Annotated in this window: 70 protein-coding genes (2 of these 70 only partly in view); 35 read left to right on the top strand and 35 right to left on the bottom strand. The window is 41.4% G+C overall.

The features are described from left to right. The 7 genes from KF872_07825 to KF872_07855 all read left to right on the top strand — a co-directional run. Positions 1 to 575: the 3' portion of an NAD(P)-dependent alcohol dehydrogenase gene (locus KF872_07825; protein ID MBX2903451.1), read on the top strand. The gene continues 469 nt to the left of window position 1, outside the view; the window shows 575 of its 1,044 coding nt (coding positions 470-1,044); its start codon lies beyond the left edge, outside the window; its stop codon occupies positions 573 to 575. A gap of 80 nt (positions 576 to 655) precedes the next feature. Beyond that, positions 656 to 1,522: a permease-like cell division protein FtsX gene (locus tag KF872_07830; GenBank protein MBX2903452.1), complete on the top strand. Its 867-nt coding sequence runs from the start codon at positions 656 to 658 to the stop codon at positions 1,520 to 1,522. A gap of 12 nt (positions 1,523 to 1,534) precedes the next feature. Further along, positions 1,535 to 1,834 carry a DUF3098 domain-containing protein gene (locus KF872_07835; GenBank protein MBX2903453.1) on the top strand — a complete coding sequence of 100 codons (300 nt, stop codon included), beginning with the start codon at positions 1,535 to 1,537 and terminating at the stop codon, positions 1,832 to 1,834. 8 nt (positions 1,835 to 1,842) lie between these two features. After that, complete coding sequence (locus KF872_07840) at positions 1,843 to 2,703, top strand: undecaprenyl-diphosphate phosphatase (GenBank protein ID MBX2903454.1); 861 nt, start codon at positions 1,843 to 1,845, stop codon at positions 2,701 to 2,703. Between the two features lie 9 nt (positions 2,704 to 2,712). Continuing rightward, positions 2,713 to 3,417, top strand: a complete 705-nt coding sequence (gene truB, locus KF872_07845) for a tRNA pseudouridine(55) synthase TruB (GenBank protein MBX2903455.1) — start codon at positions 2,713 to 2,715, stop codon at positions 3,415 to 3,417. A 4-nt stretch (positions 3,418 to 3,421) separates the two neighbouring features. Further along, the gene (locus KF872_07850) at positions 3,422 to 4,354 is read left to right on the top strand and encodes a bifunctional riboflavin kinase/FAD synthetase (GenBank protein ID MBX2903456.1); all 933 of its coding nucleotides are present in this window, start codon (positions 3,422 to 3,424) and stop codon (positions 4,352 to 4,354) included. A gap of 2 nt (positions 4,355 to 4,356) precedes the next feature. Then, positions 4,357 to 5,499 carry an ABC transporter permease gene (locus KF872_07855; protein ID MBX2903457.1) on the top strand — a complete coding sequence of 381 codons (1,143 nt, stop codon included), beginning with the start codon at positions 4,357 to 4,359 and terminating at the stop codon, positions 5,497 to 5,499. A 17-nt stretch (positions 5,500 to 5,516) separates the two neighbouring features. Here the strand turns inward: KF872_07855 and lysA are convergent, their stop codons facing one another. Further along, complete coding sequence (gene lysA, locus KF872_07860) at positions 5,517 to 6,782, bottom strand: diaminopimelate decarboxylase (protein MBX2903458.1); 1,266 nt, start codon at positions 6,780 to 6,782, stop codon at positions 5,517 to 5,519. 126 nt (positions 6,783 to 6,908) lie between these two features. On the opposite strand from lysA, the gene KF872_07865 reads away from it, so the two are divergent. The 7 genes from KF872_07865 (at position 6,909) to KF872_07895 (ending at position 14,861) form a co-directional block, all read left to right on the top strand. After that, positions 6,909 to 7,553, top strand: a complete 645-nt coding sequence (locus tag KF872_07865; GenBank protein MBX2903459.1) for a GNAT family N-acetyltransferase — start codon at positions 6,909 to 6,911, stop codon at positions 7,551 to 7,553. Then, positions 7,550 to 8,650: a galactokinase gene (locus KF872_07870; protein MBX2903460.1), complete on the top strand. Its 1,101-nt coding sequence runs from the start codon at positions 7,550 to 7,552 to the stop codon at positions 8,648 to 8,650. The genes KF872_07865 and KF872_07870 overlap by 4 nt, the downstream gene beginning before the upstream one ends. A gap of 5 nt (positions 8,651 to 8,655) precedes the next feature. Further along, positions 8,656 to 9,237 (top strand): tRNA-(ms[2]io[6]A)-hydroxylase, encoded by a 582-nt coding sequence (locus KF872_07875; protein MBX2903461.1) that lies wholly within the window; start codon positions 8,656 to 8,658, stop codon positions 9,235 to 9,237. Between the two features lie 96 nt (positions 9,238 to 9,333). Further along, complete coding sequence (locus KF872_07880) at positions 9,334 to 10,593, top strand: rod shape-determining protein RodA (protein MBX2903462.1); 1,260 nt, start codon at positions 9,334 to 9,336, stop codon at positions 10,591 to 10,593. Between the two features lie 46 nt (positions 10,594 to 10,639). Further along, positions 10,640 to 11,566 carry a ribosome small subunit-dependent GTPase A gene (gene rsgA, locus KF872_07885; protein ID MBX2903463.1) on the top strand — a complete coding sequence of 309 codons (927 nt, stop codon included), beginning with the start codon at positions 10,640 to 10,642 and terminating at the stop codon, positions 11,564 to 11,566. 44 nt (positions 11,567 to 11,610) lie between these two features. Further along, on the top strand, positions 11,611 to 13,269 hold the full coding sequence (gene hutU, locus KF872_07890) for a urocanate hydratase (GenBank protein MBX2903464.1): 1,659 nt from the start codon (positions 11,611 to 11,613) through the stop codon (positions 13,267 to 13,269). A gap of 41 nt (positions 13,270 to 13,310) precedes the next feature. Further along, complete coding sequence (locus tag KF872_07895; GenBank protein MBX2903465.1) at positions 13,311 to 14,861, top strand: hypothetical protein; 1,551 nt, start codon at positions 13,311 to 13,313, stop codon at positions 14,859 to 14,861. Between the two features lie 114 nt (positions 14,862 to 14,975). Here KF872_07895 and KF872_07900 read toward each other — a convergent pair whose 3' ends face one another. Then, entirely contained in the window at positions 14,976 to 15,587 is a 612-nt protein-coding gene (locus tag KF872_07900) for a GNAT family N-acetyltransferase (protein ID MBX2903466.1), read from the bottom strand. A 147-nt stretch (positions 15,588 to 15,734) separates the two neighbouring features. Here KF872_07900 and KF872_07905 point away from each other — a divergent pair, with 147 nt between their 5' ends. Continuing rightward, positions 15,735 to 16,502 carry a hypothetical protein gene (locus KF872_07905; protein ID MBX2903467.1) on the top strand — a complete coding sequence of 256 codons (768 nt, stop codon included), beginning with the start codon at positions 15,735 to 15,737 and terminating at the stop codon, positions 16,500 to 16,502. A gap of 105 nt (positions 16,503 to 16,607) precedes the next feature. Then, a complete protein-coding gene (gene rnc, locus KF872_07910) occupies positions 16,608 to 17,327 on the top strand; it encodes a ribonuclease III (GenBank protein MBX2903468.1) in 720 nt (239 codons plus the stop codon). 10 nt (positions 17,328 to 17,337) lie between these two features. Here rnc and KF872_07915 read toward each other — a convergent pair whose 3' ends face one another. From KF872_07915 to KF872_07930, 4 genes are all read right to left on the bottom strand, one after another. Continuing rightward, positions 17,338 to 18,261: an aspartate carbamoyltransferase catalytic subunit gene (locus tag KF872_07915; GenBank protein ID MBX2903469.1), complete on the bottom strand. Its 924-nt coding sequence runs from the start codon at positions 18,259 to 18,261 to the stop codon at positions 17,338 to 17,340. 41 nt (positions 18,262 to 18,302) lie between these two features. Continuing rightward, the gene (gene pyrR, locus KF872_07920) at positions 18,303 to 18,842 is read right to left on the bottom strand and encodes a bifunctional pyr operon transcriptional regulator/uracil phosphoribosyltransferase PyrR (protein MBX2903470.1); all 540 of its coding nucleotides are present in this window, start codon (positions 18,840 to 18,842) and stop codon (positions 18,303 to 18,305) included. A 327-nt stretch (positions 18,843 to 19,169) separates the two neighbouring features. Next, positions 19,170 to 19,394 (bottom strand): hypothetical protein, encoded by a 225-nt coding sequence (locus tag KF872_07925; GenBank protein ID MBX2903471.1) that lies wholly within the window; start codon positions 19,392 to 19,394, stop codon positions 19,170 to 19,172. A 108-nt stretch (positions 19,395 to 19,502) separates the two neighbouring features. Next, the gene (locus KF872_07930; protein MBX2903472.1) at positions 19,503 to 27,620 is read right to left on the bottom strand and encodes a T9SS type A sorting domain-containing protein; all 8,118 of its coding nucleotides are present in this window, start codon (positions 27,618 to 27,620) and stop codon (positions 19,503 to 19,505) included. A 215-nt stretch (positions 27,621 to 27,835) separates the two neighbouring features. Between KF872_07930 and KF872_07935 the strand changes: the two genes are divergently transcribed. After that, a complete protein-coding gene (locus tag KF872_07935) occupies positions 27,836 to 29,455 on the top strand; it encodes a hypothetical protein (protein ID MBX2903473.1) in 1,620 nt (539 codons plus the stop codon). Between the two features lie 455 nt (positions 29,456 to 29,910). Here the strand turns inward: KF872_07935 and KF872_07940 are convergent, their stop codons facing one another. The 8 genes from KF872_07940 to KF872_07975 all read right to left on the bottom strand — a co-directional run bounded on the left by KF872_07940 (position 29,911) and on the right by KF872_07975 (position 64,260). Next, a complete protein-coding gene (locus KF872_07940; protein MBX2903474.1) occupies positions 29,911 to 32,118 on the bottom strand; it encodes a PD40 domain-containing protein in 2,208 nt (735 codons plus the stop codon). 42 nt (positions 32,119 to 32,160) lie between these two features. Next, on the bottom strand, positions 32,161 to 33,135 hold the full coding sequence (locus KF872_07945) for a type IX secretion system membrane protein PorP/SprF (protein MBX2903475.1): 975 nt from the start codon (positions 33,133 to 33,135) through the stop codon (positions 32,161 to 32,163). A gap of 85 nt (positions 33,136 to 33,220) precedes the next feature. Beyond that, positions 33,221 to 54,307 (bottom strand): tandem-95 repeat protein, encoded by a 21,087-nt coding sequence (locus KF872_07950; protein MBX2903476.1) that lies wholly within the window; start codon positions 54,305 to 54,307, stop codon positions 33,221 to 33,223. 469 nt (positions 54,308 to 54,776) lie between these two features. After that, complete coding sequence (locus KF872_07955; GenBank protein MBX2903477.1) at positions 54,777 to 59,921, bottom strand: hypothetical protein; 5,145 nt, start codon at positions 59,919 to 59,921, stop codon at positions 54,777 to 54,779. A gap of 5 nt (positions 59,922 to 59,926) precedes the next feature. Continuing rightward, complete coding sequence (locus tag KF872_07960; protein ID MBX2903478.1) at positions 59,927 to 61,021, bottom strand: PorV/PorQ family protein; 1,095 nt, start codon at positions 61,019 to 61,021, stop codon at positions 59,927 to 59,929. Positions 61,022 to 61,024: 3 nt separating this feature from the next. Beyond that, a complete protein-coding gene (locus tag KF872_07965) occupies positions 61,025 to 61,564 on the bottom strand; it encodes a hypothetical protein (protein ID MBX2903479.1) in 540 nt (179 codons plus the stop codon). 177 nt (positions 61,565 to 61,741) lie between these two features. Beyond that, on the bottom strand, positions 61,742 to 62,791 hold the full coding sequence (gene pdxA / locus KF872_07970; GenBank protein ID MBX2903480.1) for a 4-hydroxythreonine-4-phosphate dehydrogenase PdxA: 1,050 nt from the start codon (positions 62,789 to 62,791) through the stop codon (positions 61,742 to 61,744). A 32-nt stretch (positions 62,792 to 62,823) separates the two neighbouring features. Then, on the bottom strand, positions 62,824 to 64,260 hold the full coding sequence (locus tag KF872_07975) for a leucyl aminopeptidase (GenBank protein MBX2903481.1): 1,437 nt from the start codon (positions 64,258 to 64,260) through the stop codon (positions 62,824 to 62,826). A gap of 150 nt (positions 64,261 to 64,410) precedes the next feature. Between KF872_07975 and KF872_07980 the strand changes: the two genes are divergently transcribed. Continuing rightward, positions 64,411 to 66,213 (top strand): T9SS type A sorting domain-containing protein, encoded by a 1,803-nt coding sequence (locus KF872_07980; GenBank protein MBX2903482.1) that lies wholly within the window; start codon positions 64,411 to 64,413, stop codon positions 66,211 to 66,213. 1 nt (position 66,214) lies between these two features. Beyond that, positions 66,215 to 66,805, top strand: coding sequence for a riboflavin synthase (locus tag KF872_07985; GenBank protein ID MBX2903483.1), 591 nt, complete (start codon positions 66,215 to 66,217; stop codon positions 66,803 to 66,805). A gap of 10 nt (positions 66,806 to 66,815) precedes the next feature. Here the strand turns inward: KF872_07985 and msrB are convergent, their stop codons facing one another. Continuing rightward, on the bottom strand, positions 66,816 to 67,289 hold the full coding sequence (msrB, locus tag KF872_07990; GenBank protein ID MBX2903484.1) for a peptide-methionine (R)-S-oxide reductase MsrB: 474 nt from the start codon (positions 67,287 to 67,289) through the stop codon (positions 66,816 to 66,818). Between the two features lie 174 nt (positions 67,290 to 67,463). Between msrB and KF872_07995 the strand changes: the two genes are divergently transcribed. Further along, on the top strand, positions 67,464 to 67,754 hold the full coding sequence (locus KF872_07995) for a hypothetical protein (GenBank protein MBX2903485.1): 291 nt from the start codon (positions 67,464 to 67,466) through the stop codon (positions 67,752 to 67,754). 3 nt (positions 67,755 to 67,757) lie between these two features. On the opposite strand, the gene KF872_08000 is transcribed toward KF872_07995, so the two are convergent. Next, a complete protein-coding gene (locus KF872_08000; GenBank protein MBX2903486.1) occupies positions 67,758 to 69,383 on the bottom strand; it encodes a PDZ domain-containing protein in 1,626 nt (541 codons plus the stop codon). A 119-nt stretch (positions 69,384 to 69,502) separates the two neighbouring features. Between KF872_08000 and KF872_08005 the strand changes: the two genes are divergently transcribed. Beyond that, positions 69,503 to 70,231, top strand: a complete 729-nt coding sequence (locus KF872_08005) for a beta-ketoacyl-ACP reductase (protein MBX2903487.1) — start codon at positions 69,503 to 69,505, stop codon at positions 70,229 to 70,231. An 82-nt stretch (positions 70,232 to 70,313) separates the two neighbouring features. On the opposite strand, the gene KF872_08010 is transcribed toward KF872_08005, so the two are convergent. Then, the gene (locus tag KF872_08010; GenBank protein ID MBX2903488.1) at positions 70,314 to 71,819 is read right to left on the bottom strand and encodes an SUMF1/EgtB/PvdO family nonheme iron enzyme; all 1,506 of its coding nucleotides are present in this window, start codon (positions 71,817 to 71,819) and stop codon (positions 70,314 to 70,316) included. A 48-nt stretch (positions 71,820 to 71,867) separates the two neighbouring features. Next, entirely contained in the window at positions 71,868 to 73,013 is a 1,146-nt protein-coding gene (locus KF872_08015; GenBank protein MBX2903489.1) for a PorP/SprF family type IX secretion system membrane protein, read from the bottom strand. Between the two features lie 131 nt (positions 73,014 to 73,144). Here KF872_08015 and porU point away from each other — a divergent pair, with 131 nt between their 5' ends. Beyond that, positions 73,145 to 76,960 (top strand): type IX secretion system sortase PorU, encoded by a 3,816-nt coding sequence (porU, locus tag KF872_08020; protein ID MBX2903490.1) that lies wholly within the window; start codon positions 73,145 to 73,147, stop codon positions 76,958 to 76,960. Positions 76,961 to 76,991: 31 nt separating this feature from the next. Next, positions 76,992 to 77,435, top strand: coding sequence for a nucleoside deaminase (locus tag KF872_08025; GenBank protein ID MBX2903491.1), 444 nt, complete (start codon positions 76,992 to 76,994; stop codon positions 77,433 to 77,435). An 8-nt stretch (positions 77,436 to 77,443) separates the two neighbouring features. Here the strand turns inward: KF872_08025 and KF872_08030 are convergent, their stop codons facing one another. The 3 genes from KF872_08030 to KF872_08040 form a co-directional block, all read right to left on the bottom strand. Further along, positions 77,444 to 79,651, bottom strand: a complete 2,208-nt coding sequence (locus KF872_08030; GenBank protein MBX2903492.1) for a transglycosylase domain-containing protein — start codon at positions 79,649 to 79,651, stop codon at positions 77,444 to 77,446. A gap of 133 nt (positions 79,652 to 79,784) precedes the next feature. Next, complete coding sequence (locus KF872_08035; protein ID MBX2903493.1) at positions 79,785 to 80,561, bottom strand: hypothetical protein; 777 nt, start codon at positions 80,559 to 80,561, stop codon at positions 79,785 to 79,787. A 255-nt stretch (positions 80,562 to 80,816) separates the two neighbouring features. Next, on the bottom strand, positions 80,817 to 81,734 hold the full coding sequence (locus tag KF872_08040; GenBank protein MBX2903494.1) for a rhomboid family intramembrane serine protease: 918 nt from the start codon (positions 81,732 to 81,734) through the stop codon (positions 80,817 to 80,819). 139 nt (positions 81,735 to 81,873) lie between these two features. On the opposite strand from KF872_08040, the gene KF872_08045 reads away from it, so the two are divergent. Continuing rightward, positions 81,874 to 83,640 (top strand): ABC transporter ATP-binding protein, encoded by a 1,767-nt coding sequence (locus KF872_08045; GenBank protein MBX2903495.1) that lies wholly within the window; start codon positions 81,874 to 81,876, stop codon positions 83,638 to 83,640. A 1-nt stretch (position 83,641) separates the two neighbouring features. On the opposite strand, the gene KF872_08050 is transcribed toward KF872_08045, so the two are convergent. Then, on the bottom strand, positions 83,642 to 85,519 hold the full coding sequence (locus KF872_08050) for a RecQ family ATP-dependent DNA helicase (GenBank protein ID MBX2903496.1): 1,878 nt from the start codon (positions 85,517 to 85,519) through the stop codon (positions 83,642 to 83,644). A 148-nt stretch (positions 85,520 to 85,667) separates the two neighbouring features. Here KF872_08050 and KF872_08055 point away from each other — a divergent pair, with 148 nt between their 5' ends. The 4 genes from KF872_08055 to KF872_08070 all read left to right on the top strand — a co-directional run bounded on the left by KF872_08055 (position 85,668) and on the right by KF872_08070 (position 88,982). Then, positions 85,668 to 86,345 (top strand): response regulator transcription factor, encoded by a 678-nt coding sequence (locus KF872_08055; GenBank protein ID MBX2903497.1) that lies wholly within the window; start codon positions 85,668 to 85,670, stop codon positions 86,343 to 86,345. Further along, positions 86,342 to 87,625 carry a HAMP domain-containing histidine kinase gene (locus KF872_08060; protein ID MBX2903498.1) on the top strand — a complete coding sequence of 428 codons (1,284 nt, stop codon included), beginning with the start codon at positions 86,342 to 86,344 and terminating at the stop codon, positions 87,623 to 87,625. The genes KF872_08055 and KF872_08060 overlap by 4 nt, the downstream gene beginning before the upstream one ends. 78 nt (positions 87,626 to 87,703) lie before the next feature. Then, positions 87,704 to 88,153, top strand: a complete 450-nt coding sequence (locus tag KF872_08065; protein ID MBX2903499.1) for a PepSY-like domain-containing protein — start codon at positions 87,704 to 87,706, stop codon at positions 88,151 to 88,153. A gap of 1 nt (position 88,154) precedes the next feature. After that, positions 88,155 to 88,982: a DUF2490 domain-containing protein gene (locus KF872_08070; GenBank protein ID MBX2903500.1), complete on the top strand. Its 828-nt coding sequence runs from the start codon at positions 88,155 to 88,157 to the stop codon at positions 88,980 to 88,982. Positions 88,983 to 89,085: 103 nt separating this feature from the next. On the opposite strand, the gene KF872_08075 is transcribed toward KF872_08070, so the two are convergent. Then, positions 89,086 to 89,592, bottom strand: a complete 507-nt coding sequence (locus KF872_08075; protein MBX2903501.1) for a peptidylprolyl isomerase — start codon at positions 89,590 to 89,592, stop codon at positions 89,086 to 89,088. A gap of 211 nt (positions 89,593 to 89,803) precedes the next feature. Between KF872_08075 and KF872_08080 the strand changes: the two genes are divergently transcribed. Continuing rightward, positions 89,804 to 92,260: a YfhO family protein gene (locus tag KF872_08080; GenBank protein MBX2903502.1), complete on the top strand. Its 2,457-nt coding sequence runs from the start codon at positions 89,804 to 89,806 to the stop codon at positions 92,258 to 92,260. A 17-nt stretch (positions 92,261 to 92,277) separates the two neighbouring features. Further along, positions 92,278 to 93,561, top strand: a complete 1,284-nt coding sequence (locus KF872_08085; protein MBX2903503.1) for a hypothetical protein — start codon at positions 92,278 to 92,280, stop codon at positions 93,559 to 93,561. Here KF872_08085 and KF872_08090 read toward each other — a convergent pair. The 6 genes from KF872_08090 to KF872_08115 all read right to left on the bottom strand — a co-directional run bounded on the left by KF872_08090 (position 93,558) and on the right by KF872_08115 (position 98,843). After that, positions 93,558 to 94,016, bottom strand: a complete 459-nt coding sequence (locus tag KF872_08090; GenBank protein MBX2903504.1) for a 3-hydroxyacyl-ACP dehydratase — start codon at positions 94,014 to 94,016, stop codon at positions 93,558 to 93,560. The two genes, KF872_08085 and KF872_08090, sit on opposite strands and share 4 nt — an antisense overlap. Positions 94,017 to 94,022: 6 nt before the next feature. Beyond that, complete coding sequence (locus KF872_08095) at positions 94,023 to 94,895, bottom strand: lysophospholipid acyltransferase family protein (GenBank protein MBX2903505.1); 873 nt, start codon at positions 94,893 to 94,895, stop codon at positions 94,023 to 94,025. 10 nt (positions 94,896 to 94,905) lie between these two features. Continuing rightward, positions 94,906 to 95,145: an acyl carrier protein gene (locus tag KF872_08100; GenBank protein MBX2903506.1), complete on the bottom strand. Its 240-nt coding sequence runs from the start codon at positions 95,143 to 95,145 to the stop codon at positions 94,906 to 94,908. Between the two features lie 10 nt (positions 95,146 to 95,155). Beyond that, positions 95,156 to 96,382 carry a beta-ketoacyl-[acyl-carrier-protein] synthase family protein gene (locus KF872_08105; protein ID MBX2903507.1) on the bottom strand — a complete coding sequence of 409 codons (1,227 nt, stop codon included), beginning with the start codon at positions 96,380 to 96,382 and terminating at the stop codon, positions 95,156 to 95,158. A 135-nt stretch (positions 96,383 to 96,517) separates the two neighbouring features. Beyond that, positions 96,518 to 97,846 carry a signal recognition particle protein gene (gene ffh / locus KF872_08110; GenBank protein ID MBX2903508.1) on the bottom strand — a complete coding sequence of 443 codons (1,329 nt, stop codon included), beginning with the start codon at positions 97,844 to 97,846 and terminating at the stop codon, positions 96,518 to 96,520. Between the two features lie 58 nt (positions 97,847 to 97,904). Further along, positions 97,905 to 98,843 (bottom strand): hypothetical protein, encoded by a 939-nt coding sequence (locus KF872_08115; protein MBX2903509.1) that lies wholly within the window; start codon positions 98,841 to 98,843, stop codon positions 97,905 to 97,907. Between the two features lie 187 nt (positions 98,844 to 99,030). Here KF872_08115 and mreC point away from each other — a divergent pair, with 187 nt between their 5' ends. Together mreC and KF872_08125 are read left to right on the top strand one after the other, a co-directional pair. Further along, positions 99,031 to 99,876: a rod shape-determining protein MreC gene (mreC, locus tag KF872_08120; GenBank protein ID MBX2903510.1), complete on the top strand. Its 846-nt coding sequence runs from the start codon at positions 99,031 to 99,033 to the stop codon at positions 99,874 to 99,876. A 2-nt stretch (positions 99,877 to 99,878) separates the two neighbouring features. Beyond that, positions 99,879 to 100,397 (top strand): hypothetical protein, encoded by a 519-nt coding sequence (locus KF872_08125; protein ID MBX2903511.1) that lies wholly within the window; start codon positions 99,879 to 99,881, stop codon positions 100,395 to 100,397. 9 nt (positions 100,398 to 100,406) lie between these two features. On the opposite strand, the gene KF872_08130 is transcribed toward KF872_08125, so the two are convergent. The 6 genes from KF872_08130 to KF872_08155 form a co-directional block, all read right to left on the bottom strand. Next, a complete protein-coding gene (locus tag KF872_08130) occupies positions 100,407 to 101,750 on the bottom strand; it encodes a 3'-5' exoribonuclease (protein ID MBX2903512.1) in 1,344 nt (447 codons plus the stop codon). Between the two features lie 96 nt (positions 101,751 to 101,846). Next, positions 101,847 to 103,370 carry a bifunctional phosphoribosylaminoimidazolecarboxamide formyltransferase/IMP cyclohydrolase gene (purH, locus tag KF872_08135; protein MBX2903513.1) on the bottom strand — a complete coding sequence of 508 codons (1,524 nt, stop codon included), beginning with the start codon at positions 103,368 to 103,370 and terminating at the stop codon, positions 101,847 to 101,849. A gap of 99 nt (positions 103,371 to 103,469) precedes the next feature. Further along, the gene (locus KF872_08140) at positions 103,470 to 104,117 is read right to left on the bottom strand and encodes a lipoprotein signal peptidase (GenBank protein MBX2903514.1); all 648 of its coding nucleotides are present in this window, start codon (positions 104,115 to 104,117) and stop codon (positions 103,470 to 103,472) included. 43 nt (positions 104,118 to 104,160) lie between these two features. Continuing rightward, on the bottom strand, positions 104,161 to 107,037 hold the full coding sequence (gene infB, locus KF872_08145; GenBank protein ID MBX2903515.1) for a translation initiation factor IF-2: 2,877 nt from the start codon (positions 107,035 to 107,037) through the stop codon (positions 104,161 to 104,163). 141 nt (positions 107,038 to 107,178) lie between these two features. Next, on the bottom strand, positions 107,179 to 108,426 hold the full coding sequence (nusA, locus tag KF872_08150) for a transcription termination/antitermination protein NusA (GenBank protein ID MBX2903516.1): 1,248 nt from the start codon (positions 108,424 to 108,426) through the stop codon (positions 107,179 to 107,181). A gap of 32 nt (positions 108,427 to 108,458) precedes the next feature. Then, a complete protein-coding gene (locus KF872_08155) occupies positions 108,459 to 108,944 on the bottom strand; it encodes a hypothetical protein (protein MBX2903517.1) in 486 nt (161 codons plus the stop codon). Between the two features lie 177 nt (positions 108,945 to 109,121). On the opposite strand from KF872_08155, the gene KF872_08160 reads away from it, so the two are divergent. The 3 genes from KF872_08160 to KF872_08170 all read left to right on the top strand — a co-directional run. Then, entirely contained in the window at positions 109,122 to 110,600 is a 1,479-nt protein-coding gene (locus KF872_08160; GenBank protein MBX2903518.1) for a gliding motility-associated C-terminal domain-containing protein, read from the top strand. 86 nt (positions 110,601 to 110,686) lie between these two features. Beyond that, positions 110,687 to 112,534: a T9SS type A sorting domain-containing protein gene (locus KF872_08165; GenBank protein ID MBX2903519.1), complete on the top strand. Its 1,848-nt coding sequence runs from the start codon at positions 110,687 to 110,689 to the stop codon at positions 112,532 to 112,534. A gap of 178 nt (positions 112,535 to 112,712) precedes the next feature. Beyond that, positions 112,713 to 115,343, top strand: partial view of an aconitate hydratase gene (locus tag KF872_08170; GenBank protein MBX2903520.1) — the 5' portion only. 144 nt of this gene lie beyond the right edge of the window; 2,631 of the gene's 2,775 nt are visible here — the first part of the coding sequence; its start codon is at positions 112,713 to 112,715; its stop codon lies beyond the right edge, outside the window.

Consider the following 115,343-nt stretch of genomic DNA (forward strand, 5'->3'; position numbering starts at 1 on the left):
TGCTTTGTGCCGGAATTACTACCTATTCTCCTTTACGCCAATGGAAGGTGGGCAAAGGACACAAGGTGGGCATATTGGGGCTTGGCGGCTTAGGCCACATGGCTGTAAAATTTGCGGTGACCATGGGTGCCGAAGTTACGGTACTCAGTACTTCGCCCGGCAAAAAAAACGATGCTTTACAATTGGGTGCACATAAGTTTATTGTTACCAAAAACCACGATGAAGTAAAAGCTGTACGCAACTATTTTCACTTTATTATAGATACCGTTTCGGCACAGCACGATATTAACTTTTACACTTCGCTCTTAGGCGTAGATGGCACACTCATTATGCTGGGTATTCCACCCGAGGCTCCGCAACTGCAAGTGTTTAACCTTGTTGGGAAAAGAAGAAGCATTGCAGGCTCCCTTATTGGCGGTATTGCCGAAACACAAGAAATGCTCGATTACTGCGCGGCAAACAACATTACATCTGATGTGGAAGTAATACCAATTAACTACATTAACCAAGCATACGAACGCATGATAAAAGGCGATGTGCACTACCGCTTTGTAATTGATGTAAAAACCCTGTAGCACACAAAGTATTCCGCCTAAATAGACACGTTACAGTTTATCAACAGCTAATTTTTTGCAAGGCTGCATACATAAAAAGTATGTTTGTTGAGGTGGAAAAAGTAAAAACCAACACTTCAAACTTCTATGCCGTTTTTGGCATGGTGCCTGTACTTATAGTATTGGGTATTGCATTGGTTTTGGGCTTATATGCACAGCAACTTTCGCATCAGGTGAAAGAGCAAATTGCCCTAGAGGTTATTTTAGCAGATACCATAAAGGCAGAAAGCACCACTGCGCTCCTTTCTAAGATACAACAACAGCCATCTGTAAAGAAAGTAACCTATATTTCTAAATCGCAAGCCGCAGAAATGCTGAAAAAAGAAATGGGTGAAAACTTTATGGATGTATTGGGTTTCAACCCGCTTTATTCCAAATTTGATGTGTATGTAAAAGAGAGTTTTTCTACTCCTGCTTCACTTCAAAACATAAAAGAAACACTCCAAAAAGAAGCAGGCGTACTCGAAGTAAATGCCCAGTTAAATGTTGCAGCAGCCATAGATACCGTGGTTAAAAAACTAACCTTCTTTTTGGGAACTATTGCCGTGCTATTGCTGGTATTTGCAGTATTGCTCATTTTCAACACTATTCGCTTTGCAATTTTTGCCAATAGAACCATCATTAAAAGTATGCTATTGGTAGGTGCTACACGGTGGTTTATTATTCAACCGTATTTAGTAAGAGCCTTGCTAACCGGGCTGCTAAGCTCACTTGCAGCCATATTTTTCATTTTTGCTTTGTTAGCATATGTGAACTACGAGTTTCCCGAACTTGCATTAAGCAGCGATTTAATTAGCTTCGCAGCAGTTGTGGGAGGCATATTGCTTTTTGCAGAATTGGTTTCTGTAATCAGTACCTATTTTGCATTGCGCAAGTATCTTTCGTATAAAACAGAGCAGTACTATTAAATAATTAGAGCAATGGCCAAACAAATAGCTAAAGGGAAGCCCGAAAAAACAGGAAGGTATGAGCCGCAGAAATCGAGCCTAAATTCATTGCCTTTTGTGTTTGACAAAACAAATTACGTGCTAATGGTAGCAGGTGTAATTGTAATTTTAATTGGATTTGTATTGATGACCGGAGGTGCTACTTCCGACCCAAATGTATTTCCTGCCGATGAAATTTACAGTTTCAGAAGAATTACTTTAGCACCCATTGTGGTAATGATTGGATTTGCAATAGAAATTGTTGCTATTCTTAAAAAACCTGCACAGCCTTAATTTTAGCAATGACAACTTTAGAAGCTGCAATTCTTGCCATTGTTGAAGGCATTACCGAATTTTTACCTATTTCTTCTACAGGGCATTTGATTTTGGCAAACTCTATTTTGGGTATAGACCCCGAAAATAATTTTGCCAAACTTTACATCATCAACATTCAATTTGGAGCAATACTTTCGGTATTGTTTTTATACTGGAAACGCTTTTTACAGGCCATAAATTTTTATTACAAACTATTGGTGGCTTTTATTCCGGCAGCGGTATTCGGTCTTTTGCTCAACGATTATATTGATAGCCTGCTTGAAAGCGTTACCACAGTTGCTGTTTCTATGGTATTGGGCGGTATAGTTTTAGTACTTGCCGATAAGTATTTTTCAAAAAATATTGCCGATGCTGCCACCGATGAAGATCTTGAAAAAGTAAACGAAATAAACGAGCTGGGTATTGAAACTACCGAAATGAAGTTGAAAAAATTCCCACTCAACTATAAGCAATCTTTCATTATTGGTTTGTTTCAAGTAATTGCCATGATTCCCGGAGTATCGCGCTCGGCAGCCACCACTTTAGGAGCTTTGCAACAAGGGTTAAACATGAAAAGAGCAGCTGAATTTTCGTTCTTCTTAGCTGTGCCAACCATTGCCGCAGCTGCCGGTTACAAACTGCTCAAAAATTTTCAATACATAAAAGGTTCCGATATGAACCTGCTGCTTATTGGCAACCTTATTGCTTTTGTAGTAGCCATTTTTGCCATACGCTTTTTCATAGGTTTAATAACACGCTACGGGCTGAAGTTCTTTGGCTGGTACCGCATTATTGTTGGCTCCATTATTCTTATTCTTTTGCTCATGGGCAAAACACTTCACCTCTAATTTGCAAGTATGAATTTTGCAGAAGGCGAAGTACTGTTGGTAAATAAACCTTTGCGTTGGACATCGTTTGATGTAGTAAATAAAATTCGCTACGCACTCCAAAAAAAAACAGGCAAAAAATTTAAGGTTGGTCATGCCGGAACTCTAGATCCACTTGCCACCGGCTTACTCATTATTTGCACCGGAAAATTCACCAAACAAGCAGAGCAATTTCAAGGATTCGACAAAGTATATACCGGAAAATTTTTAATAGGAAAAACTACGCCCTCCTACGATTTAGAAACACCTTTCGATACCGAACATTCCATTGCAGCAATTACAGCAACCCAACTGCAGGCAGCAGCACAATATATTCAAGCGCAAACCGAACAGTTTCCTCCCATTTTTTCTGCCATAAAAAAAGAAGGAAAAACCGCCTATCAAGAAGCACGGAAAGGAAACACCATTCAACTCGAAGCCCGCAAAATTGCTATTCATTATTTTACGATAACAGCGATAGAACTTCCCTACATACATTTTGAAACAAAGTGCAGCAAAGGAACTTACATTCGTTCCATAGCACACGATTTTGGACAAGTGTTGGGCTGCGGAGCCTGCCTTGCAGAGCTATGCAGAACCCAAGTAGGAGAATGGCAACTCACCAATGCCTTATCGCTGGAAGAAATACTACGGCAGATTACCGAAGCCACATATGTTAAACCCGCAAATAACTAAATAAATGCGTGTAATAAAAGACCTTGCTCACCTTCCGGAATTTAAAAACTCCGTAATTACCATCGGCACTTTCGATGGTGTTCACAAAGGACACCAGCAACTTATTAAACGCATAAACCAACTGGCAGCACAATCAAATGGAGAAAGTATCATTATTACCTTTCATCCACACCCGCGCTTGGTTATTAACCCTAACGATGATTCGCTGCAACTCCTCAACACTGCCGAAGAAAAAATTGAACTGCTTCGGCATTATGGTGTAAACAATGTGGTAATGGTTCCTTTTTCGAGAAGTTTCTCGGAGCAAACAGCCGAAGATTATATTGAATATTTTTTGGTGAAGCATTTTCATCCCACCTACATTGTAACCGGTTACGACCATAAATTCGGCAAAAACCGCAGTGGCGATATTAACCTGCTGCTGCAAATGCGCCACCGCTTTCACTACGAAGTAGAAGAAATAAAAAAAGAAACCTTAGATGCCATTACCATCAGCTCCACTAAAATTCGCAATGCACTGCAAGAAGGGAATATTAAAACTGCCAACGAACTGCTGGGGCACAATTACACGCTCGAAGGCTTAGTGGTAAAAGGCTTGCAAAACGGTAGAAAAATAGGATACCCCACCGCCAATTTAAGCATAGCAGATAACCACAAACTTATTCCCCGCAAAGGCATTTATGCCGTAAAAGTTCATTACAACAATACCCAATTCGGAGGCATGCTCAACATCGGCTTCAACCCCACGTTTGGCGGTACAAAACTATCGGTAGAAGTAAACATCCTAAACTTTGATAAAGAAATTTACGGAGAAAAAATAAAGTTGGAACTGTTGGAATATGTACGCGATGAAAAAAAGTTTGAAAACGCACAACAACTTATTTCTGCCATCGATAACGATAAAGTGAACATAGAAAAGATATTATTACAGTACTAATTATGCAGATAATTGACAATAAAGCAAGACAGCGCTTTAAGCGAAACAAAAGCGCTATGGCAGGTTTGGCAATTGTGGCAATTGCCACTTTCTTAGCTGTGTTTTGCTATGTGCTGGCACCCGATAATTCGCCATCTGCCAACGAGCAGATTTTAGAATTAGAAACCCACCGCCCGGGCTTCTCTATTTCGTTTTTAAAAGTACCCAAGCTCAATAAAAAACCTACCGGAATTATAGATGGCTTCATAAACGGTTTTGAAAAAAACTACCGCCTTGTTCCTATACTTAAATACGAGTTTAAAAACGATTCCATACTTGCCGATATATATAAAGGCAAGCATTTCCCTATTGAAAAAACCACCTTTGCCGTAGCAGATTTAATGGGCATTTCTGCCAATTCGCTTCAAATGAATGAAGTAATGCGCAAAAAATTTGAAGACGATGTAATCGTGAAAAAGAAATTCCTTTTAGGCACCGATAAATTTGGACGCGATATTATTTCGCGCTTACTCATTGGCACTAGAATTTCTATTTCGGTAGGTTTAATTGCCGTGGCTATTTCGTTGCTAGTGGGTGTGGTTTTAGGCGCTGCCGCAGGTTTCTTCCGCGGAGCAGTAGATAATGCTATTATGTGGGTAATAAATGTATTTTGGAGTATCCCCACTCTACTTTTGGCAATGGGCTTATACATTAGTGCAGGCAGTTTAATAGAAAACAAACTGGTAATGATTTTTATTGCCGTGGGCTTAACCATGTGGGTAGAAGTTGCGCGTATTGTACGTGGCCAATTTATGGTAGTGCGCGAAATGGAATTTGTAAGCGCAGCCAAAGCTTTGGGCTTTAGCAATGTGCGAACTATTTTCCTTCATATTTTACCCAATGTAACTGCTCCGGTAATAGTAGTAGCCTGCGCCAATTTTGCCAATGCAATTTTGGTAGAAAGCGGTTTGAGTTATATTGGTTTGGGCATTCAACCTCCCGCCCCTAGTTGGGGAAGTATGCTCAACGAATACAAGGATTTCATTGATTCTTCTCAGGCATACCTAGCCCTTTTTCCAGGCTTTGCCATTATGCTGCTCGTGCTTGCATTTAATTTGGTGGGCAATGGCCTACGCGATGCGCTGGATGTAAAAGGAAAAGCCTAAAACATTCAACAATACTCTTACAATGCCGTTTGTAGAAAAGTTTCAGCCTCAATTTGGTTGCGCAAAATATCGTCTATGGTTTCGCGCTTGCGCACCAAAAAGTGCTTGCCTTCGTGTACCATTACTTCTGCCGGACGAAATCTCGAATTGTAGTTAGAAGCCATAGTAATGCCATAAGCTCCGGCATTGCTAAAAGCCAAAATATCGCCTTCGTGTACTTCGCTCAACTTTCTATCCCAACCAAAAGTATCTGTTTCGCAAATATAGCCCACCACAGTGTATATGCGCTCTTTACCCTGCGGATTGCTTACATTGGTAATGTGGTGATACGAATTGTAAAACATTGGCCTAATTAAATGGTTTAAGCCCGAATCTACTCCCACAAACATGGCTGCCGTAGTTTGTTTCAACACATTCACTTTCACTAAAAACGTACCACTTTGGCTTACCAAAAATTTTCCGGGTTCAAAACTCAACTGTAATTCTCTTCCGTACTCTTTGCAGAATGCCATAAAGCGTTGCGATAGTTTTTCACCCAGTTCTTGTATGTCGGTATAGTAATCATCGGCTTTGTATGGCACTTTAAAACCACTTCCAAAATCTATAAACTCCAAGTCCTTAAAGAACTGCGTTTGCTCAAACAAAATATCGGCTCCGCGCAAAAACACATCTACATCCACAATATCGCTTCCGGTGTGCATGTGTAAGCCATTTACATGCATGTGTAAACTATTTACAATTCGCTCCACATGGCGCATTTGATAAATAGAAATACCAAATTTAGAATCTATATGCCCTGTTGAAATATTGATGTTGCCACCTGCCATTACATGCGGATTTATGCGGATACACACAGGAACACTGCTGCCGTATTTAGTTCCAAACTGTTCCAGAATAGAAATGTTATCAATATTTATCTGCACGCCCTCTTTTACTGCCAAATCAATTTCTTCCATAGAAACACAGTTGGGAGTGTAAATAATATCCTCCGGTGCAAATCCGGCCTTTAAACCCACCCATACTTCTTGAATGCTTACCGTATCTAAACCTGCGCCCAACGATTTAAAATATCGCAGCACATTTATATTGTTGAGCGCCTTGCAGGCGAACTTTATTTTAAGCCTCTGCGAAGCTGCCAGCGAACCAAAAGCATGTTGCAATGTTTCGTACTGTCGCTTCATAATAGCAGTGTCGTACACATACAAAGGAGTGTCGTAAGTTTTGCAAAGCGTTTCTATTGCAATGCCGCCAATTTCGTATTGGTTGTTGTTTAATTGAATCATAAACTTTCTTGAAACAGCCTGCGAAGAAAAAGAAGTTCGCCTAAAAGGGCATATTTTTTTTAAAGGCGCAGTAGTGCTAAACCAGTTATCCTAAAAACTTTCTGCTTTATTTGTAGCAGCGATAAGATGAAAATTTTTCGATACGGAATAGTTTTAGAGCGCTTAAAACAAGAGCATTGCGAAATGATTCGCTCATGGCGCAACGACCCCAAAATTTCGCGCAATATGTTTCACCGCGGCATTATCACAGAAAGTATGCAGGCGGAATGGTTTCATAGTATAAACGATCACGAAAACTTTTTTTTCCTTATTCATTATCATGGCAAGCAGGTAGGGCTTATCAATATGTCATCTATAGACTGGAGCGAACACACCGCCTTTAGCGGCTTGTTTATTTACAGCGATGCCTATCTTGGAACCGATGTGCCGGTGCGGGCTTCGCTTGCTATGCTCGATATTTTTTTCTTACTCGGAGGCATTAAAAAAGTATTTGCAAAAGTACGCGGCAATAATAAAGTAGCGCACCGCTACAATACCCAACTCGGCTTCTTAAAGAAACGAAAAATTGAATTGGGGCAAGGGTTTGAATATGAACTGGAGCGCACCGATTATTTTCTTTCGGCAGATAAACTCCGCAGGCTTGCAGCCAAAGGAAACGCCAAAACAGTTATTGAGTTTGAAGATACACCACTCGATACTGAATTAAAAAATCTGCTCCTTAGAAACGTGCCTCAACTTTCTACAGAAATGTTGCAATTAGAGATAGCATGACACTATATTTTGCACCCGGAAGAATAAACTTAATTGGAGAACACATAGATTACAATGGCGGCTGGGTGCTGCCGGCAGCTATTTCGCTTGGCATTACTGCACAAGTATCTAAAAGCAACGATGGAAATTTCCACTTTTCATCAGCCACACACAAGCAAACAATTTCGTTTGCTCCGGCACAGCAATTCTCTTTCAACCAAGAAAATGCATGGCTCAATTACCCGTTGGGAGTTTATCAATTCTTGCAAGAAAAACAGTTTACGCTTTCGCCATTGCACATTCATTACACAAGCACCTTGCCCGAAGCAAGCGGCCTTTCGTCATCGGCCTGTATTGAAGTGCTTACTATGTTTTTGCTTTTGCAAGAAAACGGCTACACCGTATCAACCCAAGAAATAGCACTTTGGTGCCAAGCCGTAGAAAATAAATTTATAGGTGTAAATTGTGGCATTATGGATCAATTTTGCATTGCCAATGCACCTGCAAAAAGCGCCATGCTGCTCAATTGCGCCACCTTAGAATTTAAGCAGGTTCCCATAAACCTCCACACCCAAAAAGTAGTATTGCTCAACACCAAAAAGCCGCGCAACCTTATTCATTCAAAATACAACGAACGCAGGGCAGAATGCGAGCAGGCTCTTTCTTTCATCAATCAACATAAAAAAACGCCCATCAACTTTTTATGCGAATGCAAACCGAGCGACCTTGCATATATTCCACAACCAATCCTTAAAAAACGTGCCGCACATGCAATAGAAGAACACCTGCGCACACAGCAAGCAGCAGCAGCATTGGCACAAAACGATATTGGTAAAGTAGAAGCACTCATAAACCAATCACACCAATCGCTAAAAGACAACTATGAAGTAAGCGGCAACGAGTTAGATACCATAGTGCAAATTGCCTGTACGCATTACGGCTGCAATGCTGCCCGCATGACGGGAGCCGGATTTGGCGGCTGCGCCATTGCTTTGGTTGAAGGTGCACACACACCTCATTTTAAAACTTTTGTTGAAGAACAATATTTTACCGCCACAGGTTTGCAAGGCGAAGTGTACATTTGCGATATTGGCGAAGGCGTAAAAAAGATAAGCTAAAAAACATGTTAGGACTTAAACTTCCCACCGACCCGCGTTGGGTAAACTTGGCAGAAAAAAGCATTGAAGATATTCTTACCGACCACGCATATTGCGAACAAAAAGCAGCTTCTACCTCTATTTCCATCATTCAAATTTTCCCGGATTACGAAGAGCTGGTAGAAGCGCTAGTGCCTATTGTAAGCGAAGAGTGGGGGCATTTTAAATTAGTGCTCGATCAACTTAAAAAACGCGGCCTAAAATTAGGCAGGCAGCGCAAAGACGACTATGTAAATGCCCTGCAAAAATTTATGATAAAAGGCGGCAGCAGGCAAACAGCGCTAATTGAAAAATTGCTCTTTGCCGCACTAATTGAAGCACGCAGTTGCGAACGCTTTAAACTGCTGAGCCAAAAAATAAACGATGCAGAGCTGCGCACTTTCTATAAAAATTTAATGGTAAGCGAAGCCGGGCATTACAAACTCTTTTTAGATATGGCTTATCAATTCGGAAACAAAGAGCAAGTGCTCCATCGCTGGCAAGAATGGCTAACGCACGAAGCCGACATAATGCAACAGCTAAGCCTGCGTGGCGATAGAATGCACTAATCTGACTGTTTTTCTGCTATTGTTCACGTACCCTGTGTGTTTCTTTTAAAAAGCTGCTTACATACGGTTTTGTACCTTAGCAGCGCACAAAATTCCATGTCAAGGAAAAACGATTCGCTTACCGGAAATTTCGATTGGCTCACAGTATTGCTGTATGTAATTCTAGTACTCATCGGTTGGGCAACCATTTACAGTGCCGTTTACAGCGAAGAGCACAGCAATATCTTCGATGCCACCCGCAATAGCGGCAAGCAATTTCAATGGATGATAGTTTGCTCCATTGTGGCTTCGCTCCTACTCATTATTGATGGTAAGTTCTTTTCAACCTTTGCTTATGTTATTTACATTGTGGTGCTGCTGGTCTGCGTTGGCGTTATTTTCTTTGGAGTAGAAGTAAAAGGGCAGCAAAACTGGATTCGCTTTGGTGGTTTTCAAATGCAGCCATCGGAATTGGTAAAATTTGCTACCGCATTGGCGGTTGCCAAATACCTTTCGGGGCTTACGGTAGATATTCGCAAATGGAAAGATAAGATAATAGCACTGGCACTCATTGTTATTCCTATGCTTACCATTGCCATTCAGGGCGATGCCGGATCTGCCATTGTGTTTACTGCATTTATACTTGCCTTATTTCGAGAAGGATTAGAATCGTACTTTCTTATTATTGGCGGCACCATAGGCATACTCTCGCTATTGGCATTGGTGGTAGATAAATTTTTACTGGTAGGCATATTGCTGGCGTTAGCATTGCTCTTTATATGGATTAACTGGCGTATGCGGAGATACATACTGTATGTATTGGCATTTTGGATGCTGGCAAGCGGCTATATTTTTTCGGTAGATTATGGCTTTAGCAAACTAAAAGGCCACCAAAAAGACCGTATAAACGTATTGCTCGGAAAAGAAAACGATCCTGCAAAAGATTGGAACGTTCGCCAATCTATTATTGCCGTTGGCTCCGGGCGCGTTTTAGGAAAAGGCTATTTAAACGGCACTCAAACTAAACTCAACTTTGTACCGGAACAAAGCACCGATTTTATTTTTTCTTCTATTGGAGAAGAATTTGGCTTTGCCGGCAGTATGGTACTTATTGCACTTTTTCTTACACTGCTGTATCGCTTAGTGTATTTGGCAGAGCGACAGCGCAGTAGGTTTAGCCGCGTATATGGCTACTGTGTGGTAAGCGTACTGTTCTTTCATTTAGTAATCAATATCGGCATGGCAATTGGTATTGCGCCCGTAATTGGCATTCCGCTGCCGTTCATAAGCTATGGCGGCTCTTCTTTGCTTTCGTTCACCATTTTGCTGTTTATATTTATTCGGTTAGATGCACAACGATTAGAAGTACTTCGCTAAATATTTTTTCACCGCTGTTTTATCATCACTTTTACATCGCACAAATATGGAAGGAGTAGTAACCAAAAGCACCGGAAGCTGGTACGAAATTACACTTAGCGATGGCAAAAATGTTACGGCAAGGCTCAAAGGAATTTTGCGCTTAGACGAAACCGACACTACCAATCCGGTTGCCGTTGGCGATAAAGTAATGGTAGAAAAACTAGACCAAGATTTTGTGATTGCACAAGTGCTGCCGCGCCACAATTATATTGTGCGGCAATCGCCCAAACACGAAAAAGCAAGGCAAATTATTGCCTCCAATATTTCGCAGGCAATACTCATTGCTACCGTTGTTTCGCCCCGCACCAGCACAGGATTTATAGATCGCTTTTTACTTACCGCAGAGGCTTACCATATTCCCATAGTTCTTGTTTTTAATAAATGCGATAACCTTTCTAAAAAAGAACAAACACGCTTAACTGAAATGGACAACATGTATCGCTCCATTGGCTACTCTGTGTTGCACACCTCTGTGGTAACCAAACTCCACATAGACCATTTTGCCAATCTATTGAAAGGAAAAACAAGCCTCCTCTCCGGCCACTCCGGAGTGGGAAAATCTTCCCTGCTCAACTGTATTCAACCAACGCTGCATTTAAAAACACAAGCCGTTTCTTCCTTCAGCGGAAAAGGAATGCACACCACTACTTTTGCCGAAATGCATTTCCTAGATATTGGCGGCAGTGTAATAGACACACCCGGCATACGCGAGTTTGGCGTAAGCGGCTTTAAACCCGAAGAAGTAAGCCATTACTTTATTGAAATGCTTCCCTATTTACCACATTGTAAATTCCACAATTGCCTGCACGAAAACGAACCCGGTTGTGCCGTAAAACACGCAGTAATAGAAGGAAAAATAAACCAAGACCGCTTTGGTTCCTACTTAGTGCTGTTAGAAGAAGTAAAGCAAGCACGCAAGCATTGGGAATAAATTACGCCTGCTTTCCGTTCCTATCATTTTCCTACCTTCGCACCATGAGTTCCACAGAAAACAAAATACATATTCCACTTCCGCCAACAGGAAACCAATTAACCTGCAAAGGCTGGGTTCAGGAAGCAGCTTACCGCATGTTGCTCAATAATTTGCATCCGGAAGTAGCCGAAAAACCCGAAGAATTAGTAGTGTATGGCGGCATTGGCAAAGCTGCCCGCAACCATGAAGCACTTCAAAAAATTCTTTTTTGCTTAAAAAATTTAGAAGAAAACGAAACGCTCATGATCCAAAGCGGAAAGCCTATGGGCATTCTGCGCTCGCATAAAGATGCACCGCGCGTGCTTATTGCCAATTCCAATTTGGTTGGCAAGTGGGCTACCTGGGAACACTTCCGCGAATTAGAAGCCAAAGGCTTAATCATGTATGGGCAAATGACTGCCGGAAGTTGGATTTACATTGGCACACAAGGCATCGTACAAGGCACTTACGAAACTTACCTTTCGCTTGCTTCAAAACATTTTAAAGGTTCTTTAAAAGGAACACTAAATGTTACCGCAGGTTTAGGCGGCATGGGCGGTGCACAACCGCTTGCCATAACCATGAACGAAGGTGTGGCGCTCATTGCCGAAATGGAAGAGTGGAGAATAAAAAAACGTATAGAAACACGATATTTAGACGAATGGTATGCCCAAATTGACGAAGCAATAGATAGAGCTTTAGATGCTAAAGCCAATGGCGAAGCCGTTTCTATTGGTGTACTTTGCAATATTGTAGATTTATTGAAACGACTTATCGAAAGAAATATTACACCCGAAACACTCACCGACCAAACTTCGGCACACGATGAGTTAATTGGCTACTTTCCCCAAAAATTAAGTGTAGAAGAAGCAAAAGCTTTAAGAGAAAGTAACCCCGAAACATATCGTAAGCTTTCGCTGGATACCATGGCGCATCATGTTCGGTTAATGCTTGAATTGCAAAAGCAAGGAGCAATTACATTCGATTATGGGAACAACCTGCGCGGGCAAGCAAAAGATAAAAGGGGCGTTCAAAATGCTTTTGATTTTCCCGGATTTGTGCCGGCTTATATTCGTCCGCTTTTTTGCGAAGGCAAAGGTCCTTTTCGCTTTGTAGCATTAAGTGGCGACCCAAACGATATTCATGTTTGCGATGAAAAACTAAAAGAACTTTTTCCTGAAAATAAAGGATTGCTGCGTTGGTTAAAATTAGCAAAAGAAAAGGTGGCATTTCAGGGTTTGCCTGCGCGTATTTGCTGGTTAGGAATGGGCGATAGAGAAAAAGCAGGATTGGCTTTTAATCAATTAGTGAAAGAAGGAAAAGTATCGGCACCCATAGTAATTGGTCGCGACCATTTAGATACAGGCAGCGTGGCTTCGCCCAACCGCGAAACCGAAGCCATGAAAGACGGCAGCGATGCCATTGCCGATTGGCCAATTTTAAATGCGTTAATCAATACTGCCGGAGGTGCCAGCTGGGTTAGTTTTCATCACGGTGGCGGAGTAGGAATGGGTTATTCGCTACATGCAGGAATGGTGATTGTGGCAGATGGCAGCGATGGTGCCGCAATTCGGCTTTCGCGCGTGCTGCACAACGATCCCGCAATGGGCGTTATCCGCCATGCCGATGCCGGTTACGAACTGGCACAAGATGTAGCCAACCATTTTGGATTAAACATATAAACGCCATAACATCTTTTTGGCATTCTGATTCTTGAAAGCCAATGCAAACCGCTTATCTTCGCGCCCTTATGCAAGCAACATACATCAACCAGTTAAGCAAATTCGAAAACCAAGAAGTATCTTTAAAAGGCTGGAATGCCAACAGGCGCGACAGTAAAGGATTAGTATTCCTTACCCTGCGCGATGGAACCGGATTTGTGCAATGCGTAGTAGATATAAATGTCGTAGGTGAGCAAATGTTTGAAGATGCCAAACGTCTCTCGCTCGAAAGCTCTTTTGCCATACAAGGAAAAGTAGTAAAAGACGAAAAACAATTTGGCGGCTACGAAATACAAGCCACTCAAATAACCGTAATTGGCGTGGCAGAAGAATACCCAATCGGCAAAAAAGAACACGGCCCCGATTTCTTACTTAACCACCGCCACCTTTGGCTGCGCTCAAAACGCCAGTGGGCAATTATGCGCATCCGCAACACTATTATTTTCGCCATTCACGAATTCTTCCAACAAAGGAATTTTGTGCAAATGGATGCCCCTATTTTTACGGGCAACGCCTGCGAAGGAACCACCAACTTGTTTGAAACAGATTACTTCGGAGACCCTGCTTACCTTTCGCAAAGCGGTCAATTATATGGCGAAGCCATGGCAATGGCACAAGGTCTTATTTACACCTTTGGCCCAACCTTCCGTGCCGAAAAAAGCAAAACCCGCAGGCACCTCACCGAATTTTGGATGATAGAACCAGAAATGGCATTCTTCGACCTTAAAATGGATATGGATCTTATAGAAGATTTTATACGCCATGTGGTTACAAAAGTGCTCGACAACTGCATCTTAGAATTACAAGCACTGGAGCGCAATACCGCATTTTTAGAGCGCGTACGCGAACCATTTATTCGTATGAAATATGAAGAAGCAGTAGATATTATTAAAGGCGAAAAAACAGTAAACGGCAAAACCACCATTCAAATTCTTGAAGAAGATTTAGCTGAATTGCAAAGCAAAATTGCCACCTGCCAAAAAGATATTGCCGAGCGCGAAGCCAAAATTGCCAGCGGTAGCTTAACCAAAGGAGAAGCCAACTTCAACCGCAATAAAATTGATACGCTTAAAAACGAAATTGCCGATTTAGAAGAAAAAGCAAACAACATTCCGCTGTGGCTAAACAGTGCTAAAAACTTTGAACGCGGCAACGATTTTGGAGGAAGCGATGAAACCGTTTTAACCCGTATGTTTGGGCAGCCAATTATGGTTTACAATTGGCCGCAAGCCGTAAAAGCCTTCTACATGAAAGAAGACGAAACCGATAAAGGATATGCCAAAGGCGTAGATTTATTAGCACCCGAAGGTTATGGCGAAGTAGTGGGCGGAGGAGAGCGCGAAACCGATATAGAGCGCCTAAAAAGCAAAATTATTGAACACCAACTCCCAATGGAAGCATTTGAATGGTACTTGGATTTACGCAAGTTTGGCAATGTGCCGCACAGCGGTTTTGGTTTAGGATTAGAGCGCTTAGTTACATGGACATGCGGTTTGCAACACGTACGCGAATCTATTCCATTCCCAAGATTCTATGGCAGGTTAACGCCATAGGCAAAAGATAAGCATTACTCTTCCGCAAATAAAATTAGTGTGGCTTCTATAACTAAAGTGTGTATAGGTGTTGCAATTCAAAACTATGCTGCAACTTCCTTGAGCAGTCTTGAATTAGATACAACATTTGTTATCCAGCCAATTTTCTTTTGCTAATTCAAACCAGTCTGTTGGGCTACCTTCGTAGTCAAATGTTTCTTTAAAATAAAAACCTAGTTTTATCAATACCTTTTTAGAGGCTGTATTTTCAGGATCGGTTATTGCATAAACCTTATCTATATTCAAATTCATAAAGCCATAATCTAGTACTGCACCGGAGGCCTCTGTTGCAAAGCCCTTTCCCCAGTGTTTTTTCTTAAAGCGATAACCAAGTTCATAAAAATAATTATGGTTATTGAGTGCTTGCTTAAAAAATTTAAGCCCAGCCCAACCTATACATTCACGAGTTAATTTATCAACCACAGCCCAGCGGGCAATTCCATTTTCTTTATATTGATTTTTAATCCCTTCTATTGCAGCAATTACTTCATCAATAGATGTTGCAGGCCTATTTTCAATATACAAATGAACTGCAGGGTCGGCATCCATTTCATACAAATCGTTCTTATCTGTATGTTCTATTTCTCGCAAGATTAGTCGTTCTGTTTCTATTGAAATCTTCATCTTCCTTTTAAGTTCAAATTTTGTAAGACTATAATTTTCTACCAAGTGCACTTTTACTGCCATCTAAAGGCATCTTACCCTGTATGAGCCTTAAACATAGCGAATCCAAAAGAGTATTGTGTTACTGCATTACATTTCTCGTACAAACTGTGGCTACACAAATATTTCGGCAGGGTTTGAACTGTGTAACTAATATTGTTTCTTTGGTATATGCCAAGTCCCATAATTTTAGGATACAACACCACAGAGAGTTTGTGTTCCATCAACTCTATTGTAATTGGAATAGGAGGTTCTTTAGGAACTATAACTGCTCCGCTTACTCCGCTCAATCTTTCGTCAGAAAATTTTGCAGCTGCTTATGGGCGCAGCAGCCATTTGGCTACCCGAACCGATCATTACTCAAACGAATACTTATATAACCAATGGAACCTACTGCCCTATTCTTACCAAGAAAGATTTTGGGACAGAAACCACCGCTTGGTAATTCAAAAAAGAATTTACGGTGCCGCCCTTGGCGTGCAGGCAGGTGGCGCAGTTAGCGCTGCCGGCAATGCGGTAGAGCAGCTAATTGTAAGTTTGGCGGGCAGGCTTATTGGCAGGGTAATTAGCGGCATTGGGTTAGATTCGTTGCAATCTTCACAAAGTTCAGTTTCTACTTTATATGGCATAAACGGCACCGATACTTACAACCAAAATACCACAGATTACAGCACCGTAAATACCAATATTTTTATTGTTCAAGGTTCTATTGGAGCCATAGCACAGGCGGGATTAAACATGGTGCTTTTTGGCAATTTCCCGTCTATTAGAACAGTGGGTGCATCTATGTTGCTCACGCCAAATTCGTTTACCCAATCGGTGGCTGTATTTAATTACCTGCGTAGTGTATTTGCCCGTGCCCAATCGGTTGCCTTCGTGGGCGATGCCGCTATTGGTGTTATTTTGCCCGGAGTGCAACTGCAAGTTTTGGCAACTTAATGCTACTCTACAAACACACAAAATCAGCCTTTTCAACAAATTTTGCTTTTCATAAACTGAAAATCTATCTTCGGTGCACGGAGATTTGCTGTGATAGAACAATTTTTGAATCGCTTTTTTTCTAACGATAAAGAACTGGTTGCCTTTGTAAAGGGCATTACGGGTATTACGCCTTCTAAGCTAAAACTATACAAACAAGTATTTAGCCACCGCTCTAAATTTTCGCAACCGGAGCAAAACAACGAGCGTTTAGAACTACTGGGCGATAGCATTTTAGATGCTTGTGTGTGCGATTACTTGTTTAAAAAATATCCCTACAAAGACGAAGGCTTTATTACCCTGCTGCGCTCTAAAGTGGTAAACCGCAGGCAGTTGAACGAACTGGGCGAGCGCCTCGGTTTAATGACAAAATTAGACTATCACAAGCGCCAAATGGGCGACTCTGCCAAAGATATGGCAGGCAATACTTTTGAAGCCTTAGTGGGTGCTTTGTACTTAGATGCAGGTTTTGAACCCACCAAAAAATTTATTCAAAAGAGAGTGCTCTCGCAGCTGTTGGATATAGATAATATTTTAGCTACCGAAATAGATTTTAAAAGCAAACTATATCAATTTGCGCAGCGCGAATCTAAAAAGCTGGAGTTTAACTTACACGAACAAAGCCGCAAAGGCAATAGAAGCTACTTCGTTATTCATATAGTGATAGATAATGAATTTGTGGCTGCAGGCGAAGGATTCAATAAAAAAACTGCCGAACAAAATGCAGCACACAATGCCGTAAAAGTAATTGGGCAAGCTGTTGTGGTAGGCGAAAACACTATTTAACTTCAGGAGTTTACTCTCTTCCAGCCAGCAAGTAGAGTACTGCCATGCGAACAGCCACACCGTTTTCAACCTGTTGCAAAATAATAGATTGCCCACTATCGGCCACATCGCTGCTAAGCTCTATTCCCCGATTTATAGGTCCGGGATGCATAATGGTTATCTTTTTATTTAGACTGTCTAAGAGTTCGCGATTTATACCGTAAAACAGCGAATACTCGCGCAAGGTTGGCACAAATTTAATATCCATCCGCTCTAGCTGAATGCGCAATACGTTTGCCACATCGCACCATTGCAGCGCTTTCTTTAAGTTCAACTCTGTGCGTACGCCTATTTCGCTCAAGTATTTTGGAAGTAAAGTTGGCGGGCCGCATACGGTTACCTCTGCTCCCATCTTCTTTAGCAATGGTATATTAGATCCCGCCACTCTGGAGTGTTTAATATCACCCACTATCAACACGCGCAAACCTTTTAGCGAACCAAATTGCTCGGTCATAGAATATGCATCGAGCAAGCCTTGTGTAGGATGTTCGTTGGTGCCATCGCCTGCATTTACAATGCTTGCAGGAATATGCTGCGATAAAAATACAGGTGCACCGCTACTGCTGTGGCGCATTACCACAATATCTACTTTCATGGCAAGAATATTGCGCACGGTATCTAACAGTGTTTCGCCTTTTTTTACCGAAGAACCCGATGCCGAAAAATTAATGGTATCGGCACTCAATCGTTTCTCTGCCAATTCAAACGAAATGCGGGTGCGTGTAGAATCTTCAAAAAATAAATTGGCAATGGTAATATCTCTGAGCGAAGGAACTTTTTTTATAGGGCGCTGTAACACTTCTTTAAAACGGGTGGCGGTTTGCAGAATCAATTCAATATCCGACTTTTGAATATACTTGATTCCGAGCAGGTGTTTCTGGCTTAAAGCACTCATTTTAAACGGTTGTATTTACCTGAAGAATTTTAATTACTAAATTATATACTTTCTATCCAAACCAAATCGTTTCCGGCTTCTTCTTCCCACTCTACCTTTACCTTTTCGTTTACTATAGAGTCTATTACTTTTCCTACATACGTTGCTTGTATAGGCAAATCGCGGTGTAGCCTTCTATCTATAAGCACCAGTAATTCCACATACTCCGGCCTGCCAAAATCGAGCATAGCATCTAATGCCGCACGAATGGTTCTACCGGTATAGAGCACATCGTCTATTAAAATTACTTTCTTCCCTTCTATCGAAAACGGGATATTGGTTTCGCTTGCCTGCAAGGGCTTTCCTTTTTGCCTAAAATCATCGCGGTAAAAAGTAATATCCAATTTACCATGCTCTATCTGGCGCAATTGGGTAATACGCTGCAATTCTTTTTGAATACGCAGCGATAGCAATACTCCGCGAGGTTGCACTCCAATAAGCACGCTATTGCTGAAATCTTTATGGTTTTCAATTAAAAGATGACAAAGCCTGTGAATGGTAAGCGAAAATTGTTGAGAAGCAAGAATTACGCGTGGCTGCATAAAAACTGCGCTAAAATAAAAATGATGTTGGGGTTTAGAAAAGAAATTTGCATCAAATATTCTTGAATAAGGAGTCAACCCTCAAAAAGTCAAATTTGCGGTTGAGTAATTGGACTTTGGTGTGTAAAAGTTGGTTAACGAACAAAAAATTGGGATTCTGATGTAGCCCAAAAATAAAAGCGGGTGAATTTTTCGTCCATTTGTTTATCATTCGTTTGAAGTTCATGACGGCTGCTGCAAGCATTATGTCGATATTGTCTCCAAAAATACCTCTCTAGTAGTTTCAGGATAATCGGTGGTCTTGTTTAAGATGGCTGATTTGGGGTTTTATTGTAGTTCACCTTCTGAAGCCTTTGCGAGTCTTGCTTTTGATGTGGTGTATCGGTGGTGGTTTCTTTTCTTCTCCGTCTTTGCCAAAATCAACTCAATGCCTTCTTCGCCTACCCGCTTTCGGAATTCTACCAACTCTGTGGGAACATGCTGCTCTTTGGCTGCAAACATTTGCTCTCCACAAAAGTACTGGTAGTAGGCATCCTCCGCCCACTGCCCCACTATGCTCTAATCGTTCAAGTTGCGCAAGTGTTGGAGTATCAGTAACCTTCCCATCAGGCAAATGGGCTTGGCAGATGCGCCATAATACACGCACTGTATACAAGGCAATTACTCAACCACCACCCGCAACGTTTTTACAAATCGCTTATTGTTTATAACTCTAAGCATATAAATGCCCGAAGAAACATTGCTTAAATCAATTTGCTGTTCAGGTTGTGTTTGTTTCCACCCCGCTACTATTTTTCCAACTGCATCGGTTACCAACACATCCAGTTCCCCATCGTAATCATGCTTCAACACAAACAAACCATTGCTCGGGTTAGGCATTAACATAACCGAATATGCACTCAATTCTTCAGTGCCTGCTACAATTACAGTAACACATTCAGTAGTGTCGGCACAGCCATTAAGCGTAACCAAACAACGGTAAGTTCCGCTTTGTGTAACCGTAAATGTTGATGTGGTAGCGCCATTAACGGGCAAGCCGGTATTACAATTAAACCACTGGTAACTTAACCCTGCTTGTAAAGCGGTGCATACATTATTGGTTACCGCAACCGAATCGTTGAAGGGGACTATTTGAAGATTAACGGTAATAAAGCTATCGCAACCGGAAGCATTGACTAAGGTATCGTAGTAAGTGCCGGTAGAATCCCACATAAAATTGCCACTGGGCGATGTATAACTGCCACATGCAGTGGCATTCAATGTTGCTGCACTGCTGAAACCCATAGTGAGATTAATCGTGTAAAAGGTATCGCAACCCAGCACATTGTAAAGCGTATCGGAATAAGTGCCGCTGCTATACCAACGAAAATGGAACCCGGGTGAAAGAACACTATCGCAGCCGCTCATGTTTAGCGTAATGCTTCCGGTTCCAACACATCCGTTTTGATATGCGCCCATATCGGAAAGTGGCATACGGCTTGCACCGGTTATATCTGTGGCAGGCGCACCGAGCGCACTTGCCGACTGCACACCCGGACTGTTGATACGCAAAGCCAATCCATTGTATTTGTAAAACCATTTGTTTTCAAATCCGGCTGGCACGCTATCAACGGCAAATAATGGCGTTGAGGAAATATTGGAACCGCCATTATAAACAGAGGCAGGCACCCCGCTTTGAAACAAATTGTAGGATGCCGAATCGGCACTGTTGCTGCTGAAAACCTGCTTTTGATTAGTCGCACCTACCGATGCACGGTTGTTCCAAAAAATGTTATTTAAAAATTTAACAGAGGAAGTTCCGCCTGTAGCAGCTTTTGTGCAAACTGCTCCGCCACTTTGATTTGCTGAATTGTTGTAAAAAGTAGCGTTTGTAACCCACACTCGTGTAACTCCATTGTTTACGCCTTCATTATACACGGCACCTCCATCAGTATATGCAGAATCTCTAGTAAACACCGCATTAGTTACTGTAAGTTGTATTTGTGCTTGCGCAGACGCACGGTTAAATATAGCAGCACCATAATGCGCTTTATTGTCAACAAAAACACAGTTGAAAATAGCCGGGTTGCTGTTGTTTCCAGTGCCGGAACATGCATTGTAAACACCCCCACCGCTATTGTCGGGTGCAGTTACACCGTCAGCGTTTCCATTGGTTATAATGAAGCCATCTAGAGAAGAAACTCCTGCATTTTTAAAAGTAACTACATGATAGCTGTTATCGGCAGATGAACCCTCATCACCAATGTTGCCATTCAAGAAGGTGTTATTCTCGGCAAGATTTCTCGCGCCACCGCCATTTGGATAGCCGCCTTTGACATGTAACCCACTGCGCAGAATGGTGAATGATGCTGAACGGTCGGTGTTGCTTTGATACCCCTTAGGAAAGTAATTGCCTCTTGCCACTAGAATAGTGTCGATAGCCGGACAATAGTTAGCGCGGTCGAGCGCTTCACTCAACGTTCTGAATGCGTTTTCCCAAGTTGAGCCATCGCCACTTGCAGCACGACCGGCATCCACATACAACACATTTTGATTATTCAACCCTGCGCTATCGCAATAACCAAGTAAAGCACTCTCGTAGGCACCACGGTCAACAGTTACATTTTGAATGCGTAAAGCTCCTGTGATGTCTGTTGCAATACCAGTGCTCAAAGCATTGGAACCGCTGTTCAATGCGGGCGACAGATAACTTACCTGCAAACCATCATCTCCGGTAAACCAAAAACCATCAAATCCTCCAGGCAATTGCCGCACTGTGAACAATGGATCTATTCCAACAATATTACCATTACCCACATGAGTGGCTTGAAGTATTGAGTAATTGATGTTTTCATTTCCCGCAGAGAAAACATCGGCACCGGCTGTTGCCGAATTTCCATAAAAAACTGAATTGCCAATTGACACTAACGAAGCATTATCGTTGTAAACAGCACCGCCACTTGCAGCAGTATTGCTGAAAAAAGTAGCGTTTGTAATTTCAGTATTGGAAGCAACATTGTAAACAGCACCACCATTTGCCGATGAAGTATTGTTGTAGAAAACCACATTCTGAATTTTGGGCGAAGAGTTATTGTTGGCAACTGCGCCCCCGTTGGCAGACTGGTTTCCGTTGAACACAACATTTCTGATGCGTGGCGATGAATTATTGTTTTGTATTCCACCTCCTTTGCCATTGGTTATCACAAATCCATCGAGCAATGCGGCAGTATCAACGTTGTTATTTACAAAAACAATGGTGTCGTTACCGCTTAGCGTGGTATTATAGCCCAAACTCAGGTTACGTTGTTGCAGTGTTTGCTCATTGCCTGCAAAGCCACCATAAATTTTCACATTGCTTTTCATGGCAAAAGAAGTGCCACTTACCGGTGGCGAATAGGTGCCGCCTGCCACCCAAACACTGTCGCCACTCTTGGCGGCATTGATGCCATCTTCAAACTTAGTGAAAGCAGTTGCCCAGCTTGTTCCGTTTTGTTCGGCAGTATCCTGTGCATGGTTTACATACCAACGGGTGATCATTGCTACACTTTCATACGCACCCGGGTCAGGCTTGCCCAGCTGCACTCGAGCCGCACCGCTTAAATCATTAGCCCCCGATGCATAATTGACATTTCCTGAGTTAATGAGATTACTGGTATTCTTTAAAAACAAACCGTCATCACTTGTTGCCCATCTGTTATCGTCTCCTTTCAAATTAGCGGTGTCGCTGAATTGCGGATTGCCCAATTCGCTGTTTGCAGTTAGAGTTGAAACAACACCTCCTCCAATGAAATATTGAGGGTTGTTTGCAATGGTATCGTTGTTATCATAAAAAATATTGTTGGCAATAATTTGTGTGCCTGTTGCGCCATTCAACGAAAAAGCGCCACCGCCTGTAGTGGCAAAACTTTTGAAGAAGGTGTTTTGTGCAATAAGATAAGTGCCGCTTGTGAAATTGGCGCCACCGCCTTGTGCTAAAGTTGAATCGTAAGCAAATAGATTATTGGTAATAGTGTGTGCACCGCCAAAACAACTGATAGCACCACCACCGCCATTAAAAGAAGTGTTTCTGTAAAAAACATTTTTGCTCACCTCGCCCATGCTATTGGTTCCGTTTCCTTCTAAACGAATGGCTCCGCCAAAACGAGCATTGTTGTTTTCATAAATAGAATTTGTGCTGGTGAGTTTGCTGCCCTGATTGGCAAATACCGCTGCACCTCCCTGAAATGCTGCATTGTTATAGAACGAACAATTATTGATAAGCACCTTTGATGCGGCAACATAAATAGCAGCACCATAGCCACGATGAAACTGTATTCCGTTTATAGCGTAACTTCCATTAACGGATGCATTGCCGTCAGCAAAAGTTATTCCGTCAATAACAGACATTGAAGCTGTATCGGTTTTAATAATCAAAATGTGATACGCATTATCGTTAGAAGTTGTGGAGTTGATATTCCCGCTCATGGTTACCTTATTAGATAACACATTTCTTACACCGCCACCATTAGGGTAACCGCCATACAACGAATATGAATTCGACATGTAAAAAGCCGTATCGCGACTTGCAGAGTATTCATTAGAACCGTTGGCATAGTATGTTCCTTGTGCAATGTAAATGGTATCTACCTGCGGGCAACGGTTTGCCGCACCCATCGCTTCGTTTAAATAGCGATAGGCAGTTGCCCAACTGCTGCCATCTCCGCTTGTTGTAACACTGCTATCTACATACAATGCAGTTAAGCCTGGGCATCCGAATGTTTCGTAAGCTCCGGCATCAACCGTAGCCTGCAAAACTCTTGCGCTGTTGGTGATGTCGGCAGTTGTTTCTTCCTGTATGTAAGTGTTACTGCCCGAATTGATGGTGGTGCTTGCTGCTTGCGGAATAAGTCCGTCATCATCCGTCATTATCTGTCCGTCAGCACCTGCCGGATTATTGATGTCGGTAAACAGCGGGCTTGCCCCGCCAACATGACTGGAGAAAATGTTTGTAGCTGAGTTGCTGTTGGTGTTGTGATACTCCTGCATTACGGTTCCAAAACCGTTTTGATTAACGTAGTTGCCCCACAAAAGAGAATTGTAAATATTAGTTATCGCATTACCCGCACCGTTTACATTAATCGTTTCTACAAAACCTCCGAAATATCCATTGGCAATATTGTTAGCGCCTGTGCAGTTGTAAAGATTCAGTGCAACATCAACATTGTTATTGCCTCCTTTCAGCACATAAATAGCACCGCCATTGGCAGTTGCATAATTGTTGTAAAACAAACATTGAATGGCAGTGAAAGTATGATTGGAAAAAGCATCCATTACACTTATTGCACCACCAAAGTTTGCGGAATTATTGCGGAACACACAGTTGCGCACTATAGGTGTAGGAGCCGCTGCAATACCTGAATAATGGATACCGCCCCCATTTTGATAAGCGTTCAACGTAGGGTGGTTGGCATTTCCGTTCTGTATAATCAATCCGTCTAATAATGGAAATATTCCGCCATACGTTACCACGTGGTAGGCATTGTCTGAGGTATCGCCCAAAACGCCAATGTCACCATCTAAAATGGTTGGGTTGGCAGGAATGTCGCGCTGAGAAAACGAAGTTTCGTTTCCGGCAAACCCTCCATATAGTTTATTCGAATAACCCAGGTAAAATGTATTGAATCGGCCCTGATTGGTTCCGTTGGCAGCACGGTCGGGGTAATAGGTGCCTTGTTTAATCCAAATATCTTTCAGGTAAAATCCATTAAAGGCACTGGCGATGGCATCATTCAAATTGTTGAATGCGGTTGCCCAACTATTACCATCGCCACCGTTAGGAGCATCGGCCGCTACATATACAATAGGATTTATTTCGTAGGCGCCCATGTCAATGGTATCCTGCACTACGCGCGGAACACCTGCTAAATCAAAATTTGTATCATTCAACGTTTTCGAACCCATGTTACGGCAAGGTGAATTAGGAGGAATTACCATTGGTGGGAAGGACAAGTATCCCGGATTCACATCAATGTTCATTCCGTTGTCAACACCGGTAGCGCTCACCCACGCCCCGCTGCCGCCACTGCCTTGTATGTTTGAATAAGTAAATGAACATCCTGGCGAACCGATTTCATTTTGTGCAGTTCCAGCTGTATCGCCCCACAAAATACTGTTGCGAACTGTAATAGTTGCGGTTGCTGAAGAAATTGCTCCTCCGCTGTTTGCAGCTTTATTATAGCCCGCTGAACAGTTGGTTAACCGCGCAGCAGTGTTACTAAAAAATAATGCACCGCCATTTTGCGATTGATTGTTGCGGAAAAGACAGTTGGTAAAATCTGCCGAGAGCGCAGATGGAAATGCGATGGCTGAACTGTAAAACGCTCCACCATTTCCACCGGCAGTGTTGCCCACAAACACGGAATTCTGCGCTTTCACCTGACCCACAAATGCGATACTGGGAATACCAATGCCACCTCCATTGCCTGAAGCATAATTGTTTTGAAGCATAGAATTTTTCAGCGTAAGCCGCTCTATGCTGTCGTTAAATGCCGAAAGCATTTTTATTCCACCGCCAAATGAAGAAGCGTTTTCATCGCCTCTTCCATCGGCTATTATTACTCCTTCAAGCATTATTTTGCTTACGCCCGAAGGGATAGTAACCACATGGTAACTGTTATCAGTAGTCGATGATATGTTACCAATATTGCCCGATAGCACGGTAATGTTCACCGAAGGATTGCGGTCGGCAAACACCGAGCCGCCCGAAGGGAACCCACCATAAAGTTTATCTCCATCGCGCAGGGTAAATGTTTGGTTGCGGTCGTTAAGATTAACCAATACACCTCTGTCGGGATAGTAAGTGCCTGCGGCAATGTAAAAATTGCGGTTGTTGTTGCAAACATTCATCAGCGCATCCTGCAAGTTGTTGTAAGCATTTGCCCAATTGCTGCCGTTATTGGCACCTGTAGCTGATGCATCCACATATACATTGTTAGAAGATGCCGAGCTGACAATAATAAACTGCTGGGCATAAGTGGCGCTGTTTCCGTTCAGGTCGGTTACCGTATAGTTTACGGTATAGGTGCCTCCCAAATCGGCACAGGAAAAGGTGCGCGGAGTCCAGGAATAATTTACCGTAATCCCCGAGCAGTTATCGGTTGCCACCGGAAAATCATTTTGTGTTACCGTGTATGGTCCGGTAGCAATGTCGCGGTAAACCGGATTTGGGCTCAGGGGCCAGGTAGGAATTTTGGGCGGAGCCGAATCTATTACCCGCACACACAACTCAGTATCCGAAGTGTCCACATTGCCGGCAAAATCGGTGGCTATAAGCCGTACTTTCCTTATGAAGCCAACATCATTGCAGTTGAAAATACTTTTGGTGAATGACAACGTTTTTACCGAATCATTATCTGTTGCCCATGCATAAGCAGCATTTACGGGCAGCGTTACCTGTGTGGCTGCAGTCGGATTGCTGAAACTAAGTTGCAGCGAAAGTGTAACTGTATCTGTGGTTACTGTAGCTACCGGAGGAATGTTATCGGCAATGGTGCGGTATGAAAACGAACCGCTTTGAGGCGCGGTGGTAACAGCGCCCGGAACATAACTGATGTTGGTAAACTCCCCTGAAGACGACTGGCAATAAAGTTTTCCTCCCCATCCGGGCTTTCGTAAATAAGCCGCACTGGTTGAAAAATTATTTGTAAGATTTAATTTACTACCGTTCCATTCAACATCAATAGCCGGGGCACCACCTGCACCTGCACCAGGGTATGACATTCCACCAAAATCTTCCGAACCACAAGCGCCAGCACCTCCACCAAAAAAACCACATCCGCCAGCACCACCCAGATAAATAGGGCTGGGTTGGCAATTAGCATAATTGTAAAGAACAGAGCTTGGGTTAGCCACTACTTGCTGAAACTGTTGCTGTGCTTTTGAATAGTAAATAGGCTGCCCACCACCCTGGCCTGCGTAAACTGCTGTGATGGCATAGGAATTATTGTAAACACCTGTGCTGTAGCTAAATGTTTTATGCCGTGCAGAGGATGCAATGCCAAACGAATTCGTATCGGGCATAAAAGATGAGGAACCCGAATAGGTAGTGTAGGCGCTCACGACACTTGAAGATGTGCAGTTATCACCTACGCCTCCGCTCGCTACATTAGAGTAAGGGTCTGTTGTAGCAATTCCTCCACCTTTTCCCGCTTTGGCGGCATTCAGCGTTGCCCATCCACCACCACCTCCTCCGGCTCCTGCAATAAAATATCCGGGCAAGAAATCTGTTTCATGAAACATTTTTATGTACTGGATTTGAGGAACCAGCCAACACATGCCCGTAGAGCCGCCTCCGCCACCGGTAGCAACTAAACCGAACAGGTTGGTGCTTTGTCCGTGTTTGCCATATACCACTAAAAATGGTTTGCCATACGATGACGAAGAAGTGAGCATGTAAGTAAACTGAACAGTGCCCCCTTGTCCTGCATGGGCAAGCTGAGTTTGTGAGCCGTTTCTGAAAGTTGCCGTTCCACCATCGGCTCCTCGCAACTGAAACTCTACTCCCATAATGCCCAATCCTTTTGCCGGCATGGTACGTATCTGGGTTTCCAGATTGTTAATGTCATCAGGAAAAGCCGTAGTATTTGTTACCCAATTGCCATTGGTATTTACTAATGGAATGCCCGCATAAGGAAGATTGGGCAACTTTTGAAGGTCAATACTGCTTTGAGCAACAAGGGTTCCCGATAAAAGAACAAAAGCAAAAAAGCATGTATAAACTACCTGTAATGCACGACCTACGAATAACAAAAAGTGAGGCATGGTGTTTTTTATTTTATGAATTCTAAAGTAATGAAGCAAATGTCGAAAAAGAAATTGCGAAACTCATTACTACTTAATTACTACCACCTTGTCTGTAACGTAAAGAGCTAGTAGTATTGTAATGCAGTGAAGGTAAATGGCGCTTACCAGCTGGAAACGACAATTGATAAATTTTAAAACAATGGTAGTAAACTATCCGTATTTACGCTACTAACATGAAAAAAAATATAACAGTAACAGGTGCACTTGAAAAAATATGGAATACCAGCATGATACCCCTGCTGCGTCAGTATGATGAGTTAAAAAAAATTGAGACTACAAGCAGCAGCCGTTTAAAACGCGAAGAACTTCCATTGCTTCGTCTTACTGAACTAATGTTGCTGCGCCAAATGAACCGACACAAGGAAGCCGATGCACTTTGCATTAAGCGCGAAAAACAATTCAACAACATTAAGAACAAACTATATGCGCACCGATGGAAAAGAATGAAGTTGGTGGAGCAAATGCGTAAGAACAATACTGCCACAGCAGCAGCAGCTAAAGCATTAGCCGATGAAGCTTCTGCCAATAACTGGATAGAGGAAGAACTGCGTGCCTTGTTTTTACAGCACTTAATTGAAATGCACCAAGGGCATTTTGCATTGGCCCTCGAAACCGCCCAACAGGTAAAACTGCTGGCACAAAAAAGCAAGAATGAATATTTTGTATTGCAAAGTGCTTGGGCTGTGGCGCATGTTCATTTTTTCTTTGGCTATTATGAAAAATCTTTAAAAGAATGCTTGGTGGTAAAAAAGCTGTTTGATGAAAATGATTTAAGCCAACCGCAACATCTTACATTCTTCAATTTGTTGGCAAACTGCTATCAAACTCAAAAAAAGCTAACCCCAGCCATTAAACTTTACGAACGGATTTTGGAACATATAAAAACGCCCGAAACAGCCGATTCGCTCATATACATTGCCGCCTCTTCTAACCTTGCCACTGCTTTAATTGAAAAAGGGCAATTGAATAAAGCTGAAAAAATTTACATGGCTGTAGATGTTTTCGCACAAAAAAATAGTTGGCACAATTATCGGCTCGATTCGCAACTAAATCTTGCACGGCTTTACCTGAAACAAAATAGATTGAACGAAATGCGAGCAGCAGTTGAAGAAGCCGAGCGTTTATCGGCACAAATTAAAATCCTCCGGCTTGAAGTAAGCGTGCTTCAACTTAGAGCACAATATGAAAAAGCCGCAGGCAATACTGCCAACGCTTTAGCTGCACATGAAAAATATTTTTCAAAATACCGCCAATGGCAAACTTTAGAAGATGCTGAAAAAATAAAAGCAATTGAAACCGCTCATCAACTACAAATTCAACAACTAAATCATGAAGTGATGAAGAAAGAACATCAACTACAGGAACAGGAAATACAATTGCTCAATTCGCAATTGCATCAAAAAGACAAACTCATTACTCAGTTTGCCGATTATTTTACTGAGTTGGAACAAACCTCCATTCGCAGAAAGGAAATTTTTTTAAAACTGCGTAGTATGGTTAACACGGTTAAACAAACCCAACAATATGAACGAGCCGGTTATTCGGCAAAGTTTAACGAAGCGCACCATGCCTCGAAAGACGTTTTAATGAAAAGGTTTCCGGGCATTTCTAATGCAGAAGCCAACACCGCTATTATGCTTACAAAAAGCTTAAGCAATAAAGAAATTGCCACGCTTACACTTACCACTGTAAGAAATGTAGAAAAACACCGCCTTAGTTTGCGCAAAAAACTACACTTGAAAAGAAATGACGATTTGGTGCAGGCATTGCGCAAAGAAATCTTAACTCACTAGTTAATCATCAACCACTTTTCATGCAGCCCAACCAATCAAACTGATGAAAAATAACTTTAGCATAAAAAGGATTGGGGATGAAGTCAACATCAGCTGAGCTATTGACGAGTGCCACAAAAGGAAGGCGCAACATTGCAATACACCCAACATACATAAAACCCCAATACCAAATTCTAAAACTGGATTTCGAAAAACTTGCTGATTGTTAAAGTCAACTACGCCTCCGAACGCTTTGGGGCAACATATTTTGCAAGGTTTTACCACAAAATTCTTGCAACACTTGCAAGTTATTACACTACATTCTCAACCGATTGTGCTGACAATGTTAACATTGAAGGTTTTTTGAGGGGAAAATAAATAGTTTCTCTTATCCCATACCGCCAACCACCTTTGTTTTAAAACAAAAAGGGCTGAACAAAAGATGCTCAGCCCTTTGCTATATTAGTTGTTACAGTTTAGAATTTCAAGATTTTAAATTCTGTTCTGCGGTTTTCTTGGTGTTGCTCATCGGTACAGTTAGATTTTACAGCGCCTTCGCAAGCACATTTATTCACCAATCTACTTTCGCCATATCCGGCTGCTACTAATCTGTTTTTACCCACACCGCGGCTGATAATGTATTTAACGGCACTTTCTGCACGTTTGGTAGAAAGCTGGCGGTTGTATTCTGCGGTAGCACGACAGTCTGTATGTGAACTCAACTCAATTTCCATTGTTGGGTTATCGAGCATAATTTTTACCAACTTATCTAACTCGCGTGCAGCATCCGGGCGAATATCCCATTTATCTAAATCGTAGTAAATATTTTCAACTTTTATGGCTACACCTTTCTTCACCTTTTCTAATTCTAAAGTAGCATAAACAGTTCCCGGAGCTTGCTTGCCCACGGTGGTAACGGTAGATGATACAGTAAGGTAGCGCACATTAGGGTCGTTTGGAATATCCTTGCTGGCCTCTAAGCGGTAGTTGCTCCCGGTTTCTACTTCAAAGAATGCCTTACCCAAATCGTTGGTTTCGGCTCTTACAGGTTGCTGGGTATTCATGTTTACCATCTTCACTTTTGCATCGCGCAATGGCTCTTTGGTTTTTTTGTCTAATACCGTTACTTCCAAGTTCAAGCCACCTTGCTGCTGTAAAGGAATTTGCACAGTTATAGGTGCATTATCTGTTTGTGCTTCTACAGTTGCAGGTATAAAACCGTCTTTGCTTGCCATAAACTTATAGTTGCGTTTAGGCAATGCCGGAAACTGTACGGCACCATTTTTATCGGTAAGGCGGCTGCCTTTTTCTATACCGTTTTCAAATACAATTACGCGTGCATCTTTAATTGGGTCTTTAGTTTTGGCATTATATACGATGGCATTTATTACAATTCCCTTTCTAGTGAATTTGTAAATATCGTCATCGCCAACGCCACCATCGCGGTTAGAAACAAAGTAGCCGAATTTGTTGTCGGGCTCAATAATATATCCGAAATCGTCTTTATTACTATTGATTGGATAGCCCACATTTTCCGGAGCACTCCATTTGCCGCCTCTTTGGCTGGCGCTGAATACATCTAAGCCGCCTAAACCTGCATGACCATTTGATGCAAAATACAAGGTACTGTCTTCTGCAATGTATGGAAACATTTCATCGCCAGAGGTATTGATGTCTGCACCCAAATTTTCGGGCACACTCCATTCGCCTCCAATTTGGCGGTGTGTAACATATAAATCTACGCCACCTTGTCCGCCCGGTTTATCGCTGGCAAAATAGAGCGTTTTTCCATCGGCAGTAAGTGTTGGATGGCAAACGGAATAGTCTTTGTTGTTAAACGGTACTGCTTCAATAATTTCATCGCCCCAACGTGCTTGGTCGGGCAAATACACCATGCGGTAAATTTTCAATTTCACAATTTTATCGGTGCTGGTGCGCGGACGGTTTTTTACGTAATTGCTGCGTGTAATATAAATTTCATCGTTCTTTTTATTATAGCTCATGGGACCTTCGTGAAATCTGCGGTTGGGCTGGCGTCCTTTCATGGCGTTAGCACCTACTATGTTTCCGCTCCCATCGTTTTCGCTTTCATACATTTGTAAGAAAGGAGCATCGGTCCAATCGTCTTTTCTTCCTACGCCACCATCCGGTTTTTGGCGATTGCTGCAAAACATTATGCGACCCTCTTTGTAAAATGCAGGGCCAAAATCCGATGCCGGGGAATTGGTAGTTAAAAGTTCGATGCTATAAATGCCTTTGTCTTTTGCCATTTCCTTTACACGATCTAATCCGCTCATTCTTTCTTTCACACTTTGGTTGCTAGTGTCTGTATCTAAGAATGCTTTATAGTATAGTTTGGCTTCATCGTATTTTTTATTGCTGCGCAGGGCTTCGGCATAGTAAAGTTTGTTTTCCGGCTTTAAACCTGCATCGTTGGCAGTAAGTGCATACCATTTTTCGGCTTCCTGCCAATTGTTTAGCAAGCGATAGCTGTCGGCTATTTTTTGGCGAAGTGCAGAGTTGCCACTGTCTTTCTTCACGGCTCTCCCATAATACTGCAATGCAGTGGTAAAATCGAATCGTTTGAAATAGACATCACCCATGCGCTCGGTGGGTTTTTGAGCAAGAGCTATTGTGGCAACAGCCAGCAATGCCCAACTAAGCGTCCAAATCTTTTTGCCCATACTTTATATTTAGTCTGTTATTGTTCGGTTTAACAAAGTGGTTTAGAAATATTTTACATAACGTGGTGTTACAAAGCGCTTACGGTTGTAAGAGAAATCGTAACCTACCATAATTTCGTGTGTGCCACCATGATACGGATTAGTTCTTGAGAGTGTGGCATCGTAAGCATAGCCTATACGCAATTGCGGTGTTACCTTTGCCTCTATCATTCCTATAATAGACTCGCCTCTCCAGCGTTGGTAGTCGCCACCAAGTCTCCAACCTGCTCCTACCCACAAGCGGTCTATAAACAATAGGTTTAAGTTAAAATCGAACTGTGGTAAATTTCTTCTGTCGCCCTGTACATATTTCATTAAGAAAGTTGGCTTTACTTTTACAATAGCGCCATCTTTTCCAAAAACATAACCGGCAGTTAATAAGTAATGGTTGTACTGTTTTGCTACTTGCTCGCCTGCTTTTGCCAAGCTGAACGGACCATTTAAGCTGTTTGGAATCAGATGCGGTACAGAAACACCTATAAAGTAGCGTTTACCGTAAACATAGATTCCAAAGCCCACATTAAACAACGGTAAGTTTTGGTTTACGCTAAATATCTGGTCTGAAGTGAAACCATCCGGCAATACCGCATCAGAATTGCGCTGTTGGTAATAGGTAAATCCTGCTTGAACGCCTAAGCATATTCTCGACTTGCGTACTTTTATTCTATACGAAAAAGCCGGAGTAATGGAGAACATATTAGTAAGCCCCAAACGGTCGTTCATAATAGTTGCTCCTAAAGCGTATTGGTCGCGCTTAAATGGCGCATGAATACTGGCATTAAAAGTACGCGGAGCACCATCGAACCCAGCCCACTGGTGGCGGTAGATGGCGGTGGCGCTAATTACTTCGTGGCTGCCTGCATACGCAGGATTCAAAAACAAGCCATTGAACATATACATACTGTACATGGCATCTTGTTGAGCCAAAGCAGCAATGGTTACGAAGGCTGCTAAAAGTGTCGCATAAATCTTGCGCATGTGTTAAGTATTTGCGTTTACTGTTTCTTTTAAAAACTGTCTTCCGATTTATTTTAAAAAACCGGAAGACAGTGTGTTTTTGCTATTATCTGTTTATCACTACAAATCTGGCTTCTTTCCTATTGGTTCCATCGCTGTATTCATATACATAGAAGTAAGTTCCATCAGGAAGGTCTTTATTCTCCTTGTTGGTTCCTTTCCAATCGTTTTGGTAGTGGCCTTCACTAAACCAAACTTCGTTGCCCCAACGGTTAAATACGCGCAGTTTTGCTTGTGGGTATTGTGGGTTACAGTTAATATCGAATACATCATTCACACCATCATTATTTGGTGAGAATGCATTCGGGAATGTACAATCAACTGTAGTATCTATTACTGTTACACAAACCGAAGCAGTATCGCAAGCAATAGCGTTTCCAACCACAACACATACGCTGTAAGTAAAGTTATCTAAGCCTGCAAAACCATCGTTTGGTACATAGTTTACAGTATTATCGCCATTTACTGCAACAGATCCATTTAGCGGACGAACAGCAATGGTTACAATAGTATCGTTTGCATACGGTATAGAATCGTTTGCCAATACATTTACTACCACCAATGTGCTATTAGCGGTTACTACCGAATCGCAAGCAATATCGCGCGCTTCAGGAGTTGGTTTCACACCTACATACACTACTACCAATCCGGTGTCGCTCAATGAAGGTGTTCCGTTATCGCACAAGATATAAGTAAAGGTATCTACACCCACAAAGCCTGCATTTGGTGTGTAAGTAACCGTACCATCGTTGTTGTTGGTTACAGTACCATTGCTTGGTTGGGCAAGTGGCGCTGTGCAAATAGCAATACTATCGCCATCGTTATCGTAATCATTGAGTATGATATTGATAACTACAGGTTTTGAAGTATCGGTAGCGGCTACATCTACCACTGCAACAGGTGGGTTTTGGCCGTCAGGAATTGGCAATACTGTGTATATTACTGTAACAGTATCACACAATGTTCCATAAGGGCTATTGTCGCAAACTACTACTTGGAAAGTATCGTTTCCAACATAGCCTGTATTTGGTGTGTACTCAAAACAGTTGGTGGTTCCGCTGAATGTAATTGTTCCATGTACAGCACCGTAAGAGCCTGTTACATGCACCGAATCTCCATCCGGATCGCTCACATTCACACAAGTAGTATTTGGTATGTTTTCGTAAGTTGTATCTACTATAACCGTTGGATTGGTTACCGGAGGATGGTTTACGCAACTATCTACCACAATCACTGCACCTACACTTTGGCACAACTTAGGCGTACCATCATCACAAACTGTATAGAAAATATAATCTGTGCCTAAGAAGTTGGTTGCTGGAACGTATCTGATATACTTGCCATTTGCACGTACTGCAAAACCGCTGCCTGTATAAGAGAATGTATCCAACGCCAATGTTCCACCATCTGGATCGTAATCGTTTGCCAATGGATCTAATGTGGCAACAGTATTCATACATACTTTGAACGTATCCGGAGTTGCCACAGGATAGGTTCCATTGCATGGGAATCCTGTAATTTTAATTACTACTGTTCCTGTATCGCATACTCCACAATCGTTGCAAACTTGATATGTGAAGGTATCGGTTTTGCCAATTGTAGATTGTCCTCCAGGAGTGTACATAATTTGACCGCTACGACTATATCCTAATGTACCTAAAGTAGTGCTATCTATGATGGTAAATGAAGTACCGATAAAGTTGATATCGTTACCCGTAACATCGAAGGTACCATCGCAATTGTAACCAACAGCTATTACATCATCATTAGCAACCGGAGGAGGGCACATAGTTGTATCTACCTGTATAATTACCAATGCTGAGTCGCAGAATGTTTCGCTTCCGCAGCGTGTGCAGGCTAAATACTTCATAGTATCTAATCCGGTAAAGTTGGCATTTGGCGTATAGGTAACTACATTATTCACCAATGCAACTGTTCCATGTTTAGGTCCGGAAATCAATGAAGCATTCAACACATTTGGATTTGGATTATCATCGTTTACCAACACACTAACACTAATTGGTGTGTTTACGAGTGTTAATCCGTAATCGTTAAACGCATTTACCGGACTGCAATTCGGGAATATGGTAATACTGATGTAAGCAGTATCGCTGCCGCAAATTCCTGAACCGCGGTAGATTAGATAATCGTTACCAAAGAAGCCCGGAGCTGGTTGGTAGTACACTTTGTTACCAATTACTTGTACGGTTCCTCCGTGTAGCGAAGTTTGCTCCATCGTTACATTCAACGGCACATTGTAGTTAATATCATTTGCCAATACATCAATTAGAGTATCGGTGTCTTGATACATAAATACCGAGTCGCCAATTACCTGTGGAGGAATACATACAAAAGTAGTAATGGTTACACAAGCTGTATCTACTGCTCCCCATTCATCTTTAATAGAGTAGCAGAAACCATCTGTGCCTACAAAGTTGCTATCTGGAGTATAAGTAACAAGAGGGCGACAAGAGTCTCCATTGATATAAGTATAGCTTAACGATCCAAACAATGGCTGTGCAATAATTTGCTCTAAACAGAAGCTATCGCTTTCTGGATCGTAATCGTTTCCAAATATATCAACAGTTACAGGATTGTTTAATCCGGCAACGGTGTCGTCATCTACAGCTACTACACTATTTGGTATAGTAACTACCACTACTGCAGTATCGCAAAGGCTTGGATTTCCATTGTCGCAAATTGCATAACAGAATGTATCCGGTTGCAGCGCATTAGCAGTAGCACCAGGTGTGTAAGTAATAGTTCCGTTTTGGTTTACGGTAGCAGTTCCACGCAACGGAGCACAAGGCAAGCCTGGTTGAACTGTTACAGTATTTCCATCCGGATCGCTGTCGTTATTCAACACCGGAATAACTACCGGAGTTCCCTTCTCTGTAGTTGAATAATCATTTACAGCTACAGGCGGATTGTTGGTATAGCTTGGGTTATCAATAATACAGATTACTACATCTGCAGTATCGAAACCTCCTTTGCTATCTGTAATTACATACGTAAATGTATCGCAACCTTCGTAACCCGGATTGGGTTGGTAACCAACTACCCCTGTTGTATTGTTCACTCCGTTTATCACACCATGATTTGGTGCATCAATAATTCCAACTACTGTAATTGGATCGTTGTCCGGATCGAAGTCGTTTGCAAACACATTAACATTTACGCTTACATCCTTAGGTGTAGAAGCATAATCGTTATTAGCAACAGGTGGATTATTTACACTTCCTGTATCTACTACCGTTACTATAATAATGCTAGTATCGCAAAGTGGCGTTACCGGATATGCTGCATTGTCGCATACATAGTATGGAATTGTAATTGTACCTGTAAATCCGGCAGGAGGAGTAACCACAATACCGCCATTGGTAGTAACTGTTACGCCAGTGCCTGTTACGCTTGGTGTTCCATAACCGTAGTTTAATGGATCGCCATTTGGATCGTAAGTGGCGGCTGCAACATTCACCGGTATTGGCGTATCCTTCTTCGTACTTACATAAATAGTATCTGCCACTGGAGGTTCATTGCGCGGAGTAACAGTAATAATTACGATATTGCTATCGCATGCACCTTTATCATCACACACTACTGTGCAGAAGGTATCAATACCATGCCAATTAGGTGTTGGGGTGTACTGGAAGCAAGTATCGCTTATTCTTGTTATGGTTCCGTGAATAGCTCCACAAGCATAGGCAGTTACCACTAAGTTATCGGTATCTGCATCAAATACTGCAGGGCAAATTACTATCAACGAGTCTTCAGGAATGCTATCTACAACAATTGGTATGGTTGGAGTATCGTTCACAGAACAGATATTTACAAATACCATTGCTGTATCGCAATCTTTCGCACATTCAACGTTACAAACTGCATATATAAACGAATCTACACCGTTGAAGTTTGGTTGAGGCGCATATCTCACAAAGCCATTATTGTTTACTACAGTAACACTTCCATTAGAAGGTTGAGCAACAATAGACACCACCATTTGGTCGCCCTCCAAATCGGTATCGTTATCGGTTAGCATAGCAAACACCTCTTGGTCTTCACAAGTTTCCATTGTATCTACCATTGCAACCGGAGGCTGGTTTACATGTATAAATACCGTATCTGTGGCGGTACAAGCATTTGGTGTGTTTATAGCTACTGCTACATAACCATGATCCATTCTGCTTGGAGTAACAGTAATTGGAGTTAATCCTGAAATTAAGAATGTGCCATTTACATCATACCACTGTATATTGAATACATCTGGTGAATAAGTAGCACTTAACGCCACTGTGTTACCACGGCAAATAGAATCTTTATCGGCAGTTATAGAAACGGTTGGAGCCTGCTTAACTTTTATAGTAGAAACAGCACTATTTGAACATCCGTTTTGGTCCGTATAAACATAAGTAATTATGTTATTTCCTATTGTTGCATTTGCCGGAGTAAATACGCCCGTAATAGAATCTACCCCTGCTCCGTAGAATTTACCACCCACAGGCGAAGCAACCAATGTAACAGCATTTGCATTGTTGCAATACTCAGTATTATCATTAGATAAAGAAACTATTGGCAATGGTGTAATTACAATTGGCTTAGTAATGCTATTGGTACAACCAAGGCTATCTGAATAAGTGTAGGTAATACTGAAGGTTCCAGAGCCGGTTAAAACAGTAGAGAACGAATTGCCTACCACACCTGCACCACTAAACACACCACCTGTAGGAGTTCCTACAAGCGGAATAGTTTGTGTGCTCACACAGTAAGAAGAATTCAACACAAAATCTACTACTGGTTTAGGATGAACCACTACGGTTACGGTTCCACTTCCTGAACAGCCGTTAGCATCTGTAACAATTACTGTGTAAGTAGTTGTTTGTAAAGGCGAAGCTAATGGATTTGCAGATGTAGTTGAAGACAAGTTTGCCCCTACCCATTGGTAAGTATATGGATATACCCCACCTTGTGCAGTTGGCATACCACCCAAAAGAACACTTCCGTTTGTTCCTGCACAGTAGCTACCTCCATTGCCAGCATCAACCTGTAATGTACTTTGCGATACATTTACACGTACTATATCTGTAGCAGTGCAACCAAACTGGTCGGTTACGGTAAGTACAAAATCGGTAGAAGCACCTAAGTTTTTCACAACCGGATTAGCAACTGAGTCGCCAGATGGAAGCCAACTGTAAGTGTATGGCGGATTACCGTTTGAAGCAGCAGGTGAGCCACCCAATACTACACTATCGGCACTACATGCCACTAAATTCTTATCAGTTCCTGCATCAGCCACTGGGTTAGAACGTACCGTAACTGTTACAAATGAAGTTGAAGAACAACCTAATGCATCTGTTACTGTTAATCCATACACTGTGCTGGCTATAGGTGTAACTACCGGATTTGGCACATTGCCTAACACCGGAGACCATGAGTAAGTATATGGAGCTACACCACTTGTAGCTGTTGGATTAGCACCTAAACGAACAGCAAAACCATTACAAACTGATGTATCTAGACCTGCATCTGCAAATGGTTTTTGCGAAACCGTAATAGTTACTGAATCTACAGCGATACAACCATTAGCATCAGTTACAGTTACATAGTAAACAGTTGTTGCCAATGGCTTAGCTATTGGATTAGCATCGGCAGCCGAAGAAAGACCAATTGCCGGTTGCCAATTGTAGCTATAAACAGGTGTTCCACCAGCAGCAGTTGGAGTACCGCCCAAGCGAATGCCTGCAGTATCGCCCGTACAAATGCTAGTAGCATTTCCGGCTTCGGCAACTAAACTAGAAGGTGTAACTGCTACCAATACATTATCTGTAGCTGTACAACCTTTTACATCGGTAACCAACAAGGTATAAGTTTGTGTAGTGCTAATTCCACTTACGGTTGGGTTGCCAATAGTGCTATCACTTAAGCCCGCAGTTGGCTGCCAAACATAAGTGTAGCTTCCGCTTCCTCCACTCGCAGCAGGCGAACCGCCAATAACCACCGAAGCTCCGGCACAATTCACAATAGATTTGTCTTGTCCTGCATCAGCTATTGGCTTAGCATTAACATTCACCACTTGAGCACCGGTACCGGTACAACCTCTAGCATCGGTAACTGTAAGTGTGTAAGTAGTGGTAGTAGTAGGGAATACACTTGGATTTGCAGAAGCTGCATTCACCATAGATATAGTTGGCTGCCATGTATAAACATAAGGAGCCGTTCCTCCACTTACTGTTGTTGTATTTCCTAAACGAACTGTATCGCCAGCACAAACTGATGTATCTGCACCCATAGCTACACTAATTGGAGCATTTACATTCACGCGTACAGAATCTGTTGCTGTACAACCTTTGGCATCGGTAATCAACACATTGTATGTTGTACTTTGCGATGGACTTGCCATTGGGTTTGCCACCGTAGTATTGCTTAGTCCCGCAGCAGGCAACCAAGCATACACATAAGGCGACACGCCTCCAACTGCAGTTGGATTTCCACCTATCAATATCGAATTAGCTGTGCCATAACAGATGGTGGTATCAGTACCTGCATTGGCTTGTAAGGTGCTTGGCACTACTTGTACTGTTACGGTTGAAATTGCTGTGCAGCCCAATCCATCGGTTACAGTTACTGTAAAGATGGTAGATTGAGTTAAATTCTTCACCACCGGATTAGCAACTGATGCACTGCTTAAGAAAGAAGCATTAGACCATGCATAAGTATATGCACCGCTTCCACCGCTAGCAGTTGGAGAACCTCCAATTGTTACTGAATCTTTAGGGCAAGGATTTATTGCCTTGTTAGAACCTGCATTGGCTACCAATTGTGGAGCAATGCTCACCAATACAGAAGCCGTACCTTTACAACTATTGGCATCGGTAACTGTAAGTGTGTAGGTAGTTGTTTGTACCGGACATGCAACCGGATTAGCACCATTGATAGGTACAATAGAAGTAGTTGGCGACCAAGCATAACTAAATGGAGCACGTCCACCTGTTGCTGTTGGTGTACCACCTAACTGAACACATCCATTGTAACACAATGTAGTGTCTTTTCCTGCATGCACTACCGGATTTTCAAATACAGTTATTCTTACTGTATCTATAGCTTGGCAACCTTTTGCATCGGTAATAACCAATGTATAAGTAGTAGTAGTATCTGGTGAGGCAACCGGATTGCTGATATTATTAAGGTTTAGACCTGTGGTAGGAATCCAAGTATAAGTGATTGGCGACACACCACCCGATGCGGTTGGCTGCCCACCTAAGGTAACTTGAGTACCTGTACCTTTACAATATGCTGCATTATTACCAGCTTCAGCTACCAAACCACTTGATACGGTATTAACTACCACTTGATCGGTTGCGGTACAACCAAACGAGTCTGTTACATTCAATGTATAAGTAGTAGTGCTACCTATGTTTTTCACATAAGGATTTGAAATACTGCTATCGCTTAATCCTGCTGAAGGAGTCCACAAATAGCTGTAAGGAGCTGCTCCTCCACTTGCAGCCGGAGAGCCACCTATTTGCACACTATCTGAAGAACATACTACCAACGATTTATCGGCACCTGCATCTGCTACCGGATTTTGGCGAACATTTATTGTTACGCTCGAAGTGCTTGTACATCCTTGTGCATTGGTTACTGTTACGGTATAAGTAATAGTAGAAAGCGGTGTTGCTACCGGTCCTGATGATGCCGTAGAAGACAAGTACATACTAGGCGACCAAGCATAAGTAAAGCCAAAGTTACGAGAACCTAATGCTACCGGTTGTCCGGCACATACGGCTGTATCTCTGCCTGCAAATGCAAATGGCAATGGATTTACGGTAACCACTACAGAATCTACACTGCTGCAACCTTTAGCATCGGTAACTGTTACATAATACGTAGTTGTAGAATCTGGAAGTGCTAAAGGATTAGCAATAGTGCTGCTGCCTACAATTCCTGTGGTTGGCAACCAAGTGTAAGTGTAAACCGGAGCACCTCCGCTCGCAGTTGGTACACCGCCTAAAGTAACCGGAGACACGCTTCCTCTGCAGTATTGTTTTGCAGTACCTGCATCGGCTGTTAATGTACTTGGAACTACATTCACCAATACCAAATCGGTAGATGTACATCCATTGGCATCTGTTACTAGTAATTCATACAAAGAAGTGGCTGCAATACCTTTTACAAAAGGTCTTCCTACCGAAGTATCTGAAAGTCCTACGGTTGGCTTCCACAAATAAGTGTAGTTACCAGAACCACCGCTTGCCGGAGGAGTACCTCCTAACTGAACGCTATCGGCATAGCAATTTACTAAGGTTACATCTGCACCAGCATGTGCTACCGGATTCTGATTTACAGTAATAGTAACTGTAGCTGTTCCGGTGCAACCATTAGAATCGCGAACCATAACGGTATAGTTAGTAGTAGTTGCCGGAGTAGCTATTGGATTAGCCACATTATTCTGACTCAAACTGATAGACGGTGTCCACATATAACTATATGGAGTTTTGCCGCCCGCAGCAGTTGGATTTCCTCCAATTACCACAGGGAAACCATTACAGATAGCGGTATCGCGCCCAGCATTTACTGTAATAGAACCGTTGATAGTAATGGTAACCGAATCTACTGAAGAGCAACCCTTAGCATCGGTTACTGTTAAGTAGTAAGTGGTAGTTGCTACAGGAGCAGCAATTGGATTAGGAGCAGTAGAATCGCTCAATCCCACAGCCGGAGACCATTTGTAAGTATAAAGTGGCGTACCACCCGAAGCAGTTGGTAATCCCCCTAACTGAATGCTGCCACCACTGCCGGCACAAATATTGCCACCGTTACCTGCTCTTGCTGTTAGGTTATTAGGTAATGAACGTATCAATACATTATCGGTTCCGGTGCAACCATTAGAATCGGTTACTACCAAAACATATGTTGTATTAGCAGTTATTCCTTTCACCCATGGGTTTAAAATTGTATCTGAAGACAATCCTGTGCTTGGTGTCCATTTATATGTAAATGGAGGGACACCCGTAGCAAAAGATTGAATACCGCCTATTTGTACACTATCTCCTCCACACTGGTAAACATCTTGGCTGGTTCCTGCATCTGCTGCCGGGCCTTCATTTACAGTTATTTGCTTACCTGCAATTACACTACAACCATTGGCATCGGTAACCGTTACTTGGTAGAAAGTAGTGATATTCGGTGTAGCAATAGGATTAGGAACAGTAAAGCCACTCAAACCTGTTGGTGGTGTCCAAGAATAAGTGTAACCAGGTTTACCACCTGCAACAGTTGTATTCAACTGCACACTAAATCCTTTACAAATTGAAGTATCGTTACCAATACTTGCTGTAGGAGCACTATATACCGTAATTGTAACACTATCTGTGGCCGTACAGCCATTAGCATCGGTTACTGTTACGTTATAGGTAGTAGTTCCTGTTGGCTGAGCCAATGGGTTTGCAGAAGTTGGATTAAACAGTCCTGTAGTTGGCAACCAAGTATAGCTGTATCCCGGCTGACCACCAACGGCAGTTGGCAAGCCACCTAACTGTACAAAGCCACCGGGCCCAAAGCAATACGCGCCTCCGTTTCCTGCTTCAGCAGCCAAATTATTTGGCGTTACTGTAATTACTGCATTGTCGGTAGCAGTACATCCATAAGCATCTGTAACTGTAACTGTAAACACAGTTGTACTCACTAAGCCTGAAGCTATAGGATTAGCAACTGTACTATCATTCAAATTAGCAGCCGGATTCCATTGGTAAGTAAATGGAGCTGTACCAAATGCTGTAGGTCTTCCACCCAATGATACGGTAACTCCTGAACAACCTACCACTGTTTTGTCTGCGCCTGCATCTGCCGCAACAGGAGGGAATACCGTTACTGTTTTTTGAACCGGTGTACCTGCACAACTTCCATTAAATGAATTAACAGTATATGTAACATTCAGAGGAGCATTGGTACCATTCAGAGGTGTATTCATAACCGGAACAAAACTTCCTGATTGACCTAATGAATTATTCCAACTATAAGTAGTTCCAGCAACATTTGATACTGCATTGATAACTACTTGTTCGCCATTACATACTGAATCATCTACCGCAGTAAGTGTAACCACAGGAAGTGGTTTCACTACCACATTTACAACAGCAGGAGTTCCTGAACAACCATTCAATTGAGGTGTAATGGTGTATGTAACTGTAGAATCAATTACGCCTCTATTCGAAAGGGTGTCTATAATAAAGAGTCCTGAACCACTCTTTCCGGTATTGCTAACCCAGTTGAAAGTTGCACCGGAATAGTTAGAAGCCATTACAATGACTACCGCTTCACCATCGCATACTAAATTAGCAGATGGGTTTACAAATACAGTTGGGCGAGGTTTTACTGTAACAGGAACTGTAACTGTATTGCCTTCGCATCCGCCTGCGGCAGAAACTGAAGTAAATGTATATGTAACTACTATATCGTTCAATCCAACATTTGATAATGTAGTAGCTACATCACCCGTACCACTAGTTCCATTGGTTGCTGTCCATGAAATAATAGCAGCAGTTGAAGAAGACATTGCAATATTCACACTATCGCCACTGCAAATTACCAATGAACTTGGTGAAGCACTAATAACAGGTGTAGGTCGTACGAACACAATACCTCTTCCGGTATCGCATTTACTTGGTACACCATTATCACAAATTCTATAGTAGAAAGTATCTGAACCAGTAGTAAACCCTGCAGATGGAATGTATTTATACACGCCATTGCTAACTAAGTTCAATACCCCTTTAGTTGGAGGCGTAATAATTCCATTAAATGAAATAGCATCTCCATTTGGATCGCTGTCATTCAACAACAAATCCATTACAACTGTTTCTGCTGAGCAAATAAATGCCAAGTCATCTACAGCCACCGGAGGATTATTTGGATCTGGATTTGGTGTACCCACAATATTCACCACTACCATTGCATTATCGCACAATGGACGTGGCAGGGTTGTGCCATACGGATCGCAAATTTGGTAGTAGAAAGTATCTGACCCCACAAAGTTGTTGTTTGGATTATAGGTAACTGTACCGTCTCCATTTACAACTACAGTGCCATTGCTTGGTGTTGAGTAGATTGTAACCACTAGCTGGTCGCCATCTGGATCAAAATCATTTGCCAAAACATTTACCACTACTGGCTTATTCTTAATGGTAGATTCATAATCATTATTCGCAACCGGAGGATGGTTCACTAATGTATCTCCCGTTGGTAATACATGTACAATAATTACTGAAGTATCGCAAAGCGGTGTTACCGGATACAATGCATTATCACACACATAGTATGGAACCGTAATTACTCCTGTATAATTAGTTGGAGGGAATACAATTATAGCCCCATTACCTGTTGGCTGAACTGTAGTTCCAGGAACTGAAGGAGTTCCATAGCTAAATGAAAGCGGATCTGACTCAGGATCAAATGTTGCCAAACTCACATTCACCGGAACAGGCGTATTCTCCATAGTGTACACAACTACGGTATCTGCAGTTGGTGGATCATTCTTAGGTACTATGGTTATATACGCTGTGGCTGTATCGCACAAACTTGGTGTGCCATTATCGCATACGCGGTACACAAACGAATCTACTCCATAGAAGTTTGCATCCGGCACATACGTAAAGGTACCATTGCTATTCAAACTTACTGTTCCATGACTTACTGTTTGCAGCGGTGTAGTGGTTACTGTTAATGGATCTCCGTTAGGATCGCTATCGTTTAACTTCACATTTCCGTTTACTGCTACGCCTTCATCTGTGGTATAATAATCATTCGCTGCAAATGGTGGATCGTTTACATTCAACGGTTCATCCGTTACATCTATTATTACTAAAGCTGTATCGCACAAACTTGGTACTCCGTCATCGCACACGCGATATACAAAGGTGTCTATGCCTACAAAACCATTGTTTGGTATGTAGTTTACTGTTCCATCTGGATTTTGTGTTGCTGTTCCATTATTTGGTTGGCTTACCAAACTTACTGTTAAGCTATCGTTGTTTGGATCGCCATCGTTTGCCAATACATTGATGTTCGTTGCTGGTACATTTACTTTTGTACTTGCTCTATCATTGTTTGCATACGGTGGATCGTTTACCGTGTCTTTCGGCAATATGTGTATGGTTACTGTGGCTGTATCGCACAATGGGGTTACAGGATAGTTCGCTATATCACATGCTTGATATGGGAAACTCAGCGTTTGTGGCGCTGTTCCTGCACTCGTATGTACATCAAACGTACCGTTGCCCGTAACTACAAAGGTTACTCCTGGTATGCTTGGGAAGCCCGATGGGTAACTAATCGTTACTGGGTCGCCTTCCGGATCGCTTACCAACGAACCTACATTCACTCCCACACTCTCGCCTTCTTCTACACTTAATTCTATATCCTCTGCTACAGGTGGATCATTCTTTGGTACTATGGTTATATACGCTGTCGCTGTATCGCACAAACTTGGTGTGCCATTATCGCATACGCGGTACACAAACGAATCTACTCCGTAGAAGTTTGCATCCGGTACATACGTAAAGGTACCATTGCTATTCAAACTTACTGTTCCATGACTTACTGTTTGTAGCGGTGTAGTGGTTACTGTTAATGGATCTCCGTTGGGATCGCTATCGTTTAACTTCACATTTCCGTTTACTGCTACGCCTTCATCTGTGGTATAGTAATCGTTTGCTGCAAATGGTGGATCGTTTACATTCAACGGTTCATCCGTTACATCTATTATTACTAAGGCGTCTGCGCAAAGATTAGGCGTGCCATTATCACAAATTCTGTAACGCAATGTATCGGTTCCTACAAAGCCATTGTTTGGTATATAATTTATAGTACCATCTACATTGATATATGCTGTTCCGTGTTTCGGATTTACAACTATTGATGTTACGGTAATAGGATCGTTGTTTGGATCGCCATCGTTTGCCAATACACTAATGTTCGTTGCTGGTACATTTACTTTTGTACTTGCTCTATCATTGTTTGCATACGGTGGATCGTTCACCGTGTCTTTCGGCAATATGTGTATGGTTACTGTAGCTGTATCGCACAATGGGGTTACAGGATAGTTCGCTATATCACATGCTTGATATGGGAAACTCAGCGTTTGTGGCGCTGTTCCTGCACTCGTATGTACATCAAACGTACCGTTGCCCGTAACTACAAAGGTTACTCCTGGTATGCTTGGGAAGCCCGATGGGTAACTAATCGTTACTGGGTCGCCTTCCGGATCGCTTACCAACGAACCTACATTCACTCCCACACTCTCGCCTTCTTCTACACTTAATTCTATATCCTCTGCTACAGGTGGATCATTCTTTGGTACTATGGTTATATACGCTGTCGCTGTATCGCACAAACTTGGTGTGCCATTATCGCATACGCGGTACACAAACGAATCTACTCCGTAGAAGTTTGCATCCGGTACATACGTAAAGGTACCATTGCTATTCAAACTTACTGTTCCATGACTTACTGTTTGTAGCGGTGTAGTGGTTACTGTTAATGGATCTCCGTTGGGATCGCTATCGTTTAACTTCACATTTCCGTTTACTGCTACGCCTTCATCTGTGGTATAGTAATCGTTTGCTGCAAATGGTGGATCGTTTACATTCAACGGTTCATCCGTTACATCTATTATTACTAAGGCGTCTGCGCAAAGATTAGGCGTGCCATTATCACAAATTCTGTAACGCAATGTATCGGTTCCTACAAAGCCATTGTTTGGTATATAATTTATAGTACCATCTACATTGATATATGCTGTTCCGTGTTTCGGATTTACAACTATTGATGTTACGGTAATAGGATCGTTGTTTGGATCGCCATCGTTTGCCAATACACTAATGTTCGTTGCTGGTACATTTACTTTTGTACTTGCTCTATCATTGTTTGCATACGGTGGATCGTTCACCGTGTCTTTCGGCAATATGTGTATGGTTACTGTAGCTGTATCGCACAATGGGGTTACAGGATAGTTCGCTATATCACATGCTTGATATGGGAAACTCAGCGTTTGTGGCGCTGTTCCTGCACTCGTATGTACATCAAACGTACCGTTGCCCGTAACTACAAAGGTTACTCCTGGTATGCTTGGGAAGCCCGATGGGTAACTAATCGTTACTGGGTCGCCTTCCGGATCGCTTACCAACGAACCTACATTCACTCCCACACTCTCGCCTTCTTCTACACTTAATTCTATATCCTCTGCTACAGGTGGATCGTTCTTAGGTACTATGGTTATATACGCTGTCGCTGTATCGCACAGAACCGGAGCTGGCACACCTTTATCGCAAGCAACATATTTAAAGCTATCTACTCCATGATAGTTGGTTGATGGTGTATAAACAAAAGTACCATTTGTATTTACTGTAACTGTTCCATGAACCGGAGGCGTTAGTGGTGTTATTGTAAGTGTGTCTCCTAAATCAGGATCAGTGTCGTTATTTCTAACATTTCCGGTAAGCGGAACATCTTCAGGAGTAGTATAATTATCATCGTTGGCAACCGGAGGATCATTTACCGGTGTTACTGTAATTGTAATTTTAGAGGAATCACATAAGAATGGGCTTCCATTGTCGCAAACAATTACGCAAATAGAATCTACGCCATTGTAATTGGTATTAGGTGTATAAGTTAAACAAAGTGTACGCGGAATCAATGGATTATTAACTACCGGGCTGGTGATAACTCCATTCACCGGATTACCACAAATGATTGCAGTATGTGTTTGTGTTGAAATTTCTGGATCTGTAATTGGAAGACAAACCGTAATAGGACACTCTTCGCAAGTAGTAACATTCGTATCAGGAATTTCAGGCTTGTCGTTTATTGGAAGTACATTGATTACAACCAAAGCTGTATCACACAATACAGGTGCCGGCTGTCCTTTATCGCAGGCAACATATCTAAAGCTATCTACTCCTGTATAATTCGGATTAGGCACATATATTATTGAACCATTATTGGATACAGTTACCGTACCATGTTGGGTAGGCGTAAGCTGTGTAATAGTTAACGTATCTGATGGATCCGGATCTGAATCATTCAACCTGATATTTGCTGTTAATGTATCATCTTCATTGATAGTATATGAATCGTTTACAGCAAGTGGCGGATGATTAACAGGAGTAACCACAATTGTAATCTTTGCTGTATCACATAGTATTGGGCTACCATTATCGCATATAATTAAACAGATAGAATCTGTACTTCTAAAATTAGTATTTGGCTGATAAGTTAAACATACTGTTCTTGGCAGTAACGGATTGTTCACTGTTGGGCCAGTAGTGATAATTCCGTTTGCGGGGTTGCCACAAATATTAACTGAATAGGTTTCAATCGCAACATCTCTATCGGTAATAGGCAAGCAAACTGTAACCGGAGTATCTTGTGGAGTTGTTACAGTTGTATCAGGTACATGTGGTGGTTTATTGGTATGTAATACCGAAATTCTTACAACAGCGGTATCGCAATAAACCGGAGCAGGAATACCTTTATCGCAAACGCTATAAGTAAAGCTATCTACTCCATAGAATAATGTATCGGGTTGGTAGGTGAATACACCATTGCTGTTTACGGTTACTGTTCCATGAGCAGGAGTTGTAAGCTGTGTAACAGTTAATGTATCGCCATAAACTGCATCAATATCACTATCGTTATTTCTTATATTTCCACTTACCGGAGTGCTTTCCGGTGTAGTATAATTATCATCAACAGCAACCGGAGGATGATTTACAGGAGTAATATTGATTTTAATTTTTGCCGTATCGCATAGTATTGGGCTGCCATTATCGCATATAATTAAGCAAATGCTATCTGTACCTCTATAGTTTGTATTGGGCTTATAGTTCAAACAAACTAAACGAGGAACTAACGGATTATTCACGATTGGGCCTACTGCAATTACACCATTTACCGGATTGCCACAAACATTAACGCTGTAACTTTCTATAGCAACATCGCGATCTGTAATTGGCAAACAAACTGTAATTGGCACGTCTTCAGGAGTGGTTACGGTAGTATCCGGCACATGAGGCGGCTGGTTTACAGGCGTTATATTGATGAACACATAAGCTGTATCGCATAACACAGGTGAGCCGTTGTTACAAACCTGATATTGGAAGGTATCTCTTCCCACAAATTGTGTATTTGGAGTGTAGGTAAAAGTTCCATTGCTATTTAACACCAACACACCATTACTTACATTGCTTACCGGAGTTGTATTTACGGTAAGTGGCAAGTTGAGAGGATCATTATCGTTTACCAATACAGTGGTGCCATTCAATACTTGATCTTGCGGCCCTGAGAAAGAATCGTTTCTTGCTATAGGAGGCAATGCCACGCAACGGTAATCAAATACTGCTACTGCTGTATCGCAAAGCGAAGGCACACCCGAATTACAAATTCTATAGGCAATACTATCAATACCATTAAAATTAACCGGAGGCTGGTAACGAAATGCTCCATTTGAATTGAGAGGACTAACCGTACCGCTAAATGGCCCAAAAATTAAAGGTGTAGTTAAACTTATTGGGTAAATAGTGGTATTTATATCATTGGTTAAAAGATTACCAAGAATAGCAGTATCTAAACATGAAACATAAATATCATCTACTGCTATTGGCGCACATCCTTGCACCACAACATTAACTGAAGCAGGATTGCTATTGCAATTATTTATTGAAACAACTACCGAATAGGTACCACTCATAGAAATCTGAGCCAACGCTCTTTCTATATTCTGAGTTGTAGCAGTAAAGCCGCCCGGACCTGTCCATGAATAAGTTACTCCCGGTATTAAAGTAGCAGATATTTTCAATGTATCGCCATAACATACCGGACTGTTACTACCTACAATAGGAGGAACAGGTTTTAGTGGATCGTCTAATCTAACATCGGCAGGAGAAGAAAGTGAACTACAACCTGTTGATGTAACAGTAACTACAAAACCACCATAGTTGCCGGCTATCAATCCTGTAATGGTTACCTCTCCACTACCATTGGCAGTTAAAGTTACAGGAGTTTGAGGAACTCCAAGTCTATGGTAGTTTACAGTGTATTGTACACCTGGTACTAAACCGCTTAATGTAATTGTTCCCTGAGAACCACCACAAGTAGTAGGATGTGTTCCTGTAGCAGTAGTAAGTACCGGACGTTTATTCACTACTACATTTACCGTAGCAGGAAGTGAAGGACAATTTGCAACCGTTGCTACCACAGTATATGTTCCTATGAAGGAAGAATCGGCATTTACCCTTACTGGATTCTGTAAACTTGAACTGAACGATGCCGGACCACTCCAACTGTACGTTGCTCCGCTTATCGTGCTTGCCGTTAATTTTATGGTGTCTCCGCTACATACTGGACTGTTGCTGCTCGCTGTTGGGGCTGATGGACTGCTTGGGTCGCTCAACACTACATTGGCTGGGCTGCCTGTAGAACTACAACCTGTGCTGCTTACCGTTACTACAAAGTTTCCATATGTGCCTGCATTCAAGCCGCTTATCGTTACCTGACCGCTGCCGTTCGCTGTTAAGGTTACCGGGCTTTGGCTTACTCCGTTGCGTTGATAGTTTACTATATATTGTACTCCGCTCGTTAAGCCGCTCAATGTTATGCTGCCTTGGCTGCCTCCGCAAGTACTTGGGTTGCTGCCTACCGCACTGCTGATGACAGGTTTTGTATCAACAGTTAAGTAAACAGAATCTGGAGCAGAAACACATCCATTTAAAGTTCTGCGCACTACATAATAACCAGCCATATTAACATTGGTAATTACTCTGGTAGGATTTTGAACTGTAGCTGTAAAACCTGCCGGACCTGTCCAAGTATATGTAGCTCCGCTAAGCGAAGATGTGTTAAACTGAACAGTGTTTCCAATACAAATGGGATTAGGGGTAGCCGTTGTGCTTGTTGGTGTTGGCGTTGAATTTATAGTAACAAATACCGAAGCTGCCGGGGATTTGCAACCGGATACTGTTTGAGTTACACTATAACTTCCACCTGCTGCAGTAGTAACATTGGCAATAGATGGATTTTGCAATGAACTTGAGAAGCCATTAGGGCCTGTCCAAGCATAAGTAGCGCTTCCTGAACCCGAGGCTGTTAAGTTCAATGTAGTACCTGCACACAACGGGCTGTTGCTGCCAGCTGTTGGTGCCGAAGGAATGGCATTAATTACAACTGTTACACTACCTGCATAAGATTTACATCCACTTCCGGTTGCTGTAGCAGTAACTGTATAAGTTCCGGCTGCTGCTGCAGTAACATTTGTAATTATTGGATTTTGCAATGCACTCGAAAAACCGTTTGGTCCCGACCATGCATACGTAACGCCCGGAGTAGCCGAGTTAGCAAACAGTCTTAGCGTATCGCCTACACAGCGTGGCCCGTTACTGGTTGTAACCGGAGTAGCTACCGAAGGCGTAACTACAATATTTACCACTGCCAAAGTATCGCTTGCTCTGTTACATGCATCTCCGTTAATAATTCTTCTATACATAGTAACTCCATTCACATTAATGGCAGGAGGTGTATAGTTTTGGCCTGTTGCGCCCGGAATATCTTGCCATGTAGCAGCACTGTCTATACTCTTCTGCCACTGATAAGATGTAATTACGGGCAAGCCACTTGGATACGCACCAGATGTACCGTTAGTTTGGTTACTTCCATTTCTTTGAATACCTGCAATTAAAAACGAAGGTACTCCTGCTGTGATAGTAGAAGGTGCATTACCGCAAGTAATGGTTTGGTTTCCTCCGCCTGTAATTGTATTGCCCACTAAATCCGGTGGGTTTGCCATGCTCACCAATACCGGTTCACCAATGGAACCTCCGGATGTCTTTGTATTGGTAAGTGTTCCCTGCGATAGAGGAAAATTAGTTGAGTATGTAGTAATAGGGAGGTATATTCTACAATTGCTGAATTTAATACCACGCTGACCAATTGGGTCGGTTTCATTATTAGTACCTCCAATATATGTACTGTACAACAACGATGAGCCATCGCCTTTTAGTTTAAAGAATATTGCATCCTGATTAGAGCCATCGTAGCTATTGGTCTGCAATGGCTTATCTACAGTCGGAATATTTTTACTGTACGAATAACCCAATACATACACATCATCATTTTGGTCTAAATTCAAGCCCATCATGTTTACTTCGGTGCTATTGCCACCAAAATATGTACCCCAAGTTGTGGCATTACCCGCAATTGGTAATGATGCTACAAAGAAATCTGTATTTCCTTGGTACGCTGTTTGATACGCACCTGCCGTAATATTTACATTTGCTAAACCATTGGAAGTTCCACCAATAATGAATTGAGATTTAGTACGGTTAGTTTCCATACATAAAATGGAAGAAGATGTACCTGAGGCCGAGTAAAAATATCTTGACCAAAGTGCAGCGCCATTGGAAGCATTTAAGCGCATTAACCAACCATCTTGTGAACCGGTAAGACTAGTTTGCCCTGAAGGATTATTATATGAAATACCTCCGGTTCCTCGAGTTAAACCTCCCACAATAACATTGTTGGCATTGTCTATTACGCAGATATTAAACCTATCGGTATTACCACCCGAAGATGAATACTGCTTGGTCCATACTAATGTTTCTAAATTGCTGGTTATTCTTAATGCATAACCATTATCGTGCCCGGTATTAGTTACATTGGTTCCATTTGGTTGTGTTGCCTGAGGAATATCGCCACTACCTCCGGACGATTGTTGATTGGTTCTACCTACAACTACTAAATCAAAGTTATTTCCGGTAGTTGGCAATACTCTTACATCAAAAAACTGTAAATTCCAATCACCACTGGTAGCCCCAATAGTTCTTACCGCAGCCCCTGTACCATTTGGGTGTACTTTAGCAATAAATGAAGTATTGCTTCCGCTTCGCTGAGTCCAACTTCCGGCAGAGAAACCTGTGCCATAGGTTTTAGCTAAACTGCCGCCTTGCGGTCCAACAATATAAATATAGCCATCTAAACCTAAGGTTAAGGCATAAGGGTTATCGGTACCAGATGCACCTAAATATGTTTGCCAAACGCGAGAGCCTGCGCCTCCCGGTGTTAATGGTTCTGTATATTTTGAAATAAACAAATCTGTACCGGAGTTTGAAGTTTGGAAAGCTCCAACCGTTACCAATCCACCATTATATCTTCCTGTGGTATAAATATTGCCTTGTGCATCTACATCAATAGCGTGAAAGTGGGCATCGCTCGAAGAGCCACCGCTTATATAAGTTGCCCAACGCAAAACAATTGGGTCTATCACCAATGTTTGGGTATTATCGTAATTGGGTACTATAAACGCAATTTCATTTTTTCCTGCCAACTGGTATTTTACATCAATCGGAGTGCGCTTACCTTCGGCATTCATTAAGAAACTTATAGGTGCAGGAATAGAAATTTCGCCTACGGTGGTATTAAAAAGCAATTCGCCATTATCGCCTATACGTAATTGTTCTATACCTTCAATTTGCAACTTTACTTTAGCTGCATTACCTCCGGGTCTTACAATAACATCATTTTCAAAATCGCCTTCGGCAGAAGTGTAATAGCGAACATCAATATTAGGATAAACATTTTTGTAAAGAAGTTCGTTAAAGTTGCGCACATTGGTTGCGCTACTTTTTCCATCGCCAACTAAATAATTGTAGTAATCGGGTTGTAAACCTTTTGCATCAATTGATGCTTGCGATGCGAGTGAACCTCCCAAGAAATTAAACCTCCAACCGTGTCCGCGCACGAATTTTTCGGCACCCAATTCTTCTTTAGTTATTTTTCCTGCTTTATATGCCTCTTCTTTTTCTAACCACTCGGCATTTTCTTCAATACTTTTAATATCGTATTTACCTACAAGCATACCTTGTGGTGTTGCCAGCATTTGCGCTCCGGGCACATCTGCACGGTAAAGCACATGCTCCGGCCACTGCCCTTTGTTTTCAATAAACTTAATATGGTTTGCAGCTTCGCGATAGGAGCGCTCTACCATTTCTTTTTTATCGGCACTTACATTTCCGCCTGCTGCCAACATTTGAACTGCCGAAAACAGGAACACCGAAAGCAGCACTTTGGCTGCAACATTTGTTACCTTCATATTGATATGATGTAAATTTCTTAATCCCATAAACTAAAAACTAAAGATTTTAGTGATATAAAACCCACCCAATAAATGCAAAACTGAAACCTGATTGTTTTTCAGATACATTGAGTCACACATAGTAATGGTATGCCAAAAACTGTATGTATAATAGTTCTTCAAAGATTGGATGGTTTTAAAAATTGACTATCTGTATGTTATATAAAATCAATTTAACGATTTAACTATAAAACATACCTTTAGTCAATTTGGGGCAAATATAATGGCTAATTTGAGGCTTCCCAATCTTTTTTTTAAAAATAGATATGCCTTTTTAAAATATGAATTTTATCCCATGCCGCACTAATACACAAGAAAAAAAAGCCCCTGCACATAAATTTGCACAGTTTACGTAATCCACATCAATAATTAAAAATGGAAACTTTTAATTAAAAGTAAGTGATAGTGCGATTAAAATATGGCAGATCTATCTAATCATTACCATTTTCCCAAAACCTTTTTTAAAGTATTTATCGAAACTTTCGCTGCGGTGCTCCACAGTTTCGCTATTCATTTTGGTAACTACACGATAAAAATAAACGCCATTGGCAAGTAAGTCGCCATATTGATCTCTTCCATCCCAAGCATACTCGGTAATATTGTTTCCTATGCGTATAGGGCCAAGTTCTGCACGGCTAATTTCTTTTACTACCGTACCTTTTATGGTCATAATTTGAATTTTCATGTAATCGGGAATTTCGCTACCGGTAAGCGTAAACACAAATTTGGTAGAAGTGGTAAACGGATTGGGGTAGTTTAGTACGTTGGTAATGGTAGATTTGGTAATTACTTCAAAATCGGTTTTGTAATCATATAGAATATTACCCTCATAACGTTGCGGACTACTGCTGCTTTGGTTACCGCTTTTATCGCGATCGCTTATGTATAACTCATACTTTCCATCTACGGTAAAAATAGGCTTCAACTCTACCTTTGCCACATTGTCTTTTGCAAGGTTATTGGCATTTGCCGGGTAAAAAGTCATTATATTATTGTCGTAAGAAAATTTTCGGGGAGTGGTTTCGTTGGGGTATTTTATATACACATTTAATAGTGCGGTATCGTCTAATGCCAAAAATTTATTTTCATCTTTTAGGTTGATAAGAATATTGGGCTTGGCAGAAACTATTTCTCCACTCACAATATGCCTGCCATCGAAAGTTACATCTAATAGCGGATTGATGTTGTCGCCTCCGGTAGTAAAACTTATTTCGGCAATATTATTAAAATGATACTGCTCTAACTGGTGTTGCGTGCCCAGCGGGTTGGTTTCTATATAAATTCTATTGATGCCTTGGTAGTTATTTCCATTGATGGGCGTATTCAATTTTAGTATCATGGTTTGGTAGCCACGCAACGAATCTTGTTTTACAAAATAGGTATTGGGCGTTAATTGGGCATCGCGAATAATATATTTGGTAAGCAAACTATCCATTGGATGCTCGGTTACGTTTTCTACTGCAATTTCGAGATTTAAATTGCTGCCTAAAAACAAACTATCTGTAAACACAAAGTGGGCGGCAGGATTTAGCGCAGCTTCGGGCACATCTTTATAGAGTACACGCCAATAGCGCATTTGCATAGGAGTGCGCTCCACCATATCGTGCGCCTTTAATTCTAATTGCAGGTAAGGATATACCGCTGCGTCAATATTCTGAATATAGTTATCGGGCGCTGTGGTTTTAAGCAGCAGTACTTTTTGGTTGGCCTGGTTTATACCATAAATACTCACAGTGTCTTCATCTTGCGAAGGTATTTCCAAACTATTTTTCTGCCAGTGAAAACTGCCCCATTCGCGGGCAGGACCAATAACTGTAGAGGTCATAAACCCTTCGTACCAAGTACCAATAAAGTTTGCAGAAGCCGATACGGTTGTAGTGGAAGGTGCGCTACCCAATTTGCTGGTAGATGGGTAACTAAAATTCCCTTTTTGAGTGAAATAGATATACGGTGCATTGGCTGCACCATTTTTCAACTGCTGGAAAGTGGCTGCACCTAATTTATTTACCAAAGCGTTTACCAACACGGTATCCCATGTAGTGTAATTAGGTGCTTGGTAGTTGATGGTGTACACTAATACATAATATCCATTGGGAATGGAGTCTATAAAATCGCTTATTACTTGCGCCCATGTTTTGTTGGTAAAAACAGGGTGCATGGCATTATTTGTTTTAAAATCGAAGCCATATTGTTCGGCATCATAACCCGGCTGAATGTGTACGTTTCCAAACCTAGGTGCATACAAAGAAGGACCATAGTTTATACTCGACCAAGCTTTACCCGAAGCACTATCTATTACTGCAAAAACCAAACCGTTTACATAACCTGCTTTGTTTATAAAACGCCCATTGTGCATGAGTACGCCATTGTAATACCAATTTACTGCCATTGGGTCGCCACCACCTGCGTGTACATCTATTTGATTGCTTGTTTTTTGGAAACGAAAAACTCTATCGCTACCATAATTCAACAAATTAAAATTATCCTTTTTATATTGGTAATAATGGCTTTGGTTCCAACCGGGATATTCATCCTTTAAATAAATGAATGAACTGTAATGCCAGTTCTTTCCTGTACCACCACTATCTATTCCCACACGCCAATAATACACTACACTATCTTCCATAGTAATAGCCGGTGTAAATTTTACCACCCCGCCTTTTTGCGAAACCACTCCCGAAACCAACTTTGATGAATTGAATAATTCTGTTGTATCTATTTCAAATCTATACGAACGGTATGGTGCAAACGGATTTACGGTAGATGCTTTTAGTATAACTCCTTGTTTGGGAACTATAGCAAATTCATAAGGATAAATCGGAATTATATCATCGCTTTGAATATTGGTAACAATTGCGCCCAAAGGAATGCGGTTATTTAGCTCCGCCATTTCGTTTACCAACTCTTCGCTTTCAATAAATGCGCCAAACTCATTGGCTCCATAGCCAATATAGCTGTTGCCATACGGAATTAAAGTTGGCACTTTAAACGTTACCGTATCCTTAAAGTAATTATTTGAAAGCGATTGGTGGTAAGTTAAATCTATGAAGTTAGAAGGATTTTGCGGATCGCGCACTCTGCGATATAGGGTAGCACGAATGGTATTGGGAAGTGCTTTCCCTAAATTGGTTACAATCAATTTAGCCTCGAAAGTATCGGCAGCCGCAGTAATGTTGGCAGGGTTAAAATACAGTGAAGAATTATCTATGGCATAATCCGGCTTGGCATATTGGTTGATGGAAACAGCAGGGTCGCCATGCAAAGTAAATTCATAAGCAACCATCATTGTAAAGTTATCGCCCGCACAGCAAGCATCTAAATCGAACATGCTTTGTTGAATGATATTACCAAAAGGCTTGGTATAGTTAGCTTTGGCCAAATTGGCATATACGCGGCTGGTATAAGTATTTAAACTGCTTGAAAGCGAAAGCCCGGTAGTGGCTAAAAAGGCAATGGCTCCGGTATTTAATCCTTGATAGCCTTCGCCTGCCCTTGGAATTACAAATCGCTCGCTGTAATTTCTACTTGCGCTGTGAATTAAACCCACCAAGCAACCATTTGAAACAATAATTGGATAACGATTGTAATTCGTGTATTGGTTAGGCTCATCTATGCTTACATCGAATCCTAAACTGGACGAAGAGTGTCCAAAGAAAGTAAGCAACGAAATACCCTTATTGATAATTCCTTTTACCACCTGCTGCTGTGCCTGATCTACCGGAGCAGGAGAGTTTTTGGCAAAGGTGGTTACATGTGCACCATAAGAAGTATCTTCTATAATGCGCTTCCAGCTATTGATGTAAGAAGCCAATTGATTTTGCTCCTGCGCACTGGTTCCCCCCGAAAAATGCAGCACTTTTTTCATCCATTCTTTGTCGGGAATATTTTGATCGGGCGTGTATTGTGCTTGCAGACCTTCGTAGGTTTTTAGTTTATCTAAATATACCTTTATATCGTCTTGGTTTTGTGCCGCCACCCTACCAATGGCAACACTTGGCATATTAGTACCTACCGGACAAGCCAATAAAATATCGGAACCCGGAAAGCCAAAAGTAGGTACCAAACACTGGTTACGTGCAGTAGTGTTGGCGCGCATATCTACATACTCACGGGCTTTGCCCAATAGCAAAACGTATTGTGGTTTTCGATTGGCAGTCCAGTTATTAACTGCGTATTGAATAAAATTATTGATAGCCAAAGGGTGCTTGCTTACACCAAAAGCAAACTGGTCGTACAACTGCTCTATATCTACTTTTACGGCATTGTACTTTCCACCAAAACCGCCATTTACATCGCGATATAAACGGTACTGCTCCACCTGGCTTGCATTATCGTTTACACCTAATGCCGGGTGCGAAATAATTACATAGTTTCCTTGGTTTGCTAGTGCGGTATAGTTTTTAAAATCAACCGGAGTAATATCGGAAATGGTAGTAATGGCGCTCTCGCTGCTAAGTACCAGTTCTCTATTAACCACAGATGCAGGCAGTGCAAATTTTAAATTACCCGCATTGGTTGCTATTCTGTACCCATTGGTAATATCGTATAAGATAGGCGTAGAACCATTGTCGTTAAAGTTGGCAACCTCCATGTATTTTCTTCCCGAACTTGCCTGCATTAAAAACTTAAATTGGGAACTGCCTCCAAAATCGAATTCACGCGGATATGTAATTTCGATTAGTTGAATTCTATTTTGCTGCTGCCCCGGAGAGTTATCGCTAAAGCGATAAGCAACAGGTGTAGTTCCGGTAGCCAAAAGCCCCAACGCAAGTTGCTGCTCGTATCGGTTTTGTTTCCAACCTGCATAGCTTGTATTGTACACTACTTGCCCATTTACCTTTACGGTAAGAATGTGTGGGGTATTGCTTCTGCTTAAATGATAGAACTTAAAATTTACAACTCCGGGATTGCCTACTCCTGTATAAACATTGGGCGTAAGCATATTTTCTACGGTTTCGGTGGCTGAGCTGTTTATCCAATTTCCGCTCCAGCCTTCACCTTCTTCAAACAGCGATTTTGAAAGTTCATCTTGCCCGGCATAATATACTTTCCCTTCAAAAAAACCATTGGTAAACACCCTGCGGGCGGTATGTAAAAAGTAATTTTCTTTGGGAGGAAGATTGGTTAAATCATTGGCTGTGGCTTCTAACCTTTTATTATTTTGAGAAGCCGAAGTGGTTAAAAAATATACAGATGTATCGGTGAATAAACTATAATACGGATGCGGCTGTGAGGCACTCGGGTTATACAACATGCTATCTACTTCGCCTCTATTTCTAACACCGTAAAATTCAATAAAATCGCTTTGCCCTATTGCGGTATTGTTGGATACAAAAATTGGTACTTGCTGCCCGTTGTGAAACATTACCAAGTTGGCCGGATTTATAGAAGATATGCCGGGAATAGCTGCCGCCAAGGTGCTATATGGAATTCTATAAACACCATCTTGCCATACTTTCACCTTAAAGTGCGTACGCGAATAATCTATCCATTCGTTGCCATACTGCTGCGCATGCAAGTATTTTCCTGCAATCGAAAAAAAGAAAAAGAGTAATCCAACAACTTTTTTCATGCCCATTACTTTTTCTTGTTTATATCTAGCCGCAACGAAATTACATTGGAATAAAGCCCCGTGCCGGCAGATGATTTCTTATCTAAGGTAGTTAAATTTGTAAGTGCGTAATCCAACGAAATTACTTTGATGTGTACACCCACACCTAATGTTGGCGACACACTAAAATTGCGCTGTCCGTTTTCTGCATATACACGCTGCATATTAGTTACACCTGCGCGTATGTAGCCGATTTTAAACAAGTTGAGTTCCAGACCTGCATTCATATCCATGCTTATTGGCTTGCCGGGTGCCAAAACATTTCTTCTACCATCGGTACTCAGTACAAAATTTACTTCGGGCAATATAAAGAACTTGTTTTTGATATTGATGTTGTAAGCAGCTCCGATATGAATGGTGGGTACCGTAATTTCGGTAGTGCTGCCGGGCAGTGCATTATTGGTTTGTACCAACACCCGTTTTTCTTCTTCGGTGAAAGTAAAATCCCATGCTGCAAAAGTAGATGAAATATCGCGCGCCATTAAGCCTACTTGCAAGCCTTTCCAACGATATTGAACACCTGCATCTATACCGAACCCAAATGCCTTGGCAAACGAACCTACCTGCCGGTAAATAATTTTAGCACTACCACCAATAGTAAGCCCTTTTACAGGCAATTTTTGTGCGTAGTGAAACATGAAAGCATAATCGGCCACAGAAAACGAACGGATGTTGTTGTAATTAATGCTTCCATCGGGACCAACCAAAAACAAGGTGTTGGGAATATTATCTACACCAAAGCGGTAAAACGAAAATGCAAGCGTGCGTTTTTTATCTTGAATAGGCACTGCAAATGCAGCAAAGTCCCATTTTGCAATACCCGCAAAATACTCGGTATGCATAGCACCCAACTGAAAAGTATTGGGGATGCGGGCAAGTCCGGCAGGATTGTAATACGCGCTATATATATCTTCTACCGAAGCCGCTTGTGCGCCACCCATTGCCAAACCTCTTGCGCCTACACCAATACTCAAAAACTCATTACTATACTTACGCACCGATTGGGCATGGGCAAAAACACATGCTAGCGCAAAAAGTAAACTGAGGGTTTTTTGACGCATAAATTATCTAATCAACAGCGCATTCCAATTATTGTTCTGCGCATAAAATTCGTTTATGGTTTCAATTATACGAAACAGTTCATAATTTGTTATTATTCTATTAGTGGTTCTTTCGTATAACTTACAAACACCTATGGCAATTTGTTCACTTTCCGATAAGTTGTTTAAAAACCTATGCTCCAAAAAGCGATTGCGTTTTTGTGCTGCCAGTTCAACAACCTGAGGCAATGAGTGTTTATCTAAATAGGTTTTTAGCTCGCTTGTGTCTATGTGCTCCAGCATTTCATAAAACCGCGATGGCAATGCCGGTTGCTGTTCGCACAGCCACCTATCCAATAATATTTCAACTAAAATATGTGCCATAAAAGAAAGACGCAATGTGCTTCTATCGAGTTGTTTGCTTACCAATAACCGCGTAAATGCACGGCACGTTTCCTCAAAGTATTTATTGGAATGAAATAGCTTATCGTCTTTAAAATGAGTGTTGATGCCTGCATGAAAAGCCTGCTCGCCATTGCTGAGCAACACATTGGAATGTTTCAATCTTTGATGATAAACTTTAGTAAATCCTGGCACAAGATCGGGAAGCATATTGCCAAAATAAAATTGCGGCAAATAGGTAGGCGGCTGAAGATGAAAATGTGCTAAGAAGTGCAAGCGGTATGTTTAAAACTAAACTTCAAAGAAAAGCAAAACAAAGTACTGTGTACTTACAATATGCTACTCCTTGTCTATAGTTACTTTTTCTACCGGATTAGCTGTTATTTCTGCGTAGTTGGCACGGCATTTTACAATCTCTAAACCCATAAAAATTGCATTGCGCAGCGAGCCTGCAGAGGCGCTGTCTTTTCCTGCAATATCGTAAGCCGTGCCGTGATCGGGCGAGGTGCGCACTACCGGCAAACCTGCTGTGTAGTTTACACCTGTATCGAATGTGAGTGTTTTAAATGGTACTAAACCTTGATCGTGATACATTGCTAAAACAGCATCGAAATGGCGGTAGTGATGGCTGCCAAAAAAACCATCGGCAGCAAAAGGACCTAATGCCAATATGCCTTTATCTTTTGCGCGGTTTACGGCAGGAGCTATAATTTCTTTCTCTTCTTTACCGAGTAAACTATTATCGCCCGCATGTGGATTTAAACCCAGTACTGCAATGCGCGGCTTGTGTACTAAAAAGTCTTGTTTGAGCGAGTGGTTTAGCAATTCTATTTTACTTACAATAGTATTGATATCTATGGCTGCTGCCACATCTTTTAGCGAAAGGTGATTGGTTACCAAACCCACTCTCAGGTTATCATCGCACAGCATCATCATGCTTTGCCCAATATCGCACTGTGTGGTAATATACTCTGTTTGCCCTCTAAAATCGGGATGGTGAACGGCAATCGATTGCTTATTCACCGGCCCGGTTACCAATACTTGTATTTTGTTGGCTTTTAAATCTTCTATGGCGGTATTGAGTGCTACCATAGCACGGGCGCCCGATTCGTTGGTTGCTTCTCCTACTTTTATCTGAGCTTGTTCGCTCCAGCAGTTAAACACATTAGGTAACTTATTGCTCAACTTTTCAAACGAAGTAATTTCATTCATTTGGAAGTTTTGTATTTTGAGCAACTTGGCATGGTAACTCATTACAGGTCGCGAGCCATAAATTACAAAATCGGCAAAGTGGAAAAGTCTTTCATCGGAAAGTGCCTTCATAATTACTTCCGGCCCAATGCCATTGTAATCGCCTATGGTAATGCCTACTACCGGTTTATGTTCCATTGCAGCTATTTAGTTGGCTTTCGCCCGGGTATTTAATAATTCTTTAAGAAATTGAATAATAAGCGAACGCCAATAGCGGTGCCACCTCTACCGCGATAGTCGCTTTCGCTTAGTGTAAATGCTGCTCCGGCAATATCTAAATGTAACCAAGGGTAATCGGTAAATTTCTCTAGGAATTTTCCTGCGGTAATCATACCTGCCAATTCGCCTCCAATATTTTTTTGGTCGGCAATATCGCTTTGAAGCATTTTGCCATATTCTTCCCACAACGGAAATTCCCACAGTCTTTCAAAAGTATCGTAGCCGCTTTTTTCAATTTTTTCTTTAGTGCTTTTTGAAGCCGTTCCCATATAAGCACTGGCATGAGAACCCAATGCACGCATAGCAGCACCGGTGAGTGTAGCTACATCTATTACCAACTCCGGTTTGAATTTTTTGGCGTAGTGCAGTGCATCTGCAAGAATCATTCTGCCTTCGGCATCGGTATTTAAAACTTCTACGGTGCTACCATCCATCATGCGAATTACATCACCGGGAGTGTATGCGTTTTCGCCCGGGCGGTTATCGGTTGCAGGTACTAAAGCAACTATATGCAAAGGCAGTTTGGCTTTGGCCGCAGCTGTAATTACGGCTGCCACACATGCTCCTCCGCTCATATCGCTTTTCATTTGATCCATTGAGTTGCCGGTTGGCTTTAAACTTAAACCTCCGGTATCGTACACCACACCTTTACCTACCAATACTATTGGTTGCTTATTTTTTGCCTTGGCAGGTTTATACTCCAACACACTAAAAGATGGCGGATCTTGGCTGCCATAGTTTACGGCAAGCAGGCCTCCCATTTTTAAAGTTTCAATTTTCTTTTTGTCGAAAACCTCTGCTTTTACGCCTGCTTCTTTGGCAAGTTTTTTAAACTCTTCGCCCAGCTGCCTGGCAGTAAGAAAATTTACAGGTTCGTTTATGAGGGTGCGTGCTGCAAACACTGCATTTACCAATATGTTTAGCTCCTCTACTTCTGCTTTGCTGAGTGTGTTTTTATCTACCAAAACTTTAGTAAGTGCTTTATCTTCTTTGTCTTTTGTAAGGTATTTAGAAAACTTATAGTTGCTCAATGCCAAGCCTTCGGTAAAGGCATAAGCCAATGCAGATTCTCCGGTGGTGTTTAGCACAGAAACTGCATCTGCTTTTTGGGCGTTTAAACTTTTATTTATCTGGAAACCAAATTTGCGTGCTGTTTCTGTTTGCTGCCACAATTCTTTGCCGCCATCAACATTTACAACAAACAATATTTCGGTTCCTGAATTTAAAACAAAGGGATTTACCTTTTTTGCCAGTTTGCCTTGGATGGTTTTTGCAATTGCGGGCGAAACAATATTTTCAATTGCTTTCCAATTGGTTTTATCTGACACTAGCAGTACTAAATTCGATGCTTTGCTTACATCATTGCTTATAGAAATTGTAATATTCATTTTATATTAAAAATTAAGTGAGGGCGAAGATAAGAAAGGGAAGGGTAGTGCAAAATGAGATACCATACGCGCTTTATTGCAAAACGGTTTAATGGCTTAGAATAAAGCATACTTAAAACCAATTTCTGCGTTTATCTTTGTGTATTACTCATGGTGTTGTTTTTATTTCTCCTTTTATCGGTACTGGCAGTAAATGCTCAAAAAACAAGCGAAGAAGCTGGCAATTCACTTTCTTTTTTAGAAATGCGAAAGTGCCGCAGTTCTTTTACAAGCACGCCCTTGCAGGAAGAAAGTATTGCTGCGGTTCAGCAGTTTGTACGCTCATCGCTTAGCACCAATAACGCTTTGGAAACAGCAATAGATGTACACTATGTGCAACAAAGCCCGGGAGGCAGGCACTATTCATTTTTTCAAACCATTGGCAACACAAAAGTTTACAACAGCGAGCTAAAGGTAAACACCAACGGAAATGGCGTTATTACTTCATTTTTCAACAATAGTTTTGCGCCCAAAACGCTGGAAAAAAGCATTCTTCCTTTTGCATTGATTGCAAATCAATTAAAGCAAGAATTTAAAGGCTTTGAAATATTGCAGCATGAATTGGTTTGGTTTCCGGTAAGCGAAGAATTGCTCGTAAAAGCATATCGAATTGAATTGCGTAAAACCGCCTCTGAAAACATAGAACTTATTACCAACGGAAAAGAAATACTGCACTTGCGCGACATAAACATGTATCTGGCACCTCCCGATTCTACTGCAAAAGGATATGTGTTTTTACCCGATCCGCTCACCTCTTCAGGAAACTTATATGGCGGCAATTTTATAGACAATAACGATGCCGATGCGCAATGGCTTACCAACGAAAGAAAAGAAGTTTCACTAACCGTTGATTACTCCAATAATTTGTTTCAGCTTAAAAATGCCTTTATACAGATTGCAGATTTCGATTTACCCACCAATGCGCCCGCAACGGCTGTAACACCAATGTTTAACTACACCCGCAGTAACCTTAATTTTGAGCAGGTAAATGCTTTTTACCACATTACAGAAATGGGTAAGCGCATGCAGCAACTTGGTTTTAACTGTGCCAACACCGTGGTAGAAGCCGATGCCAATGCACTAAACGGACAAGACAATTCTTTCTTTGCAACCAATTACAGCCCCATGCGCTTATTCTTTGGCGGTGGCGGAGTGGATGATGCCGAAGATGCCGATGTGTGCATACACGAATACTCTCATTTTCTTTCGTACAATGCTTCGCCACAAAGCAATACAGGCAACCAGCGATTGGCATTAGACGAAGCCTTTGGCGATTACAATGCTGCTTCGTACTCACGCTGGCACAACGATTTCTATTGGGGTTGGGTGTATAATTGGGATGGACACAACTCTTATTGGGCAGGAAGGGTAGTAAACTCCACTAAAAAATATCCTACCAATCTTTCAAACAACATCTATAAAGATGGCGAAATATGGAGCAGTATGCTCATGCAACTTTGGAGCGATATAGGCAAAGATGTTACCGATAAGCTGCTTGTGCAAACACACTACAGCTATGCACAAAACATACAGTTTACCGATGCTGCCAGTTTGCTGCTCAAAGCCGACCAACAGTTATACAACAATATGCACTATTGCATTATAGCCCAACGAATGTACGAAAGAGGTGTGCTACCCAACGGCAAAACTCTTTGCCCCACCACCATTGCCGATACCGAAAAAGCACTACCCATTCAACTGCTGCACACACCGCAAGGCTGCTTACTCACCAGCACCGAAACCATTTGGAATGCTACCATAGCCATATACGATGCCGCAGGAAAACTGTTGCTTAGCCAACCTTTTGAAGGGCATAACTTTATTGCAAACAAATCTTTTTCGGCAGGTATTTACTTTGTAAAAGTTTACAACAACCATTCATTTACAACCCTAAAGTGGTTCAACAATAATTAATATGTTTACAGGAATAATTGAAGCCCTTGGCACCGTAGAAAAATTAGAAAACGAAAGAGGCAACCTCCACATTACCGTTACATCTCCTATTTCCAACGAATTGAAAATAGACCAAAGCGTAAGCCACAACGGAGTATGCCTTACGGTGGTGGCGTGCAATAGTCATTCGCATACAGTAACCGCCATTGCCGAAACACTTCGCAAAACAAACCTCGGAGGGCTGCAAGTAAACAACTTGCTAAACCTTGAACGCTGTATGGTAATGAATGGAAGGTTAGACGGGCATATTGTACAAGGGCACGTTGACCAAACCGCCAAATGCCTAAGCGTGGTGGAAGAAAACGGAAGTTGGATTTACCAATTTGAATACGAACCAAGTCCACAACATCTAGTAGTAGAAAAAGGTTCTGTTTGTATCAATGGCATTAGCCTTACAGTTTTTGATGTGCTAGACGATGTGTTTAAAGTAGCCATTATTCCATATACTTTCAACCATACCAATATGAAGCATATTAGCCAAGAAAGTATCGTAAATATTGAATTCGATATTATTGGAAAATATGTGGCAAGACTACAAGAGTTTAAGCAATAAACACTCGTGTTTACTCTTCCTTCTTAAACTCTAGACTTAAAGAATTTACACAATAGCGCATGCCGGTAGCAGTGGGACCATCGTTGAACAAATGCCCCAAATGCCCACCACATTTAGCACACATAATTTCTGTGCGCACCATGCCATGCGAAAGATCTATTTGAGTTTTAATTTTCCCACCTGCAATTTCTTTATCAAAACTTGGCCATCCGCAGTGGCTGTCAAACTTCATATTGGCTGTAAACAATTCGTTTCCACAGCCTGCGCATACATACACACCATTGTCCTTATGCATATAAAACTTCCCGCTAAAAGGTCGCTCTGTACCTTTTTCTCTAAGCACATAATACTGTTCCGGAGATAGTATTTTCTTCCATTCTTCTGGTGTTTTCTCTATGCTCATATTTTCCTTTTTAAGTTCTTGCGCTTGACAACTCTGCACTACCAAAGCAGCCACAAGCAAAATTGCAATTTTTAAATACATACGTTACCGATTAAAATGGCTAAACCGTTGCTTAAAAATACTGCCTCCGCCCACTTAAACCAAGCTGCATATACACAAAAATAGTTATTACATACTGTGTTGGGTGAAACAATTACAGTTTGTTTTCGTGAAAGGAATAAAGATTCTGTAATGAATCTATAAAAAATCATCTCCATGAAAGCACAAACTGCTAAACCAAATACTTTTAATTGGTTGAAACCATCTACTTGGTGGTTGGTTCAGGCTGTTTTTTCAACCTGCCCATGTTGCAATAGTTTTAGCTATGCACTTACCGAGCGCAAACCCGGCTTGCCATGCCAATGCTGCGGTATGCCTACCGATAGAATATTAAGCATGATGTATGCTTGTAAAAGCTGCGGCTATGCCCAAGAAAAATTTTTTCCCGATGGCGACACGCACGAAGATTCACTCTTTTGCGACCATTGCACGCCTAACCACTGCTAATAGTTATTGATTGAATACTTCCAATGCTTTCTTTAAGTCGCGATCCTCTTCTTTCATTAAAAAGAAATAACCTTCGTTTTGCCAACGCTGTCTTCCAAAAAATGCTTTTAAGCGGCTTTTTACTTTTGGATAATATGGTGCAAATTTATTGAAGTCTGCTTTTGGATGCTGCTGCTTTACGAAATCAAGGTATTGCTCAAACAATGCATTGCTTACATTAAATTCGGCTGCAAAGGTTTCTACATTTTTATACCGAGCTATTTCTGCTTCGTATTGCGGATAAACTTTGTAGGTAAATTCTGCAATTAGTCCAGCAACTTCAGCAAAGGTTACATTTAATATGCTGCTATCGAAAGGAGCAAACACATCGGGATGAATGCCGCCTCCACCATATACTTTACGTCCTTTTGCAGTTTTGTAAACCAGCGAATCTGTATGATGCTGTGTTGTGTCATCGTTGAGCAGGCTACCATTCTCGTAGCGTTTAAAAAAGTCTTCGTTATAGGCTGTTTTTCCATTATTGTATGGTCGTTGAATACACCTGCCGGAAGGTGTGTAATAACGAGCAACCGTTAAGCGTAATGCACTGCCATCACTTAATGGAAACTGCTCTTGCACCAATCCTTTGCCAAACGATGTTCTACCAACCACAGTGCCCCTATCCCAATCTTGCACAGCACCTGCAAGAATTTCGCTTGCAGAGGCAGCTCCTTGGTCTATTAGCACTACCAGCTTACCTTTTTCAAATAAGCCCTCTCTTCCTCCAATATAGTTCTGGCGTTTGTAAGCATTGCCTTGTGTATAAACAATTAGTTTCTCTCCGGTTAAAAGTTCATCGGCAATTTCGGCAGCAGCATTCAAATAGCCACCGGGGTTTTGGCGCACATCTATAATCAATTGCTCCATACCTTCTTCTTTCAACTTCCTTATTTTCTTTTTAAACTCATCGTGTGTGGTAGCACTAAAGCGGTTTATTTTTATGTATCCTGTTTTGCTGTTTAGCATTAAGGCTGCATCTACACTATACAATGGAATGGTGTTGCGCGTAATGGTATAATCTAGAATTGTATTAGTTGGTTTGCGAAGCACACTCACCTTTACTTTAGTGTTTTTTTCGCCACGCAACTTTTTCACTACATCTTCATTTTTAATCTTTACGCCACACACCAACGTGTCGTTTATCTTCACAATTAAATCGCCACTCTTTAAGCCTACTGCTTCCGAAGGACCACCTGTAATTGGCGTAACCACCATAATGGTATCTTCAAAAATATTAAACTCAATACCAATGCCTTCAAAATTTCCTTCGAGCGATTCGTTTTCGCGTGCCAACTCGCGTGCCGGAATATATACAGAATGCGGATCTAAGGTTGCCAACATATCTTGCACGGCATCTTCGTATAGCTTATCGGTATTTACGGTATCTACATACTTTAGTCGAACGTAGGTAAGAATATCTTCGAGCTTATCGCGCTTTCCATCAATAAATGGTTTTTGCTTGCCTGTGTTTACCGAAAAGAGCAACAATCCTAACAATATGCCAAATACCAATACCAGCGCATAAATCATGGGCTGCCAAACATTTATTTTAGAATTGGTTACGGTAATTTTTACACGTTCATTTTCCATTAGCCTTAAATTAGAAACGTGCGAAGATAAACAGTTATGAATGGTTTATAGGTGCTACTTTTTATTTAAGAAAAGTTAGAGAAAGCAAGTACTTTAGAAACATAAAACTACCATTGTACATGAAAACAATAATTGTTACCGGAGGGGCCTCCGGCATTGGAAAAACCACAGTGCAACTACTGGCAGAAAACGGCTTTGCAGTTGCTATTTGGGATGTAAACAATACTGCCGGTGCCACACTCGAAAATGAACTAAAGCAGCAAGGAAAACAAGTTTACTTTTTGAATGTAAACACCGCTATACCCGAACAAACTACTGCTGCCGCTCAAGCTACCTACCAACATTTTGGCAATATCTACGGCTTAATAAACAATGCAGGAATTACACGTGATGCCTCGCTTGAAAAGATGAGCAACGAACAATGGCAACAAGTATTAGATGTAAACCTCACGGGAGTTTTCAACTGCACCAAAGCTGTGCTTCCTTTCTTAACGAAGCAAAATGAAGGCCGCATAGTAAACACTTCATCTGTGGTGGGCATTTACGGAAATTATGGGCAAAGTAATTATGCCGCTACCAAAGCCGGGCTAATTGGTTTAACCAAAACATGGGCAAAAGAATTAGGAAAGCATGGTATTACCGTAAATGCAGTTGCCCCCGGCTTTATTGCCACAGAAATGATAGAAACTGTACCCGAAAAAATAATTGAAAAATTGAAAAGCAGCACTCCTCTGCGCAGAACCGGCAGCGCAAGCGATGTGGCCGCGGCATATCTATTTTTAGTATCGCCAGCAGCAAATTTTATTACCGGAACAGTGCTGAATGTAGATGGCGGATTAACACTGTAGTTAGCGCCACAAGCACGTTTAAAGGCATAAAAAAAAGAGGCTGTAACAATTACAGCCTCTTTCTCTTTTATATCAAAGAATTTTACTTCTTCTTTTTAGCTTTAGGTTTATACTTCATGTTGTTTCCACCTTTAATATCGTTACCGCCCGGAGAACCAATTCTATCCATAGCGCAACGGAAACCTATTTCGCTGCTTCCGATGTTAGCATCTAAAAATCTGCGAGTTCCAGGAGAAAGGAAATAAGCACGGTCGTTCCAGCTTCCTCCTTTTACTACTCTTGCATTATCATCTATTAAAGAGCTGATTCCGAATTTATACATTTCTTTTTCATCGCCATTTCTTGAGGCTTCATCGCCATCAATATAATTGCGCACATCGCCTCTGCGATAGTTTCTACGACCGGCAGCTTCGTCTTGAGTAACTTCTACATAAGAAAGTCCACCCAATGAATCTTTTACCGGTTTGCCATCCGGATCTAACTCTTTACGTTTAAACTGGTTACCACGGAAATAACGGAAATCGTTAGCATCAACTGAAGTCATAGGACGGTAAACATCCATTACCCATTCGCTCACGTTCCCTGCCATGTTGTATAAACCAAAATCGTTTGGCACATAGGCTTTAATTGGAGAAGTGATATCGGCATTATCGTTTAACTTACCGGCAATACCCATGTTATCACCACGTCCGCGTTTAAAGTTGGCCAAAAATTCGCCTTGGAATGTTCCTGATTTAGGGAAGCGGGTGCTAGTTCCGTTCCATGGATAAATTTTACGGTCGCTAATGCGCTCTTCGTTTTTAGCAGGTTGGTTTCCTTGCAAAGCCAATGCAGAGTATTCCCATTCTGCTTCGGTGGGCAGGCGGTATTTAGGCAACATAATACCATCGCTCATTCTTACAGGGCGTGTACCGTTACCATTAGGATTCAAATCCTTTTTAGGTTTTTTACCTTGTGCACCTTCGTATTGCCCAACCAAATAAACTTCGGTATCGAAGTGGTCGGCACCGATTTGGCTTGGATTTTCAGCCAATATTCCTTTATTGATAAGAATACGCTCGTTTACGCGATCGCTTCTCCAAGAAGCAAAGTCGTTTGCTTGGTTCCAGTTTACGCCTACTACCGGGTAGTAATTGTAAGCAGGGTGGCGCAAGTAATATTCTACGTATGGTTCGTTGTAAGCCAATTCATCGCGCCATACTAAAGTATCGGGGATACATTTTCTTACTACTTCCGGGAATTCGTTGGCAAAAACTCTATCCATCCAATACATGTATTCACCATAATGTACATTGGCAATTTCGGTTTCGTCCATGTAAAAAGATGAAACGGTAACTCTGCGAGGAACGCTGTGAAATTCATACATCACATCGTTCTCGGTTTGTCCCATTACAAAAGTTCCACCTTCGATTAGTACCAAATTTGGACCTGTTTCCTGCCCTTGGTATTTTACTACTTCAAACCCTCCATTTTTAGAGTCGTTGTAGTTCCAACCGGTAACGGCAGATTTTTCCTTTTTACAGGAACTCATGTATGCAACTGTAGGTACAGCTATTAACAGTGCAGCCTTGATGAGGTTGTTTCTCATTGTTTCTGTTTGCTTTTTTTTAGAAGGTTGCTAAAATATGTTTTCTATTTAAAAATTCAAAATTGTTGGACAAGCCAAATATCCTCGGTTATTTTTATTTTCCAAAGAATTATCGTCTCCGGCAATGTTAAAAGTGAAAGTTAGCTCGTGCGCACCTCCGGTTTTGTTGATGAGTTTGCTCACCGGAAAATCGTAACTATAGCCAAATCTAAACTTTCCTTTCTTCACACCCACCACCATTATTACCGATTCGGGATTGTTTATTACATAGCGAAATTGCGCTCCAAAATACACCCATTCTATTCCCGCAAGCAGTCCGCCATTTATTTGTAAATTTCTTCCTTGGTTGGCTATTAAAACGTTGGGCGATAGGTAGATATTGCGTTTATAGCTGTATTTTGTTTTTAGAGGAAAACTTCCGCCAAAGTGTGCAGTAAACCGCATAGGTGTGCGTGCTTCTACTGCATCGGAGAAGTTTTCTTTGTTCATAATAAAATTATTTACGGCAAAACCGAAATAAAGTTTCTGTGTAAAAATTACAAATCCCGCGGCAATATCGCCACGGTGCGTGGCTAATCTGGAAGGCGTGGGTTCGCCTGTGGCATTCAGATTTCCGTTGGCATCAAAGAAGCCGGAATATGGATTTATCATATCCGAAAATTGCAATTCATTCCACTTTAATCTGCGGTGGATGTAGGTGCCGGACACTCCAATTTTCATGGCTATTTTTCGGTTAAATTTTATTTGGGGGGCAAACGATGCGGTAACATAATAATTGCCAAATACATTATTCATCATTTGGTCTGCCACTACCAACAAACCTATGCCGCTTCTGGCTCTATCTATATGCATATCGAAAGAAGCCATATAGGTAGTGTAACCGCCATTAAAACCACTTCCCATACCAGGCCATTGGTTGCGATAATTTGCCGTAAACCGCGGCCCGTAAGCAATGCCCGTGAGTGCAGGATTCAAATACAATTGAGCGGAATAAAACTGGCTCATTACCACGTCTTGGCTGCGTACCGAAAACACCAGCGAACACAAAACCAACACAACTGCCAGTACTTTTTTAACGTGCCTAGCTGCAATGGCAGCATCATTTAAACGAATAGGCTTTAGGGCATAATTATTACTAAAACCAATGCTTGGCTTCTTGTTGAATAATAAAAATAACCTGAAATATCTGCACATTTGTTTCACAATAAAGCAAACCTAAAACCGTTTCTGCCTCGTCTTGTTATTAAATTTTAAAGCGGACAAATGTAATGATGTGCTTCAATAATTTTCTAAACAGAATCAATAATTTAGCAAAGAACGTGCTATTGCTAGTTTCATTGTGTACATGGCTATGCTTTTGTACGCTTAGTGCTCAAGAAAATAATATTCAATTGCAATGGAGTAAAGAATGGAAAAAGGTAGAAACGCCTAAAGGCAATTTCTTGCGCCCTTCTTTCGAAGATGCTTCTTTTACAGAGGCACAAAATTTTTTTCCTGTTTTTACTACTTCAGTTTATACCGCAGGTGCAGCAGAAGCTACTTTATACGATGCCATGTTTACTGCTGCAGATAGTGCAGCTGCCGCAGCATTGCAGCACATTGCTTCGCAACCAACCGTAACTGTAAACAACGGTAAATCTGCACTTAAAAATATAGCAGTAATTTCTGTTTTTCCATTTAGAAAAAATGAAACCACCGGAGTGGTTGAAAAACTGCTTTCATTTAAAATTAAGTTAGCTGAAACTGCTCCGGCATCTGCTAGTGCCGCAGCAAGAGGTACAAACAGCTATGTAGCTAACTCCATATTGGCTTCGGGAAGTTGGTACAAAATTTCTACCAATAAAACTGCCATGCACCGCCTTACTTACAATTTCGTAAAAACTTCATTTGGAATAGACCCTGCCAGTGTAAGCTTCTCTAACTTTGGCATCTTTGGAAACTATCATGGTTTATTAAACGAAACTGCTGGGCAAAATCCGCAAAGCGATGATTTACAAGAACTACCCATTTTCATTTCAGATAAAAACGGAAATGGCAAATTTGACAGCGATGATTTTGTATTGTTTTACGGGCAAGACCCACACGCATGGAGTTATCCCGGAAACTCACAGCCTTTCACACACAAAAAACATATTTACTCCGATAAGAACTTTTACTTTGTAACTACCAATAAAGGAAGCGGCAAACAAACTATTGCCGAAAGCGCAGCCGGCAATGCTAATGCTACAGCAACTACATTTAACGATTATGCCTTTCATGAGTTAGATGAAATGAATTTTTTAGAATCTGGCAGAATCTGGTTTGGCGATAAAATGAGTTCTACCAAAACTTCTATAGACCTTAGTTTCAACTTTCCAAATATAGCTACCATGGCTCCTGTAAATATTGTTTCTACTGCCGTAGCTAAAACACCGCAAACCACCGCCAACGGAGCTACACAAATAGTGTGTACTTATGGTGGCAGCAACATTCTTATTCACTCCATAAAAGGCTCGGGTTCCACACTTTACGGCACTGTAGCTACTTACCAAATACAAAATGCCACACTAAACCCTACTAGCGACAACCTAAAACTCACCTACAACTACAACTGTATAGACAATACCGGTGAAGCCTACTTAGACTATGTAGAAATAAACTGCCAACGTAATTTGATATTTACTGGCGGCAGTATGAACTTTAGAAATACTGCCACTGTTGGGGCAGCTTCGGTTACAGAATTTCAGATAAGCAATGCTGCCAATACACAAGTATGGGATGTTACCAATCCATTTGAAGCCAAGAGCCAATTGGCCAATAATGGCACTTTTACCGTGGCAACTCCTATACTCAAAGAATTTGTTGTATTTGACCCTGCTGCTTCACATGCCGAACCGGAATACACCGAAAAAGTTGCCAACCAAAACTTACATGCATGTGGGCAGCCCGACATGGTTATTGTTACACATCCTTCTTTTTTAAGCGCGGCTAAACGCCTGGCAGATTTTCACCAAACCAACAATGGTATTTCCGTTTTAGTAACTACACCGCAACTTATTTACAATGAGTTTAGCAATGGCAAACAAGATGCTACCGCCATTCGCAATTTCTTAAAAATGCTATACGACCGTGCAGCGGGCGACACCACCTTAATTCCGCGTTATTTATTGCTGTTTGGCGATGGTAGTTTTGATATGATGAAACACACATCGGCAAGCACTAATTTTATTCCTACTTACCAGAGTTATGAATCGCTAAATGAAATAGGAACCTTTGTGAGCGATGATTTTTTTGGCCTGCTAGATGATGGCGAAGGTGGCGATATTTTAGGCAGCAATAATTTTATTGACGTTGCCATTGGCCGCCTGCCCGTAGGCACAGCCGATGAGGCCGAAGGTGTGGTAAACAAAATTATCAACTACAAATCTACCAAAGCCTTAGGCAACTGGCGCAACCGCATAACCTTTGTTGCAGATGATGAAGATAGCAACGTACACTTTAGCGATTGTAACGGCTTTGCCAATTATTTGGCAAGCGCATATCCTGTTTACAATCAAAACAAAATTTATTTAGATGCTTACCAGCGCGTAAACACTCCGGCAGGAGCACGCTATCCCGATGTGAATGCAGCTATTTTAAATGCACTCAACAGAGGTACACTTATACTGAATTATGTGGGACACGGAGGAATAAACAACTGGTCGCACGAGCGCATTTTCAACTTCAACGATATTCAGCAACTCAGCAACTTTAACACCTTGCCACTATTTGTTACTGCCACCTGCGAGTTCAGCAAATTCGACAGAAACGGAGGACAAACAGCCGGAGAAAACCTTATTGTAAATCCCAACGGAGGCGGCATAGCATCGGTAACCACTGTGCGTGTGGTGTATTCGTACCAAAACAAACAACTCAACGATGCCCTCATAAAGAATGTATTTAAACCCTACCACGGCAAAACACCCACCATGGGAGAATTGCTTATGCAAGCTAAAAATGGAATTTGGGGTGGCGGTGATGCCAACAACCGGAAGTTTTTACTCTTGGGCGACCCAGCGCTTTCACTCAACTATCCCGAACTAAATGTGGTAACCACCGAAGTAAATAACATTCCCGTTGGCAATACCAACGACACCATGAAAGCGCTACAACAAATAACCATGAGTGGCGAAGTGCGCAACTGGGATGGAACGCTTGCTTCAGACTTTAATGGGTTTGTATTTCCTACGGTATTCGATAAGGTTTCTACCCTTACCACACTTGCTAATTCACCCAATAGTTTTAAAGCCAATTTTCAACTATATAAAAGCATTGTATTCAACGGAAAAGCAAGTGTGCAAAACGGAAAGTTCAACTTTAGTTTTATGGTACCAAAAGACATAGACTACAAAGTAGGTGAAGCACGCATAAGCTATTATGCCGAAGATTTTTCTCGCAATATGGACGCACACGGTTTAGATGAATCTATTTACATCGGCAGCAGTTCCGATAGTGTATTGTTTGACGACCAAGGCCCCACTATTGCTCTATTTATGAACGATGAAAATTTTCGCAGTGGCGGAATTACCGATGCTAATCCAAAACTATTGGCGGTATTGGAAGATGATTTTGGTATAAATGTGGGCAATACCTTGGGGCATGAAATTACAGCAGTACTAGATCAAAACTCTGCTAAACCTATTGTGCTAAACGAATATTTTGAAAGCGAACTCAACAACTATAAAAAAGGAAAAGTGCTGTATCCTTTTTACAAATTAGAAGACGGAGAACATACACTCACCGTTAAAGCATGGGATACTCAAAACAACTCTGCCGAAGCTGATATAAGCTTTATAGTAAGCACTTCACCTGCACTGGCATTAGAGAAAATTTTCTGCTATCCGAATCCATTTACAACCTCTACTACTTTTTCGTTTGAACACAATGCAGCCGACAAACCATTGGATGCCGAAGTGAGAATTTACACTTTAAATGGAGCAATGGTGCGCCATATTAAAGCCGAGTTTACGCCCGATGGCTACCGTGCCAACAATATAAAATGGGATGGCGATACCGATGAAGGAGGTGATGTAATGAAAGGCATTTATATCTACAGAATTACACTACAAGATAAGCAAGGCAACCAAACCTCCAAAAGCGATCGGGTAGTGCTAATTCGCTAGGCAACCAATAATATTTTACACCTTACAAACCATGCAGCGCAGTTACGAGCACTTTATGAAATTGGCTTTAAAAGAGGCCTTATATGCGTATGAAGAAGACGAAGTTCCCATTGGAGCAATAGTGGTGTGCAACCAACAAATTATTGGCAAGGGCTATAACCATGTTGAAAAACTAACCGATGTTACCGCACATGCCGAAATGATTGCCATTACAGCCGCTTCGAACTATTTAGGCAATAAATTTTTAGAGTCGTGCGAGATATATGTTACGGTGGAGCCATGCCTAATGTGTGCCACTGCTTTGCGTTGGGCTCGTATTGGCAAATTGATATACGGTACCGGAGAACCTAAAACGGGCTTTACCACTTTTCAAAAACCAGTATTGCATCCTTCAACAGAAATTATTGGAGGCATTATGGAAGCAGAATGCGCTGCACTTATGAAGCAGTTTTTTAAAGAAAAAAGATTAGGGTAATATCCGTACTACTCATAATCGTTGCCCACTTTTTTACTTCCCGTGCTTTGGTTGTATTTGTTACAATCAAAAATAGTGTGGCTCATGGCTTCCGGAACAGGAAACACATCTTTAGCATTAAACTCCGAAGAAAAATTAGTGCTATCGTTGTTTACTCTTTGGAAAAAATAAGCCCAAACAGGCAATGCCATAGTAGCACCTTGGCCGTATTGCATAGAGCGGAAACGGATGTATCTATCATCGCAACCGGTCCAGCTACCTGCCACCAAATGAGGAGTAGCGCCAATAAACCAACCATCGGCATAATTAGAGGTAGTACCGGTTTTACCAATTATATCGCCCGGCAATTTGTATCTGTAACGCAAGCGAACACCCGTGCCATACTGCACCACACCTCTTAATAATTCCACCATGGTGTAATTGGTGTTTTCATCAAAAACTTCGCGCTGCTGGGCAGTAAATTCACCTACCACGTTGCCGTTTCTATCTTCGATACGCGTAACAAAAATAGGTTGTGTGTACACACCATTGTTGGCAAACGTGGCATAAGCACCTACCATTTCGTACAGCGAAATATCTGCCGAACCCAAACTGATTGAAGGCTGTGCCGGAATATCGCTTTCTATTCCCATGTTGTGAGCCAATTGAATAACTGCATCGGGTGTCATTTCGTGCATAAGGTAAGCAGTTACCGTGTTTATAGAATTGGCAAGTGCTTCTTTTAGTGTCATCATGCCGCCATATTTTCCATCGCTGTTTTTGGGTGTCCAATCTTCTAATAATCCAAAGCGAGGATCTCCGGCTTCGAATGTTACAGGCTGGTTAGGAACTTTAAAACAAGGCGAGTAGCCTTTATCGCGAATAGCCGTGGCATACACAATTGGCTTAAATGTGGAACCTACTTGCCGCTTGGTATTTATGTTTACGTGATCGAACTGAAAATGGCGATAGTTAATGCCGCCCGCCCAAGCTCTGATATATCCGTTTGAGGGGTCTAATACCATAAAGCCGTTTTGCAAAATCATGCGGTAATAGCGCAGCGAATCGTATGGACTCATTACCGTATCCTTATCGCCACCGTAAGCAAAGATGCGCATCTTTACTGGCGTGTGCATTACCTTATCTATTTCTTCTCTGCTTTTACCCGCTTCTTTCATATCGGCATAGCGGCTGCAATGCGTGTAAATACCTTCCCATTCTTTTGAAAAATCTTTCCACGGGTCTTTTCCCTTCCAATGCTCAAAAAACACCGATTGTAATTCGCTTAAATGCTGTATTTGTGCTTCTTCTGCATAGCGCTGCAAACGCGAATCTAGAGTAACGTAAATGCGCAAACCATCGCGATACAAATTGTATGAAGTGCCATCGGGTTTTTTATTCTCTGCCAGATACTTTTTGAGCCATAAACGAAGATATTCTCTAAAGTGCGGAGCCAATCCTTCTTCGTGTGTTTCGGGGTGAAAATCTAATGCAATAGGTTGTTTCTGCAACGAATCTAGTTGTGGCTTATTCAAAAAATTGTACTTATACATTTGAGCCAACACTGTATTTCTTCTATTAAACGATGCTTGCGGATGCAAACGCGGATTGTATTGATAAGGTGCTTTCAACATACCAATCAGCACAGCCGCTTCTTCAACTTTTAATGAATCTACGCTTTTTCCAAAATAGGTTTGCGCTGCCGATTTTATACCAAAAGCATTGTCGCTAAACTCTACCGTGTTTAAATACATGGCAAATATTTCCTGCTTGGTATAAGAATGCTCCAGGCGCACGGCAATTATCCATTCTTTAAATTTACGCAATACCAATTGCAGTTTATTTAAGCGCTCGCGCGGAAACAAATTTTTTGCCAACTGCTGTGTAATAGTACTGCCACCGCCTTTTGCACCACCGGAAAGCATTACTCTAAACAAGGCTTTAAAATCTACTCCGGTATGTTCTTCGAATCGAATATCTTCTGTAGCTAAAAGTGCCTGACGCAAGCATTGTGGAAGGCCCGCATAATCTACATTACTTCTATTTTGTGCATAGTATTTTCCAATTACTTCGCCATCGGTTGAAATAATTTCGGTAGCGAGGCTGCTTTCCGGATTTTCTAATTCATCGAAACTTGGCAACGCTCCAAAATAGCCCGCATTAAGCAAATAAAACAGCAGCGCCACTCCGGCAATACCTGTAAAAAACAATGCCCAAAAGATCTTTAACCATTTCACCTTTCAAACGTACAAGATTTTTGAAATAAAAAAGCCCGTGGTTTGCGCCACAGGCTTTGCCTAGCTGGATTTAAGGATAAAGTTGTTGGTGTGGAAGAAAAAAATTGTCTATAAAAATGAACCTTGTCGCTGCTTAGTTGAGGTTACCAAACATGGTAGCGCAACTCTCATGAATGTAGTAGTATTTTTTTCCGTTTTTGGTGAATGGGGTAATTCTATATGGAGCCACTTGTACCAAACCCGAATTTTCGCCTTTGCCCAAAGAGCCTACCTCTGCTGCCGTAAAGGTGTAAGAAGTTACACCCGGGCCGGTAATGTGGGATACGCTGCCCGAAGGACCTGCCATTACCCAAATTACAGAATCGTAGTTAGAAGGTGCTGTTTGCAAGGTTACGGTATAGCTGCTAGAAGTATTTATTTCTTTAGAACTATTGATTTTGCCAATACCCGGCAAGTAACCTGAAGCTGTATAAGTAAATGCCGAAACACTGCTGCTGCCTGTAATGTTCCAATTGTAAGTATAGCTACTGGTGCTAATGCCCATATCGCTTCCATTTGGCGCACCTTTGGGAGTAAAACCATAGTAGTTGTTAGACAGCTTAGTCAGAGCTGAGTCGTTTACGGAAACATTTCCTGCGTCATCGAAAGTAGCGGAGCCGGTTGTGGTAGAAAATCCTGCGAATGCAACACCCATTTTATAGTCTAAATCCATGGATGGCACACCTGGTACCGAAGGTGTAGAATATGAAGCCAAAACACGCACTACGCCTAATACGCCATATGCATCAGAAGGTGTGTTTACTTGTGGTGGATTGTTGGCAGGTGCATTGTTGGTGGTTGTAGTCTTCTTATTACAAGAAGAAAGAGCAAACACACCCAATGCTGCTAACAGAATGAAATTCTTTTTCATAACGATTATGTGTTTAGTGAATAATTGATGATGCAATTATATCCCGCACAAAACACACTATGCCGATTCGAGTAAGAATGCCTTGTTTTTTGGAAAAAAAACAAATGGTTCAATTAGTGCCAACTGCACGGTGATTTACCCTAAAGTATGCTCAAACAATTTAGGCTAAATGGCAATGAAATTTTAAATTCCAATGATCCCTATTTCTTTTCCGGAAAACACAAAAATCCTTGGTAATACTATTAAGTACACGCACTACTTATTGCTGTATTCAAACAAAAACTTTTTTTCTTCTTCAGAAAGACTATCATAACCGGAGCGCGAAATCTTATCCAAAATTTCATCTACTCTTTCTTGCTCCGATACTACTTGTGCTTCGGGAGAAGAAGGTTTGTATTGGATGGAACGGAGGTATGCTACTCTTTCTTTTCGCACTGCTTCGTAATGCTGTTTCTTAGCAAAAGGAATAGTTACCGTATCGGCAACTTTTTGAATTGGAGAAAACATATCTATACCATGCCTTAATCCGCGAATAAACAACCAACCGCAACAAGCTCCGCCTAAATGAGCAATATAGCCTCCGGCATTACCTCTTGGAATGCTGATAACATCTACTACCAACGTAAATAATGCAATATACTTTATGCGCACCTCACCAAAAAACATAAGGAATACCCGATGATTGGGATTAAGCGTAACCGCACCAAATACAATTGCTAAGATGCTTGCCGAAGCACCCATAAGCACTGCATTTTGCAAAGAAGGCTCAAATACAGGAATTAAATTAAAAGATGCTATATAAAATACTGCACCGCTTATACCGCCCAATATATACAGTGGCAAAACTCGTTTATCGCCCAAGTACAGCGTAAAAATGCCGCCAAACCAATACAGCCAAAGCATATTAAAAAGCAGATGAAAAAAATCTTCGTGCAAGAACATATAACTGAGCAATGTCCACGGCTGCTTTACAAAGGTAGCAAGCGATGCCGGCAGCGATACATGGTGTAAAATACTACTGTAGGCTGCCGAATTTTGAAAAAGAAAAAATCCCAACTTCATCACATTTACCAATAGGAATACAAACACATTTATGTAAATGAGTTTTATCACCATATCGCCAATGCTAAAGCGAATGCGCAAATCGCTTATTATGGAATTACCGTACAACAAAAATATCTTTTACACTAAGGTACATTTTTATGCTTAAACAGCATAAAAAAGCAGCCTACCAACTAGAAGCAAATACCGTTTTATACATTTCTAACAAGCAGGCACTTTTTCAACTATTGGTTTTATCTACTTTTGGCAGGTGTTGGAGAAAGAAAAAAAAACACTTGTAGATTTCAACTTACTGTGGCGTATTTTAGCATTGGCAAAACCATATAGCCAATGGTTTCGGTTTTCAATCTTTTTATCGCTGTTGCTGGCTGTACTGGCACCGCTCCGCCCCAAAATTGTTCAATATACTGTAGATAATTACATTGTTCATTTTAATGCTTTGGCATTACAAAAAATGGCATTGGTGCTGGTAGCGCTGCTCTTGCTAGAATCGGCTGCCCGCTATGGTTTTAATTACTTAACCGCTTGGTTGGGACAAAGTGTAATTCGCGATTTACGTATTCGGGTTTTTAAACATTTAATTTATGCACGGCTACGGTATTTTGACGCCACTCCCATTGGCACCGCCACCACGCGCACCATCAACGATATTGAAGCCGTAAACGATACTTTTTCGGAAGGCTTAATTACTATTCTTGCCGATGTACTTACTATTATTTTGGTAGTAAGTTTTATGTTTTATACCAACTGGAAAATTGCATTGGTAAGCATTGCCTCGCTTCCGCTGCTGCTATGGGTAACGCGTTGGTTTCAAGAAGGCGTAAAGCGCTCTTTCCAAGACGAAAGAACACAAATTGGTCGCATGAATGCCTTCTTGCAAGAACACTTAACCGGCATGAGGATTATTCAACTCTTTAATGTAGAAGCAAAAGAATTTGAGAAGTATAAAACTATTAACAACGAGCTAAAGCAAGCCAACATTCGCGGTATTTGGTACTATTCGCTTTTCTTTCCTGCTGTAGAGATTTTATTGGCAGCATCGGTGGGTTTAATGGTGTGGATGGCGGCACACGAAATTTTGCACCAACAGGCGCAAGTGGGCATTATTATGGCGTTTATTCTTTACATTAGTATGCTCTTTCGCCCCATAAGATTTATTGCCGATAAAGTAAATACTATTCAGAGAGGTTTGGTTGCCTGCGAGCGCGTTTTTAAGTTATTAGACACCGATGAGCGCATTGCCGATAGCGGTACTTTTTCACCCCAAAAAGTAGAAGGAAACATTCGGTTTAAAGATGTGTGGTTTGCTTACAACAACGAACATTATGTTTTAAAACATGTGAATTTTGAACTGCCTGCCGGAGAAACGCTTGCTATTATTGGTTCCACGGGATCCGGAAAAACAACTACCATTTCTTTATTGGGTAGGTTTTACGAAACCACCAAAGGTGAAATTTTATTAGATGGTGTAAACATTCGCGATTACTCGCTGAATGCCTTGCGCTCGCAAATGAGTGTGGTGCTGCAAGATGTATTTTTGTTTGCAGGCAGTGTGTATGAAAATATTACGTTGCGCAACGAAAATATTTCGTTGGAAACGGTTGAACATGCAGCAAAATTGGTGGGGGCACACGAGTTTATTTCAAAGTTACCGGGCGGTTATCAATATAAAGTTATGGAGCGCGGAGCCACACTTTCTATGGGTCAAAGGCAGTTGATTTCTTTTGTGCGCGCATTGGTGTATAATCCGGCAGTGCTCATTTTAGATGAGGCTACTTCTTCTATTGATAGCGAGAGCGAAGCGCTTATACAACGCGCTATCGAAAAATTGGTAAAAGGCAGAACTTCTATTGTAATTGCGCACAGGCTCTCTACCATTCGGCACGCACATAAAATTGCTGTGTTCGACAAGGGCATTCTTAAAGAATTTGGTTCGCACGCAACACTAATGGAATTAAACGGCACCTATAAACAACTGTTTGAAATGCAGTTTCACACTTCGGCAACAAGTGTGTAGTTTATATCCACACAAATGCTCCGGTTGCGGCATTGCTTTCTATTAGTTCTGCATCTGCAAGGCGTTGCAATACTTGTAAAAGTATTTCGGGTTTTTGAGCTGTAGCCGCTACTAATTGCGGCATAGTTTTTGGCTGCTGTAATTGCTGCTCCAGTTCGTTCATTAACTGCAAAAACTGCGCGTGCTTTAATCCACTTTTCTTAGCTGCAATACACACATCGCATACACCACAATTTTCAGAAAACTTTTCTCCAAAATAATTTACAAGCATGGCACTACGACAGAAATGACCGGTAGAAATGTATTGCAACATAGCGGCTGCTCTTTCGGTTGTTTGCTGCTTGCGCATTTGCAGCAATGCTATATTCAACCGCAGGTGGGCACTCTCTACCCTTTCGTGTGTAAACGAAATTTGTGGTGTTTCCTCTACTGGCTTGTAACTAAATATATGCAGTTTTTGCAGTTCATTTACTTTTGCAATAAGTTCTGAAGTTTCAATACCAAGGCGTTTGGCAATTTCTTTTTCATGAAAAACAGTATAGTCTTCAAACACACCTTCGCTGGTGCGCAAAATCATTTTGGTAACCGCCTCTAAACTTGGATTGGCGTTATAGAGTTTCAGCAAAGCATCTTTGCCAACCAAACATTTAATGATAGGATATGGCTGTGTGGCTTCGCTCATGGTAAGTACATCCATTTGCTCCAATAGCCGCAAATGCTCCATCAACACCCGCACAGCGATATTGGTATCGGCAGCGCATGCTGCTATATTAAATTTTACGGCATCGGCAGGCATTTGATGCAATGGAATTTTAAGATGATTGCATAGTGCATCATACGTTTGGCGCAACTGCTCCGGTAATGGAAAATTTTCAATAATATCTTTAAGCAATTGCTTATCGCTTTGGTTGCACAGCAGCACCGCGTATGCCTTTTTTTCATCTCTACCTGCCCTACCTGCTTCTTGAAAATACGCTTCTAAACTTTGAGGCACATTCATGTGAATTACCGTACGCACATCCGGCTTATCTATACCCATTCCAAAAGCATTGGTGCAAACGATAATGCGGGTTTTTCCCGCTATCCAACTTTCTTGTTTACTGCTTCTTTCTGCGGGGCTTAATCCTGCATGATAATAATCCGAACTCAACCCATTTTTGTTTAAGAAATCGGCCGTTTGCCGTGTACCCTTTCGCGCATTTACATACACTACTGCACTGCCCGGCACTTGCTTTAAAATATGCAACAACTGTGCATTTTTATCGAAAGTTTGACGCACCACATAGCTCAAATTACTGCGCACAAAACTTTTAGAAAAAATCTGCTTCTTCTTAAAATGTAATTGCTCGGTAATATCGCTTGCTACCTTTTGTGTGGCAGTAGCAGTAAGCGCCAGTACCGATACATTAGGCAACAATTCCCGCACCTCGGCAATTTGCAAATACTGCGGTCGAAAATCGTACCCCCACTGCGAAATACAATGGGCTTCATCTACCGCAAGCAAACTTACTTTCATTTGCTTGAGTGCTTCTTTAAACGAAGATGTGGCAAGCCTTTCGGGCGATACATACAAAAATTTTACATCGCCATAAATACAATTGGAAACAATCTGCCGTATTTGCGAAATCGATAAGCCTGAATAAAGTGCTTCTGCTTTAATGCCTCTAGCTTTTAAGTTAGAAACCTGATCTTTCATCAACGCAATGAGCGGAGAAACCACTATGCAAATACCATCTAAAAGCAATGCAGGAACTTGAAAACAAATTGATTTGCCGCCACCTGTGGGAAGCAGTGCCAACGTATCGTTTTTACTCAATACACTTTGTATTATTTCTTCCTGTAATGGTCTAAAATTATCGAAACCCCAATACTGTTTCAAAATGTGCTTAGGGGACAATTGCATGCATGCAAAATGGTGAATTTTACAAGGAAAATAAAAACCTACACCTCACAAACACGCTATTGCATATAAACCAAAGAAAGATATTCCCAATTCTTTCCAAAATTCAATGGTTATCTTTAGCGCTATGAAAATTTTGATTGTTGAAGACGAAAAAGAACTGCAAAACACCATTGCCGATTCACTTTCAAAAGAACAGTTTGTAATTGAAACTGCCGATAACTTTGCCGCTGCACTAGAAAAAATAAATGTGTATGAATACGATTGTATTTTGCTTGATATTATGCTGCCGGGCGGCAGCGGCATACAGCTATTGCAAGCACTAAAAAAAGCCGGAAGAGCCGGCAACGTAATTATTATTTCTGCTAAAGATTCTTTAGACGATAAACTGCAAGGGCTTGAACTCGGAGCCGATGACTACCTTACCAAACCATTCCACATTGCAGAGCTGAATGCAAGAGTAAAAGCCGTGTTACGCAGAAAAAATACCGATGGAAAAAACTCCCTAGAATTTGCCAATCTCTGCTTAGATTTAAGCGAAAGAACACTAACCATAAACCAACAAAACATACCTCTTAACCGAAAAGAGTTTGATATTTTAAACTACTTTTTATTCAACAAAAACCGTTTAGTAACCAAAACCGCACTGGCAGAACACGTGTGGGGCGACAACATTGACCAAGCCGATAACCTTGATTTTATTTACTACCAAATAAAAAATTTACGAAAGAAACTTCAAGCCGCAGATGCCGCAATTGAAATAGAAGCAGTGTACGGAATTGGCTATAAGATTACTGAAAAATGAAACTACTCAACCAATCTATAAAATACATCGCCATTTCGATACTGCCTGTAATTGGCTTATGGGCAGTATTTTCGTACTTCAATATTCACGATAAAATAAGCGAGAGTGTAGATGAAGGTTTAGAAAACTACAAGCGCCAAATTATATACAGAGCACACCAAGATTCCAGCATTTTACTGCGCCATAATTTCAACGAAAGTTTCTTTACCATAAGAGAAATAGCACCCGAAATTGCGCTTGCAGTAACAGATATTTACACAGATACTGTAATGTACATGCAAGACCGAGACGATGATGAACCGGAGGCTGAGCCGGTACGCATTCTTACCACTGCATTTGAGCGCAACAACCATTATTATGAACTGCGTATTTTAAACTCTTTGGTAGAAGAAGACGACCTTATCTCGCAATTGCTGTGGAATAGTGTATGGCTATACATTATACTGGTGTTGGTAATTATTATTATACACAATTTTGTTTTGCAACGGCTATGGAAACCATTCTACCATTTGCTGCAGCAACTAAAGAATTACAGACTCGGCCACACCAAAAACCTGCCACATACCACAACAAACATCAAAGAATTTATCGATTTACAACAAGCTGTAAACACCCTGCTGCAACACAGTATAGAAACCTACGAACAACAAAAACAGTTTATAGGCAATGCCTCGCACGAACTGCAAACCCCACTAGCCATTACCATCAATAAACTAGAACTGCTTCTAGAAAAAGGAAATTTAGAAAGCACGCAAGCAGAAAACATTGCAGAGGTAATGCAAATAGTTGAACGCCTCATAAAACTAAACAAGTCGCTGCTGCTCTTAACCAAAATTGAAAACAGGCAATTCTTAAATAACCAAGCCATTTCTGTGCCGCAACTCGCACAGCAAATAGTAAACGATTTAGAAGAAATTACCAGCTACAAAAACATAACGATTGAAATGGAAACAAGCGCGGCACTAACCATAGAAATGGATGCTGCGCTTGCCAATATTCTTATTGCCAACTTAATTAGAAATGCGGTGTTTCACAATATCAGCAATGGCATTGTTTCTATTACAATTGGTACGCAAGCTATAAGCATTTGCAACACCGGAAACAATGAGCCTTTACCGGTTGAAAAAATATTTACCCGCTTCTACAAATCTGGCAGCAACACACCCGGCTCCGGACTTGGATTGGCTATTGTAAAAGCCATTTGCAACCTCTATGGCTTTGGCGTTACATACGCATTTAAAAACGGTAAACACTGCTTCGAAATAAACTTTGGTAAATAAATTTTGCGAATCGGGAATTGTTCCCAATTGTTTCCAGAATCGGGTATTTCCTTTGCACTTAAATTAAAAATACACATTATGAAAAAGCACTTTTTAATTGGCGCTATTGCGCTCTGCACTTCAGCCGGCAGCTTGTTTGCACAACACATTTTACAGAGCCAAGTACCATCGGTAGTGGTAAACAATTTCCAACAAGCATTTCCTAAAGCCTACGATGTAGATTGGAAAATGGATATGAACCTTTACAAAGTAGATTTTGAACTAGGCTTGCTCGGCACCGACCACGATGTTTGGTACGACCCTACCGGAAAAGTGGTAAAACACAAAGAAGAAATTTCTAAAAGCGATTTACCTCAAAAAGTCCAAGCAAAGATAAATGCCGATTTCAGTGGCTTTAGAGTAAGCGATGTAAAGAAAATTACAGAAGGCAATAATGCTATTTACACACTCGATTTAAAAACTTTCACACAAGAATGGAAAGTGGCTTATGATGCAGAAGGAAAAATTTTAAGTAAAGTTGCCGACTAAATTGAAAACACCTCTTTTTGCTTACTGCATTCTTTCGGTTTTGGCATTCAATACATGCTTAGCGCAAATCAACCCGCCAGGCTTGGGGAAAACCAATTTGGCGAGCTGGTTTGCCATTGGCATAAGGCAAGAGTTAGATACCATAGAAGGAAAAGGTTGGCAGTCTATGTCGTACATTGGAGCTGCAAGAAAAAGCACACCGGATAATCACAATCTATTTATGCAGCCGGCAATTCTTATCGTTAATCAAGAATTTCACCATCAATTTCACCACAATTGGCAATACTCAATAGCTGCAAGTTATAGAAGGCAACAAGAATATCTTAAAACAGCACCTTACGAATTAGATAGCCCCAAACTAAAACAAGAGTTCCGGATCTATAGCAGGCTATCGTATATTTTTAAAGTATCGCGCATAAAAATTACACCCACCATACGGCAAGAAATAAGAAAATTTTGCTCTTCGGATTTTAAACCCGTAAGCGAAGATTGGCAATTTCGCTCCCGTATCCGTATTCAGTTAAGTATAAATTTAGATGCTAGAAAAATACATAGGCTCATTGCAAGTTCCGAGCAGTTATTTTCTATAAGCAAAAAATCGAAGCCAAAACAATGGACAGATTTTAATTACAGAGAAAGCCGATTCTCTATCTATTATTCGTTTTCACCACAAAACCTGCCACTCATTTTCAACTTTGGCTACATGAATAACTTAGTTGGAAATAAAAACCCTTATTGCGGCCACTATTTGGCATTCGATGTAATTGTTGAAAATCCATTTAAACTAAAACAACGCAACAAAGATCGCATCAGCGAAAACTTAGAATAAACTACTTCCTAAAAAACGTTTGAAGCATTACCTCTGCCACAACAACTCACCGTATAATTTTTAAATAAAAAGGGCTGAAATTTAAGTTCCAGCCCTTTTCCTTTTAGTGATGGTGGTGATTGCCACCTTCATGTACGTGCCCGTGTTCAATCTCTACGGGATGTGCCTCACGCACTTCAATAACTTGTCCGCTAAAATGCAACTCTTCTCCTGCCAAAGGATGGTTTAAATCCAGCACTACTGCTTCTTCCTGAATATCTACTATTCGTCCTTGCAGCATATTGCCTTGGTTATCTTGCAACGGAACAATATTGCCCAACACCAATAAATCTTCCTGAATCTTTCCTTCCCACATAAAAGCATCTTTGCCCAATTGAACTACGCCTTCATCTTCATACACACCATATCCTTCTTCCGGAGATAACACAAAACTAAATTGGTTCCCGGCAACTTTGCCGCCAAGGTATTCTTCAAATTTTGGCAATACATTGCCGTGTCCAAAAAGGAAAGAAAATGGTGCATCTACAGTAGCTTCGTCCACTATGGCTCCATTTGGCTCTGTACGTAATTGGTAAGTAATTCTTACTACTGAATTTGGTGCTGCTTGCATAACATTACAATTTGAAATTTTAAGAAAATGCAGCGTTAAAAGAACAGGAATATGCCAAGAGCAAGAGCCCGCTTTAATAGCGCTTTTACATTGCAATGGTACTCAAAAAAAACGAAGATTGGTTTTGATATAAAACATCCATGTGTAAAAAAGCATTTTCCAATATTTAGCGCCTTCGGGAGTTATACTATTTTAGCCGCAACGAAAGTATATGATTAAAAAATTTGTTCCCCATTTAGTTGCCGTTGGCATTTTTACCGTGCTAACAGTTTTTTACTTCTTGCCCGATTTTCAAGGTATGATTTTAAGGCAAGGAGATATTGTGCAATGGAAAGCCATGAGCAAAGAAATACGCGACTGGAACGAGCAGCACCCCAACGATCCTGCACTATGGACCAGCCGTAATTTTTCGGGAATGCCAAGCGCTCAAATTTCGTTGGTATATCCCGGTAATATTGCTGCAAAATTTATGCAGGCACTCAATGGAATTTTTCCCGATGTAAGTGCACTGATGTTTCTTCACTTTATTGGATTTTATGTGCTTATGCTGTGCCTTGGCATAAACCAATGGCTTGCAATAATCGGCTCCATTGCTTTTGGGCTTTCTTCGTTCACCCTTATTTCTATCGAAGCAGGACACAATACCAAAGTGCAGGCAATGGCACTTATGGCGCCCGTTTTGGGTGGCGTACTGCTGGCTTATCGCAAAAATATTTTTGCAGGCGCAGCGCTTACTGCTTTCTCACTTTCTCTTGCTATTGCTGCCAACCACTTACAAGTAACTTATTACCTAATTATGTGTGTTGGCTTACTTGGTTTATATGAATTGATAGAAGCCTTTGTTGCAAAAAAACTACCTCACTTTACCAAAGCAACAGCCATGTTGGTACTGGCAGCAGCACTGGCTATAATTCCCAACATTGCCAACTTATGGATGACCCGCGACTACGGAAAAGAAACCATACGTGGCGGCAGCAGCGAACTTACCCGCAAAAAAGCAAGCACCGATGGCGGCTTAGATTTCGACTACGCTTCGCGTTGGAGCTATGGTGCCGGAGATTTGGAATTTCTTAGCGTATTGCTGCCCAACATAAAAGGTGGTGGTAGCGGTTCCGATGTGGGCGAAGAGTCTAATTTCGGGAAAGCTTTACAGCAAAAAGGCTATCCCCTTTCTTATACCAAACAAGCGCCAACTTACTGGGGAAACCAACCTTTTACCTCGGGTCCTGTTTATTTTGGAGCAGTGGTAGTCTTCTTGTTTGTATTTGCACTCTTAGCGCTGCACGACAAACTAAAATGGTGGGCAGTAGCACTCAGTGTGGTTTCGTTTTTACTTGCATTTGGCCATAATACTCCTTTCTTTAAAATAGCATTCAACACGCTGCCCTTCTTTAATAAATTCAGAACCCCTTCTATGGCTTTGGTAATAGCACAATTGGTATTTCCTATGTTGGCGCTATTAGGTTTACATCAATTATTAAAAACCCAAACTCCAATCGAAAAAGTAAAAAAACAATTGCTTACAGCAGCCGGAATTACCGGTGGCATAGCACTGCTTTTTGGTGTATTTGGCAGTATGTTTTTTGGCTTTTCGGGAGAAAGCGACAAACAACTAAACGAGCAAGGTCTATCGTTTTTGGTAGATGCCTTAAAAGAAGACCGCGCCTCGATGTTGCGCAGCGATGGTTTAAGAGCCTTATTTTTTATTGCAGCAGCATTTGGCTTGCTGTGGTTTTTCTTACAAAAAAAGGTTTCGCAAACTATACTTATTGCAGGCTTGGGAGCATTGATGTTAATAGATAGCTGGGGCGTAGATAAACGCTATTTAAACGATGAAAATTTTGTAGAGAAAAATGAATACGAGTCGGCTTTCGCCATGACCAAAGCCGATATGGATATACTACGCGATACCGATGCAAACTACCGCGTTTACAACCTTACCCGCGACCCATTCAACGATGCCATAACTTCTTATTACCACAAACATATTGGCGGCTACCATGCGGCAAAACTTATCCGCTATCAAGATTTAATAGAAGAGCATATCTCTAAAGGAACACCACAGGTTTTAAATATGCTCAACACCCGTTACGTAATTCAAAAAGGAAGCGATGGACAGCCACAAGCACAGCAAAATCCCGGTGCGTTGGGTAATGCATGGTTGGTAAAAAACATCCGCCATGTAAAAAATGCAGACGAAGAAATTACAGCTTTAGGCGCTGCCGATTTTTCGCCCAAAGAAACGGCATTGCTCGATGAGCGCTTTAAAACATTGGTAAGCACCTCTACTTACAACAACGAAGGAAGCACCATTGCACAAACCAATTTTACACCCAATAAAATTACATACGATTACAACGGTGCCGATAAAAACTTTGCAGTTTTTTCCGAAGTATATTATCCGGAATGGAACTGCTACGTAGATGGAAAACTTACCAACTATACCCGAGTAGATTATGTTTTACGCGGCTTAGAACTGCCTGCAGGTAAACATACCATTGAGTTTAAAATTGAACCTAAAGCTTTTGTAACCGGAAATAAAATTGCGTATGCCGGATCTGCATTACTGGCAATATTTTTACTGGCTGCCATAGGCTTAAATTTTAAGCAATGGCAACAACAAGAAGCAGCCGAAGAAAAGCCAACAGCTAAAGGCAAAAACAAATAATTTGAAAACTCACAACGTTGAAGCACGTTCTCATCTTTACTTACTACTGGGTTCCTGCAGGCGGTGTGGCGGTTCAGCGTTGGTTGAAACTTTCTAAATACTTGCCCCAAAACGGATGGCAGCCAATTATTGTAACCGTAAAAGACGGCAGCTATCCATATACCGACTCTTCGCTGCAACAAGAAGTACATCCTTCTATTGAAGTATTTAAAACCGATACCTTTGAACCCTTTGAACTCTATAATTTACTGCGTGGTAAAAAGGGGAAACAATTGCCCACAGCCATGTTGGATAACACTTCCAAGAAATCGCTGTTTCAAAAAACAGCAGAATACATTCGGGCAAATTTTTTTATTCCCGATGCGCGAAAAGGTTGGGTAAAATATGCCGTTAGCGAAGGAGCACGCCTCATTAAATCAAAAAAAATTGATGCCATAATTACCACAGGCCCTCCGCACAGCACACATCTTATTGGCATGATGCTGCAAAGCCAATTTAAAGTAAAATGGATAGCAGATTTTCGCGACCCATGGACAAACATATTCACCAACCACTACTTGCCGCGTGCCAACTGGGCAAAAAAACAAGATGAAAGATTAGAAAGCGAAGTGCTGAAGAGAGCCAATGCCGTTACTGTAATTGGCCCTTCCATGAAAGAAGAATTTAAAAACCGTACACAGAAAATTGAAGTTGTTTGGAATGGATTTGACGATGCCGACATTTCATTCTCCCAAAGTGCCACACCAACCAACCACACATTTACCATACGTTATGTAGGTAATATTTTTGCTTCGCAAGCAGCGCCTGCATTTTGGCAAGCAGTAGCACAAATGGTACATCAAGAAAAAGCCAATTTAAAAATAGAATTTACCGGCAGGGTAGATGAAAGCGTGCAGCAACTAATTGCCGCACACCAACTGCAGCACATAGTTTTTTATCAAGACTTTGTGAGCCATACCGAAGCCGTAGCGCTTATGTGTCATGCCGATGCGCTACTGTTTGTTGTACCCAATGTGCCCAACGATGAGCGTATTATTACAGGAAAAATTTTTGAATACTTGGCCGCACAAAAGCCAATTTTATCGTTTGGAAATACCAATGGCGATGCAGCAAAACTATTGCAGGAATGCGGCAGAGAACCTATGTGCGCCTTTAAAGATAATACCACTGCACTGCTGCAATTGCAAGCAGCTTACAATGCTTTTACACAAAAAAACACTGCTGCTTACAACCAATCTTTCCGCAATTTTTCGCGCAGCAATCAGGCAAAGAAAGTGGCCGAAATTTTAAACCTACTCTAACACTCGCTTTCTGCTAAAGCACTTTTCGATTTGTCTTCTTCAAACACCTTCATTTTGCAAGTGGCAATGGCAACTGAATCTTGAAAAACCGTACCCGAAATAATGGTAGCATCAAACACTTTGTGTTCTACCTCTATTACAGTAGAAATATTGCTACCAACTATTGGCAACTGTGTACACGAAAAATTGCGTACATCGCCAATAAAACCTACAGGAATGGGCAAACCCACTAATGCACATTCATAACCCGCTTTGGCGGCACAGGTTTGTGCAATATTTTCTATAAGTCCACCTTCGGTAAGTTTTCCGTCTTTTACCATCACATGGTTTTCTTCTACTAAAAATGAAGTAACACATTGGTTTCCCTCTATTTTTTCGAGAGTAGAAATTAAAACAAAAGGTGCTTTTTGCGGAATTAAGTCTGCCAGGATATTACCCGAAACAGGTAAGTTCATATACATTTATTTTTTCCAGAAATCGAAATAATTAAACCATTGCTCAGGCTTTTTGCGTACCATTCTTTCTAAGTCTTGCGCATAATCATCTACAATATTTTGCAGGGTGGTTTCCGGTTTTATGGTGCGGTGTGGCACGGCAAATAGCTGGTAGCTGGTGGTGTCGGTTTTTATTCCATACACAAAGGTATATGGTGCCTTAAACGATTTAATAAGTTGAAATGGACCTGCGGGAAATAGCGCTTCTTCTCCAAAAAATTTTGCACTAACGGTTCGGTTTCCGGGCAAATAGCGGTCGGCAGTCATACACACAATTTCTTTGCGTTGCAGTGCTTCTCCAATTTCATAAATATGCGATAAATCGTTTTTAATAACTATGGCATTAAATTTTATACCTCCGGTTACACTATCTAAATACTTACGTATTTGTTCATGCTCGGTATCGTACACCAATACATTTATGGAGCCTTTATAGTTGGTAAGCCGCTGTGCTGCAATACCCCAATTCCCAAAATGCGATGCTAGCAAAATGCCGCCCTCGTTGTTATTTACTAATGCTTCTAAGTGTATTCCTCCGGGTGAGGTGGTTGTAATTTTATTGCTTAGCCCTGCCGAAAAAATAACGCGATCTATAAGCGTTTGCCCCAGCAGATGATAGGTTACATACAATTTCCATTGTGCTTTTAAGCGACCCCATCCAATTCTTTTGGTATAAAAACTAATAATGTGTGGTGTAGTTTTGGGCGAAAAAAACACATAATAAGTTGCTACAAATGTAAGTAGTGCATAGGCGGGATACACTCCAAAGTTTGAAAGTATAAAAACAAAAATTCTATACCCTAATGGTGTTCCTCGCGATTTTCCTTGCCATTCAGCCATGCGCTGCTGGTTACATTTTAGAAATCACGTATTGGTATAAATCGTTGAAAGTTACAATGGAAGTAAATTCTTCTTGCTTTACTTTTATTCCAAAGTTTCCCTCCAGTATTACCACCAAATCAATATAGTCTAAGCTATCTAACTCAAGCGTTTCTTTTAGTGGAGCATCGGGAGTTATGGTGGCAATATCTGTTTCAAACTCCTCGGCCAAAAACTCATTTATTTTGTGGCTTACGTCTTCAATTGTCATATCGTATTGTTTAATTTTCTTTCCATTTTTTTACAATCAGAGAAGAATTGGTTCCTCCGAAGCCAAATGAATTCGACAAAAATATAGAAATATCTTTCTCCAGCGTGTTTGTAACTATATTTAGTTTGGCTGAAAACTCATCGGGGTTTTCAAAATTTATATTGGGAGCCACGAAGCCATTTTGCATCATAATGGTGCTGTACACAATTTCGCTGGCTCCTGCCATCCAGCATTCATGTCCGGTCATAGATTTTGTGCTGCTTACAGGAATCTTTTTACCGCCAAAAACCTGAAATATAGCTTGTGCTTCGCAGGCATCGCCTTGCGGTGTAGAAGTGGCATGGGCATTTACATAATCTATTTGGTCGGCAAGGAGTCCTGCATCTTTCAAACACATTTCGAGTGAGCGCACCGGACCTTCTACCGTTGGGTTAGAAATATGTGCACCATTAGACGAAAATCCATAGCCACAGAGTTCACCTAAAATTTTTGCTCCGCGCTTGCGGGCACTTTCCAGCGATTCTATGATAACGGTAGCTGCGCCACCACTCGGAATTAGGCCGTCTCTATCGCGGTCGAACGGGCGCGATGCTTTGTGTGGCTCGCTTTCTCTAACCGAAAAAGCACCCAGTGCATCGAAGGTGCCCATAGAATATATATTTAGTTCTTGTGCACCTCCGCAAACTATTCTTTCTTGGTAGCCATGTTTAATCATCATACAGGCAACGCCTATGGAATGCGAACTGCTGGCACATGCTGCACTAATGGTAAAGTTGACTCCTTTCAATTTAAAAATAGTGGCAAGGTTCATGTTTACGGTAGAGTTCATGGTTTGGAAAACCGCACCGCTACCTGCAAATGCTGTACTTTTTTTCTCGCGAATAATATCGGTAGATACTACTACGGCTTCGGCAGTGCTATCGTTGCCATAAATAATGCCTGTTTCGTTTTGCTCAATATAATCGGCATCCATACAGGCCATTTCCAGTGCCTCTAAAGTAGCCATGTAGGCATATTCGCCTTCTTCGGGCAGCATAATTCTGGCTCTTCTATCTAAAAGCCCTTTTAGCTGCGGGCGTTCCACAAATCCGGTAAGTGCCGAACGGTATCCGAAATCTTTACGAACTTGATCGTACACTATGCCCGATTTACCGTTGTAAAGCGAATGATGTACTTCAGAGATATTTTTCCCTAAACTGCTCCAAATTCCTACGCCTGTTATTACTACTCTATTCACTGTATTTACTAAAAGTTGGGGCGAAATTGCAGAATTTAGCGTTTATTTTCGGGTACAATTGTTACAAATTCTTACCTGCAAGCGGCCCCTCAAAAAAACAAACTAAAAGATGTTTAGGATGCACTCTAAACTTGCTTAATTCTTTCTAAAACCGGGAAAACTCCTGCCTGCCGCACTCATTTTCTGTACGCTTTTCATCATCTTCTTCATTTCTTCAAACTGCTTTAAAAACTGATTCACTTCTTGAATAGAATTGCCGCTGCCTTTGGCAATTCGCTGTCTGCGGGTTCCGCTTAGCAAATCAGGGTTTTCGCGCTCCTTAGGGGTCATGGAATGAATAATGGCTTCTATTTTCTTGAAGCTGTTATCGTTGATATCAATATCCTTTACAGCCTTTCCTATTCCGGGAATCATACCGAGCAATTCTTTCATATTGCCCATCTTTTTTATTTGCCCGAGTTGGTATAAAAAGTCGTTGAAATCGAACTTGTCTTTCCTGATTTTGGCATCAAGCTCGCGGGCTTTCTTTTCATCGTATTGCTCTTGTGCACGCTCTACAAACGATACGATATCGCCCATCCCCAAAATCCGCTGTGCCATACGGTCGGGGTAAAACATATCGAGCGTATCTACTTTTTCGCCTGTGCTTACAAATTTTATTGGCTTGCCTACGGTGTAGGTAATGGTAAGTGCTGCTCCTCCGCGAGTATCGCCATCTAACTTAGTAAGTACCACACCATCAAAATTCAACTTATCGTTGAATGCTTTGGCGGTATTTACGGCATCTTGCCCTGTCATGCTATCCACCACAAACAGAATTTCGTCCGGCTTCACAGCGCTTTTTACTGCGGCTATTTCATTCATCATGGTTTCGTCTACGGCAAGGCGCCCTGCGGTATCAATTATTACCAAATCTAAACCAAGGCTTTTGGCGTGTGCAATACCGTTTTGCGCTATTTGTACCGGATTGTTGTTCTCTTTTTCGTGATAAACCGGAATGCCTATTTTTTCACCCAATACTATTAACTGGTCTATAGCTGCCGGGCGATATACATCGGCTGCAACCATAAGCGGGCGCTTAAATTTTTTGGTTTTTAGCCAGTATGCCAATTTGTGCGTAAATGTGGTTTTACCGGAACCTTGCAGTCCGGCTATAAGTACTACTGCGGGGCTTCCTTTTAGGTTAAAATCGGCTGCGGTGCCGCCCATGAGCTGTGTTAGCTCATCGTTCATAATTTTAACCATTAACTGCCCCGGACTTACTGCGGTAAGTACGTTTTGCCCCAATGCTTGGGTTTTTATTTTATCGGTAAACTCTTTGGCAATTTTATAGTTCACATCGGCATCTACCAATGCTCTGCGAATTTCTTTTACTGTTTCGGCAATATTTATTTCAGAAATTTTGCCTTGTCCTTTTAGTACTTTAAATGCACCTTCTAGCCGTTCCTGTAAACTTTCAAACATGGTTTCCTTTTTTCAAAAAATGGAGTGCGAATTTAGACAAAAATTTGAGGCTGTTTTTTTAATAGTGTTGGGGTGGCGGCTGCAAAATTATTTCGTGCCATTCTAATACTGTTTCAAAACCGCTTTTTTTAAGCGCAGCCTTTATAGTTTCTTTTTCTTCCGTGAATGCAAGCATAGCAAAATCGCCACCCCACGCACCCAAACTTTTGGCGGCAACAGGCAAGTGTTTAAAATGAATTTTCTTTACCTTTTCTAATGCCAGCGCTTCTGCTACATAATTTTCGTGCGCTTCTATAATTTGCATGAATTTTTGGATGCCGGAGCAATTAAGCATGGCTTGGGTAAGCGAATTTAGCCATTGAACATAAGGTTGCTTTTGTACCAAAAGTGAATTGTAATGCGCTATTCCGGATGTGCTCAACTGCTTTTTACCAAGGTGAACAAATAGTATTTGTGTTTTAAATACCGGATCGAAAAATACCTGAGTAAACTCCGGCTTACCGCTTTCGCGCGAAAACAAAATAGGCTGGTTGCTTCCTGCGCAGGCAATATCGTAACCGGAGCCGCCAAATGTTTGCTGTAGCAGCTCAAATGGGTTTACTTGCGCCCATTGTGCTATACTGTAAAGCAATGTAGAGCTGCTTCCCAAACCCCAATTGCGTGGAAACTCCAACTGGGTTTGTACTGCAACATCTTGTGCACCCGATAAAAAATTGGGATTAAGGATTTTACACACCGATAGAATTTTTACAAGCATTTGTGCTTCGGCTTGGTTGCTAGAGGTTGCAAGTGTTTCTTTATCAAAAACCGCCTGCAACCAAGGTTTTCCGGCATTATCCAATGCTACCCAAAACAAACTTTTATTACTGCCACTTAATTGCTTAATTTCTACTTTTTGCCCAAAGCGAGTTGGCAGTGCCAATGCCTGTGCGCCATCTAGCACAAAATACTCTCCGGTAAGCATTAACTTTCCATGCGCATAAAAACTACTTTGCATGTAGCGAAAATGGAAAAAATGTTTGGCGAACCGAATGCTAAATTTGTGCAACACGCCTACCGCATTGGCAATGCATACCCGTTGCACCATTTTAAACAAACTGTTTGTAAATGTGCAAAAGGAAACAGGGCTTACATTTCGGAAAATTTACTTTTGGCGTTTGAAATAGAATATATCCGCTACACGCATGTATAACCTCGTTAGGTTTCTTGTTCGTTATCATTTGCTGCTGCTATTCTTAGCACTTGAAGTAGTGTCGTTCTATTTGATTTTTAACAACAATAAATTCCACAGCGCTGTTTTTCTAAACACTTCAAATGCTATAAACGGCAGTATTTTCAATACATACAGCGAGGTTACAGGTTATTTGTATTTGAAAAAATCGAACGATAGTTTGGTAGCAGAGAATGCTGCGCTGAGGGCAATGTTGCCATCTTCGAAATACAACGGTGTGGTAGATACTTTTAGCCATACCGATACGCTTTCGCCTAAGTTGCAACAGCGGTTTGTGTATTTCCCTGCTAAGGTAATCCGCAATTCAACCGATAATGCCAACAACATTATTTACTTAGATAAAGGTGCACTCCAGGGCGTAACCACTCAAATGGGTGTAATAAATAAAAATGGTATTGTGGGGCAAGTGGTAGATGTTACCAGCAACTACTGTGCGGTAATGAGCGTACTGCACAAAGATTTTAAGGTGAGTGCCAAGTTTAAGAAAAACAAATACTTCGGCAATTTGCGTTGGAGCGGCATCAACTCCACTTCGGCTAAAATGGATGAAGTTCCCAAGCATGTGCCGATACAAAAAGGCGATACTATTGTTACCAGCGGCTACTCTTCGCTTTATCCCGAAAATGTAATGATTGGCATTGTAGAAACTGTGAAATCTGAAGCCGACAAACCTTTTATGCACATAGATGTGCGCTTAACTACCAATTTTAGAAATCTTGATTTTGTATATATAATAAAAGATATTCATCATCAAGAAATAGTGAAACTCGATTCAACAACTAACAAGGCAAATAAATAGCAGTGTTTTTTATTATTCAGCAAAATGTGGTTCGTTTTTTGGTGCTTACTGCCTTACAGGTAATGGTAATAAGCAACCTTAATTTAAGCCCGTTTATTACGCCCAATATCTTGCCATTGTTTGTATTGTTGCTGCCTTTTTCTACTCCGCGTTGGCTGCTTATTTTAATTGGCTTTGCCAGTGGTTTATCGGCCGATATATTGCTTGGCACTTTAGGCTTTAATGCCGCAGCCAATCTATTGGTGGCATATTTTCGTCCGTTTCTTATTAGCTTAATTACACCTAAGGGAACCGATTTTGAACAAACGCCCAATATCTTTTCGCAAGGGTTTACGTGGTTCTTTATTTACCTTTCTATTTCGGTGGTACTGCACCATAGTTTTTATTTGCTGGTTGAATCGGGCACATTCTACAACTTACTGCTATTGGGCTTACGAATTATCTTGAGCAGCATGCTTACGCTGGCATTTATGTTTATTGGTTTGTACCTCTTTTCTGTGAAGAAGAAAAGAAGTGTATAGCTATTGTTGCTAATACACCATTATTCCTTGTGTTTTATTTTTCTTTAAGTACTGGCGAATAATTTTTTGCGCTTCGGTACTGTGCTTGGCGGGTTTAACTATTTCTTTCAGGTTATTTATGGTAGTCTCCATATTTTCTTTATAGAAGGTTCCAATGCCTTTATACTCATTATTTTCTACCCATACCACACTGTTTTCATCGGGGTGAATGCCTTCGCCAATAATAAAAAAATTGGTAGCGCGAAACAGGTAGCGCTTCACCGCATTTTCAATTTTTTCGTTGAGCAGCTTCTTTAGTTTATCGGTACTTTCCTGCTTTTCTTCTAAGCGCTTTAGCATGGCATAATGTCCATAGATATTATTATCGCCCGTAATTTTTTGCATTACGCGCATAGCTGCATTTTTGGTAGCAAAGCGCAATGCCGATTCTCCGGAACCAACTGCCAATGGCAATACTTTTAACTGTTTTACGCCCGCTGTATCTTCTGTAATAAAAATGCCAAATGCCGGTTGCTGCTCGCGTGCGGGCTTACCCGAAATAGTATCGCGTTCCTGCTCCTTGGCAAGCACCATCAATTTGGCAATAAGTTCATTTCCGGTAAGTTCATAGTCTATAGAATGAACTTGATGCAGTATTGCTGTTTTTTGTGCGCTTTCGCCTACTTTAGAAAATTCTTGTATTACCTTTTTGCGAATGCTTTTTGCACCTTCAAAAAACAACACTTCACCATTGCTGTTTTTGAAATAAAATATGCCTGCCTCATCGGGTAGAATTTCTATTTCGGTGTGGCTTATTTGTGGTGGAAGTTTGGAAATATCTAAGCCATCGCGAAGTTCTATGTTTAGAAACTTAGATTCTGCATCGGTGGTTAAAAGCAACTCCAATAGTTTTACGGTAGCGGCAGCATCGCCCAAAGCACGGTGCCGTGCTTCTATGGCAATGCCAATGTTTTCGCATAGTTTACCCAAGCTATACGATTGAAAACCGGGTAACACTTTGCGGCTTAAACTTACGGTATCTAGCTGCTGTGCATTAAAATCTATACCAATACGCTTAAACTCTTTGCGCACCATGCCAAAATCGAATTTTACATTGTGCGCGGTAAAAATATTGCCTTTGGTTAGGCGCAAAACTTCTTGGTGAATATCCTCAAACAATGGTGCATTTTTCACCATTTCTTGTGTAATACCTGTAAGTTTACTCACCCACGGATCTATAGGCCTACAAGGATTCACTAGTGTAGAATACTCTTCTACTACTTTATTTCCATCGAAAAGTATAATGGCAATTTCTGCAATTCGATCTACTGCAGGGCTTCCTCCGGTGGTTTCAATATCAACAACAGCGTACATCTAAAACGAAGATAATTTTCCTTGCTAATAGACTATTTGGTAAATGCTTAAAAGCGTATCCTTCTATCCACTTTTACAAAACAGTTGTATGTTTTTTTAGTGTTTAAAATGTCTAACTCCGGTAAAAACCATTGCTATTGCTGCATTTTCGGCTGCTTCAATGGAAAGTTTATCGTTAATGCTGCCTCCAGGCTGCGCAATGGCAACAATATTGTTTTCTGCGGCAATGGTTACGCAATCAGGAAACGGAAAAAATGCATCGCTTGCCATTACGGAACCAGCCACATCAAAACCAAATTCTTTAGCTTTTGCCAATGCATTTTTAAGGGCATCTACGCGCGAAGTTTGCCCGCAGTTGCTGCCAATAAGTTGCTTGTTTTTTACCAATGCAATGCCATTACTTTTTAAGTGTTTTACAGCAATAATGGCAAACTCCAAATCGCTCAATTGCGCTGCTGTGGCTACTTTTGATGTGGCGTTTTTAAACTGCGCTTGCTTTTCGGCAGTACTATCTGCTTCTTGTACCAAAAAGCCGTTCAATAAATTTTTCACCACTTTTTCTTGCTTGGCAGGCGCACCTTTCAACTCTAATAAAATTCTATTCTTTTTTCCTTTTAGTAATTGCAAAGCATCGCTATCAAAAGCAGGTGCTGCCAATACTTCAAAAAACAAATCGTTCATGGCTGTAGCCGTAGCCATATCTACCGTTCTGTTTACGGCAATTACACCACCAAATGCCGAAGTGGTATCGCATTGAAATGCTGCTAAATAGGCATCGCTCAACGATTCGCGCGAAGCCAATCCGCAACTATTGGTGTGCTTAATAATGGCACAAGTTGGCTCTGTAAACTCTGCTACCAAATTCAATGCGGCATCTACATCTACTAAATTATTGTACGAAAGTTCTTTGCCATTTAACACTGTAAATACGGCATTCAAGTCTCCAAAAAACCAACCTTTTTGATGTGGATTTTCGCCATAGCGCAAAGTGCGAGCCTGCTGCTCACTTACCTTGAGTGCATCTATATTTTCGGTTTTATTAAAGTAGTTAAAGATATGCGTATCGTAATTCGAAGAAACATTAAAAGCAGCCGCAGCAAATTTTCTGCGATCTTCTAATGAAGTAGCTCCGCCTTTATCTTGCAAAATTTGGAGCAGTTCGCTGTACTGGCTTTTTGAAGATAGAATAACCGTGTCTTTAAAATTTTTGGCAGCTGCGCGAATAAGGGAGATACCGCCAATATCTATTTTCTCTACAATATCGGCCTCCGGTGCTCCTTTAGCTACCGTTTCTTCAAATGGATATAAATCTACAATTACTAAATCTATTTCTGGAATTTCGTATTGCGCCAATTGTGCTACATCATCTGTATTTTCTCTGCGCGCTAGTATGCCGCCAAAAACTTTCGGGTGTAAAGTTTTTACTCTTCCTCCTAAAATACTTGGATAGTTGGTAAGTGTTTCTACCGCTACCACAGGTACTCCAAGCGATTCTATAAAGGTTTGCGTGCCGCCTGTGCTGTAAAGTGTTACATCTTGTTGGTGAAGCTCTTTAATAAGTGGTTCTAAATGGTCTTTGTAGTAAACCGAAACGAGTGCAGATTTTATTTTTTTAAGCATGAAACTGAAATTGAAAGTACAAACATAGCATGTTTCAGCACGGCTTTTATAGGATGTAGATAAGTTGTGCGCAGCATAACATTTCTAGCTGTAATTATCTTACTGCGCTTCTTGTTGCACTTCTTCTTTTTCGTCTTTAAAAAAGAATTGCTTCTGGAAAATTAAAATAATGAAAACACCTGTAGTAATGGCAGCATCGGCTACATTAAATACGGCATCGAAAAACACAAAATACTTGCCGCCCACAAATGGAATCCAATGTGGCAAATAACCTTTAAAAATGGGGAAGAAAAACATATCTACCACGTGCCCTTTCATAAACTCGGCATATCCTGTGCCAAATGGCACAAACGTGGCAAGTTGTCCATAATAACTTCCTGAAAAAATAAGTCCGTAAAGAGCGCTGTCTATTATGTTTCCTAAGGCTCCGGCTAAAATCATACTCATGGCAACTATAAAGCCGGTATGTGCTTTTTCGCGCATAAGGTTTCTAATAAAATAGATAAGAAAACCTACAGCAAATACGCGGAAAGTGCTTAAAGCTATTTTGCCATAAATACCGGGCAGCACCATGCCAAATGCCATACCTTCGTTTTCCGTAAAGTGAATTCTAAACCAATCGGCAATTACAAATTCGCCTACATCGCCCATAAGCATATTGGTTTTTACCCAAATTTTAGAGCCTTGGTCGAGCAGCAGAATTACTAAAACAATGATGACCGGATACGCTTTTTTCACCTCGCTAATTAGAAATTATTTAACGCTATATTGTGTAACTGTACGGTTTCTATTAGAGTTTGCGTGCTACTTCTACTTCTTCAAACACCTCAATTACATCGCCCGATTTAATATCTTGGTAGTCTTTTATTTGCACACCGCAATCCATACCGCTCACTACTTCTTTCACATCGTCTTTAAAACGTTTGAGCGAAGATAGCAACCCGGTATGCAGTACTATTCCATCGCGAATAATACGCACTTTTGATGAGCGTAAAATTCGTCCATCGCGTACAAAACATCCCGCAATGGTTCCCACTTTTGAAATATGGAATGCTTCTCTTACATCTAAGTTGCCAATAATTTTCTCCTCTACTTTTGGCTCTAATAAGCCTTCCATTGCACTCTTTACTTCTTCTATGGCATTGTAAATAATAGAGTAGAGTTTAATTTCAATATTCTCGTTTTCGGCTATGCGTTTGGCGCCAATTGAAGGACGCACGTTGAAACCAATAATAATAGCATCGGAAGCGGCTGCTAAGTTCACATCGCTTTCGCTAATGGCTCCTACGCCTTTATGTATTACGCGTACGTGAATTTCATCGGTAGAAAGTTTTAACAACGAATCGCCCAATGCCTCTACAGAACCATCCACGTCTCCTTTAATAATCAAGTTCAATTCTTTGAAAGTTCCCAACGCCAAGCGTCTTCCAATTTCATCGAGCGTAATGTGTTTTTTGGTTCTAATACCTTGTTCGCGCTCTAATTGTGCACGCTTGGTGGCAACTGCTTTTGCATCTTGCTCGTTGCTATATACTTTAAATTTTTCGCCCGCTTGCGGAGCACCGTTTAAACCCAGTATTTGTACCGGAACTGCCGGACCTGCGGTTTTCACTCTTTCTCCGGTGTGGTTATACATGGCTTTTATTTTTCCGTGATACGGGCCACATACCATAATATTTCCCACTTCTAAGGTTCCGGTTTGTACCAATACGGTTGCTACAAATCCCCGACCTTTATCGAGCATGGCTTCTACCACAGTTCCGCCTGCGAGTTTATCGGGGTTGGCTTTTAACTCCAACAAGTCCGATTCAAGCAAGATTTTATCTAAAAGGTTATCTATGTTTAATCCTTTTTTAGCTGATATTTCTTGGCTTTGGTATTTTCCGCCCCACTCTTCTACCAATAAATTCATACCGGCCAATTGCTCGCGAATTTTATCGGAATTAGCTCCGTCTTTATCAATTTTATTGATAGCAAAAATCATAGGAACTCCAGCACTTTGCGCGTGGTTGATGGCTTCTTTTGTTTGCGGCATCACGGCATCATCGGCAGCAACTACAATTACGGCTACGTCTGTTACCTTAGCACCTCTGGCACGCATAGCGGTAAAGGCTTCGTGCCCCGGAGTATCCAAGAATGTAATTTTACGACCTGCAGAGGTAAGTACTTCGTAAGCACCAATGTGCTGTGTAATACCTCCTGCTTCTTTAGCCACCACGTTTGCTTTACGAATGTAATCGAGCAAGGATGTTTTTCCGTGATCCACGTGCCCCATGATGGTAACAATTGGAGCTCGGGCTTGTAAATCTTCGGGTTTATCAGCTTCTTCTTCGTCTAAAATAGTTTGGTCTTGAACGGAAATAAATTCTACTTCAAAGCCACTTTCTCCGGCTACTAACTCTATAATTTCGGCATCGAGGCGTTGGTTTATAGAAACTATAACTCCTAAGTTAAAACAGGTTTGAATTACCTTAACGGCAGGAACGTTCATTAAACTTGCCAACTCACTCACTGAAATAAACTCTGTGAGTTGTAACTTGTTGTTGTTTTCTCCTTCTTGCTGAGCCGCCATTTTTTCTTGAATTGCTTCGCGTTTTCCTCTGCGGAATTTACTGCGATCGCTCTTGGCGGTTTGCGATTGAATTTTGGCAAGTGTTGCTCTGATTTTGTCTTCAATCTCCTTTTCGGTAATCTCTGCCGGAGGTGCTTGAGGGGTATTACCTCTCTGGTTAGGTGTAAATTTCTTGCGCTCTTCTTTTTCGCGGAAATTGCGCACTTTTTTCTCGTGCTCGGTATCGAACTCTACCGGCTTGCGCTCTGTAGTTTTAACGATACGTTTGCGCTCGCGTTGGCGTTTTTCTCCTTCCTTTTTAGCGTCTTTCTTATCTTCTTTTTTCTTTGGTTCTTCTAATACTACTTTGCCTAAAACTTTAGGTCCGGCCAATTCAATTCTTCTTGTTTGAATAAAGTTGGCATCGGATTCTTCTTTTTTAGGTACTTCGACTGCTGCCGGGGTTTCTACTGATATTTCTTCCGACTGCGATGGCGCAATTGTAGGTGTTTCTTCTACTGAAGTTTCGGGGGCTTTTTCTTTGGTTGCCGGAGCTTCTACTACTTCTTCTTTGGCTGCGGCTTTCTTTTTCTTTGGCTTATCTAAATCTACTTTGCCCACCACTTTAGGACCTTCCAACTTAGCTTTTTTAATGGCTTCCGGAATTGCTTCTTCGGGTGATGGAGTTGCTTCAATTGCAATTTCCAGTATGGGAGCTTGGGACTCGACCGGAGGCTCTGCATTTTTTACCTCTACTTTTTCTTCTACTGCTGGAGGAGGCGGGGTTGGCGCAACGGGCGGAGCTGTAGCGGTATTGGTACGGATAAGAATTTCTTTTTCTTCTTCTTTTTCCTTTTTAGCTATTACCGGGGTTTCGGGGGCTACTACAGTCTCTTTTTTAGGTTTGTCGGCAAGTACACTATCGGCTTCTTGTTTTATAGCGCGATCTTTGTTGAATGCTTTTTCAAGCACCATCACCATTTCTACGCTAAGTTTTGTGGTTGGCTTATCTTCTATTGCAAACCCACTTTCGTTGAGTTTTCCTACAATATGCGCTATAGACACATTGTACAGTGTTGCAGCGGCTGCCAAACGAATTGATTTTAATTCAGACATACTTGTTTTCTCTGTTTCCTTTTAATGAAAAACACCATTCCTTGCCGGAAACAAACGCTGAAACAAGAGTTGTGATTAAAAACCTACATCATTCGCTTCATCGCTTAACAAGAAAAGATGGGAGTTGCAGTCATCTCGGTCTTAATTTTCATCAAATTCAGCCTGCAATATTTTGCGGATTTCTTTGATGGTTTCTTCTTCAAGGTCTGCTCTGCGCACTAATTCTTCTTCGCTCAAATTTAATACACTGCGTGCGGTATCGCAACCTATTTTCTTCAATTCATCTATCATCCACTGGTCTATTTCATCGCTAAATTCATCTAAATCAATATCGTAATCTTCTTCTATTTCATCACCTTCGCGATATACATCTATTTCGTAATTTACCAGTTTGCTGGCGAGTTTTATGTTCACACCTTTTTTACCAATAGCAAGGCTTACTTGGTCTGGTTTCAGATATACGTAAATGCGTTTTCTTTCCTGATTTATTTCCATTGAGGTAATTTTTGCAGGCGCTAGGGCGCGTTGCACCATCAGGTTAAGATTGGTAGTGTGGTTAATAATGTCGATGTTCTCGTTTTTCAATTCGCGAACAATACCGTGAATTCTTGAGCCTTTTACGCCCACACATGCACCTACCGGATCTATGCGGTCGTCAAACGATTCTACTACTACTTTTGCTTTTTCGCCCGGTTCGCGCACTACGTTTTTAATGGCAATAAGGCCGTCAAAAATTTCGGGAACTTCTTGCTCTAATAGTTTTGCTAAGAAAGATGGGTCTGTTCTTGAAAGTACTATTACCGGAGCGCTTCCTTTTAAATCTACACGTTTAATAACTGCACGAACGTTTTCGCCTTTTTTGAAAAAATCGGCACGAATGGTTTCGCGTTTGGGTAGTATGAGTTCGTTTCCTTCTTCATCGAGCAGCAGTATTTCGTTTTTCCAAACTTGATATACTTCGCCACTTACTACTTCGCCTACTCGGTCTTTGTATTTACGGAAAACTTCGTCTTTTTCTAAATCTAAAATTCTACCTACTAAGGTTTGGCGGGCAGCTAAAACGGAGCGTCTACCAAAACTTTCGAGTTCTACTTTCTCATAGGTTTCTTCGCCTATTTCAAAGTCTTCTTCAATTTTGTGCGCATCTGTTAATGAGATTTGTGTGTTTGGATTTTCTACCGCACCGTCTTCAACAATTTCTCTACGTTGCCAAATTTCTAAGTCGCCTTTATCGGTATTTACGATAATGTCGAAATTATCGGTTTCAATGTATTTCTTTTTCAGCAGTGAGCGAAATACATCTTCCAACACTTTCATCATGGTTGGGCGATCGATGTTTTTAAGTTGCTTAAACTCCGAAAACGAATCTATGAGTTCAATACTATTCATAACGCTTAATTTTCTTATGTTTTAAAAACCAACTACCAATTAAATTGGAGCAATGCTTTTTTTATGTTTTTATATTCTAATTCAATTTGCTGTGGGGCTTCGGTTACGGGTGCTTCACCTTTTTTCTTTTTTACGGGCTTAGCTACTTTTTCGAGTACAATACCTGCTTCGGTAGCACTTACTAATTTACCTTCAAAAAAAGTGCCATCGGTAACCCATACTTCTAATACGCTGCCAATTTTCTTTTTAAACTGGCGCAGTACTTTAAGTGGATTGCTCATGCCGGGTGAACTTACTTCGAGTACATAATTTTCCGGCACCAATCCGCTTTCATCGAGGTTTTTCTCTAACTGGCGGCTAATGGTTGCACATTGGTCTATACCAATGCCGCTGTCGGTATCAAGGAACACTTCAATTTTTTTTCCGCCCAAAAGTACTTTAATTTCTACAAGAAAAATGATGCCGTCCTGCAATGCAGGCGCTAACCATTCTTCTAATTTTGCTTTTACTTCGGACATAACTTTTTATGCAAAAGAAAAGGGGACTTTCGGGTCCCCTCTTTCCAAACGCGGTGCGAAAGTGCGAATTATTTTTGGAACTACAAATGTTTTGTGTGGTTTCCCAACTTTTACAACCAAATTTCGCTCTTTCATAAAAGTACTTATTTTCAGGGCTTGTTTTTGAAAAAACTACGTATGGTTAAACATATACTAAAGTTTACTTTTTCTATTGCTGCAATGCCCCTACTCGGGCAAGCGCTGTTTAATAATAACGGTGCCGATATGTATGTGAAAGATGGTGGCTACATGATTGTGAAAACCAATTCTATACAAAACACTACCGGACTAATTGACAACCAAGGCACTATAGTGGTAGAAGGCTTTGTGCAAAACGATGCTACTATTAATGGCAGTGGCGACACTATTCGCCTTGCCGGAAATTGGATAAACAATGCTGCATATTCCGGTAATTTTAGTTGGGTTGAAATGATAGGCGGTGCCCAGTTATTGGGCGGATCGCAAACAACTACTTTCAATAATTTGGCACTGCTGGGAGGCAATGTGGTGAAAACACAGGCCGTAAACCAAGAGGTGTCGGCTACGCTTAACTTGGCAAATGCCGAATTGGCTACCGATATTTTTAGTATGCACGTAACAAACCCTAATGTGTCTGCCATTTTGCGCAACAATGGTTTTGTTTCTTCTTTGGGATATGGTAATCTTTCGCGCTCTACCAATTCCGTAAATGCTTATTTGTTTCCTACCGGATCGCCTTCTAGTTTAGGCACTCCACTCTATCGCCCTATTGAAATGAAACCGGCTTCTAATACTGCACATGTTTTTGGCGTGCGCACTATACAAGGCGATGCTACTGCTTTTGGTTTTGATGTAACTAAATTTAACGACAGCCTCTGCAAGGTGAATCCAAACTTCTACCACCACATTCAACGCTTTAGCGGCAACAACGATGCTGCCATTACTATGTTTTACAATGCTAGCACAGATGGCGCTTGGAATGCACAAGGTAATTGGCGCAACAATGCTCTTTGGAATTATACCGGTGCAGCTACTCAAGGCAGCACTTCGGGCTTTGCTACGGTTACAGTAGCCAACTACAGTTTTGCAGACACCAATGCTCAGTTTGCACTAGCAGGTAAGCGCTTTACAATTGATGCCGGCCCCGATTTGCAATTAACAGAAGGTGAAACCGGGCAATTAACACCCTTTATAGTTGGTGTTACCTCGCCAGTTTTTAATTGGACTCCCAATACCTTCTTGGATTGCAGCGATTGTGCTACTCCGGAAGTTACACCTACCGAAAACACTGTTTACCTCTTAGAAGTTACAGATACTATTGGTTGTAGCGCCAGCGATTCTGTGAGCGTGGTGGTAATGCCGGAAGAACTATTGATGCCTACCGGATTTTCGCCCAATGGCGATGGTGCAAACGATTTATTTCGACCGGCAAACAAAAACCTGAAAAAGTTTAAACTCCAAGTATATAACCGTTGGGGTGAACTAATTTTTGAAACCGATAATCCTAAAAATGGTTGGGATGGTTCTTTTAAAACACATGAGCAGGGCTTAGGTGTATATGTTTGGAATGCAGAATACCAAACATACAGCATGAAAAAACCTCGTTATGTAAATGGAAACGTAACCTTGGTTCGATAATTTTTAAATTACATTACTCTTCCTTTTCATAAAAGCAAGTGGCTTATTAGTCCTTGTTTCTATCAATAACAAAACCCCTTTTTAGTATGATGCGCTTTTACTGTTTAATTACGTGTATATTATTTTATTATACTGCCGGGGCGCAATGCGGCTCTTGCAGCATAGACCAATCTTGCATTGCTTTAAAACCCAAAGGTGTATGCGATAGCATGCTGCCCGATGCGCGCGTTAATAGCGCCTATCAAAAAGATGTGTCGTTCTTTATGAATCCGATTGTAAACGATGCTGCTACACTGGCTACTTGCATGTGTAGTTATGTAAAGTTAGACACCATAAAATTTCAAGGTGCTAGTAATTTACCTCCGGGAATGTTTGTTGAGTTTAGTAAACCTTCAAAAAAATATTACCCATCGCAAGGCGATAGTTCCGGATGCCTGCGTTTATGCGGATCGCCTGTGGTAGCCGGCAATTATGTGATTAAGATAAATTTTTTGGCAGATGTTTTGGTAAAAGATATTAGTGTAATTGGCGACTTAGTAGTAAAAGATCGCCAAGAGAGTTATACATTGTACTTAACTGTATTGCCCGACACCTCAGGCAACGTTTCTTCTTTTACTTATGGCACACAACGCACCACCTGCGATAGTTCATTAACTTTAGATTTAGAAGCCACCCTAGAGGCTCAAGCACCCAATATCACCCGCTACTTTTGGGATTTGGCAAATGGCTCTACCAGTCAGTTGAAAAAACCCGGACAAGTTACCTACTCTACTGCCGACACTTTTAAAGTAGCCCTTACTACCAAGTACTACAACTACCGCATAAAAACAGTTTATGTAGATGTAAAAGATGGATATGCAGGCGATATAGAAGAAGCTACCACTATACAAAGTCCCGACCCATACATTAAATTTAATGCACTTGGTTTTGCTAACCGCGGCAGCCGAAGCAACACTAAAAAAACATCATGGAGTAATCTCAACTTAATTGTTCCGGAAGGCACCGATTCGCTTACGCTTGAAGTATGGGACGAAGACACCGGCCCACCGCAAGGCACCAATGCGCTCGGCTCTCCCGATGATATTCTTTTCAATAAAAAGATTAAAGTAAGTTTAGATACTGCCTATTTCTCCACAGGCAATGTAAGCGGTTTGGTAACTTTCGATACTGTAGTGGCTTCTACTATTACCGATACGCTCGTGGCTGTGGTATATCCGGCTGTTGCTGCTCCGCTCATTACAAGCATTGCCGATACTTTCTGCAACGGACAACAGGCTACGCTGAAAGCACATGGATATAAAGGGTTCTCCTTTCAGTGGTTCAATGATACCACTGCCATTACGTTGGCCAACGATTCTATTTTCACTGCTATAGAAAACGGAGTTTACAGCGTAGCCGTAACCAACTTAAAAACGGGTTGCAGCAACACTTCAAACACCAAAAGCATTGTTTTCATGGAGTCGCCACCCGATAGCTTAGAAATTGTGGTGCTACCTAACGGGCAATTGGTAAACAATAATTATCCGGGCAGTAACTTTGCTGTGCAATGGTATAAAAATGCACAACCAATTGCGGGTGCAGACAACTTTATTCTGCAACCTACCGGAGCGGGTTACTACGCTTGTAAAATCTGGAATAAAAATTTCCCATTGTGCAGCAGTACTTCCCAGTTGTTCTTCTTTACTTCGGTAGAAAATACTTCGGTTCCTGCATTGGTAAATGTTTACCCAAATCCTTTCGATAACTTTATTATTGTTGAAGGTATTGCAACACCTAAAAACCAACTTTCAATAAAAAATATTGAAGGAAAAATTTTACTGCAGCAGTCTTTTGAAAACCAACAAACTATTGCCACACCGCACTTACCGAAAGGGGTTTACTTTATTGAAATTACTACCGAAAACGGTACAACAATCAAAAAAATAATAAAGTAAGATACTGCGCTCGCAACACACTTAGAGAGCAATATACATTAGGGGGGTAAAGCATAAAATGCTTAACTATCTAAAAATTGCCTGTATAAAAGCGCAATACATATTTTTATTTGTACCTTCCTGCGCAGCCAGCCATGCTTGACTTCGGCTCTCATTTCTTCGCTTAAAATTTTTGGATATGAACTACTCAAAGGCAACCAAAGAAATTTCTGTGCAAGGCAAGAATTATTCTTATAGTTCGCTCAACGATTTGAATGGAAAAAAAACTGACCATCTGCCATTCAGCATTCGCATTTTATTAGAAAATGTATTGCGCAATTACGATGGATTCAGCATTACCGATGAACACATTGATACGCTCCTACATTGGACACCTCAAGCGGTAGATAAGGATATTCCCTTTATGCCGGCTCGTATTCTTATGCAAGATTTCACGGGCGTTCCGGCTGTTGTAGATATGGCATCGCTCCGCGCAGAATTTGTGCGCCACGGAAAGGATGGGCAAAAAATCAATCCCGCCATTCCGGTGGATTTGGTGATAGACCATTCCGTGCAAGTAGATTATTACGGCACCGATTATTCGTACAATAAAAACGTAGAACTGGAATTTGAACGCAATAAAGAGCGATACGAATTGCTCAAATGGGCACAAAAAGGATTGAGCAACTTCACCGTAGTGCCTCCGGGCATGGGCATTTGCCACCAAGTAAACTTGGAGTACTTGGCAAAAGGCATCACCGAGCGCCATGGCTGGTTGTTTCCTGATACCTTGGTTGGCACCGACTCGCACACACCGATGGTAAACGGCATAGGTGTGATTGCTTGGGGTGTTGGCGGCATCGAAGCCGAAGCAGCCATGTTGGGGCAACCCATTTTCTTCACTTGTCCTGAAGTGGTGGGACTCAAACTTACCGGAAAAATTCCCGATCACTGCACAGCTACAGATATGGTTCTCACCATTACCCGACTATTGCGCAACACAGGTGTGGTTGGCAAATTCGTTGAAGTATTTGGCGATGGATTGGATAACCTTACAGTTACTGATCGCGCAACCATTGCCAATATGTCTCCCGAGTTTGGATGCACCGTTACTTATTTCCCCATCGATAATCGCACTTTGGAGTATATGCGATCCACCAACCGCTCCGAGGCACAAATTCAATTGGTAGAAGCTTACTGCAAAGAAAATATGCTGTGGCGCACAGGTAAAGAAAACATCCAATACTCAACCGTGGTGGAGCTGGACTTGAACTCGTTGGAACCAACCGTGAGCGGCCCAAAACGACCACAGGATAAAATCTTTGTAAAAGATTTGGGCAATACATTTAAAGAAGTATTGAAAAAAGAATTCAGCCGCGATTATCAACCCAAGGAGGAACGTTCGGAATCGGCATGGCTCAAAGAAGGCGGTTCAGGTACCGAATTTATATTTGGAAAAGTACCCTTGCATGGCGAAGCGCAATCGGAAGTAGTTGTGGATGATAAACACCACTCCGTGCGCATAAAACAAGCCAACAAGGAATATGTACTCAGCGATGGAAGCATTGTAATTGCAGCTATTACCAGTTGCACCAATACTTCTAACCCTGCCGTGATGGTGGGTGCAGGATTGCTCGCACGCAATGCCATCGAAAAAGGATTGCGTACCAAATCATGGGTAAAAACTTCACTGGCTCCGGGCTCCAAAGTGGTAACAAAATACTTGGAACGTTCGGGATTGAATACCGATTTGGAAGCACTGCGATTTCATACCGTGGGCTATGGTTGCACCTCATGCATCGGTAACTCAGGACCATTGCCTCCAGCCATAGCAATGGCAGTGGACAAAGGCGAGTTGGTTGTTGCTTCGGTACTCTCGGGCAATAGAAACTTCGAAGCTCGCGTGCATCCGCAAGTAAAAATGAACTTCTTGATGTCGCCCATGTTGGTAGTGGCGTATGCGCTTGCCGGACGTGTGGATTTGGATCTAATCAACGATCCCATTGATTATGACCCCAATGGTGAACCCGTGTATTTAAAAGATATTTGGCCAAGTCGTGAGGAAATACAAAACACCATCAACGATTGCATGAAGCAAGGCGATTTTGAAGAAGTGTATGATGTAATCTTTGATGGCTCTACCGATTGGCAGCAATTGGAAGTTAACCTCGATCAAAATTTTGAATGGAATCCTTCTTCAACCTATATCAAAGAAGCGCCTTTCTTTGAAAACTTAAAAGCAACACCTGAGCCTTGTACCGATATCGCAGGAGCGCGTGTATTGCTCTATTTGGGCGATTCGGTTACTACCGATCACATTTCACCCGCAGGTTCGTTTAAAGAAAATTCAGCCGCAGGCAGTTACTTGATTGCTCATGGAATTTCTAAAGAAGATTTTAACTCCTATGGCTCGCGTAGAGGAAACCATGAAGTAATGATGCGGGGCACATTTGCCAATGTGCGTATCAAAAATAAAATTGCCGATAAGGAAGGTGGCTATAGTCGCTATTTTCCAACCGATACAGTAAACACGGTGTTTGATGTAGCCATGCAATATCAAAAAGATAAAACACCACTCATTATTTTGGCAGGAAAAGAATATGGCTCCGGTTCATCGCGCGACTGGGCTGCCAAAGGAACCTATTTATTAGGTGTGAAGGCGGTAATTGCTGAAAGTTTTGAACGCATACACCGTAGCAATTTGGTGGGCATGGGTGTGGCGCCTTTGGTATTCATCAATGGTCAAAATGCCGCAAGCCTCGGGTTGGATGGCACCGAAGTATTTACCATCAGCGGACTGGAAAACAACCTTACGCCACACAAACTGTTG

The sequence above is a fragment of the Chitinophagales bacterium genome (assembly GCA_019638515.1).
Lineage (GTDB): Bacteria > Bacteroidota > Bacteroidia > Chitinophagales > LD1 > UBA7692.

Coding starts and splice junctions, on each gene's coding strand:
- KF872_07830 (MBX2903452.1), top strand. CDS start 656: ATGTTTGTTGAGGTGGAAAAAGTAAAAACCAACACTTCAAACTTCTAT.
- KF872_07835 (MBX2903453.1), top strand. CDS start 1,535: ATGGCCAAACAAATAGCTAAAGGGAAGCCCGAAAAAACAGGAAGGTAT.
- KF872_07840 (MBX2903454.1), top strand. CDS start 1,843: ATGACAACTTTAGAAGCTGCAATTCTTGCCATTGTTGAAGGCATTACC.
- truB (MBX2903455.1), top strand. CDS start 2,713: ATGAATTTTGCAGAAGGCGAAGTACTGTTGGTAAATAAACCTTTGCGT.
- KF872_07850 (MBX2903456.1), top strand. CDS start 3,422: ATGCGTGTAATAAAAGACCTTGCTCACCTTCCGGAATTTAAAAACTCC.
- KF872_07855 (MBX2903457.1), top strand. CDS start 4,357: ATGCAGATAATTGACAATAAAGCAAGACAGCGCTTTAAGCGAAACAAA.
- lysA (MBX2903458.1), bottom strand. CDS start 6,782: ATGATTCAATTAAACAACAACCAATACGAAATTGGCGGCATTGCAATA.
- KF872_07865 (MBX2903459.1), top strand. CDS start 6,909: ATGAAAATTTTTCGATACGGAATAGTTTTAGAGCGCTTAAAACAAGAG.
- KF872_07870 (MBX2903460.1), top strand. CDS start 7,550: ATGACACTATATTTTGCACCCGGAAGAATAAACTTAATTGGAGAACAC.
- KF872_07875 (MBX2903461.1), top strand. CDS start 8,656: ATGTTAGGACTTAAACTTCCCACCGACCCGCGTTGGGTAAACTTGGCA.
- KF872_07880 (MBX2903462.1), top strand. CDS start 9,334: ATGTCAAGGAAAAACGATTCGCTTACCGGAAATTTCGATTGGCTCACA.
- rsgA (MBX2903463.1), top strand. CDS start 10,640: ATGGAAGGAGTAGTAACCAAAAGCACCGGAAGCTGGTACGAAATTACA.
- hutU (MBX2903464.1), top strand. CDS start 11,611: ATGAGTTCCACAGAAAACAAAATACATATTCCACTTCCGCCAACAGGA.
- KF872_07895 (MBX2903465.1), top strand. CDS start 13,311: ATGCAAACCGCTTATCTTCGCGCCCTTATGCAAGCAACATACATCAAC.
- KF872_07900 (MBX2903466.1), bottom strand. CDS start 15,587: ATGGCAGTAAAAGTGCACTTGGTAGAAAATTATAGTCTTACAAAATTT.
- KF872_07905 (MBX2903467.1), top strand. CDS start 15,735: ATGCCAAGTCCCATAATTTTAGGATACAACACCACAGAGAGTTTGTGT.
- KF872_07915 (MBX2903469.1), bottom strand. CDS start 18,261: ATGAGTGCTTTAAGCCAGAAACACCTGCTCGGAATCAAGTATATTCAA.
- pyrR (MBX2903470.1), bottom strand. CDS start 18,842: ATGCAGCCACGCGTAATTCTTGCTTCTCAACAATTTTCGCTTACCATT.
- KF872_07930 (MBX2903472.1), bottom strand. CDS start 27,620: ATGCCTCACTTTTTGTTATTCGTAGGTCGTGCATTACAGGTAGTTTAT.
- KF872_07935 (MBX2903473.1), top strand. CDS start 27,836: ATGAAAAAAAATATAACAGTAACAGGTGCACTTGAAAAAATATGGAAT.
- KF872_07940 (MBX2903474.1), bottom strand. CDS start 32,118: ATGGGCAAAAAGATTTGGACGCTTAGTTGGGCATTGCTGGCTGTTGCC.
- KF872_07945 (MBX2903475.1), bottom strand. CDS start 33,135: ATGCGCAAGATTTATGCGACACTTTTAGCAGCCTTCGTAACCATTGCT.
- KF872_07950 (MBX2903476.1), bottom strand. CDS start 54,307: ATGAAGGTAACAAATGTTGCAGCCAAAGTGCTGCTTTCGGTGTTCCTG.
- KF872_07955 (MBX2903477.1), bottom strand. CDS start 59,921: ATGAAAAAAGTTGTTGGATTACTCTTTTTCTTTTTTTCGATTGCAGGA.
- KF872_07960 (MBX2903478.1), bottom strand. CDS start 61,021: ATGCGTCAAAAAACCCTCAGTTTACTTTTTGCGCTAGCATGTGTTTTT.
- pdxA (MBX2903480.1), bottom strand. CDS start 62,791: ATGGAACATAAACCGGTAGTAGGCATTACCATAGGCGATTACAATGGC.
- KF872_07975 (MBX2903481.1), bottom strand. CDS start 64,260: ATGAATATTACAATTTCTATAAGCAATGATGTAAGCAAAGCATCGAAT.
- KF872_07980 (MBX2903482.1), top strand. CDS start 64,411: ATGGTGTTGTTTTTATTTCTCCTTTTATCGGTACTGGCAGTAAATGCT.
- KF872_07985 (MBX2903483.1), top strand. CDS start 66,215: ATGTTTACAGGAATAATTGAAGCCCTTGGCACCGTAGAAAAATTAGAA.
- msrB (MBX2903484.1), bottom strand. CDS start 67,289: ATGTATTTAAAAATTGCAATTTTGCTTGTGGCTGCTTTGGTAGTGCAG.
- KF872_07995 (MBX2903485.1), top strand. CDS start 67,464: ATGAAAGCACAAACTGCTAAACCAAATACTTTTAATTGGTTGAAACCA.
- KF872_08000 (MBX2903486.1), bottom strand. CDS start 69,383: ATGGAAAATGAACGTGTAAAAATTACCGTAACCAATTCTAAAATAAAT.
- KF872_08005 (MBX2903487.1), top strand. CDS start 69,503: ATGAAAACAATAATTGTTACCGGAGGGGCCTCCGGCATTGGAAAAACC.
- KF872_08010 (MBX2903488.1), bottom strand. CDS start 71,819: ATGAGAAACAACCTCATCAAGGCTGCACTGTTAATAGCTGTACCTACA.
- KF872_08015 (MBX2903489.1), bottom strand. CDS start 73,013: ATGTGCAGATATTTCAGGTTATTTTTATTATTCAACAAGAAGCCAAGC.
- KF872_08025 (MBX2903491.1), top strand. CDS start 76,992: ATGCAGCGCAGTTACGAGCACTTTATGAAATTGGCTTTAAAAGAGGCC.
- KF872_08035 (MBX2903493.1), bottom strand. CDS start 80,561: ATGAAAAAGAATTTCATTCTGTTAGCAGCATTGGGTGTGTTTGCTCTT.
- KF872_08055 (MBX2903497.1), top strand. CDS start 85,668: ATGAAAATTTTGATTGTTGAAGACGAAAAAGAACTGCAAAACACCATT.
- KF872_08060 (MBX2903498.1), top strand. CDS start 86,342: ATGAAACTACTCAACCAATCTATAAAATACATCGCCATTTCGATACTG.
- KF872_08065 (MBX2903499.1), top strand. CDS start 87,704: ATGAAAAAGCACTTTTTAATTGGCGCTATTGCGCTCTGCACTTCAGCC.
- KF872_08075 (MBX2903501.1), bottom strand. CDS start 89,592: ATGCAAGCAGCACCAAATTCAGTAGTAAGAATTACTTACCAATTACGT.
- KF872_08080 (MBX2903502.1), top strand. CDS start 89,804: ATGATTAAAAAATTTGTTCCCCATTTAGTTGCCGTTGGCATTTTTACC.
- KF872_08090 (MBX2903504.1), bottom strand. CDS start 94,016: ATGAACTTACCTGTTTCGGGTAATATCCTGGCAGACTTAATTCCGCAA.
- KF872_08095 (MBX2903505.1), bottom strand. CDS start 94,895: ATGGCTGAATGGCAAGGAAAATCGCGAGGAACACCATTAGGGTATAGA.
- KF872_08100 (MBX2903506.1), bottom strand. CDS start 95,145: ATGACAATTGAAGACGTAAGCCACAAAATAAATGAGTTTTTGGCCGAG.
- ffh (MBX2903508.1), bottom strand. CDS start 97,846: ATGTTTGAAAGTTTACAGGAACGGCTAGAAGGTGCATTTAAAGTACTA.
- KF872_08115 (MBX2903509.1), bottom strand. CDS start 98,843: ATGCAAAGTAGTTTTTATGCGCATGGAAAGTTAATGCTTACCGGAGAG.
- mreC (MBX2903510.1), top strand. CDS start 99,031: ATGTATAACCTCGTTAGGTTTCTTGTTCGTTATCATTTGCTGCTGCTA.
- KF872_08130 (MBX2903512.1), bottom strand. CDS start 101,750: ATGTACGCTGTTGTTGATATTGAAACCACCGGAGGAAGCCCTGCAGTA.
- purH (MBX2903513.1), bottom strand. CDS start 103,370: ATGCTTAAAAAAATAAAATCTGCACTCGTTTCGGTTTACTACAAAGAC.
- infB (MBX2903515.1), bottom strand. CDS start 107,037: ATGTCTGAATTAAAATCAATTCGTTTGGCAGCCGCTGCAACACTGTAC.
- nusA (MBX2903516.1), bottom strand. CDS start 108,426: ATGAATAGTATTGAACTCATAGATTCGTTTTCGGAGTTTAAGCAACTT.
- KF872_08155 (MBX2903517.1), bottom strand. CDS start 108,944: ATGTCCGAAGTAAAAGCAAAATTAGAAGAATGGTTAGCGCCTGCATTG.
- KF872_08160 (MBX2903518.1), top strand. CDS start 109,122: ATGGTTAAACATATACTAAAGTTTACTTTTTCTATTGCTGCAATGCCC.
- KF872_08165 (MBX2903519.1), top strand. CDS start 110,687: ATGATGCGCTTTTACTGTTTAATTACGTGTATATTATTTTATTATACT.